A 115,343-nucleotide genomic window follows, 5' to 3' on the forward strand; every position below is an offset into this window, starting at 1 on the left:
CCGGTTATACATCCTTCATTCACTCCTGAAATCAGATTAGTGAGCACTTAGCTTGGCATTAGCATCATTATAAACAGCCAGTTTATTCACAATTTTCTGGCTTGAAGAATTCAATCCTTTAATTGTCACTCTGTTGTTGTTTTCACGGTATTTGATTACAACCTTATCCACCGCTCCAACGGCAGAATCATCCCAGATATGGGCGTTAGAGAAATCCACTATAATATCTGAATTCTCTACCGTGAAATCAAAGGCATCTACAAAGCCATCTACTGAAGCGAAAAACAATTGCCCTTCGATTTCAAAAATAGTTTTCGTTTTTTCTATACGTTTTCTAACTTGAATAGTGGATATTTTGGAAACAAAGAATACTGCACTCAAAATCACCCCAGCGATAACACCTTTGGACAAATCGTGAGTGGCCACAACAATAATAACCGTAACAAGCATAACGGCTGCATCCGTCTTAGGTGCTTTTAACAGGTAAGTAAACGAAGACCAGTCAAACGTTCCAATAGACACCATAATCATAATACCTACCAAAACCGGCATTGGAATCTGGACTACCCAGTCACCCAACACAAGAATCAGGAACATCAGGAACATACCCGCCACCAGCGTGGATAATCTTCCTCTTCCGCCTGACTTTACATTAATTACCGACTGTCCAATCATTGCACAGCCAGCCATACCGCCAAAAAAGCCGTTAATAATATTCGCGATCCCTTGTCCCCGGGCCTCCTGGTTCTTATTACTGTTGGTTCCTGTCATATCATCCACAATAGAGGAGGTTAACAGAGATTCCAGTAGACCGACGATAGCCAGTGCAATGGAGTAAGGAAAGATGATTGTTAAAGTCTCCAGACTGAACGGAACATCTGGAATAAAAAAGGACGGCAGTTCTTGCTTAATAATGCCTAGATCTCCCACTGTCCTCAAATCTGTCCCCGTAAGGATGGCTATTACAGTCAATACAAGAATCGCAATCAACGGCGCAGGTACCGCTTTGAAGAATAAGGGAACAACATATACAATAGCTAATGTTACCCCGACAAAGACATAGGTCATCCCATTAATTCCCCAGAAATGGGGCACCTGGGCCATGAAAATAAGGATAGCCAAGGCGTTGACAAAGCCGATCATGACGGGTCTCGGAATAAATTTCATCAGTTTGGCAATCTTTAAAACACCAAATACGAGCTGTATTACTCCTGTAAGTATCGTTGCTGCCAGCAGGTACTGAAGTCCATGCTCTTTGACAAGCGGAACCATAAGCAGTGCCATCGCTCCAGTCGCAGCTGATATCATTCCTGGCCGTCCGCCTACAAAAGCAATAATGACCGCAATACAAAAGGACGCATAAAGACCTACCATAGGATCAACACCCGCAATAATCGAAAATGCGATGGCTTCCGGAATCAACGCTAGTGCCACAACTATCCCTGCCAGAACATCTCCCTTCACATTAAAAAACCAGTTTTGTTTTAGTTTCTCAATCACTCTGTCTTCACCTCTAATTTGTCGGCACTCCAAGTCCATGATTGTCATGCCAATTTTCTACAAACAGTTTAACACTCATCTTCCCTAAATGGAACCTTTTAGGGACAAAAAATTATGGTATGATAACGGCAGTTTGATAAAGTAAGGAGAGTACACCATGCGTATTGGATATATGAGACCCTATCAGGACGATCTGAATATTGAAGCACAAACTGAAATGCTGAACGCTTTCCCATGCGATACTGTTATTGTTGAAGAACATGCTTCAGCAAAACGGCGGTCCCATCTCAAACATATGATGAATAATTTAAACCCCGGAGATACTATCGTTGTTGCTAAATTATTCGCCTTTGCAGACTCTACCCGGCATCTTGTGGAACTGCTTGAAATTTTGGAAAGTAAGCAGGCTTATATCTTTTCCATAACGGAAAATATCGACACCGGCAAATCCGAAGGATATTCATTTGGTGATATTGTAAAGCATCTGGTTGATTTTCAAAGCGATGTGATAAGCGAAAAAACCAAAAGAGGACTCTATGAGGCGAAGCAGAAGGGGAATGTTCCAGGGAGACCACGGAAAGCTGATGAAAATGTGGAAAAGGCGATCCTAATGTATCAGTCCAAAAACTATACGCTCGCTGAGATCAAAGAACAGACAGGAATCAGCAAATCCACCCTCTACCGGTATCTGGAGAACTAATTGTTGTGTACTGAAAAATTAAAACCTCCTGCCTGTTGGAACTCATATGGCAGGAGGTTTTGATTTTGAGTACCAATCTATATCAGATCAATCCGGTTTCCCGAAGCAGTAAAAGCTTTTCCTTTGGAATACTTCTTTCTAAATCGCCATTTTCAACATCAAGTGCTTCCCAATCTGAATATAAAACAAAATCAGGTGTGACGGGCAAAACCTCAGTCCAATCTAAGGAATTTAATTGTAATGCAACTTCAAAACGAACATCCTGACAAGCTTCCCAATATTGTTCCCACTCATTGTCTCCAATTAACTCTACAAATTTCTCCTGCTTCTCTTGAAAAGAGGGGATTACTTTTTCAAGCCCCACTTGATAGGCAGCCGGCATCTCACCGGAGTTCCACAGATACCAAAGCGCCTGAGGGTGCTCTTCTTGAATCATCTTATCTCGGTAGGATTTAATCCCTAATGTAATTAATCCAAGTACGGGTTCGTAATCGGTTCCAAGAAGAGATACATAACATACTTCATCAGATTCATCCAGTTGAATTTCCTTAACAGCAACCAGAATATCACGCAGCATATCTTGCTTCATCTCTTTAAGGAGTTGGTCTTTATCCATGATTTCCCCCAGTGTTTAATTTAATTACTCTAGTCAAAAAGCAGTACCTCGCAGATTTGTGCTGTATCTTAACGTAGCTTCATGTTGTATCAAGTAGATAAATCCCTTCGCAGCCACAAGGAGTTGCTCGCCAAGTTCAAGTGATGTTTTATAAGGAAAGATTCCTTCACGTATAGTCTTATTTGATTCAGGATCCTGCAGAGTAGCATCGATCATCTCGTTATACCTTTTCATATTTCATACCTGCTAAGGGTTATCGTATAACGGTAGGAATCTATCATTTTTATAAACATTGCTCCATTTTCACTATAACCGCCTTTAGCAGCCGGCAAAAGGGTATACCCGCACTTCTCTAAGGGTTCCCTTAATACATCCAAAATGACTTCGTTTACCCTCAACCTCGATTTATTACCATAGAGCGTAAGAATCCCCCTCTCCTCCAGCATGCTGTCATCCAACATATTGAGAAGATCAAAAGACAAAGAGGCTAAGTTCTCCAAAGCAAATGCCTGTGTAAAATAATCTACTCCTTTCGGGTTCAAAGGATCAGAATGAAGCAAAGAATTCAATAGATCTACGGATTTAGAGTCTGTAGCAAAAGGAATCCAGGCTTCCGTCTGAAATGGTTCAAGTTCCATTTTCTTTGGTTGTTGAAAAGGAATATCGATATGAATCTTAAGAACTCCGTCTTTCCAAAAGTCGGTCCTCCACCCCCACTCATCATAGTTCCCCCAAAAAAGGACAGTTGTTTTCAGCTCTGCTGATACCTTACCCGCCCATTTGTTAGCTGTTCGCAGATCATTCTCGATAAACAAAGCAATCCATTTCGGGTTCAATTGTGTCAGGTAGGCATCCTTTTTCTTTTTGCGAATCCATTGCTCGAGAACAGGCACTTCAAGATTATGTATTAAAATAGCGGTTGATAATTCACTCATGGAACACCTCTTGGCAAAAAATAATAGCAGAAGTCCCGGTTAAACTGGGCTTTATTAATATTAATATAATACAATACGCTAATTTACAGAAAATCTCATTTATAATTGTAATTTTAGCAAATTTATTTTTACACTTCGTTGTCTTAACCTCATCAAAGTGTAAAAGTTGTAATTTATAAAAAAACCAGTAATAGCAAGGCTTTCGCTACTACTGGCTTTAATATTAGTCTCAAACATATACCCTAAAAAGTCTCATTTATCGACCATTAAAGTAGTCTCAATTATAACCGTTACTCACAAAACCAGTAACCGCTACCCCTTAATCCCCCGCTGCCGCATTCCCTCAAACAGCAGAATCGTAGCTGCCATCGCCGCGTTCAGCGACTCGGCCCGGCCGGCCATCGGGATGATGATGCTCTTGTCGACAAGGGCGGCCGTTTCCGGCGAGATGCCCTTGCCTTCGCTGCCGATCAGCAGCCACTGGCTGCCGCGGAAATCATGCGTGTAGCAGGAATCTTCTCCGGTCAGTGAAGTACTGACCAGGAGTGCACCGCGCTCCCGCGCCTGCCACAGCACTTCGCCAAGATCTCCCTCCACCACCGGGAGATGGAACATCGAACCCATCGTGGAGCGGATGGTCTTCGGGTTATAGATATCGGCGCAGCCTTGACCGAGGATAACTCCGTCGGCACCGGCCGCATCCGCGCTGCGGATAATGGTTCCCACGTTGCCGGGGTCCTGGACGCCGTCCAGCACAACTACGAAGCTATCCGGCTTCGCCAGGATGACTTCTATCCCCTGCTGTTCCTTACGCACAACCGCAAAGACCGGCTGCGGCGTATTCGTGCTGCTGCATTTTGCGATTACCGCAGCGGATACGCCGATCACCTCCATGCCCTGCACGGCCTGCAGATGATCCCGCAGCTCGGAAGGCATGCCCTTGTCGAGGTCATAGGCCAGGATTTCTACATCCGCTTCAGCCAGCAGCGCCTCCTGAACAAGATGAATCCCTTCCACTATATATTTACCGGACTTGTCCCGGTGTTTTTTCTCCTGCAATCCGGCCCATTCTTTTACCCGCGTATTCTGCGGCGACAATATTTCCATGAGGTCCAACCTTTCCATTTACTTAGCATGTCCATCCGGCAGCTGCTTAATTGCATTTTCTGCAGCTAAAATCCCGTATTTCTTCCCTGTTGCCCGCTTAGTAGCAGTTTGTACACTTAAAATTTCCATTATGGTCAAATAAGCACAATTCTCTTCATTATAGCTGCACCAAATACATTTATTCCGCTAAACAAGCTCTTCCCACCAGATATAACTGCACAAAATACAATTAAGCAGCATCCAGCCTGCAATGTATGGCACTTTTAGCGTTCAGCATCCAGCCTATAATGTATGACACGTTTAGCGTTCAGCTACTGATAAGCCATCTCCAGCTTCGTCAGATTATCCTTATGCCCGACGATAACCAGCACATCGCCGTCAACCAGCCGGTCGTCTGCTCTTGGAGTGATATTCATTTCGTCCCCCCGGCGGATGGCCATAACGTTACAGCCATATTTGGCGCGGATGTCGAGCTCCTGCAGGTTTTTGCCCAGCATGGGTCTCGGCACCTTCATATCCAGAATGCTGTAGTCCGGTGACAGCTCAATATAATCAAGGATGTTCGGGGAAGCCAGATGATGCGCTACCCTCAGTCCCATATCCCGTTCAGGGTAAATCACTTTGTCGGCACCGATCTTGCTCAGAACCTTGCCGTGCAGCTCGCTTTTGGCCTTGACCAGAATCGCCGGCACGCCGAGGTCTTTCAGAATCAGTGTCGTCAGAATACTCGCCTGGATATCTTCGCCAATCGCCACAACTACGACATCAAAGTTGCGGATGCCGAGCGCGCGCAGCGCCTCCTCATCGGTGGAATCCGCGGATACGGCATGCGTGACAATACCCGAAATTTCCTGTGTGCGCTGCTCGTCCGCATCGATCGCCAGCACATCATACCCCATGCCGCTGAGCGCTCTGGCCACACTTGAGCCGAAGCGTCCCATTCCGATGATCGCGTACTGTTTTTTTGCCATGTCCGTGTACCTCCCAAAAGCAATGTGCATCTCACACAGTATAGCATAAGCACACATAAACTTGAATTTCCTGCGCACCTGCAGGGCACATTAAAAAAGGGCCTTTGAGTCTTATCCGGACCCGGTTCTTATCCAAAAGCCAGCCAAGTCCACCATCACATTCAGGAGGTTGATTATGCCAGTTACTATCGATTTGCGCCAAGCGGTAATTCGTAAAGTGCACGGCCAGTCTGAAGACGATTTGCGGGACATGATTGAAGGCTCCGTCGACGGCCCCGAAGCAGCCCTGCCCGGGCTCGGTGTCATGTTCGAGATGGTATGGAAAGACCTCGAATCTGCCAAGCAGGAACGTGTAATCAGCTTACTGCACAGACATCTGGAGGAAATAACTCCGGGTTCGGTTACGACCTAAACGCCCATGCAGGCAAAAACCTCCGCTAACCCGGGTGCCAGGCACCCTGTAAGCGGAGGTTTTCAATTCATTACAAACGTTCGGCTTAAGGCGCCGTCTCCAGGAACTTCGCTGTCGGATTCTTATCCATTGCTGTACGCATCGCATATTCGTTCTCGAACAGCACGACATAATTGCCTTTCTTATCCGTTACCAGCGTGGAGTTAATCCGGAACTTGGATGGATCCGGCTTGTTCTCATCGATAATCCAGCGTGCGAACTGATACGACATCCGCTGCAGCTGCACATCCACGCCATATTCGCCCTTCATGCGGTACTCGAACACTTCGAACTGCAGCTGGCCCACTACGCCGAGAATAATATCGTCAAAGTTGACCGTCCGGAACACCTGAATCATACCTTCTTCTGTCAGCTGGTCGATACCCTTCTGGAACTGCTTCGATTTGAGCGCGTTTTTGATGCTTACCTTGGAGAAAATCTCCGGCGAGAACGTCGGCAGCTCATCGAACTCCATCTCTCCCGCCTGGCTCAGGGTATCCCCAATCCGGAAAATCCCCGGATCGAACAAACCGATAATATCACCAGGATACGCCTCTTCGACAATATCACGGTCCTGCGCCAGGAATTGCTGCGGCTGGGACAGCTTGATATCCTTGCCTGCCCGGACATGCTTTACGCTCATGCCGCGCTGGAACTTGCCTGATACGATCCGCAGAAAGGCGATCCGGTCACGGTGGGCCGGGTTCATATTGGCCTGGATTTTGAATACATAACCGGTGAATTTCTCATTCGTCGGCTCTACAGGGCCGGCTGTACTGCGGCGCGGCTCCGGCTTCGGTGCAAGCTCCAGGAAGTTGTCGAGGAAAGTCTGCACACCGAAATTGTTGATCGCACTGCCGAAGAATACCGGAGTCAGCTCTCCGCGCAGCACTTTTTCATAATCAAAGGCATCGCCGGCCACGTCCAGCAGCTCCAGATCCTGGCACAGCTGGTCATGCAGAAATTCGCCGGCCATTTCGCGGATAATCGGGTCACGGTAGCTTTCCACCTTCTGCACCTTGATCACCGAGTGATCGTCGCCCTGGAACAGCTCCACCTGATTCTTCATCCGGTCGTATACCCCGCACAGCTCGCGTCCGCTTCCGATCGGCCAGTTCATCGGTACAGAGCGGATGCCGAGTACGTTCTCCAGCTCTTCCATCAGGTCGAACGGGCTTTGGCCTTCACGATCCAGCTTGTTGATAAAGGTGAAGATCGGAATGCCGCGTTTGGCGCAGACTTGGAACAGCTTGATCGTCTGTGCCTCCACACCTTTTGCAACGTCAATCAGCATGACCGCGCTGTCGGCTGCCGTCAAAGTACGGTACGTGTCTTCACTGAAATCCTGGTGACCAGGGGTATCGAGAATGTTCACCCGGTGGTCCAGATAATCAAACTGCATCACGGAGGAGGTAACCGAAATCCCCCGCTGCTTCTCAATTTCCATCCAGTCACTTGTTGCATGCTTGCTTGCTTTACGGGCCTTAACCGTACCCGCGAGCCGGATCGCGCCGCCGAACAGCAGCAGCTTCTCCGTTAATGTCGTTTTCCCCGCATCGGGGTGGGAAATGATCGCAAAGGTTCTGCGTTTGTCCACTTCCGCTTGCAGCTTCTGATCCGGTGCCATATGGTTTGCACTTATCCCTTCATATATAAATTCATGCTCTAGGCGGCAATTACAGAGAACTCATCAAATCGGTCTTCTGCTCATTCTGTACAAATCCCTTCATTGGTTGGATTCATCATTTATGGTATAACTTCATTGGTAAATCCGCTTCAATTAAAGCATCCTTTAAAGTATATCAAAATCCGGCAGACGTATCTATTATTTTCAACCTTTATGCGTAATTATATGCCTTATCCTGCATTGTGTCGCTGAATCATAGGTAAAAAGAAGAAGCCCCCTGCAAACATTGCAGGAGGCGCTTCTGTATGAACTGCTGTATCGTGACTTGAGGTATCAGCTGTTAACGCTCCATACCACATTATCTTCATCCTGGCCGTTAACGGGCCACCAGTGGAAGCCTTCCTGTGCCAGCAGCTGGTCTGCTTCAACAGGTCCCCAGGATCCCGCAGGATAGGATGCCAGATCACTGCTCTCTTCTTTCCACGCTTTGGCAATCCGGTCCACAAAGGACCAGGCCGAGGATACCTCATCCCAGCGGGTAAAGTAAGTGGAATCTCCGCGCGCCGCATCATGCAGCAGACGCTCGTAAGCTTCCGGTGAGTTGATGCCGACCATGCAGCTCTGGCAGAAGTCCATCGCCAATGGCTGAATTTCGGACTCAGAGCCCGGCTTTTTGGCATTAATCTTCACGTAGATGCCTTCCATCGGGTTCACGCGGATGACAAGCAGGTTCGGCTCAAGCTTATGCTTTTGTCCCAGATAGACATTAGTCGGCATCCCCTTGAATTCCACAACCACTTCCGTCGTCTTCACGGGAAGACGTTTGCCGGTACGGATGTAGAACGGAACGCCTGCCCAGCGGAAATTATCAACAAATACACGTGCCGCAAAATACGTCTCGGTATTCGATTCCGGATCTACTTTATCCTCCTGGCGGTAAGCCGGAAGGGTCTTGCCTTTATAAAGGCCTTGGGTATATTGACCGCGCACCACGTTCTCACGCACTTCCTCGGAGGAAGCATATGGACGAAGCGAACGGAGCACCTTTACCTTCTCATCACGGATATCTTCAGCCAGCAGACGGCTTGGCGGTTCCATGGCGATCATCGTCAGCAGCTGCAAAATATGGTTCTGGCCCATATCGCGCAGGGCTCCTGCATGATCGTAGTATCCGCCGCGCTCTTCCACGCCGACCGTTTCTCCGAGCGTAATCTGAATGTTGGCGATATGCTTGTTGTTCCACAGCGGCTCAAAGAATGCATTCGCAAAACGGATTACTTCAATGTTCTGCACCATTTCCTTGCCGAGGTAGTGGTCGATCCGGTAGATCTCCTCTTCCTTGAACACCTCGCGGATCTGCTCGTTCAGCTCTTCCGCCGACTCCAGGTTGTAGCCGAACGGCTTCTCGATCACGAGACGGTTCCAGCCTGCACTCTGGAGCATGCCGCCAGCCTTGAGGTTGTACGACACGCTGCCGAACAATTCAGGGGCCAGGGCAAGATAGAACAGACGGTTCCCGGGAATATTGAACTTCGCTTCAATCGCTTCGGTTTGCGCATTCAGCTCGCGGAAGCCGTCGATATTATTGATATCCAGGGACTTGTATTCAAAATGCTGTACGAATTCGTTCCATTCCCCTTCGTCCCCCGTCTGATAGCGGCAGAACTCCTGAATGGATACTTTCACATCTTCCCGGAACTCATCCTGGGTGCGGGGACGCCGAGCCACGCCAATAACCGCAAAATCATGGGTCAGCTTACCTTCACGGTACAAACTGTAAATTGCCGGGAACAGCTTACGCCGGGCCAGATCTCCGGTTGCTCCAAAGATAAAAAATACAGCGCCGGGTGTATGCAATGCATCAAGGTTTTGATTTTCAGCCATGGCTCCTCATCTCTCTGTATGTAATATTGTTGACATTCATTCTCAACGCCGATTGTAATATAAGATACGCTTTAAGGCGTTACGTCATTTTATCATATTCACAGGTAGGATGCTATCACATTCCTGACAGTTTTTCTCGGCTTTTCGCAATTTTCCATTACTCTTTTTTATCTGTTGCCATACTCCCGCTTATACACCAGCTGTGTACGGCTGTCCGTCTCAGCAGTACAGGCTTTATTATACCAAACGACATCAAAGGCCGCATACTGTCTATAGCCGCTCTATTTTATCCACAGAAGTAAAGTCCTTCTCTATTCCGGGTATGTTAATAAGGTGGCCTATGCCGGTCAAACAAATTAACGATACGGAGGAGACTCAGATGAGCCAGAAAGATGCAGTACAGGGAAAAACGATTGTCATTACAGGCGCATCCAGCGGTTTCGGAAAAGGCGTGGCGCGGAAGCTTGCCGCACAGGGAGCCAATGTCGTGCTGGCCGCCCGCCGGACGGAGCTCCTTCAAGAGCTTGTACGCGAATGCGGGGACAACGCGTTAGCTGTACCAACGGATGTCGGAAAACCGGAGGAAATGGAACGGCTGGCGGCTGAAGCCGTCGCACGGTTCGGGCAGATTGACGTCTGGATCAACAACGCGGGCGTAGGATTAATTGGCCCCTTTACTGAGCTTCCGGCAGAAGATTTGAACCGGGTAACGCAAACGAACCTGCTTGGGACAATGTACGGCAGCCAGATTGCGCTGCGCCATTTTAAACAGCGGAAAGCGGGAACGCTCATTAACCTCGGATCGATCGCCGGAAAAGTTGCCTTTCCGTACTACACGGCTTACAGTGCAACCAAATTTGCCGTAACCGGCCTGACCAAAGGGCTGCACCAGGAAATGGAGCTCGAAGGCCTGAGTGATATTCATGTCTGCCTCGTGCATCCTTGGGCCACCGATACCCCCTGGTTTGACCATACAGGCAACTATACCGGAAAGACCGCCCGGATGAAGCCGATGGAAGATCCCGGTCATGTGGTGGATGCCATCGTCGACCTGATCGCCAACCCGAAAGAAGAAGTCGAGGTAGGGGCTTACAGCAAAGGCACAACGTTGTCCAGCCATCTGTTCCCCGACATGACCGAGAACATCAACGCCAAGCTGGTTGCCAAAAATATCAGCGATGCACCGTCTACCCTTCTTACCTCAGGCAGTCTGCATGAGCCGATGCAGCACGGAACAGAAGTCTTGGGCGGCATTAAAGAACGGATTGAACGTGAAGATAAAATTTTGAACCAGCCGTAACGGAACAGAAGATACTTGATGAGTTTATTGCATTCCCCTATGATGCGGTTTTTAAGTCCGTTACGGCAACTGAGCAAGCACGCTGGCATTTCCCTTCATATATGGGCGCCAGCGTGCTTTTGTTACGGACGTTTTATTCATAAGCTGGTGCAAACGGTAAATCAGCCCGTCTGCCGGACGGCCCCTATATAAGTTGAGCCACGGAGTACGCTCTTATGCATGAAGGAAGGCAGCGCTCCCAGGTTCAGGCAGGCTCTGCCCCTACTCCACGAACTTCCAGATCTCGTTCAGCTCCTGCCGGGATTTCGGGCGGGGTTCATTGATCCGGTAACCAAACGCGGCCATCACCGATACGCCAAAATGCTCCCGGTCCAGCACACCGGCCTCAGCCAGCACGGTTTCCAGCTTCTCGCGGTCGAAGCCTTCGATCGGACAGGAGTCGATGCCGATCAGCGCCGCAGCGGTCATCATGTTGGCCAGCGCCAGGTACGTCTGTTTGCAGGCCCAGTCAAACATGGCCCGGTCGCTCTCCAGCAGGCGGAAATCCGATTCCTGAAACGCCTTGTAATTTCCGCTGAGCATCGAGCTGATCACCGTTTCCGGGATATGGTGAACCTCCCGCATCATATGAGATACATAATCGGCGTCATAATGAAGGTCGCGGACCGTCCGCGCCAGCACGACAACAAAATGGCTTGCCGTCATCGCCTGTCCCTGGGCGCCCCAGGAGACTTCCCGGATTTTTTCCCGGAGCCCGTGATTCTGGACAACAAGGAACCTCCACGGCTCCAGGCCAACCGAGCTGGGGGACAGCTGCGCAGCCTGCATGATCAGCTCAAAATCGGCAGCCGAAATTTTACGTGCGGAGTCAAATGTCTTGGTGGCATGCCGGAACCGGAAGGCGTCTATAATCTCCTGTTTTTTTCGTGAGTCAGCAGTTTCCATATTGGTATGAGCTCCCTTCTCCAAATCAGTAAATTCAGTAAAACCTTACCCGATTTATTCCTCCCCAAACTCCCGCTCCGCTATACGGTTAAGCGGGCAGGCTGTTCCCGGCTGCACAGCAGCAGGCACATCAGGCCTGCGCGGGTCCGATGGCCTGCAGACATCAAGAAGCAGCCTCCCCCTGACTTCACAGAGGGAGGCTGCCTTCAGTACAACGCCCGGCTTACAGACTGCCGAGGAGGTTATAGACCGCTTGCGCCGCCTGGGCTCGGTTCGTATTGGCTTTTGGGTCCAGCCGGCCGCCGCCCGTGCCCTGGATCAGCCCTGCCTTAAGCATGGCTTCCATGGCAGGCACAGCGTATCCGGACAGCTCGGATGCATCTTTGAAGTCCTGAACGTTAGTAGATACGCTGCCGCCGGAAGGCAGCTTCAGACCGAACAGGCCCGCCACTCGATACAGCATCACCATCATATCCTGACGGGTAATCCCGGCTTCCGGACGGAAACGGTTCTCGCCTTCGCCCTCTACCAGCCCCAGCCGTTTCGCCTCAGCCAGGTATGGCGTGTAATACTTGTTACCGGCATCCGCAAAGTTATCTGCCGCTTGCGCACCGGAAGGCTTAAGACCCAAAGCATTCATCGCCATGATCAGGAAGTCCGCCCGGCTGACGCCAGCCTGCGGGCGGAAGCTGCCGGCTCCCGCGCCTTGGACAATCCCGCGGGCTGACAGATAGTTAACCGCCCCATAATGCCAGTCGTTCATCTGTACATCCGCAAACGGCACCATTTGGTATGCCACGGCAAAAGTGCTGAAGTGGTTCGTGCGGAAAATCATCGAGCCGGTCTGCGCATCGTAACGACCGTTCGTTACGGTTTCAGCAGATCCATCCTCTCCAATCCACCAGATCACCAGATTATCCGTCTGTTCTCCGGCAACTGGAACGTAAGGCAGCGAGATTACAGCTTCAGTACTGCCGTTGTCCCACTTGACCGGAGTGCCTCCGATCCGCAGGGACAGATCGACAGCAGGTCTTTCGCCCACTCCTGCGCGGATGTTGGCGCCGAGGTCTTCCCGTGCGGACCTTCCGATCACAAGCTCCGCGTATTCGCCGGCATCCGGCACCTCAGCAAGCATATCGGAAGGGAGTGTTACAGTCGCCGCCGGAGAGATGAAGCGGTATCGGTCGCCGCCGCTGCTGCGCTTCAGGAAATCGGACGGCAGACGGAGCATAACGTCCCCGTTATGCTGCTTCCCTTGTGCGTCCAGCTCCAGGGTAACGGTGCGGACACCATCCACGGCCCGAGCCTGGGCCAGAGCTTCGTTCAGTGCGCCCGCTTCCGGTGAGGCAACCGCCTGGCCCGCTTCCATCCTGGTAGCGACCGTTACTGCACCCGCTGCCGGCGGTTGACCGGATGGCTGCGATCCCTGCGAACCGCCCGTAGTGCCGGATGGATTGCCGCCAGGACCGGGTACCGGATTGCTGCCGCTGCCACTGCCAGGGTTCGTACCCGGATTCCCGCCAGGGTTGCCCCCGCCGTTGCCAGGGCCCGTACCCGGGTTACCGCCAGGGTCACCGTCCCCATCACCAGGACCCGCGGCAGATCCGGTCGTGAAGCGATAGATCGGACTCAGACGCTCTGCACCGTACTCATCGGTAAGCTCCATGTACCAGTAGTAGGTATGGTTAGGCTGAAGATTTGTCCATAAGGACGAAGCTTCTGATCCTGAGGCAATATCCGCCTGCTCGCCGATCACGCGCTCCTTGTATACATTCAGCGCAAAATAATCAGTAGCGACCCGTTTCTTCGTATCACGGAAGGAAAACGGCTCGGTAAAGTCTTCAATCGCATCGTCAAAAAAGTTGTAATCGTCCAGATACGGCGAATACGTATCCACGTCAAGCGTTCCCGCCACCGGGTCGAAATTCAGCAGCCGCAGATAGCCGCTGCCTCCGCTTGGTCCGCCCTGATAGTCCGCCAGCATTTCGATCACCTGCCGTGAGGAACCGTCCGGGTTCTGCACTGTCTTCACCACGCGGTTGGCAGCATGGTAGTGGCCGCTCAGCACGAGCTGGACATTCGGATTCGGCGCGATGACCTGGTCAAACACGTTTTGCGCCATGTTGGACAACGTGCCGTTTGTCTCCAGGTAGGCGTGCATCCCGACGATCGCTACCCGGTCTGCATGCTTCTTCAGCACTTCATTGGCCCAGGCAATGGTCTCCGGTGTATCTTCCAGGCCAAACCCAATGTACAGGAAAATAAAATCATGCCCGCCGAACGAAAACAAATCATAATGGTTTCTGTTATTGTCCATTTGCCCGCCGTACCAAGGATTGTTTTCGTACCGGTCCGCGCCGACATAACGTCCGTAGTTTGTATAATCAACACCGTCGATAATCACGTCATGATTGCCCGCAAGCACGCCGTAAGGCACGCCGGCTTCGTCCAGCTTGTCCAGGTTCCGGTCGGCCACCTTCCACTGGGCTTCGTCATCCGCTTTGTTGACAATATCACCGGTATGGATAGCGTAGCTGAATGTTCCCTTACCGTACTGATCCACAATCCAGTCGCCCATCTTATCAAAAATCTCCGGATACGATTCGGCATAATACTGCGTATCGGTAAACCACAGAATCGTAAAAGGGTCGTTGACGCCCTTCACTTCGTCCTGCACCATCGCCTGAATCTTGCCATCCCGGACATACCGGGACGGTTCCACTTCCGCGGCAAGCTCGATGTCGCTTTCCTTCGCGTCTCCGGTCGCCGACTTCAGCGCCGTCCACTTGTCCGCTTCATGGTCCCAGGCATACAGCGTAACGATCCGGCCAGGCAGCGTACGGCCTTTCCAGTACAGCTCGGCAGTGTCTCCCGGCTGCAGTGCTTCGTCCAGCTCGATCTCAAACCGGTGGTACGGGAAGCCCGCGTCGGTGTCCGACACCAGATAGTCCCCGTCCGCCTTGGCAATTTGCGCCTGTTCTTCTGCAGACAGCCCCGTTTCACCCTCCGGCGTCAGCACAAGCGGCGGCTCACGGTCGGCCACGTTCCGGTAACCTTCGACGCCTTCACTGCGGGCAAAGTCGTATTTGCCCCCTTCAAGGAACCGGACATCCAGCCGGTCACCGCTCGGATCGGAGACATAGGCCCGCAGTACCGCATCGGTCGGCACGTTCTCTTCAAAATCCGCAGGCGATACTTCACCCGGCGCAAGCGGCTGTTCTTCGCCAATTACGAAAGTGCGTTCCGCCGAGGCTGTATTTCCCGCTCCGTCGTATACGGTTACCTGCAGGCGGTGTTCGCCCGGTACAAGGACGGTTGAGGAGGTCGCATACGGCAGCTCAACCGCTGCGCCATCCAGCACCGCTTCCACCTTCCGGATGCCTGTCAGGTTATCGGAAGCGGCCACATCCAGCGTAAAGGCTCCCTTCAGGGCTTGCCCTTCCTCTACCGGCCGGTTGCCGCCGGATACAATCGCTTCAATGACAGGATCGGTATTGTCGATCATGACGTCAAAAGCTTGAAGCTCATCCGTTCCAATTGTCATGGACAGCGGATAAACGCCGTCCTCCATACCTGCGGTATCCAGTTCCACATATCGGGCGGTATACTTTTCGTCCGGTACAGAGAAATGGAAATCGCTGATCATCGGCTTGTTCGGGTTGCTGCCGTAGTCGGCATCGCCCAATCCATAATAGGTATCCTCGCGGTAATCCACCGTAGTCTCACTCCGGTTGCCCAGGTAGCTGTGCACCTTGTCAGGTTTCACTACTGATCCGTCAGGCAGCACCAGATGCACATTCATCACTTCAAAATCATCATGATTATTGATCCCGAACACCTTGTCATGCTCGCTGACCTGGTAAGGCGCATTCTCGTTGCCGGTATGGACCGATACAACAGAGCCGGTTACGAACAGATCCGGGGTCATCGGAAAAATGGACCACGCGCCATCCGAGTATTTCGGTACGATCCGGGTAAAAAAGGAAGTCTGCCCCGCCGGATCAAGCATGCTTGCCGTAGCCTGGTAAATCTGATCCACGCCGCGCGTCTGCATGCCAAGCTGCACGGTACCCGGCAGCGCTTTGCGCGCCGGAAGCGGCTGTCCTTCCAGGAGGACCCCAATGGCATCCTGCGCACTGCCGCCGTAAGCGTAGAAGGCTGTCTTGTCTTTAAACATGCTGCCAGCTTCAATCGACAGACCCGGGTCCGGCAGCTCTGTTCCCGTTCCGGTTTCACCTACGGTGAGCAGTCCGCCCCGCGAGTTGTAAGGAACCCGGGTCCGGTTGCCGGCTGCATCGTCGGCTTCAACAATATAACGGTAAGCGCCCGTTTCAGAAAAAGCCATCGATCCGCCGTACACGTATTTACCATCTTCGTGCCCGGTCAATTCCAGGGATGCACTGCCGGTGTAGGCTGTCGACTCGTTTGTTGCCGGACCAAAAAATACCTCCGCTCTGCCCAGTGGCTCGCTGCTAATTACCTGCACAGTGTACGGCTCGTTTTTTCCCAGATTGTATTGTGTCTGCTCATGCTCAAGAACCGGCGCAGTCATATCTACGCCATCCACAGACGGAACCTGTCCCGGATCGATACTGCCCGGATTCGCGTACATCCGGTTATCCAGACGTTTCATCGTATGCCCGGTTTCCGGATAAGCATAGCGTACCACGGCGTTGCGCACGTCATTGACCAGCCTGTCGGGGCTGTCCGGCGTGCTCGGATCGTACCAGGCCTCTACCAGATAACGGTCCGGCTCATCCGGACTGGATAATGCAAACCCGCGCTGCAGCGAGTTCGGCAGATTGAAATCCGACGACTTCGAGTTATCGTAAAAAATCACATCGCTGTCATCGAGCGTGGAGTTAAAGTGCAAATTGAAGTCTGCCGTCGTCGTATATCCCTGTCCGTTGGCTACGGCTTCCTTGGCGAACCAGATCACTGCCGCGCTGTACGGTTCGATTGCCGTATGCTGCGGAATGGTCCACTGCTTCGGTGCCGTGGTTCCCGGATACAGATACCATAGGCGGTAATCCTTCAGATCCAGCGTCTTGTCCGAATTGTTGTAGACCTCTATATACTCATATTGGTTGCCGCTTCCCCAGCGGTAGTCGCCGGCCGGGTTCGGAAGAATCTCCGTAATCAGGATGCGCGGAACTTCTGTATTTACTGCGCCTGTCAGCGCAAGGGCATACTCCTCGGACCGAGCCGTTTCAATGCCGTCATAAGCTTCAAAATAATAATAAAGCTTGTCCCCCGACAGCTGGGCGGAAGGAACAACAGCTTCGTAGACATCTCCCTGCACAGACTGTGCCGGGACTTCGGTGAACGGGCTGTTGGCTGCCGTTTTGTGGAACAGCTTAACCTGCAGCGGGTCGCCGTCTCCATCATAGACATTTGCCGATACCGTAAGGTCCATCGAACGGTCGGCAGAAGCCGCTGGCTTATGTACGATGGACGGAGGCTGATTGGCGGTGGACACAAGCTGTCCGGGCTCGGTTATGCCTGCGGAAGGCAGTGCTTCCCGGGCGAAAGCAACCATGAACGATCCGCTGGAGGGAAGCTGGAGATGCAGGCTTTTACCGTCACCGACATCATCCGCTGTATAATACACCTCACTGAGAATCGCGGAGTTGTCATTTTTCCGGGTTACATATAAGCCGCGGTCCGTATTGTTAAGCCCGTCCTGGCCGCGCAGCTTAAATACCGGCACACTATCCGGTACGGAATGATAACGCCTAAAATCCACTTCGGTCAGATTCCGCGCGGCACCGGTAATGGAGGTGCTTGTCCGTTCCACCCACAGCACGGCCGGACTGTTCGCCGGGATGATTACATCGGCGGGGTTGCCGTAGACCGTATCCACAACGGATAAATCCTTCGTTCCGGCGTTGTAGTTGTACCTGATCTTGTACTCTTCATTAAAGGCTAGCTCCCGGTCCGAGGCATTATAAATCTCCACAAATTCAAACAGATCTGCTCCGCCGGCTCCCTCGATCTTGTGTTCATTGGACCGGTCGTCGGGATAAACCTCGGTGATGAACACTCCCGTACCGGTCGCCGCCGATGCCGTCCCCGCCATTGCTGGCTGGACAAACTGGGCGCATAACATGCTGCAGGACAAAAGAACGGCCAGCCACTGTTGCTTCTTCTTCATGTTTTCCTCCCTATGCCTCTTTTTTACTTTGAATAGCATATCGGCGGGAGGTAAGAGGGGTGTCAAAAAAAATCGATAAAAATGTAAATTTATGCATAAATTCATCAAACAATGCACAATCGCGTCGTTTTAGCTGGATGATAGACTGAGGAAGTGCAGGTAAGGCGGAGCTGTCTTACAATAGTTCAGTCTGTAGATTAGCACGCAAACGTTCTTCCTGCCGCAGATGATGGCGGTAATGCATTTCGACTAGGCGGTACCATTCAGCGGCATCCAGCTCTCCGAACCCGGGATGTACAATGACTCCGGAACTTTTCGTTTCCAGCAGCCTGCCGGCCATGTTTTTCATCTCACGGCTTACCCGGGACAGCCCTTCTGCCAGCTCCTCCTTGGACTCCGGCTGGGCCGGAGTGTATTGCGGCGAATCCGGTACGCGAATCCGGACCGGCGGAAATTCTCCCTGCGCAAACGCCGTTATTCCTGCTGGCGTTTTCCCAGCGGACGGTTCTCCGCTGCCTGAGCCCGTAAGACAGCCCTCCGCATTACGCAGATGCATATGCAGCGCTGACTGAATCAAATGCACATACATTTGGCCGAGTGACCATTCACCGTCCTCCCGCTGCTTCAGCTGTTCCGGCGTCAGAGAATTCAGCCCGCGGGCATAATGCGTACACAGCATCTTGAAGCTTTCTAAAGTTGACTTGATTACTTGTTCGTTTCCCATCTTAACTGTCACTCCCTGTTATATATGCAATCTCATGTTCCCTGTCTCCAATCATACAAAAACGCTGCTGACAGCGTTATGTCAGCAGCGTTCCAGTATCTTTTTCGCTTCCTGGCGGACCCTTTCCCGCAGGAATTCCGGCTCCAGTACCCGGGCTTCCGCCCCCCAGCCCAGCAGCCAGCGAAGAATTTCTTCTACCCGCCGTACGCGCAGCCGCAGTTCCAGTTCTTCCCCGGCGTCTTCGGCCGAGTCGATATAAAAATAACCTTCTTCCTGTACTTGCCGGGCCGCGGCGGGGCTGAGGCGGATCTTTACTACCAGTTCCCGGTCATCCGGGGGCGTATAGGCCGTATATGTAAAACCCGCAGGAACGGCAAATGTCTCCTCCAGCAGCTCCATCCCGTCCATTCGGGACAGGCGAAAATGCCTTACTGCCTCCCGCAATTCACAGTAAGCAATCAGTACCCAGGCGCCTTGAAGCAGCGCAAGTCCGTACGGATGTACGGTCCGGTCCGTCCGCACGTCTTCCTTACCGGCGGGATATCCGCCATACAGGAACCGCAGCTTGCGTTTATGCAGCACCGCGCGGCGTACGGCTTCCAGTCCAGCCTTCCCCCGTTCGTCTTCTCTGCCTCCCGGGACTAGCCGCATTGACGCGCGGATCCGGTCAGCATCGGCTCGGACCCGCTCAGGCAATACAGCCTCCAGCTTGGCACAGCCAGCCGCAGCACTGTCGCTGTAATAAGCGTCAAAATGACGCCTGATGAAATCAGCACCGGCCAGCAGGGCAACCGCCTCCTCGGCAGTGAAGCTGACCGGAGGCAAAAAATACCCGTCAGGCAGGGAATAGCCCTGGCCGGGAGCGCTGACAACCGGAACCCCGCCTTCGCTGAGTGCCTGGATGTCCCGGTAGATCGTACGGACGCTCGTCTCAAATTTCGTGGCCAGATCTCCGGCCCGAACCCTGCGGCTGCGCTGAAGCTCCAGCATAATCGCGAGCATACGGTCCGTTTTATTCATGACTGCCTCGTCTGCCCAGCCCTTCTCTTCCGCACTGTCCGTCTGGCTTAAATGTTACCTGCATCATCTTTTCTGCATCCTTCCGTTTCCTTACTTTCACGCCTCTATTATATGGGACATAACCTAAAGCGCCAATCTCAATATTCTATTGTAATCAGCGGGAGCCCGATAGTCACCCGGTTGCTGTTGTCGTTGCCATTCTTATGAACAGCAGTCTGCAGGCCAACTAAGTGATCCCCGCTGTTCACGAACCGTTTCAGACCCGGAACTTCATAGGAGCGGCTGACAGTCGCCACATCCTCATAATCTTCCACAGCTTGTATTCCGCTCAATTTCGCCGCAATTGCTCCTTCAACTGCCGCAAGCGCCTCGGATGGTGATCCCTGCACGGATGCGGTACCCTGCAGCGATACATTCCACTCCGGGGTAATTCCGGCTTCGGACATCCGTATCCCGGCTTCTTCCGCCACGGTTTGAAATCCCTCTGCTTTCAGCAAATCCCGTGTTTCTGCAGTTACAATAACATAGCTGCTGCCTGGGTCCAGCTCACTCCAGAACATGGACAGCTTGCTGTAATCACCTTGGGAAGCGGCCGCTCTATATGTGATATGCCCGTCCTCTTCACTGGCTTCCACCTTCCCGAGACCGAGCTGATCTGCCAGCATACCGGCATTCTCTGCAGAATCGCCACTGCCGCCGCTGTACTGCCCCTGCCATTTCAGCACAACACGAAGCGAGGAACCTGTAGCTGTCACTTCTTGTCCAGCTGAGGACAACAGCGCCAGCGAATCCGGCAGGCCGGCAAGGACTGAAGATGCGGGTACGTCTGCTGACAGCCGTTCAGCCCCGCTGCGGAACCCGGCCAGCAAAAGCACTGCTGCACCAAGACTAAGCATCAGCAGCGTCAGTTTCCCTTTTTCTAATCCCCATCCCCGGCTCTCCAGCTTCATCCCGCATCTTCCTCTCATGTAATCTAGCAATCTACTAGACAGGATAACCAGGATCAAGGGAGGATATACTTACAGGGCTATGCCCTTATAAGAAACCTCATACCGGATTCCCATAAATTCCTCCATACTGGGACCAGAGGAGGCGTACTGATGACAAAAAAAGCCCTGAAAATCTTTACCGATGCCCTGGAAGAGCAGAAGCATTGGCTGAATGCGATGGCTTCGGAGGGCTGGAGGCTTGTTCAGGTCAACCAGTGCATTTACATGTTTGAAGCCTGCAGGCCCGGTCAGTTTTTGTATAAAATCGAGTTCGCAGCCGGTCAGTCGAAACAGCAGCTGGAGGAATTCAAAGATCAGCTTGACAGGTTCCAGATTAAATATTTTACACAAGGTCTGGAAATCGGAAAAATATCATTAGGCAGCAAAAGATGGCGTCCCAGGCCCTCAGAGCTGCTGATTATGGAGAAGCGGAACGACGGAAGTCCGTTTCCCGACAGCACTACCCGCGGTGAAGAGCTCCAATATTACTCCAAAATGCGCAGCACCTTCAGCGTCGCCGCTGTCCTGCTTGCATTAGCTTTTTTTCTCGGCAGCCCGTCAACCCTTTCTATGATTACCGATATATTCGAACAGGGGATAGTAGACTGGCGGATTTTTTATAAGATAACGCTTCTGGTTCTGCTCATGCCGGTTTGCCTGATGATCGTTAAATACACGGGGAAGATGCGGAAACACAGGCAGCCTGTAATTCGCTGAATTGGCCTTTCCTCTAATAAAAGAAGACCGGGACGCCTGTCCCGGTCTTCTGCGCTCGCGTATTCTTTTGCCTGAACGGTCAGCTGCTCCGGGCAGCTCTCAAGCCTCAGTTACTCCGCCAGCCCGTTCTTGTATGCGTAAATAGCCGCCTGGGTACGGTCCTCGACCCCCAGCTTGGCGAGAATGTTCGTGACATGGAATTTCACGGTTTTGATTCCGATGATCAGCTGATCGGCAATATCCTGATTGGATTTGCCCTGGGCCAGGAGCTTCAGCACTTCCATTTCGCGCTCGGTCAGCTCTTTGTATGCAGGGGATTCCCCTTTGGCGTTGTTGCGGAACCGGTTCATCATTTTGGACGCTACCTGGGATTCCAGTACCGACTGGCCTCTGGCCGCCGCACGGATTGCGTCTGCGACTTCACTGGCCCGTGAGGTTTTGAGCAGATAGCTGAACGCTCCGGCTTCAATCACCGGATACATTTTCTCGTCATCCAGATAGCTTGTCAGTACAATCACCTTGCAGTCCGGGTACAGCTTGAGCAGCTGCTTCGTAGTTTCAATGCCGTCCATGCCCTCCATGACAAGATCCATCAGTACAACATCCGGATTATATTCCTGGGCCAGGCGTATGCCTTCTTCTCCGCTCCCTGCTTCGCCGACAACTTCAATGCCGTCCTCTGTTCCCAGCACTGCGGCAAGTCCGATCCGGACCATTTCATGATCGTCCACCAGCAGCACTTTAATCGCGATCGCTTCCTCCATCTCCATGGTTACCCTTGCCTCCTGTTTCATTTACTAGCGGTACAGTAATTTCAATGCGCATCCCTTTACCCGGCGCAGTAATAAATTGAATCGAGCCTCCCGTTTCGGAGATCCGCTCCTGCATGTTGGAGAGACCGTAGGAGGTCTGCTTGCTCTCATCCATCTCAAACCCGACTCCGTCATCACGCAGCGTCAGCCTGACGGTATCTCCCCGGCGGTGCAGCCGGATTTCCATCTTCTCCGCCTTGGCGTGGCGCAGGGTATTGGAAATGGCCTCCTGCACAATCCGGAACAAATGGTTCTCGATTCCCTTCAGCAGCTTTACATCCGGGTCCATCTCGAACACAATTTCCAGCGGAACCTTGATCTCAAGCTCTTTAATCAGCTCACGCAGCCCCTGCTCCAGTCCCTTGCCTTCCAGATACACCGGCCTCAGGTGAAGCAGCAGCGCCCGCATCTCCGACTGGGCTACGGCGGCCATCTCCTCAATCAGCGCAATCTGCCGCTGCGCCTTGTCAAAATCCTTTTCCAGCGTCCGGCCTACAGCCGTTGCCGTCATCGAAATCGCAAAAAGCTGCTGCGAGACGGCATCATGCAGCTCGCGTGCCAGCCGCTGGCGCTCCTCCATGATCGCGGAGACCCGCGCCTGTTCGGCCAGCTTGGCGTTGTTGGTGGACAGCCGCTGCAGCGTGTTCACCTGGTTCTCCCATTTGCCGCTGATCCGGCCCAGCTGCTCGCCGAGCCTGCCCAGCTCGTCACCGCCAAGCTCCGGCATGGCTGGTGTAAGATTACCTTTTTCCCAGGCTACGAGTGTGCCCCGGACCCGCTCCAGCTTGCGCTTGATGCGGAAGCTCTGATAGAAGCCGAAGCCGAGTCCGAAGGCCAGAGGAAGCAAAATTAATGAAGCTACAGTCCTGATTCCCATCTGCCAGTCCTCAAACGGCTGCAGATATCCATATGTATACAGAATGTACAAGATAACCAGCAGCATGACAAAGGAGAATGCAGCCCCCTCACCCATGCTGCGCGTTACCATATTACTGCTCTTTTTACCCACGGTCAGGTGCACTCCCTTCTCTATGTTCTGCGGCTTGGCCCTTAAGGGATCCGCACATCCAGGTCACCCATCAGATAAGAAATGTGCAGTTTTACTTTATTCTCGCAGCTGTCATAGTTGGCCGACTTCCAGTTGAGCCGGTTCAGCATCCCCGTATCCCGGTGGCTGCCGAATTCAATCGAGCCGAACAGCACAAAGGCTTCAATCTCCACACCATAGTCCTCAGACAGATGAATATCCATATCGCCGAATATCCCCTGGAACAGCATGATTGTCTCGAGGTCCTCCGCCATTGCCAGCGAAAGATCAATATCCGCCTCGCCCAGCACATGCCATGCACTCAGACTGCGCATCACCCATGGTGAGAGATCCCAGTCATAACGGGAGGAAAAGCTTTGCTTCTGCATGAACCCGCCGCGCTGCTGCATTCGCTTGGATTTAACATAGAACATCCCCAGTGAGACCAGGCAAATGCCAAGCACCAGCAGCATATGGTCCAGCAGCAGCAGCACCGCACCGATCCCCAGCAGCGTATAGCCCTGCTTCACCTTGCCTGACGTTGTCCGGTAGATCCCGAGCAGCAGGAACAGAAGCGCGATAATGGAGAAAAAGCCGATCCATCTACCAAAAATCATCATGCAGCCCACACCGATAAGTCCGATGGCAATCAAACGGTTTCGTTTATCCATTATGCACACCTCCTAAAAGTTTTGCGGAGCAAAACTGTCTTCGTAAGCATTAGCTTTAAGTTTTGCGGAGCAAAACTAGCTTCGTAAGCATTAACTTTAAGTTTTGCGGAGCAAAACTGTCTTCTTAAAATAAGTGGGAAGTTCTCCACTTCATAATCCCGTTCCGGCCTTGAAGCCTATGCGGCAGTATGAAATGGACAATTTCCAACGAAACAGGATTAGCGGCTTTGCAGCCGCTGGTTTCAAGGTCCTGTTACGGGCGTCAGCCCAGGCAGCGTATCCCGCTACAAAAGCCATACCGGTATGGAGAACCCATACCGTATGGCTTTTACCTAATTCAGCATATCATAATTGGCTGTTCTTTAGGAACAGGCTTAATTTTCTTTTTTGTCCAGTGAAGGAGATGCAGACGTTGGGTTCAGCTTGTTCTTGAGTGCAGCAAGCTGTTCTTCAATCTTCAGCTCTTTCTCGGCATCTACAGGCTTGCTGTATGCAGCCGAAGGGCTGTAAGGGGCGCGGAGAACATCTGCTTCCGCTTCAAGCTGCATGATCTTTTCTTCCATACGGTGGAAGCCAAGCGATGCGCTGCCGCTTTCGATTGAATGTACGCTGCTGATTTGCGACATTTGCTTCTTGGCTTTCGCCATTTGCGCACGGGACACAAGCTCATTACGCTTGTTGCGCAGCTTGTAGAACTCATCCTTCATATCATGCAGTTGCTGTACCAATTCTTTGGCCTGCACTTCTGCTTGAGCATGAAGATCGCTGTATTCGGCTTGCTTCTGGTCGAAATAGATTTTTTCTTCCAGCAGCTTGCGGGTAACTTCCTCCTGGCCGTTCTTCAGTGCCAGCTCAGCCTGGGATGCACGCTGTCCGGACATCTTGGCTGCTTCTTCAACACGCTGCTTCATCCGGCGCTCATTAGCCATTTGCTTCGCAACCGTAACCTCAGCCTCGTGAATTTCTGCCTCCATATCGCGCAGATACTGGTTCAGCATTACAATAGGGTCCTCTACCTTATCCAGCAAGTCGTTGACCGACGCCTTTGTCATATCCTTAATCCGTTTAAATACTCCCATGTTTTACACTTCTCCCTTCTCGTATTTAGCAAGTTTTTGTTTGAGCTCTTCCACTTCTTTTTGCAGTGCCTTTTTCTCAATATCCTTCATCATGGCATCCAGATTGGAATCCGGACCCGCATACGTGTTGGCTTTGTCATAACCGGCATTGAAACCCGGGCCGGATTGTCCGTAAGGACCGTACCCGCCCTGTCCGTGAGGTCCATGGGGACCCTGCGGTCCTTGCCCATATCCGGGGCCGCCGGCATAAGGGCCGCCATATGGGCCACCAGGTGCTCCGGGTCCTGGACCGAACGGATTATACTGGGTTGGCTCTTTCGGAATGAACAGAGCCGCAATGAAATATACAAAGATTGTTGTGCCCCCGGTAAAGGGAATGCTGATCACCAGCAGAATCCGGAACAGTGTGGAGTCAATGCCCAGCGTCTCGGACAATCCCCCTGCCAGCCCTGTCATTACCCTGTCACGGGTTGAACGATACAATCGGGTCATAGTACTACTCCTTTCCGCCATTGTTCAATTTCTCCTTCAAACGGGCCATTTCTCTTTCCAGTACGGAGGCTACAGTCTCTCCGGCCTGTACCGCGTACTCCTGACCCATCCGGCGCAGATCGCGCAGGCTTTTGGCTTCCAGCTCCCAGTCGCTCATCCGGTCTTCCAGCCGGTCGAACATCTTGGGAACGTCACCGCCGTTGCCGTAAGCACTTGCCCGCTGGTTCATACGCTGCTGAAGTCTTAGAGACTCCATCCGTGCAGCGTAATACTGGCGCTTGCTGTATACCGTCTGATACTCAAGCTTCAGTTCATTCAGCTGGCTTTCCAGCTCGAACAGTGATGACTTGCTCTGTTCCAGGAGGCCGCTGTACTGTTCCAGCTTTTCCTCGTGGATGATCTTTTCCTGCAAGGCCAGCTTGGCAAGATGATCCTCACCTGCTTTTAGTGCCAGCAGAGCCTGCTCTTCACGTTTGTTTCTCATAGCCGTTGCCTGATTTACCTGCTGCTGCAGCTGCTTCGTATGGGATGCGTACTGCTGGTACAGCTTCTCAGCCTCGGCAATTTCCTCCCGGGTTGAATGTAGAAACTGGTCAATCAGCTTCACCGGATCCTGGCTTTGTTCCAGACGTTCATTCAGATTTGCTACTGTGATATCTCTCATGCGGCGAAAAACACTCATGATTTCCTGCTCCCTCCCTGCTTCTTAATTAAGTAATCTCCGAAAATTAATATGTTCTGTTGCGTCTGCCTTTGAGTACTGAAATCCCCCACACCACCAAAGCGATTCCAAGCAGCGGCCCGATGATCCAGGACAGCTTGGCAAGCAGCCACATAATACCGATGAACATTGCGATCCAACCGATAGTTTTGCGTCCGTTCTTAATTCCGTAGTATCCGAGAGCAACCAGCAATACCGGGAACAGGATCCTGAAAATTCCGTGAATCAGGGGAAGCGCAATACCAAGCAGCATAATCGCTCCAATCACAATCAGCACAACCGCGAATCCGTTACCTCTTCTGTTTTGCATTTTCTCACCGCCTTTCGTTGACCTCAACCTTATAACCTTATTCTAGGGTAAATCGCATTCTTTCAAAACAGACCGTGGACGGTTTGTTGAACTGGACCTTAGTCGGGGAAGGTCCAGGCCTGGAGACTGCCGGAGCATGATTTCTTTTACTGCCAAAGCTCTAAAAGTTGCTGTTTTACTGTTGCGTTATCAATTTCTTTTGGAAAAGTGTCACTTGATGCAGCATTATGCCTCTATTTGTCGAGAATTTGTTGAGAGCACCCTGTTATAGTATGACTAAAGTCATTTCAAATAAGATCGGAGAACTTAAATGCAGACTTCTATCATTGTTCTGGCCCAGCATCTGCCGCTGCTCAAATCATGTCTTGCCAGTATTGAACTATTCACTAAGTCTCCCTATGAGCTGATTGTGATTAACGACGGGGGAAATAAAGAGATCAGCGAATACCTGACCCTCTCTAAGCGGGCCCGCTCCTTCGCAACCAATGAATTGATAGGTGTTGCCACCGGCTATAACATCGGCGCTTCCATGGCGGAAGGAGAATACCTGGTTTTCATGCGCGATCATATGATTGTCTCCGAGAACTGGCTGTCCAGCCTTCTTGGCTGTGCCCGCAGGCATCCGCAGTCTGCAATGATCGGTCCGGTCAGCAATGATGTAAGCGGATCGCAGAAGCTGCCGGTCATATGCACCGAAATGGATCAGCTGGACCATATCGCCAAATCCTTCGCCCTGTCCAAAGCCGGACAAGCCAAAACCACTACACGGCTGCTCAGCCACTTGCTCCTTGTACGCAGCAGCGTGTTCGAAGCTCTCGGCGGATTTGATGAACAGTTCGGGCTGGAATGCTATGAGGATGATGATCTTTGCTACCGGGCTATTCAGGCGGGATACAGCCTGCACATCGCCCTGGATTGTTTTGTCCGCTATATCCAGCCTCCGTCCCTGTTCCCGGATAACCCCGGCTGGTACAGCGGGCAGCTGAACCTCAACAGAGAGAAAGCACGCAAAAAATGGGGATTTGATATTACAAATGCCCTGTTTGAAATGAAACGCAGTGTTACCGTGAGTTTATGCATGATTGTCAGGAATGAAGAAGCTACGCTGGAACGCTGCCTCGAGAGTGTTAAAGATCTGACGGACGAAATCATTATTGTAGATACCGGCTCCACAGACCGGACAAAGGAAATAGCCCGCCGCTACACGGATAAACTCACTGATTTTGCCTGGGTGGATGATTTCTCCAAAGCCCGGAACTTTGCCTTCAGCCTGGCAACACAGGAATATGTGCTGTGGCTCGACGCCGACGATGTCCTCCTTCCCGCTGACAGAGAGAAGTTCAAAGCTTTGAAAGGCGCACTTGACTGGGACACAGATGCCGTATCCATGAACTACAATCTCGCTTTTGACGAGCACGGCAACGTAACCTCCAGCCTGACACGCAACCGGCTGGTTAAGCGGGAGAACGGCTTCCGCTGGATTGGTATCGTCCATGAATACTTGGAAGTGAGCGGAAAGGTGCACCGCTCCGATGTTTCTGTTACACACGGAAGAGTGCACGGGAACTCCGACCGCAACCTGAACATTTACGAAAACCGTTATGCAGAGGGGGAGATTTTCTCTACCCGTGATCTTTACTATTTCGCTAACGAGCTCAGGGAACACAAGCAGTGGGGCAAAGCAGTTTCCTTCTATGAAATGTTCCTGCAGCAGGCGGACAGCTGGGTAGAAGACAAAATCAACGCCTGCGGCAGCCTCTCCGATTGTTTCCGGGAGCTTGGCAATGTACAGCAGGCGAAGGCCAAAGCACTGCATTCCTTCACCTTTGATCTGCCGCGTGCGGAGAACTGCTGCAGAATCGGAAGTCTGTACATGCTGGAGAATGATTACAGCAAGGCGGTTTTCTGGTACAAAATGGCGACCGAATTATCCAAACCGCTGGACAGCTATGCAATACTCCAGCATGCCTGCTGGACGTGGCTGCCTCACCTGCAGCTTGCTGTCTGTTATGACCGTCTCGGTCAATATGAACGGGCCAGCGCCCATAACGAAGCAGCTGCAGAATATATTCCAAATGACAGCAAAGTGCTGGCGAACAGAGCTTATTTTAACGGCCTGGGCGTTGCAAGTAAGACATATACTTTAGGGGGAAGCAACAGATGAACCAAAAGCAAACAAAAGCTAAATTAACAGAAATCAGCCTGGATCAGCAAAACACCAAAAAAGATATTAAACCAGTCCTGATGAAGACATCCATGGCTGTAATGGTGCTCAGCCAGACTGCCGGACTGCTGCCAAACCTGGGGCTTGGGGGAACAGGTACAGCTTCAGCCGCAGAAAGAAAAGGATTCAACGATGTAAGCAGCAGTTCATGGATGTACAAATATGTAATGAAGATTGCCGCTCTCGGCTTTGCTGAAGGCGATACTGCCGGAAATTTCAATCCGAAAGCTCCGCTTACTCACCAGGAGGCAGCAATTATGGCTCTGCGCTTCCTCGGCATTGATGCCCCTGCCTCCCCGGCCGGTTCATCCCCATTAGAAGTAAGTGAATGGGCGAATGCCTGGGTACAGACCGCCATCAGTGAAGGACTTATTAAACCGGAAGAAGAACTGGCCGCGGGCTGGGGAACCGAAAATGCCAGCCGGGAATGGCTGACCCGGCTCGTGATCCGGCTGATCGACAAAGAAAATGAAGCGCTCGCGCTTACAAGTGAGCCTCTTCCTTTTAATGATGAGAATCAAATCTCGGCCTGGTCCGCCGGCTATATCAACGCCGCTTCCCAGCTGAAAGTCGTGCAGGGCTTTGAAGACAAGACGTTCAGACCGGACGCCGATGTAACAAGAGCACAGGCTGCGGCAATCTTCAGCTTGGCGGAACGTTATGCGCCAACGGATTCGGGTACTGTGGCCCGCGGTAAAATCATCAGTGTATCCGCAGACAAGATTGACGTTCTGACAGAAAACGACCAGACGGTCAGCCTTTCCCTAAACGGTACTACGCTTATTTTTGGAACAAACGGCGAAACAGCTTCCGCACTGGTAGTCGGCCAGCCGATTACAGCAATCTACAGCGGTGGTATCGCTTCTTACGTGGAAATTGCCGACATTACCAAGGCGGAAATCACTCTGCCTAAAGGCGCAACAGGTGCTACGGGTGCAGTCGGCACGACCGGAGCGACGGGGGCGACCGGTGCAACAGGTGCTACCGGAGCTACCGGGGCTACGGGTAGTGCGGGATCCCCTGGCGGCCAGGGCGCAGTAGGTGTGACAGGGGCAACGGGTACCGCTGGGCCTGCTGGACCGATTGGCGCGACCGGACCTGCCGGCGCGACGGGACCTGCTGGTGAAGTCGGCGCGACCGGGGCTACCGGAGCTACGGGGCCTGCCGGTGAAGTTGGCGCGACCGGGGCTACCGGAGCTACGGGACCTGCCGGTGAAGTTGGCGCAACAGGGCCTACTGGCGCGACGGGACCTGCTGGTGAAGTCGGCGCGACCGGGGCTACCGGAGCTACGGGACCTGCCGGTGAAGTTGGCGTGACTGGGCCTACTGGCGCGACGGGCCCTGCCGGTGAAGTTGGCGTGACCGGGGCTACCGGAGCTACGGGACCTGCCGGTGAAGTTGGCGTGACCGGGGCTACCGGAGCTACGGGACCTGCCGGTGAAGTTGGCGCAACGGGGCCTACTGGCGCGACTGGACCTGCTGGTGAGGTTGGCGTGACAGGTGCCACTGGGGCTACCGGGGCCGATGGCGCGACTGGCGCTGACGGCGCAACGGGGGCTACCGGAGCTACTGGCGCTGATGGCGCGACGGGCGCTGACGGCGCGACGGGTGCTACCGGAGCTACTGGCGCTGACGGCGCGACTGGGGCGACCGGAGCTACTGGCGCTGACGGCGCAACGGGTGCCGACGGCGCGACGGGTGCTACCGGAGCCGACGGGGCTACGGGTGTTACTGGCGCTGACGGCGCTACAGGTGCGACCGGCGCTACTGGCGCTACTGGAGCGACAGGTGCTACTGGGGCTACTGGAGCGACGGGTGTTACAGGGGCTGACGGAGGAGTATCAACCACCTTTATCCCGTTCTCCTCAGGCACGGCAGTATCCTTAAACACCGTTGCAGGAGGTCTCTCCGGAAATGTCGGCCTTATCGGTTTCGGAAGCTCAACGACAACTACCTTCTCCGGAGGAAATACTATAGACCTTACAGGGTCAGGTGACCCTGCATTAAATATCAACTATGCCTTCTCTGTGCCAAGCAGCGGTACAATCACATCCATCAGCGGATACTTCTCCACAACCGCGGCGATGTCGTTGGTAGGCTCTACTGTTATGATTACAGGACAGCTCTACGCCAGTTCCGGTCCTAGCAATATTTTCAGCCCGGTTCCGGATGCTATTGTATTTATAAATCCGTCGCTGACAGGGGTTATACCGATGGGCACTACCTCGAGCGGTACTACCACTGGTTTATCTATTCCAGTTACTGCCAACACCCGCTATCTGATGGTGTATACGGCTACTGCTAGTGGAATTTCACTTGTAAACAACCCTAGAGGATTCATTAGCGGAGGTCTCGGTATTAGCAGCAGCAGTACACCGTTTATTCCTTAAGAATCTTTGATACTTTAATCCTATGATTCATCCCCATGCCTAGCTTTATTCACATTGAGGCTGTCATTCCGCAGGATTCCCTGCAGGCGTGACAGCCTTTTTTCCGCATCTAACAGAGAAAATATAACTGATTTCCTTGCGGGACCCCACCCCCATGTACATAATAATGGAATACAAACTTAGCTTTAAAGGAGTAATCGCCTTGAAAACCCTATTAATCGTAGAAGATGACCGGAGCCTCAATAAAGGCATAGCCCTCTCCCTGGCCCAGAATGGCCTGAACATCGAACAAGCCTATACACTGGCCATGGCTGAGCAGATCCTGAATTCAACCCGGGTGGATCTCATTCTGCTGGATATCAATCTTCCCGACGGAAGCGGGCTGGATTACTGCGAGAAGCTCCGGAGAACGTCGCAGGTGCCGGTCATCTTTTTGACTGCGAATGACATGGAGCCCGATATCGTTACCGGTTTTGCCCTTGGAGCAGACGATTACATTACGAAGCCGTTCAGCCTGATGATTCTGCGGGCCAGGGTAATGGCCGTGCTCAAAAGGTCAGCTGCGCAGCCCGAAGACAAAGTCACGGTTGGATCTCTAACGCTTGACTTCGGAAAGCTGGAATTTTATAAGCATAATGAACAGCTTCATCTAAGCAAAACAGAGCTTAAGCTGCTGCATATTCTGGTCTCAAACCCTGGCATGATTCTGGACAGGGAACAATTAATCCATAAAATCTGGTCACAGGAGGCGGAATTCGTGGATGAGAATGCACTGACAGTGGCCGTCAAACGGCTGCGGTCCAAAATTGAAGATGAACCCTCCTCCCCAAAATACATTAAAACAGTCTACGGTCTCGGCTACATGTGGGCGGAAAGGCCAAATGTATGATTAGCAGCAGACAGAGTTACGGCTCCAAACGGATAAGCTTTATTTTTGGGTCCTTTTTCTTGCTTGTGGTGCTGGGCTATGCAGGTACTGTTATTTTTCGGCTCGGGGCTGATCCGTTTTTTCTGAATTTCACTTTCCTTTTCACGCTGCTGCTGTGCTTCATGGGGGCTGGCTGGATGTGGGCATTACGGCGGCAGGCTGCCGCTTATATGAATACCCTGGATGAAATGGTGGACCGGGCAGTACACGGACGGGAGACCATGACCCATTTTGACGAAACCAGCCTCTCCTCCCTGGAGCACAAGCTGCTGCGCTACATTGAAATCTCCAAAGCCAGTGAACACAACCTGGAAACGGAAAAGAACAGAATCAAAGAGCTGATCTCCGATATCTCCCATCAGACCAAGACCCCTCTCGCCAATATCATGCTGTACAGCCAGCTGCTGGCCGAAGCGCCGGAGCTTGAGGATCATACCAGACTTCTTGTCGGTCATGTCCAGTCCCAATCGGAAAAGCTGCAGTGGCTGATTGCTTCACTTGTCAAAATGTCCCGGCTGGAGACCGGCATGATTACGCTGCAAAGTACCGTTCACCCTGTCATAGAGACGCTTACCCGTGCGGTATCCCATGTTTACACTAACGCAGAGAGTAAGCAAATCAGCATCCATATAGAATGCAGCCCCCTGATCACAGCCCATCACGACCTGCAATGGACCAGTGAGGCACTGTTTAATCTTTTGGAAAATTCGGTGAAATACACAGACGCAGGCGGACAAATCAACATTAGCGCCGAGAGCAACGAAATGTTCACGAAGATCGAAATTTCCGATACCGGTATGGGTATTCCCCCGGAGGAGCTGGAGCATATTTTCAAGCGTTTCTATAGAGGACACGGCGCCAGGGAGTATGACGGGCTCGGGATCGGGCTGTTTTTGGCTCAGAAAATCATCAGCATGCAGGGCGGTTACATTACGGCGGCTTCTGCAAATGGTAAAGGGACAACGGTTTCCATCTTCCTCCCTCAGCTCTAAATGTGTCAATACCGTCAGATTTCAGACACGGCCACGTTAGAATTGTCTGCTACCCTTGAAGAAGATTACAGGATTACGGAGGGGATGGCCTATGCCTATTTTAAAAATGGAGCACCTCAAGAAATATTACGGAAAAGACCCGCAGACCAGGGTAAAAGCACTGGATGATGTATCGCTGTCAGTAGAAAAAGGAGAGTTTGTGGCCATAGTCGGCACCAGCGGCAGCGGAAAAAGCACTCTCTTGCATATGCTCGGAGGGCTCGACAGGCCTACGGAGGGCCAGGTTTGGGTGGACGGGAACGATATTTTTGCCATGAGTGACGAGAAGCTGACGATCTTCAGGCGCCGGTCGGTCGGTTTTATTTTTCAGAGCTATAATCTGGTGCCGATTCTGAATGTGCTGGACAATATTCTGCTTCCGGTTGAGCTGGACGGCGGCAAGATTGATCAGGAATATCTTAATGAAGTCATCCGCGCGCTTGGACTGCAGGAGAAAATCCATAATCTTCCCTCCAACCTATCCGGCGGACAGCAGCAGCGTGTAGCCATCGCCAGGGCGCTTGCCACCAAACCGTCCATTATTCTGGCAGACGAGCCCACCGGAAATCTGGACAGCAAAACCAGCCAGGAGGTTCTGATTCTGCTGAAGCAGCTGAGCGGGAAGTTCAATCAGACGATTGTGATGATTACCCATAATGAATCTATCGCTCAGACGGCTGACCGGATTATCAGAATTGAAGACGGACGCATCGTATCCGGAAACGCCGTATCCGCCGGTGCTGATCTATGATGCCGACCAATAACCGCAGGATCATAACCCGCCTGTCCATGAAAAGCCTCAGAGCCAGCCCGATGCGCAGTCTCGCCGTGGTCTGTGCAGTCATGCTGACGACAATGCTGATCACCTCGATTTTTACGATGGCCTTAAGCATCAACAAATCGATGGAGCTGGCCCAGATGAAAACCGTAGGTACCGATTTTCACGGAGGCTTCAAATATCTGACGCTGTCACAGGCAGACACCCTGAAGGAACATCCCTCCATCCGGGAATACGGAGTTTCACTTAGTGCCGGGAACCTGCGGAATAGGGTGTTCCGGGACAGTCCGGTTGAGGTAAAACGGATTGACGAGGCTTATGCCAGGCACGGCTTTATTACTTTTATAGAAGGCGGGCTGCCAGCCGCAGAGAATGAGGTTGTATTAAGCACCTGGGCACTGGACAAGCTCGGTATCCCGCATGCGCCCGGACAGCAGGTGCAGCTAGACGTTGATACCGGGGAGCATGTCCTCCGGCAGGAGTTCAAGGTCTCAGGCTATTATGAGGCGGACAAAAATTTGTCGATAGCCGGACTGGCTTTTGTGTCAGAGGCTTGGGTGCAGAAGAACCTGTCCGGGATTGATCCGCTAAAATCCAAGGACAGCGGCTCCTATGTGAACACCTCTGAGCTCAGTGTGATGTTCAGCAATGCTATTGATATCGAACAGAAGCTGAATAAGGTGCTCGCTGACACGGGCCTTGATGTACCCACCGGTGTCAATTGGGCATACACGGCTTCTTCCCTTTCGGACAATCTCATTAATCTTGTACCTTATGCTGCAGTGGTTCTCATCATCATGTTCAGCGGCTATTTGCTGATTTATAATATTTTCTACATATCCGTTGTACGGGATGTGAAGCTGTATGGAATGCTGAAGGCAGTGGGGACTACTCCACGGCAGCTCAAAAGACTCATTCTTACCCAGGCCCAGCTGCTCTATATAATCGGGCTGCCGTTCGGCCTGGCTTCCGGGTATGGAATCGGCGTGCTGCTGACACCGCTGCTGAATACTTTTTCCAGCGAACCCTTGGAGGCCACTTTTTCTGCCAGTCCGTGGATTTTTGCCGGGGCTGCTGTGTTCTCCTACCTGACGGTATGGATTGCCGCAAGCAAGCCGGGCCGGATGGCCGCGCGGATTGCTCCGGTGGAAGCGGCCCGGTTCGCAGGTGTAAGTGCAGGCCGGAGGAAAAACAAGCGTTCCAGACGCGGGGGAAAGCCCGCTAACATGGCCTTCGCCAATCTTTTCCGCAACAAAACAAAGCTCAGCCTTATGCTGGCCTCGCTTTCTCTAAGCATGATCCTGTTCAGTATTATCTTTACCGTCATCCACTCTCTGGATGTGAATAAATACCTTAACAGCTTTATATCCGGGGATGTGGTCATCCGCAATAGAGCAGTTGTGCAGGCCGCAGGCGAGCAGCCTGGTGACCCCTACAAACTGTCGGAGGCGTTCACAAGCAGCTTGGGCCGGATAGATGGAGTAAACAGTGTGGACAATGTCTATTTTAAAATTGAAAATTACACGATGGATGAAAGAATACACGCTACGCTGGACCCCCTAGCTGAAACTGCGCAGCCTGAATCGGCTTTGACTTACTATCTGGAAAAGGATTATGTTCAGCTTAATTTATACGGTATAGACGCCGGCTGGTATGATCTGGTGCAGAAGGATATCATAGAAGGCAGCTTCGACAAACAGAAGTTTGCTTCGGGAAACTATGTGCTTATTACAGAGTCCATTATTACGGCAGATGAATATACCTCCCACTATCATCCCGGTGACATGATCGAATACAAAGGTCTCGGTAAAAGCTATGAGGTTATGGCCGTTCTGAACTATGACGCACTTTATGCCGCTACTACTCAGATGTACACCCTCTACGGATATAATGCCTTCCTGCCATCCGCTGAATTGACCGGAACGCTGCCGGATGGGAGTACTCCGCCTATGGGGCTGTCATCAACGCTGCATATTGATCCTGCCAAGCTGGACAGTGTTCAGCAGATCGCCAAATCCCTTGCCGCATCCACAGATGAGCTGGTCTACAAATCCAGGGAGGATTACAGGCAGGAGCTTGGCAGCTTTATCCGCATTTTTCAGACCGTGGGCTACGGCCTCAGCTTCGTTATTGCCCTCATCGGCATTCTGAACTATATCAATACTGTAATTACCGGGGTCATTACCCGCAGAAATGAATTTGCCTTGCTGGAGAGCATCGGGATGACCCGGCGCCAGCTCAAAAAGATGCTGGTTTGTGAAGGACTGTACAATGTCCTGCTGGTGACAGCAATTACTTCAACTATAGGCGTATTTCTGACCTACAGCATCTCCAAAACGATTACGGGCAACATGGCCTTTACTGTATTCCGGATGAGCTGGCTGCCCTTTATTCTGGTCGTTCCGGTTCTGGCTGTCATGGCGTACACGGTAACCTTAAGCTCGTACCGGATGCTGCGTAAAGACACGCTGATTGAACGGCTGCGGCAGACGGAATAGCTAAGGTTATCCGTGGGTTAAGACTGGCCCATCCATACTAAATAGAGCAGCGGCCCCTCTCTTAAACGGAGGAACCGCTGCTCTTATTGTTATCCTTTATAGTAGCTTCACTTATTATTCAAAAGCAGGCAGTGCGATCTCCGCGTAGTTGTCCTCCAGGAACTTTTTCACTTCCGGGCCGCTGATGCGTGCAGCCAGCTTCTGGATCGCATCGGAACCCTGATTGTCCTCACGGGCAACCAGCGTGATGGAGAACTCGGAATCCTCGCGTTCTGTAATCAGCGCATCCTTCTTCGGTGTCAGTCCGAGCGGGCTGGCATATGCCGGTGTCATGGCTACCAGATCGCCGTCATCCAGCATCCGGGCCAGCATCAGCAGATCAACTTCCTCGAACTTGAAGTTTTTAGGATTTTCAGTGATATCGCCTTGTGTGCCTGTGATGCCTACGCCTTCTTTGAGCTTAATCAGTCCGGCATCCGCGAACATTTGCAGGGAACGTCCGATGTTCGAAGGATCGTTGGCCATAACCAGCGTTGCGCCTTCCGGCAGCTCTTCAACCGATTTGTATTTCTTGGAGTAACCGCCGTAAATGGCATCGTAGACCGGTTGAACAGCTACCAGATTGGAGCCTTTGCTCTCATTGAACTGCTGCATGTAAGGCACGTGCTGGAAAAAGTTCGCGTCAACTTCTTTGTTCGCCAGCGCTTCGTTCGGCTGCACGTTGTCAGACAGTACAACAATCTCCATATCGACTCCGTCCTCAAGCAGCAGCGGCTTCACAATATCAAGGATGTCTGTCATCGGCGGAATCAGGGTGGCCACTTTGATTTTTACAGGCTCGGCGCTTTCCGTAGCTGCCGGAGCTTCGGCATTTTGATTACTGGTATTGTTGCTAGTGTTACTGTTTCCACAACCGGCGACAATCAGTACGAGCAGCGTTAATACAGCTATCAAAGATTTTTTCATAGTTCCATGTAACCCCCAGTGTTTGTGTGTATTATCAGTAAATTGCGGTCCTGTACAGCCTGGTGTAACCTAGCGTTTATCCAGCAGTCTTGCCGCCGTGCTTCCGACAAATTGAATGATCTGCACCAGCACAATCATTACGACAATGGCATAGACCATCACTTCCGTCTCATAACGCTGGTAGCCGTAACGGATGGCAAAATCACCTACGCCGCCCCCGCCGACGACTCCCATGACTGTCGAGAAGGAAATGAAGCTGACTGTGGAAGTCGTGAGTCCAAGCACCAGCCCCGACCGGGCCTCCACATACAGAAATTTGAAGATAAGGGCCGCCTTCGAAGCCCCCATGGACCGTGCAGCTTCAATGGTGCCTTTGGGAACCTCCAGCAAAGCCTGCTCCACAAGCCGCGAGTAATAGGCTATAGCGACTACGGACAGCGGAACGGTAGCCGCCATCGTCCCGATTGCTGTTCCCACGACCATGCGGGTAAACGGAATCAGTGCCACCACCAGCAGCAGGAACGGAAAGGAACGGACCACATTGACGATACTGTTCAGCGTGAGCGACAAGCCCCTGTTCTCATAAAGCTGCCCTTTACGGAAAAAATACAGCAGCGTTCCCAGCGGCAGACCCAGCAGCACCGCTGCTCCCACGGAAAAGCCCACCATTACAAAGGTCTCTCCGATCGACTGCCACATTTCCTCATGATATTTCAGCATGCTCTCAAACATCGGCTTTCCCCGCTTTGCCGGTAATCTGCTCCCGGTAGGAGCCGGAATGGCCTGCAGGGAGAGTGAACCCGCCATCCGCACGGGCAAAGGAATCGGCAATCCGCCCGTTCTCCATTACGGATACATGGCTGCAAATGCTGCGGACCACATCCAGCTCATGGGTAACAACAACAATGGTCACACCAAGGGCTGTGTTGATATGCTTCAACACGCCGAGAATTTCTGCCGTAGTCACCGGGTCCAGCGCCGAAGTCGGTTCATCGCACAGCAGAAGGCTCGGGCTGTTCGCCAGCGCCCGGGCAATGGCTACCCGCTGCCGCTGTCCTCCGCTTAATCTGGCGGGATACTGCTCCGCCTTGTCAGCCAGACCGACAAAATGCAGCACCTCATCCACCCGCTTCTGCCGTTCCCCGCGCGGCACACCGGCCAGCTCCAGCGGGATAGCGACATTCTTGCTGACGGTTGCATTGCTGACCAGATTAAAATGCTGAAAAATCATGCCTATCTTTTGCCGCTCTTCCCTTAGCAGCTTCTCCGGCATTTCAGTCAGCACTTTTCCGCCTACTGTAACCTTGCCCTCATCAGGCCGTTCCAGCAGATTAATCAGCCGCAGCAGCGTCGATTTTCCTGCCCCGCTGGCCCCGATAATTCCGTGAACAGATCCTGCCTCTACCTCAAGTGAAACCTGCTGAACGGCATGAAACAAGCCTTCCTTCAGCGTGAAACTCTTGCTTACCGCACTCAAAGACAGAATGTGAAGCCCCCCTCTCCAGACCACTTCTACTGATGCTTTTTGTCCCCCGTACCTTGTACTATAAATATTTAAAAACTGTTTCACTAAAAATCTCTTTAAATAATAAGGTATTTCACAGTCTGTGTCATCATTTTTATGAAAATGATATATCAGCATGGAGTAGAAGACCATACGATCAGGTTCCGCAATAGTGTTAGAATGTTCCAGCAGCTGCCCAATTATACTTACTATACCAATCCGGACGCGCAGAAAGGCCCCGGCAGCTTCTGGAAAACTGCCGGGGCCTCACATTCGGTTATATTATGTGTATCTAATATCAGCTCTGCTCTGTTCTCTTCAGCCGTTCCGTCCTGCCAGCCTTGCGAACGCCGGTTTCGGAGCGTGCTGCTCATCGAACAGGAACGGCCAGTTTTTGCGTCCGCGGACAGGAAAATCATCCAGCCACGTATAATCATCCGCTGCTCCCCAGAAGGTGACGGATGAAATCACCTCACGGTATTCTTTTAGCAGGCGGAACAGCACTTCATACCGCTCTGCCTGCAGCTCCAGCAGGTCCGCCGGAGGACTCTTCAGATCTGTCCGCCTGTCGTCAAAGCGGAACAGCGACATATCCAGCTCTGTAAGCTGCAGCTGCAGTCCCAGGGAGGCGTATTTCTCAATCGCCGCACGGACATCATCCAGCGCCGGGTCGTATAAATTCCAGTGCGCCTGCAGCCCGACACCATGGACCGGTACGCCCTGATCGAGCAGCGATTTCAGCAGGGTATAGATTTTGTCCCGTTTATGCGGATTAGATTCATTATAGTCATTATAGAATAACAGTGCGTTGGGATCGGCTTCATGGGCGAATTCAAAGGCTTTGGCAATGAAATCCGGACCGGCGGTTTCCAGCCATTTGGACGGGCGCAGCAGTTCGCTGCCTTCATCGGCAATGGCTTCATTCACTACATCCCAGGCATAAATGTCCTCTTTGTAGCGGCCTACAACCGTATCAATATGAGATTTCAGCCTGGCAAGCAATAGCTCCTTGCCGGCAGGACGGCCTGACTTCTCCTCAAACAGCCAGCTGCCCGTCTGGTTATGCCACACCAGAGTATGCCCGCGCATGGCCAGACTGTGCTTCCGGGCAAAGGCGGCCAGCTCATCGGCCTGCCCAAACCTGTACACATCCTCTTCCGGATGCAGGCTTTCAAATTTCATCTCATTCTCGGCGGTAATGCTGTTGAAATGGTAGGCAAGCAGAGACTCCTGCGTAATAATGGTCCGCGGGTTAACCGCAGCTCCGATTTTAAAATCCTCAGCAAATACCGCCTTCAGTGCAGGCTCCGTAAAGCTGTTCATGCCCCTCATGGCTTACCTCCAGGTATCATTCGAGTTAAATTTTGTTGTGCTTGCACAGCCTGTTGATTAGCCGTGTTATGGAAAATGGTCCTAGGGAGTCTGTAAAGGACCAGCTAAGTGGAATTCCTCCATTTAATCCTCCGAAAAACACCGGTTTTACAATGCTTGTTGGAAAAACTCCACTTAAATGTACTGAACGAGTCTATAAAGGCCTTTATCCGCCCGAATAGCTGGACAATTTCCAACTAAAGTCTTATAGATGGTAAAAAGGACAGCATTAGGTGGAGAAAATCCAACTAAGGTCTGGGGCATTCTTACAAGAGAAGCTGACACCGGGTGATTTTGACTTTTGCAGGAGCTTAATTCAGTCTACAACGTCTTATACTCCAGCCAGTCAAAATACGCCACCGCCTGCGAAGCCGCGCCTTGGCCTGCGGCATACATGCCGGTAACCACTCCGGTAAAGCCGTTGCCTTCCACTGCCTGGGGAGACAAGGCATACGCCGGTCCTGCAGCCAACAGAATCCACTCCACTCCGTCCAGGGAATAGAGCAGGGAATATTTATCGGGGTCTGTCTTAATTTTCAGATATACTTTATTCACATTCACCGGTACTTCTGCGACGGGCTGGGTTTCACCCTTTACCGTCAAATACGCTGCTACAACGTTATGCCCGTCCCGCACAGCGAGGCAAATCTCATAATGCGCCCGCTCATTCATTCGCGCACAGAGTCCGGCCTGTTCGCTTTCGCTCCCCGGTACGAACTCCAGCAGTGTGCTCCACTGCGCACATACATGCTGCTGCCTCCTGCCGATAAAGGCGGTCTGGCCGATGCCGTTTATACCGCAGGGCTGCCCCCGGAGCGCCAGCCAGCCCGGACGTTCATCCAGCGACCAGCTGCCCTCCGCCGGATTGCGCAGAAAGGTCAATTCGAACGGAAGCTCCCCCGTATCGAATTCCAATCTGCTCCCGCCCTCCTTCACCGGCATAGGCCACCAGTCCGAACCCTCGGGAACCTCCATCTGCAGCGCCACAACACCTTCATTATTGTCAATTACCGGCCAGCCGTCTTCTGTCCAATTGACCGGGGCCAGAAAGGTTTCTCTTCCCAGCACACTGTACCCTTGGTCCGTTAGCCGTACGCCCAGAAAGACAGCCCACCAGTTCCCGCCGGGACCCTCTATGAGGTCGGCATGGCCCAGATACTGGATCGGATGCTCAATTCCCCTGTGTGTCAGAATCGGCTCAGGCAGCTGCTCAAACGGCCCGTACGGCGAAGTACTGCGTCCGATAATTTCACGGTGCTCCTTCGCGGTGCCGCCTGAAGCCGCCATAATATAATAGAGTCCGTTAATTTTGTATAAATGCGGTCCTTCCAGCCAAGGTCCGCCGTCGCCGGTCCAGATGACTACAGGTTCGCTCAGCGCCGTTCCGGTAGCGGCATCAATCTCATACTGGATGATATGGGAATCATAACCCGCTCCCTGCTGTGCGGTCACATATACCCTGCCGTCATCATCGAACATAAGGGAAGGATCAATGCCGCCATAAGGAACGGCGACCGGGTCTGACCAGGGGCCGGCCGGATCGGCAGCGGTAACATAGAAGTTGCCCCTGCCGCGTACATCCGTTGTAATCATATAAAAGATTCCCGCATGATACCGGATTGCCGGAGCATAAATCCCGTCGGAGCTGCCGCAGCTGCGGATATCCAGCTGGCTGATCCGGTCCAGCACATGGCCGATCTGCTTCCAGTGGATCAGATCCCGGCTGTGAAAGACCGGCACCCCCGGGAAGTATTCAAAGGAGCTGCAGACCAGATAATAATCATCTCCTGCCCGGGTAATGCTGGGATCGGGATAGAAGCCGGGAAGAACCGGGTTAGTATATTGAAGCGGTACCTTGTTCACCATTCTGCAGCCAACCTTCCTGAATCTGTAACCGCCGCAGCGGCCTTATTCTTTAACACTGCCGACATTCAAGCCTACGACAAAGTACTTTTGCATGAACGGATATACCAGCAGGATCGGCACAGATGCCACGACTGTAATTGCTGCCCGGATTGACAGCGGTGTTACCATCGCCTTGGCCGATTCCTGGTTCATCCCTACGCCGGCTGCGACGTTAGGATTGCTGTTGGAGTTCATCGTCGAGGACAGCAGCTTCATCAGCTCATACTGGAGTGTGCTCAGATGCTGTCTGGAAGAGGTATAGATAAAAGCATCAAACCAGGAGTTCCACGCCCCTACGGCAACGAACAGCGCAATGGTGGCCAGTACCGGCTTGCATAACGGAAAAACCACCCTCATAAAGATTTTGAAATCTCCGGCACCGTCGATCTTGGCCGACTCCATCAGGCTTTCCGGAATGGTGCCGATGTACGTACGGATAACGATCATATTAAAGGCGCTGATCATGGACGGAAAAATATACACCCAGAAGCTGTTCAGCAGGTTCAGATCTTTAATCAGGAAATACTGGGGGATCAGACCGGCGCTGAAGTACATCGTCAGCACAAAGATGACTGTAATCGGCTTGCGGAATACATATTCCCTGCGGCTCAAGGTATAAGCCAGCATCGTTGTCAGGAATATGTTAAGAATTGTAGAAATGACTGTCCGTGCAACTGAAACCAAAAAAGCATCATAGATGGTTCCCGAGGCAAAAATCGCCTTGTAATTCTGCAGTGTCCAGTCTCTGGGCCACAGGTAAATTCCGCCGCGGATGGTATCATTCCCTGCATTGAATGAAACGGCAATCGTGTTCAAAAACGGATATAAGGTCACAAGCACCAGGCAGATCATAAATACCGTATTGAAGGTTGTGAACAGAACCGGTTCAATCCGGCCGGTGCCTAAGTTTTTTTTCGTAGTGAATCCTGCACTTTTGTGAGGGCTTATCTGCCGGTTATCCATCATTATAACAGCCTCTCTTCCCCGAGCTTCTTCGCAGTCCAGTTAGCCATCAGCAGCAAAGTTACACTGACTACTGTTTTGAAGATACCGCCCGCTGTTGCCAGTGAATAGTTGCCTTGGGCAAGCCCGTATTTCAGTACAAAGATATCTATCGTCTCCGACCAGTCCACGACCAGCCCGTTGCCGAGCAGATACTGTACTTCAAAGCCTGCTTCCAGCACATGCCCTATAGACATGATAAGCAGAATAACAATCGTTGCTTTAATACCCGGCAACGTTACATACCACATTTTTTTGTAGCGGTTTGCACCGTCAATTTCAGCAGCTTCATAGAGCGCCGGATCAATGGAAGCAATGGCTGCCAGATAAATAATTGTATTCCAGCCGACTTCCTTCCACACATGTGAAGCGCCGACTATGCCCCAGAAATACTTGCCTTCACTAAGCCAAAGTATAGGTTCGTCAATAATATGCAGCTTCATTAATACGATGTTGACAATACCGTCATTGATGGACAGCGAGGTCGCTACAATACCGGTTACGATAATCCAGGACAGAAAGTGGGGCAGATAAGAAATGGTCTGCACCGTTCTTTTCCAGAATACCTTCTTGATTTCGTTAAGCAGCAGTGCCAGTACAATCGCGGTTACAAAGCCGAGAATCAGGTTGATGATCCCCATCGCCAGCGTATTGCGCAGCACCCGGAGGAAGTTGTCATCGGTAAACAAAAACCTGAACTGTTTAAGGCCCACCCATTCCTGTTCGCTGAAGGACTTGCCCGGACGGTAATTCTGGAACGCCATGGTCCAGCCCCACACCGGTACATAAGCAAAGAGAATAATATAGAGCATTAGAGGCACAGACATCCAAATAAGCTGATTCTGGCTTTTAATCAAAGACCAGGTAATCGGCTGTTTTTTCTTCCTTTTGTTCTTCTTCGGATGCCGGACGACGTTTTCTATTTCTAGGGTCTCAGCCATATTCGTTGTCTCCCCACTCGATCAATTTAATTTAGGAAGTGGAAGGCCTGCCGGCCCCCCACTCTCTAATCCGGAAGCTGAAACTCCCGTTATTTGCTCCAGTTATCAATTCTCCATTTGATCTGCTCATTGATCTTGTCTTCATAAGCCTTCACATTGGCTTTGCCGATCTGTCCGACATATTCATTCCATACAGCATCGAATTCGGCCGGTTCGGCAAGGATCGCTTTCGGCAGGAACTTCGTCTGCAGCTCATTCAGCTTGGTACTGGCTATTTTGGCATCCGAGCCTTCAACAAGGTCAATGGACCATGCAGGGTAGTAGACCGGGTTGGCAGGCGGTTCGCTGAAGAAATCCACGTAAGAGTCAAAACCGTAAGCATCAAGCACTTCCTTGTCAAAAGGCTTCAGACCCGCTTTGTATTCTTCAGGCTGTGCAGCGGCATCTGTGGAGTTGCCGTCGCTGAAGCTTCCTTCTGTTTTAGGGAGGAAGTCAAACATCGCTTTGGCCTTGTTGGCCAGCTGCCAGGTGGCATCCGCTGCATTGTCGCGCTGTTCCTGGGTTCTCATGAATCTGCCGTTCTCAACGATGTAATCTTCGCCTTCAATCCCCCAGGAGAACGTCTTCTGCCAGTCTTCCTGAATCAGGGTGTCAAGCAGCTTGATAATTCTGACCGGATCTTTGGCATTCACACTGATACCGAAGCCATTGTTAAGGTTCAGAACTGCAAGATCGCGGTAGTAGTCTTTGGTCGACTCGTCATATACCAGCGGAAGACCTACATAGGTACGTTCAATCTTGCCCTGGGTAGTCAGCGAGTCTTCAGCAGCATTGAAGTTCCAGTGCTGGTCGAACATTCCGAGAACCGTGCCGCTGGAGAGCTTTGCCATATACTGGTCGTAGTTCTGTACAAAGGTTTCTTTATCGATCAGACCTTTAGCATTCATTTCGCTCAGCTTTTTGTAGTACTGCTTGGCGTAGTCTTTATCTGCAAATATTTCAGCAACGCCGTCCTTTACAACTACACCGCCATCGTTTGGATGACCGATCAGATGCTGCGGCGCATTGAACAGACCCCAGTTTTTCCAGTCATAATTCAGAATTTCGAACCCGATCGTCGGGCTTCCGTCGATTTCCGGATACTTCGCTTTATATTTCTCGATCAGATCAAAGTATTGATCCAGTGTCTTGACCTGCGGGTAGTTGAACTCTTTGAGGACTGCCTTTTGAATCCAGAAGGCTGGCCCTGAATACCAGGAGCTGTTGACTTTACCGTTGTATACACCGTAGTTCGGCAAAATATAGATATGGCCGTCATTCGGGTCCTTCATCATGTTCCAGTAATCTTCATAATGGGCTTTCAGATTCGGAGCATGCTCTTCAATCAGGTCCTCAAGCGGGATATAAGCCCCTGCTGCGGTAAGCTTTGTATTCCCGGTCATCAAATCCGGATAATCCTGCCCGGCAATCATAACCCCGAGCTTCTGGTTAATGTCTCCGGCCAGAAACTCCATATCAAAGCTGGCGCCTGTTTCTTCCTTTATTTTTTTGTAAATCTTATTGTCCGGCGTTGGCTGCTGCCCCGCCTGGCCGATGAAGACGCTTACGTTAAACGGTTCAATTTTGCCGTCAGTGTTTGCCGCAGCAGTTGCGGCCGCTCCCTGGCTCTCCTCATCGTTTGCTGCAGTATTGTTATTGTTGTTACCGCCGCATCCAGCCAGTGCAAAGCTAAGGGATAACAATAAAATCATGGAACTCTTAACCGCTGTTTTCGACTTGCCCCCCATTGAAGCACCTCCATGTTTTTTTGAAAGCTCAATTTGTAAGCACTTACATAACTAAATTATAGAGGTGATTTTTAACAGAAAATAGAACTGAACTAAAGGTGTATCCCCAAAAAGTTTAGAACTTTGCGTTCCGGTATTCATTCGGTCCCATTTGCATTTTCTTCTCAAAATGTTTCAGAAACAGGCTGTAACTGGAATATCCCACCCGTTCTGCAATATCCGACAGCTTGAGCTGGCTCTCACGGAGCAGCAGTGCCGCCTCCCTGATCCGCAGGTTATGAAGCTGTTCATTGAAGGTCATTCCGTTCTTCTTGATAAGCAGCTGGCCCAGATAGACGGGATGCAGATAAAAAACTTCCGCCAGCTTCTGAATACTCAAGCTTTCCCGGTAGTGCTCCCCGATATAGCGGTTGATCTCGCGTACAATACCGTGCGAGCGCTCATCCTGCTCCTCCCGGAGCAGGGTAATCACGCTCTCGCCGCAGGCTGACAGCTGCCCCATTAGTGCCGGCAGTGTTATCATGGGCTGCTGAATCTCGGGAATTTTGAACTGCTCCTGCAGCGCGGTACGCTGCCCTCCTCCATTCTCAGGCACCAGCTCCATCATTTTGTACATGATATGTATTACGAATTTCTTCACCGCCTCAGGTTCCACAAGTTCCTCCCGGAATGAGTCGGCCGTGTTACGGACCGCCTGAATAAACCCGGACAGATCGAGGGTGTTAATAGCGCCCATAATGCCGTCCATCATCCGGAGATGATCATAATCACGGCTGAAAGGGGTGGCCTTCACCTCCTGATAAGCCAGCACTCCGGAGTGCTGCGGTCTGTAGAAATAATGCCGCAGGGCTTCCTTCGCCGCATGGTAACTGTCAGCCAGCCTGATAAGCTCTTCAGTCCAGAACCCTGTGGCCGTATGCAATTGGCTGCTGGAGTATTCCTGATGCAAAGTGATGAGCAGCTCAGGCATTACGTCACAGCCGGCGGATAATTGCCCAGCCCCGTATACGATGCCATATTTTGCGCCCTCAAGATCAATGAAGTATGCTCCCGCTGTTCCGTCCAGCAGGGATAGCGTCCTTGCCCTGATCTCTGTGGCAAGCTCAGGTGCACACTGGATTAAAGCAATATTCCAGGCGCTTATCCCTTCCGACAGCCTGTCCAGCAGCGCAGTCTCCGCCATGTGCTGCCCCCGTTCAAGCAGCAGCCCTTTGATACAGGCAGCGGCTTCTTCCGAGAAGGCGATCTTGTTAACGAGTTCCCTGCGTTTTTCCTGCTCCAGTTCGCGGATCAGTTCGCGCAGCTCCTCCGCCGCCTCTTCCGGGAACACCGGTTTCAGCAGATAATGGCTGATCCCGTAACGGATCGCGGTCTGGGCATACTCAAACTCGCTGTACCCGCTTAATATTGCAAATTTGATTCCTGTTCCGCCCTCCTGCTGCCAGGCCGAGATCATCTCCAGCCCGTTCATCAGCGGCATGTTCACATCTGTAATGACGAGATCGGGCCTCAGCGCCTGCATCTGCCGCAGGCCCTCCTGCCCGTTGCCGCAGGTTCCGCATACCTCAAGCCCGAGCTCCTCCCACGGAATCCACATCAGCATCCCCTCCAGGGCACTGGGCTCATCATCGATCAAAAGTACAGTGTAGGTCATCGCTTACCCTCGCCTTCCAGCGGATTTATCTTTTCAAGCAGCCTGAGGGGAATGCCAAAGGTGACCACCGTTCCCTCATCCGGGGTACTGTTAATCTCAAAGCGGACCTGATCCGCATAATTCAGCTCCAGTCTGCGGTACACATTGCGCAGCCCGATATTTGTTCCCGGGGAATCCTCATCAGCGATAGCCGCCAGCAGCTCTTTCAGTCGCTCTGCTTCGATGCCTTTCCCGTTATCCGAGACGGTAATCTGCAGCCGGTTATCCTCCACGGCGGTCTTCACCTTGATAATGCCTACCCCGCCGATCTTCTGCAGCCCATGCTTGCAGGAGTTCTCGACCAGCGGCTGCATGCTCAGCTTCGGGATTTTGTACTGCAGAGACTGCTCATCAATCTCGAACTCATATTCAAATTTGTCCCTGAACCGGAATTTTTCAATTTTGAGATACATCTCGATAAACGTCATTTCCTCCTGCAGCGACACCAGATCCTCTTTCCAGCTGAGCAGCCGGCGCAGCAGCTTGGACAAGCTTTTGATAATATCGGTAACATCGGAGTAGTTGTTTTTGGTACAGACGACCAGGATGGCATTCAGGGTGTTGAACAGAAAATGCGGGTTCATCTGGCTCTGCAGAAAATTAAGCTCTGCCCTGACCCGCTCCATCTCCAGGTTTTTACTCTGGATTTCCAGCTTGTACACATCGTTAATCAGCGAGTTGATTCTTGTGGTCATCATGTTGAAATTACGGATCAGTCCGCCAATTTCATCCCGGCCCTCGTCGATGCCGATCAGCTCAAATTTCTCATTGGATACCTTCTGCATATGTCTCGACAGCCGTTTGACCCGGTAGTTATAAGATCTTAGCATGATGTAAATAAAACCGCTGGTGAGCAGCGTAATGGTAGTGGCCATAAATGCCGCGTACAACCGGATATCCAGGATGGCCTGTGTAATCCGCTCCCCCTGGGTAATGCCGATAATCCGCCATCCTTTAAGGTAATTGGCTGTTCCTACCGCCTTGATATGTACATCCGGCCCGCGGTCATTGATATGCTCGAACAGGGGATAAGGCTCTTCTGTAACCCGCTGATAGCCGCTGTCCGCGGACATGACAATCTGGCTTTGTTCATTGACCAGATACAGACGCAGATAATCCTTTTCCCTGACAATCACGTCATAAATCTTGCTGAGATCCAGATCAATCCGCAGCAGCTTCTCGTAGTTATTCTCTGTGCTGTAGTTATCCATCTGCTCAATAATGCTCATGGTGGGGGTCGTGGAGACCGCATTGTTATTTTCACTCATCCGGTAAGCGCTAACAACAATCTGGTTTTTGGAAGCTCTCATCTGCTTATACCATTCGCTGGCCCGGACCTTCTGATTGATCACCTGATAGTTGCCTCCGGAAACGACAGTCTGATTGTCTGTAAAGACACTGATCCGTTCAATCTGGTTGTTCACCGGGATATAGCTGTTCATCCGGTCACGCAGCTGCTCATCAAAGGTATTGTAAAATTCAATGGAATCCTTGTAAGGCCGGTCCAGCATTTCATACAGATTTTTGTCTGCGGACAGCGTGTAGCTGACGGCAACGCCACCTTCGATATAATCATGAATGTCCTTCCTTGCCCGTTCCAGGGAAATCTCCAGGTTCTGCTGTTCTCTGGATTTGATCAGGTCGGTAATCCGGCCCAGAAAGACAAGATTGATAACCATGATGGGAAGCAGCACACCTACGATGTAAATGAGGAAAAACTTATAGTTCAGGGGAATGTCATTTACGATATTTCCGAAGCGGAATTTTCTTTTGTCCATTTCGTGCCCACCTGGCTTTCTCCATGCTACTTGCAGTTATGCGAATTCTTATACGCGGAAGGAACGACCCCCACCACAGCCTTAAACTTGTCGATAAAATAATCCGTATTCGAAAATCCGACCTGCAGTGCGATATCCGATATTTTCAGCTGGGTCCGCTTCAGGAGCCCCTTGGCCTCTTCAATCCGTTTCTCATTCACATATTCGCTGAAGCTGCGGCCGGTCTCTTTGCGGAACAGCTGGCCCAGATAGGCGGAGTTCATATGAAATTTCCGGGCCAGCTCCTGAAGCTGCAGCTTACTGCGGAATTCAAGATCCACGTACTGGATGACATTAAAAATGGTATTTCCCTCGTTATGCCTGCGGAGCTCCGCCAGATAGGCTGCCGACTGCGTGCACAGCGTAAGCATATAATGGCTGAGACCGGAATAATTGGAAAGCTCGCCGAGACTTCCGCAGGCAGCCTGCAGCCTGTTCATGACAACGGCGGGGTCCCCGTTTGCCTCCGTAATCAGCCTGCAGAGGGTCATTTCCAGATGTGCTGCTTGTGCCTGTACAGCCTCTACCGGCATCAGCTGCCCGGCAAAACGTGCAAAGAGCTCCTCAACACTAAAGCGGATTTGCTCCAGGTCTCCCGCTTTAACCGTTTCCAGCAGATTGGTGCCCCTGCCATCCGGCCGTTTCTGCCCGGACCCGGTGCGCTTAAGGTCACAGTAATAAAAAACGCCGCCCTTCTCCTTATGGCATTTCAGCTTCCAGGCTTCCAGGGTTTGGTTGTACAGCTCGCGTATGGACTGGCCGCCGTGCATCCGGTCACTGACCAGGGCAATCACCGGCACCTGCAGCCGTTCGGACTGCTCCCGGGCCAGCTGGGTCACCGCCGCAGCCAGATTCTCCTGAGTGATGGGCCCAGACTGTACAATAATCCCCGCCCTTCCGGCTCCGTCCTGAAAGGAGCAGGCGGCTTCTGCAGGAAAATACCGGTTCAGCTCGCCATCCAGATTGATTGCGGAAGAAGCGGCGAGCATAATACAGACCAGCTCCGCATCCGGCTGCAGCCGCAGCAGGCTGGAAGCCATAAGCTGCAGCTGCTCATCCGCCTCGCCCTGGATCAGGCGGTTAATCAGGTGATTGGTGATAAATGTCTGCTTTTTCCCGCGCTCATTATTGGAAGCGATTTCATTTTGGATGATTACTGACAGCCTTCCGAGAAGCTCTTCCATCTCTTCATCGTCAACGGGCTTCAGCAAATATTGCTCCACCCTCTGGCGGAGTGCAACCCTGGCATATTGGAAGTCGTCATAACCGCTTAAGATCACAAACCGCGGCGGCCTGTCCATGCTTTCATTCAGTTTGGCGATCAGTTCCAGGCCGGTCATTTCCGGTATATTAATATCTGTTAAGACCAGATCCGGCTTCAGTTCCTGGATCAGCTTGAGGGCATCCGGACCGTTAAGGGCTTCTCCGCAGATTTCAAAGTGAAATCTGCTCCAATCAACCATTGTCCTGAGCCCCTCCAGCACCCATGGCTCATCATCGACAATCACGACTTTCAACATGGACCTGCTCCTTTCGTTCCCTGTTATAAGCTGCTGATAAGAAAGTCAAAATGACTTATTAGAATGCTATCACATCCCGGGCTAAATGGGAATCATTTCCTTGGCGCTAATCTCCGGCTGCAGTCCCGTTTGTAAGCAGCTGAAATTGCGTCGTCTTCCTCATTATAAAACGCCAAAAAGGATGTTCACAGCTATTAATCAGCTGCAAACATCCCGCTATGGCTTATTTATTCTGTTCTTCAAGCTCCGCGCTGATTTTCAGGAACACCTGGTAGCTCCGTTCTGCACATTCGGAAATCGCTATCGGATGGAAGCCGGGGAGATCCGCGTACAGCGTATCATTCAGCGGAGCGGTCCAGCTGGCCGGCAGCGCGGCAGCCCCGAGTCTGGCTCCCATAATGGAGCCGACAGTAGCGCCGTTGCAGTCCGTATCCATTCCGCAGGCGACAGAGGTTACTACCGCCTTCTCAAAGTCATCCCCGCCATAAATGAGCGAAGCGGCAACAAGCGCGGCGTTATTATTCGTATGCACAGGATCATAATGGCTGAACCTGTCCCACAGCGTGCTGACCAGCTCGCGCTCGCTTTCAGCCTGCCGGGCGATTTCTATCCCCTGCTTGACATCAGCTGCAAGGCGGCTGGTCGCTGGAATTTCACTGAGGCCGATCTCCAGAATGCGCTCATTGCTCAGGCCGGCAAAAGCGGCGGAAATCATCGCAGCGTTGAACATTTCACCGTAAATCCCGTTCTTCACATGGGAGAAGGAGGCATCCCGCCAGCCCAGCTCCGCCGCAAGCTCCGGATGCCCTGCAGCCCCGTAGGCCAGACCGTCGGCCCGGATTGCAGCGCCGATCCACTCGCGGTACGGATTGAGGTGCATCCGCACCCGCTCCTGCCGCTGCAGCCAGTCAGCCGGCTTGCCGCCATTCAGATGTGAGGTCTCTTGGGCAAAATTCATGTAGGACTGCGTCTCGGCTGTGCAGACCTGGGCATAGGTCAGGTGTTTATGCCACAGCTTGCCGATATCCCACGAATCCCAGTTCAGCCCTTTCTGCTCCAGCAGCATCAGGCCGAGGACCGTGTAGCGGATATCGTCGTCGCTCTCCATGTAATGGATCGTTTCACGCGTACTTGTGAAGGACCAGTCGCTTAAGCCGAGGCCGTATTCCGCCTCTGCCCGCGAATTGCCCGGGGTGTAACCTTTAATCGGCCAGGCATCCGCACCGCGGAACCACAGCTCGATATTCTCCCAGCCCGGACGGCCGTCCTTGCCGTAGAGATAATCCCAGTATTCCAGCGGTTTGCCCAGCGCACAGCCGACGCTTCTGCCCAGCCAGGCGCCGTAGAACTTGTCTCTCCACACTTCAGGAGTGAAGTTGACCGCAAGCCTGCGCGGACCTTCCGGCCGCAGGTCACGGATCTCCCGGAGCCCGGATGGCTCTTTGTATGGGAAATCCTCAGCCACCTCAAGCGCCATCAGCTCCCGGTAGACCTCCATCAGCTTCCCTTCATCAGTTCCTGCGGCGGCAAGCTTCTCCTGCATCCCGCCTGTCCGGCAGCCTTCCTCGCCACGCTGGAGCAGCTCCAGCCTTACCGTCTCCTGCAGCGTCTCCCAGCCTGCCATCGTCAGTTCCCCCCGGCCGCAAGCAGCAGCTTACGGTCCAGAACAGCGAGGGAATCAAAGAGCAGCTTCATAAATGCTTCCCTGTCCACACCCACCAGCACTTCTGTATTTGCCGCCTGATCCGGCTTCTTTCTCCGGTCGGCAACCGTCATCCCCCGGGTGAGCTTCCCTTCCGTCTCCACCGTAACATGCAGATGCTCCGACCGGAACAGCTCCGGCTTCAGCAGCCAGGCAACAGCGCAGGGATCATGCAGCGCGTTGCCGACATAGCCCATCTTTTTGCCGTATATTGAATAAAAGTCCAGCAGTTCCCCGACCATAACCGATACCGGGCCGCGCTGCTTCAGTTCAAGGATCTCTTCTTCAAAAATCGCCGCCTGATCCGTCACATCCAGTCCGCTCATGACAATCGGAATGCCGGATTCATAGACAATGCGGGCCGCTTCCGGATCCACATAAATATTAAATTCTGCAGTGCGGGTCACATTTCCGTATGCCAGCCCGCCGCCCATCAGGGAAATCTTCTCGATTCTGTCCTTGACCTCCGGGTAAGCGGTAATCAGCAGGGCAATATTCGTCAGCGGCGCCAGCGGCACCAGTGTAATCTTCTCCTCAGAAGCCCGGATAATGTCCAGCATGAACTCCACAGCACCCTGCTCTACCGGCTTGAATTTGCTTGCCGGCAGAGACGGGCCGTCCATTCCGGACTCCCCGTGCGCTTCTTCGCCGGTGACCAGCTTGCCGAGCAGCGGCCCTACCGCACCTTTGGCTACAGGAATATCAGCATCGACAAAGCTCAGCACCTTCAAGGCATTATCGGTAATCTTGTCCAGGATCTGGTTGCCTCCTACCGTAGTGATCCCCCGGATGTCCAGCTGCTCCGGATGCGCCAGTGCAAGCAGAATGGCAATCGCGTCATCATGACCCGGATCGCAGTCAATTATAATTGGTTTTGGCATAATAATCCCCTCCGTTACTTCTCACCTGTTGTTAGCTGTTACTTCACCCCAGAGTGGACTCAGTCATATTTCGTATTATTTGGCAGCCGGGCTTTTCAGCTTCCGGTTCTTCTTCCGTGTCTCAGAGATCGCGTAAATCAGCAGGCCGATGACAGTTGCGACATAAGGCAGCGTTGCAATCAGCTCGGCAGGAATCTTCAGCACCTGCAGCGCATTGGAGAGCGCATCAGCGGCACCGAACAGGAGCGAAGTAAGCGCCGTTCCGACTGTTGTACTCCGTCCCATCGATTCAGCGGCAATGGCAATCCAGCCCCGGCCGGCCACCATATCGCGCGTAAAGAGCGAGAGGTAACCCATCGACATGTATGCACCGCCCAGGCTGGCAAAAAATCCGCTCAGCAGCAGCGCGGTATATTGAATTTTGACCACACTGACACCGACCGACTGCGCAGCATGCGGGTTCTCGCCGACAGAGCGGATACGCAGACCCAGCGGCGTGCGGTTCAGCAGATAGTAGACCACGATGACCGCCAGTATGGAGAAATAAGTCAGGATATGATGTCCCGAGAAAATCGGCCCGAGCACCGGAATATCCTTCAGCAGCGGAATCTGCACATTCGGCAGCACCTTGCTGGCCAGGGAGGTCGAAGAACCTTTATCCCCGCTGAGCAGGTACAGAATAAATACCGTTCCTCCCGAGGCGAACATGTTGATTGCTACCCCGCCGAGTATAATATGGGTCTTGAACTTCAAGGTAAAGAAGGCCAATATCCCGGCAATGAGCGTACCTGACAGTACGGCGCCCAGCAGTCCGACCCAGGCACTTTGGGTATAGGCACTCACAATGACACCGGCCAGGGCCGATACGAGCATAATGCCTTCCATCCCGATGTTGATGATGCCGGCACGGTTCGAGATCAGCGCCCCAAGCGCTGCGAACAGAATAGGTGTCGTAACCCGCAGCACCGAAAAGGCGAAGTCGGTCGTAAAAATAACATTCAGCAGACTGTTCATGCGCTTGCCTTCGCCTCCTTCAACAGCATCCGGTTCTTCCAGAACTTCAGGAACTGTTCAGCTGAAATCAGCAGAATGATGACAGCCTGAATGATCGAGATCATCTCGGAAGGCACGTCCGACAAGCGGGCCATCATATCGGCACCGATGCGGATATAGGCCAGGAACAAGGCGGAACCGATGACAGACAGCGGGTTATTCTTGGCCAGCATGGCCACCAACGCGCCATCCAGGCCGTAGCCCGGCAGCGAGCTCCACTGGAACCGGTTATACATGCCCAGCACTTCCACCGATCCGCCCATTCCGGCAATAAACCCTGCGATCAGGTGGACAAGAATAATGACCTTGGCTGTCTTCATCCCCGAATAGCGGGCGAATTCGCGGTTGACCCCGGTCATCCGGATTTCATACCCCCACTTGGTGTGGTAGAGAAACAGGTGGGCCAGCACAATCAGCGCAAGCACGATAATAAGGCCGGTATGGATACGTGTGCCGGTAAAAATTTTACTCAGCTGCGCCGTCTCCTGGAATTTAAAAGAGACGTTCGCGAACGCTTTGGCATCACGCAGATGATAATTAAGCAGATAGAGTCCGATTCCGAACAGGATGTTGTTGAACATCAGTGACGTTACCAGCTCGTTGGCATTCCATTTGGCCTTGAGAATCCCGGGGATGGCCGACAGCAGGGCGCCCACAAGGGAACCTGCGGCAATCGCCACCACCGGATGCAGCCATCCGTTCAGTGTCGTCAGGTGGATCGCCAGGACGGAAGTCACCACGCCCGAGAAATAGAAGATCCCTTCTGCTCCCAGGTTGAACATGTTGGCCCGGAACAGCAGGGAGACCGCCAGCCCCGTGAACATGAGCGGAATGGCCATCTCAATGACATTCCCGATATGCCCTTTAGTGGAGATCGGCTCCCACAGGAAAATACCGATGGTCTTCAACGGCTGGTCGCTGACCAGCGAGATGATGATAAAGGCGATGACCAGCGCAATCAGAATTACCGCGGTTGTCCGGATCGCCTCAAAATATTTGACTTTAAACATGAGTTATGGCCCTCCCGGTCTGTTCCTTGTCCTGCCGGTTAATCCCCAGCATATATAACCCCAGCTCTTCTTCACTCACGGCAGACGGCTCCTCGAAATAGGCCACGATCTGGCCCTCATACATGACGATCAGACTGTCGCTCAGCTCCATAATTTCATTCAGATCGGCCGAGAGCAGCAGTGTCGCACAGTTCGCTGAACGCAACTCCAGCAGCTTCTGGTGAATGAACTGGGCTGCTCCGATATCTACACCGCGCGTCGGCTGCTCGGCAATGAGCAGCTGCGGTCCGGTGGAGCATTCACGGGCAACGACAACCTTCTGCATGTTCCCTCCGGACAGCATCCCGATCTGCTGCTTCGGCCCTGAACAGCGGACCTTGAATTCCTCCACCAGCGAGGCCGCAAGGGCCGCGATTTTGGAGCCGTTCAGGAGCGGCCCTTTATTCATCTCTTTGGTCCGGTAACGGGTAGAGATCAGGTTGTCGGCAATGCTGGCCTCACCGGCAGCCCCCTGGCGCATCCGGTCCTCAGGGATATAGGATACTCCCAGGTTGCGGATGCCGAGAATATCCATTTCACGGATATCGGTCCCTTGTACACTTACAGCTCCGCTGGCGGTTACACCGTGAAGCCCGCCCGTAAGCGCCTCGATCAGCTGGCTCTGGCCGTTGCCCTCGACGCCGGCAATCCCGACAATCTGGCCTTCCCGCACGGAAAAGCTGATATCAGACAGCAAAGCTTTTCCCTGGCTGTCCTGCACATTAAGCTTGTTGACCGACAGTACCGGTTTCCCGCCGGATACCTTAGCCTTGTCATATTTCAGAACGACATCCCGTCCTACCATCAGCCGTGAAATCTCCTGCTCGCTCACGTCGCGCGTCTGGAACACCCCTTCGCTCCGTCCGGCCCGCATAATGGTAATCCGGTCACAGATCGCCTTCACTTCCTTCAGCTTGTGGGAGATGAACACAATGGTGTGCCCCTGTCCTTTCAGCTCCTGCAGCTCATGGAATAGCTCCTCTGTCTCCTGAGGCGTCAGCACCGCTGTCGGCTCATCAAGGATCAGAATTTTGGCCCCCCGTACCAGCGCCTTCAGAATTTCTACCTTCTGCTTCATACCGACAGTCAGGTCCTCTACCTTTGCCCTGGCATTCACAGCGAGATTGTATTTGCGCGCGGTCTCTTCTGTCAGACGCACCGCTTCCGCATAGTTGAAGCTGGTGCCTTTACGCGGCTCCATGCCCAGCACCATATTCTCGGCTACGGTGAAGGAAGGCACCAGCATGAAATGCTGATGCACCATGCCAATCCCCCGGTCAATTGCATCCTGCGGGTTCTGCAGCCGCACTTTTTCACCTTTGATCAGGATCTCTCCGTCACTGGGCTCTTCCATCCCGAATATGATCTTCATCAGGGTCGATTTGCCGGCCCCGTTCTCTCCCGCAATCGCATGAATTTCTCCTTCGCGCAGGGAAAAATGAACGTCTTTATTCGCAACGACGCCATTTGGATATACCTTGGTGATTCCCCGCATTTCCAGCAGAGCGTTTTGCATGGTTCATCAACGCCTTTCAACTTGGTGGTCTGCAAAAAATAGGCAGCTGGAATACTTCCGGAGAAGATCTTCCAACTGCGTGAGATTTATATAAGCTGAACTATTTTACTCCAGGCTTATATCGCTGCTCCGGTAAATGTTTGGACTTCCGGAGAAAAAGGCGATCGCTTCGCTCCTACAGTTCCAAAATTCCCCTCCGCTGCTCTAAGCTTTGGCTAAAAAATTCAACTTATATAATTTTTATTTTTAATAACATTAAGGTTTAACTGCGTTACGGATCGCTTCCACTTCCGAAGTTTCCATACCCATTGCGTTGTCTACAGTAATCTCTTTGCTGATCAGCTTCTGCTTCACTTCTTCCACCTTAGCCTGCAGATCTGCCGGGAATACTTCTTTGTAGATTCCGTTCTCCGCAATGCCTACGCCGTCTTCCACAAAGCCGAGCACATCGCGTTTGCCCATCTCAAGCGTTCCGTCCTGCAGCTTAGTCACTGCACCGAGGATCGCACTGTCAATCTTCTTAATCGCAGAAGTAACGATAAGGTTTGCTTTTTCACTGTCTGTATCTTTCAGCAGCATGCCCTGGTCAGAATCGACGCCGATGGCATATTGTGTTTTTTCTTTTGCGGCATCAAAGATACCAAGACCCGTTCCGCCCGCTACGTTGAAAATAACATCCACACCCGAGTTGTACTGGATCAGCGACAATTCTTTACCTTTGGCAGGGTTCACGAAATCGCCGGCATAAGATACAGCAACTTTTACATCAGGATCCACGTACTGCGCACCTTGAATGTAGCCTACGAGGAACGCATTGATTCCCGGAATATCCATCCCGCCGACAAACCCGATCACATTCTCCGGATTGGCATTCGGCATATCAGACTGTGTAGCCAGTGCCGCTACAGCACCTGCCAGGAAGGAAACTTCATTGGTTGAATAAGACATGTTGTACATGTTCGCCGGAGCGTCTTCGATATCTGTGTCGTAGTTGATGAATTTTTTGTCCGGATTTGCTTCAGCTGTCATATTGAACATTTCTGTGATTTCCGATCCGCCCGAGATGACTACATCCCAGTCTTCAGCGGCAATATCGTTAAAGGTAGGCTCCCATTTCGTTTTGTCTGTACCCATTTCCACTACCTTGGTCTCTGCGCCAAGCTCATCTTTTACTCTTTGCAGACCGTTGTTGGCCGCATCAAAAAATGATTTATCTCCAAGCGTCCCCGGAATCAGCAGTACAACCTTCAGCTTGTCCCCCGAGGCTTCCCCGCCAGCTGCATTACTTCCCGTGTTTGCCGTGTTTGCTGTGTTTCCATTACTTGCTGTGTTATTTCCGCATGCAGTGACAATGACCATTACCGTGAGCAACAATAAAGCTAGAATGTTCTTTTTCATTTGTTCCTGTTACACCCCTGTTGTTTGTAGTTGGTATACCGCCGAGATATGTCATAAAAGACCAATTGCACGATTTGTGTTACAGCTGCGGATACATCATTTTGCTGAAATTTCATAAAATTACTGAATATAAGCAAATTACTTTCAAAAGCAAACGTTACATTGGTTTGAAACCCTTTAAACGGGGTAATTTCCGAACGAGATGGCCAGTCAGGTTGCGAATCTTCCGTTTAATTGATACGATCATAACAAATACAGCAGCAAATATTTATATACTTTCGGTCATCTTTTTGTATGATTTGGCTAAAAGATAAAAAATACGGAGGATCATCATGGATCGTGTCCTATATATTGTCAATGCGGAGCATGAAGCGAATACCCACATCCCGCCGCACCAGCATGAATGCTTCGAACTGGTCTACTACATTCACGGGCTCGGCACCTGCAGTATCGGCCAGCGCAGCTATCATTTCCGGCCCCATTCCTTTGCGCTGATTCCGCCCAATTTCAAGCATGACGAGAACCATCAGCCCCGCTCCGAGGTGCTGTTCATCGGCTTTCACTGCGGGAATCCCAATATCGGTACATTGTCCGGCGTTTTTGAGGATGACAAGGAACAGACGGTGCTGCAGACGCTGCGGCGGATGAATGAAGAGTTCAAACGCAAGCGTGACGGCTTCGCGGAACTGCTGAACCTGCAGCTGAGCGAGATTACCGTGTATCTGCAGCGGCTGATGGGAGGCTCGGGCTTTCAATCCCCTGCACAGGATCAGATGCAGTATGTGCTGAACTATATGGATGAGCATTACCGTCATAAACTGTCGGTCTCCTCGCTCTCCGAGATGTCAGGTTACAGCTACGACCGGTTCCGGCATTTATTCAAAGAGCGGTTCGGTCATTCACCTCACAGGTATCTTTTGCTGAAGCGCCTAAATTATGCCAAGTCCCTGCTTCTGCATACCCAAATGCCTATTTCTGAAGTATCCGCCACCGCCGGGTTCGTGAATGACGCCCAGTTCTGCAATATGTTCAAAAGAGAGATCGGCCTCTCACCGCGTACCTTCCGGATCAGCAACAAAGTAAATTAAGACGACGTAATGGAGGGTTTTCAATATGACACCAAAGCTGATTTTAATAGAGGGACTGCCAGGATCGGGTAAATCAACAACAGCCAGGCTTGTTCATGACATTTTAACGGATATGAAGCTTAATTCCCGGCTGTATGTAGAAGGAGATTTGGATCATCCTGCCGATTATGATGGTGTTGCCTGGTTCACGCCCCATTCATTCGGAAATTTATTGAGCAGCCATGAGCAGTATAGAGATTTCTTGCTGGCCCATACCTTGAGACAGGGTGAGCATTACTTTCTCGAATACCGCAAAATCAAAAATGAATACGGGGCAGATTTTCCGGATGAACTGATGGAGGCTATTTTCAAAAATGATATATATGAACTGCCGCTGGAGCAGAACCGCAAGCTGATCGCTGAGCGGTGGAAGAAGTTCACAGAAAGTGCTGCAGCCGGCCGGGACACCTTTATCTTTGATTGCTGCTTTATCCAAAACCCGGTAACCGTTGGGATGATTAAATACGATGCCGGGAAAGAAGATGTTGTAAGTTATGTTGAAGAATTGGCGGCGGTTGTCCGGCAGCTGAATCCGTTGTTAATTTACGTGGAGCAGAACGATCTGGATTATTCCTTCCGGAAGGCAGTTAAGGAAAGGCCCGCAGCCTGGTCGGAGGGATTTATAGAATATTATACTAGTCAGGGATATGGAAAAATCCGGGGCTGTAAGGGGTTAGAAGGCACCCTGCAGGTTCTGGAGGCCAGAAGCCGGTTGGAGGAAGAGATATATAACGGTCTTGAAGTGGCCAAGGTTAAGGTAAATAACTCTTCATATGACTTGAGCAGTTACAAGCAAGTGTTGGCGGGAATTGTATCAGCGTATTTCACTTCAGCACCATGACTTCAATTAATGTGTCAGCAAAAAAAGAGGCCATCTCCAAATGCAAAAGGAGACTGCCTCTTTTTTACTTTTCCCCGTCATAAGCTGTTCATCTGAGCTCTTACACCTTCAGCTGGAGTAGACTTCTGCAGCTGTGTTACTGGCAGCCTTTGCCTCTGCTGCATACAGTACCTTCCGCCCGCGCCAGCGAAGCAGAACGAGCACGCCTCTTAACGCCTCATCCGCAATCATGCTGCAGTAAATACCGGTCAGCCCCCATCCCGCTTCAATCCCCAGCAGATAAGAGCCGCCTACGCCTACCAGCGACATGGAGAGGATGGAGATGGTCATCGTAAAGCGGGTATCGCCTATGGCATTGAGGGAGTTGCCCATGGCCATGTTGAGCATTTTACAGGGTTGCAGAAGCAGATTTAGTGCAAGCAGTGATATGCCTATCGACAGAATCTCCTGATCTGTGGTTAAGAATCCAAGCAGGATTCTGCCAAACAGGAACAGGATCAGCACATTGACACCGACAATCGCCAGCCCGATATAAAGAGTGCGGTAGGCGCCCCGGTACACATTACCCAGCTGCCGGGCACCGAAGAGATGGGCAATCTGAATCTGCCCTGCCATGGCAAGGGCAAAACCCAGAGCGAAACAGAATGATTCCAGCGTATTTAAATACGTCCTTGCTGCGAGCTCCTTGGCTCCCAGCATAGCCATGAACGAATACATCGCCAGCTGTGACAGCACCCAAGCCGAGGAGTTCAAACCCAGCGGCCAGCTGATCCGCAGAATTTCACCAAACAGCTTTTGGTTAAAGGCTTTAAAGTCAGGCAGTCTGATTTTACGCTCAAACGCTCCGCAGAACATATACAACAATACTATTACACCAAGCAGTCTGCTGATTACAGTAGATAGAGCAATACCGCCGAGTCCCATTTCCGGGAGTCCGAACATGCCGAAGATCAGAATATAATTCAGCAGGATATGAATTACATTCACAGCTACACCTGTGTACATAGGCCCCCGGGTATTACCGGTATTTCGGATCGCTGAGCTGAGCGAAGAAGACATGCCTACCAGAAACAGCCCGCCCCCGACATAGGTCAAGTAAATATGCGAAAGAGGAAGCAGATCTCCGGATACATTCAGCGCGAGTGCGATCGGATCAGAATAGAAAAACATCATAATGCTGACAGCAATACCGAGTAAGGTGCTAACTGAAACCCCCATGATTGCTATTGTGCGGGCATCTTCATGGCGTCCGGATCCAAGACGCTGCGCAATCAAAATACCGGCTCCGCCCGCAAAGGTAGTAAACAGTGTGATGAGCGCGTTGAACAGCTGGTTGGAGATCCCTACAACTGCAACAGCATCATCCGAAATCCGGCTGACCATGATGGTATCCACCGTACCAAGCAGCGTCTGCAGAAAAATCTCGATAAAAATCGGCCAGGCCAGCATCCATAAACCGAATTTACCTTTTCCAGGTTTCACTAAATGAACTTCTCCTCTCAGATGACTAGGTTTGCAGGATGGTTGAAAAGGCTATATACCTTCCCTTGCTAGAAGTAAATTATAGGTGATATACTCGGGGAAATGTAGCAATATCGAAACCTAAACTTTCATTAATCAAACCATAGTTCAGGAGGATGCTCCGCATGCATCTGCTTAATTTCTCCATGCCGCCTGTGCCTCATTACACTATCAGCGGAATCAATTACTGCGGCCCGGGCTACCGGCATTTGAACCGCCAGCATTTTAAATGGTTTGATCTGCTGGTTGTCCGTGAAGGCTGCCTGTACATCAATGAAGAAGACCGCAGCTTTGAGGTCAGGGCAGGCGAAGCACTAATTCTGCGTCCGGACTGTCATCATTATGGCACAGAGGACTGCCGGGAAGACACCTCCTACTACTGGCTTCATTTCCAGACTGTTGGGGGCTGGCACGAATCCTCCGCTCCAGCAGCCGCATCTGAAGACATCACTCCTGACGAAGATGAGACCGCCGAGACGTCTTCACCGATATGCTCGCATCAGGGAACATTCATTCAGTCCATTCCCCAGTACACCACGCTGCTGCAGCCGGCACGTATGGAAGAGCTGCTGGCACAGCTGGAACAGTTAAAAGCTACTGCTCATCTGAACAGTGTCCGCTTTAAGCAGCAGATGCTGTTCCAGGAAATTCTCCAGCAGCTGTCTGCCTCGATGAACCCGGAACGATCTGCTTCCCAATCCAAGGCATGTGCCGGACAGGCCGCTTCCTTCCTGCGGTCCCATTACCGTGAGGAGATTACTACTGCCATGCTGGGGGACAGCCTCAACTTTCATCCGGTCTACATTGCCCGCTGTATGAACAGGGAGTACGGCTGCTCGCCTATGGAGTATCTGCTGCGCTACCGCATAGAGCAGAGCAAGCTGCTGCTGATGCAGACCAGCTTCCCGATCTCGCGGATTGCTGAGGAGGTTGGCTTCAATCAGGCTCCTTATTTCAGCTCCAGCTTCATGAAGCTGGAGGGCATATCCCCGCGGCAGTACCGGCAGCGTTTTTCGTAAAGTCGCCAGCACTCTATACGCTAACAGCCCCTGCATTACCGGAGGATATTCCGGTCGTACAGAGGCTGTTTTAATCTATTCGCCATAAAGGCTAATTCTTCCGCTGCAGCTGCAGCGGTTCCGCCGCGTGTCCTGCGGTATTCACCCTATTTTAGGTAGCTTTTGTGTCCGCTTCTCTCTCCAGCGAAGCAAAATAAGCAATCTTATGCTCCACCTTCTCCGCAAAGCTCTGGAAGAACTTGATTTTTTCATCAATCTGAACCTTATGCTCCTGGAGCAGCTTCCGCTGCTCGGGCAGTGTGTCCAGACCTTCCTTGGACAGCGCAACGAACTGCTTGATCTCGGCAATCGGCATTCCCGTATCCTTCAGGCAGCGGATCAGCGAGAGCAGCTCCAGATCCTCGTCATGAAAGCAGCGGTTGCCGTGTGCATCTCTCGATACTACCGGAAGTACACCCTCCCGTTCGTAGTAACGCAGCGTATATTGGCTTAGCCCGGTTTTTTGTGATATGGTTTTTATGCTGTATCCCACAATAAAAGCTCCCTTCTCCTGTGTGGCTGCGGTTCCTTCTCTAAGGTAACACCATTTCCGCTCTATTAAAAGCGCTTTAAAAATCTGTTGACTTACACCTAACTCTAAGGGCTACACTTTAGACTATACTTACATCTGAGGAGTGAATTTCGAATGGTTAAAAGAATTAATGTCGCCAACGGCGCACTTGAGGTTGCTGAAATATCGCTGGGATGTATGCGGATTGCCGATTTGTCCTCCAAAGAGGCCGATGTGCACATCCATAGTGCAGTAGAGGCGGGAATAGATTTTTTCGATCATGCTGATATCTATGCTGCAGGCAAAGCTGAGGAAGTGTTCGGCGATGTTCTGGCTGCTAGTCCCGGGCTCCGTGACCAAGTGATGATCCAGACCAAATGCGGCATCCGCAACGGCTTTTTCGACTTCTCCAAGGAGCATATTGTACAGTCTGTAGAGAACAGCCTGAAGCGTCTGAAGACAGATTATGTAGATGTGCTGCTGCTGCACCGTCCCGATACTCTGATGGAGCCTGAGGAAGTTGCTGAAGCCTTTGAATATCTGGAGCAAAAAGGGATGGTCAAGCACTTCGGTGTCAGCAACCTGAATCCCCTGCAAATCGAACTGCTGAAGAAAAATGTAAAACAGCCCCTTCTTTTCAACCAGCTGCAGCTCAGCATTATGGTTACCGGCATGATTGATGCGGGCTTCAATGTGAATATGACGAACTCTGCTTCAGTTGTCCATGATGGAGGTATCCTGGAATACAGCCGTCTGCATGATATGACGATTCAGCCTTGGTCTCCATTCCAATACGGCTTTTTTGAAGGGGTCTTCCTGGGCAACGATAAATTTCCTGAATTGAACCAAGTAATCAACCGTATGGCTGAGGAAAAAAGTGTCGCTGATACCGCGATTGCCATCGCTTGGCTGCTCAGACATCCTGCACATATGCAGCCTATTGTGGGAACCACCAACACTCAGCGCCTGCTCGACATTGCCAAAGCTTCTGACATTACATTGACCCGTCAGGAATGGTATGAAATTTACCGTGCAGCGGGCAATAAGCTTCCTTAATCATTCTGGTTATATAAACAAGGGTACTCCTGAGGCGTTGATGGCTCATGGAGTACCCTTTTTTTCCACACCTGTAAGTCCTTCAATTTTTTGTCCTCTACCGCCGCTTATTAGAAACTTCATTGACATTTTTCATTCACTTCATTAGTTTATAGCTATCTGAAAATAGATGGGGGTTTGTATATGGGTCTACACCTCAAGGGGTTTATCTTGCCCCTGTTGGTTCTGCTGCCTAATCTTTTTTTATTATTTTTCCCCCCACATAACATTCCGGACAATCAGTCTCCTCCCCCCATAATCTTTACTATATTGGAGCGAACAGGCCAAGTTACCTGCTTTACACTGCCTATCCTTTTCGGTCAAAAGATTTCGCAGCAGCCTGTTAACATTTTAATAGGGTTAATGTTCATCTGTTTAATGATTTATTATCTGTGCTGGATTCGTTTTTTCTGGAGAGGTAGAGAATATGCGATATTGTTTCAACCGTTAGGCTTTATTCCGGTTCCAATGGCGTTATTTCCGGTCTTTTACTTTATGCTCCTGGCCGTATGGCTGAACGCTTTGCTTTTTGCTGTCCCCGCAGCCCTATTCGCAATCGGGCATTTTGCGGTAAGCTGGTACACTTATAGTAGTGTCAGGTAATTTCATTAGGAATAGCAAAGCAGGGTTACCATCCTATTAAGGAAGATAACCCTGCTTCAGTTATACCGGCGAGAGGACTCGAACCTCCACGGTTTCCCACTCGATTTTGAGTCGAGCGCGTCTGCCATTCCGCCACGCCGGCGTATTATATGGATGATACAAAAATCAATGGAGGCGCCACCCAGACTCGAACTGGGGATAAAGCTTTTGCAGAGCTTTGCCTTACCACTTGGCTATGGCGCCATAAATGGAGCGGACGACGGGAATCGAACCCGCGACCCTCGCCTTGGCAAGGCGATGCTCTACCGCTGAGCCACGTCCGCATAAAAAAATGGCTGGGGATATAGGATTTGAACCTATGCATGACGGAGTCAAAGTCCGTTGCCTTACCGCTTGGCTAATCCCCAATATTCTTTTTTTTGATAATAAAGGGGCGGCTGATGGGTCTCGAACCCACGAATGCCGGAACCACAATCCGGTGCGTTAACCCCTTCGCCACAGCCGCCATATTAACTTGTACTGCAATATTCCGAAACCACTTTTAAAGTAATGGGGCGGCCGATGGGTCTCGAACCCACGAATGCCGGAACCACAATCCGGTGCGTTAACCCCTTCGCCACGGCCGCCATATTAAGCTTTAAAATGTTTCATTGGCAGGGGCAGCAGGAATTGAACCCACACCAACGGTTTTGGAGACCGTTGTTCTACCTTTAAACTATGCCCCTAAAGATGGTGGAGGCTGATGGATTCGAACCACCGAACACGTACGTGAGCAGATTTACAGTCTGATGCGTTTGGCCACTTCGCTAAGCCTCCACAGATGGTGCCGGCGAGAGGACTTGAACCCCCAACCTACTGATTACAAGTCAGTTGCTCTACCAATTGAGCTACACCGGCATATTCTTTTGTAAATTACATGGTGGCGCGGGAGGGAATCGAACCCCCGACACAAGGATTTTCAGTCCTTTGCTCTACCGACTGAGCTACCGAGCCATATACATAATGTTAAGCCACTAAATGGCGGAACCGACGGGATTCGAACCCGCGATCTCCTGCGTGACAGGCAGGCATGTTAGGCCAACTACACCACGGTTCCAAGAAGAAAAGATATAAAGTAGTTCAATTGCGGGGGCAGGATTTGAACCTGCGGCCTTCGGGTTATGAGCCCGACGAGCTACCGGGCTGCTCCACCCCGCGTCAGTAAAAAATTTATTCATTTAAGAATTCATGGTGGAGGCTGAGGGGATCGAACCCCCGACCCTCTGCTTGTAAGGCAGATGCTCTCCCAGCTGAGCTAAGCCTCCATATAAAAGCAGCAACTCAATTATCTTACCATATCTCCGTTACAAAAGCAAGTCTTTTTTTAGAAGGAAAATAGTGACCCGTAGGGGATACTCTTCGCTGCGCTACGAGATTGCGATGTAATGCTCACGAAGCTTATGCTCCAACGAACCCTTTGGGATTCTCATCCCTAATTCAAAGAAGAAATGGTGACCCGTAGGGGATTCGAACCCCTGTTACCTCCGTGAAAGGGAGGTGTCTTAACCCCTTGACCAACGGGCCATGCTTGTGTACTTCATAAAGGTATTGCTACGGAGAGAGAGGGATTCGAACCCTCGAGACGCTTGTGGCGCCTACACGATTTCCAATCGTGCTCCTTCGGCCAAACTCGGACACCTCTCCAAATGGCTCCCCGAACAGGACTCGAACCTGTGACAACTCGATTAACAGTCGAGTGCTCTACCAACTGAGCTATCAGGGAAAATTACTACCAGGCTTGATCGCCTGAAAACTGAATCCGAAACGAATTTGTGTGTTAGTTTTTGGATAAGCCCTCGACCGATTAGTATTGGTCAGCTCCATGCATTGCTGCACTTCCACCTCCAACCTATCTACCTCGTCGTCTTCAAGGGGTCTTACTAGTTGGGAAATCTCATCTTGAGGGGGGCTTCACGCTTAGATGCTTTCAGCGCTTATCCCGTCCGTACGTAGCTACCCAGCCATGCTCCTGGCGGAACAACTGGTGCACCAGCGGTACGTCCATCCCGGTCCTCTCGTACTAAGGACAGCTCCTCTCAAATTTCCTGCGCCCACGACAGATAGGGACCGAACTGTCTCACGACGTTCTGAACCCAGCTCGCGTACCGCTTTAATGGGCGAACAGCCCAACCCTTGGGACCTACTTCAGCCCCAGGATGCGATGAGCCGACATCGAGGTGCCAAACCTCCCCGTCGATGTGGACTCTTGGGGGAGATAAGCCTGTTATCCCCAGGGTAGCTTTTATCCGTTGAGCGATGGCCCTTCCATGCGGTACCACCGGATCACTAAGTCCGACTTTCGTCCCTGCTCGACTTGTAGGTCTCGCAGTCAAGCTCCCTTATGCCTTTGCACTCTTCGAATGATTTCCAACCATTCTGAGGGAACCTTTGAACGCCTCCGTTACTCTTTAGGAGGCGACCGCCCCAGTCAAACTGCCCGCCTGACACGGTCCCTGTACCCGCTTAGGGTACCAGGTTAGAACCTAGATACGATCAGGGTGGTATCCCAACGGCGCCTCCACAGAAGCTTGCGCTCCTGCTTCTACGGCTCCCACCTATCCTGTACAGATCGTACCCAAATTCAATATCAAGCTGCAGTAAAGCTCCATGGGGTCTTTCCGTCTTGTCGCGGGTAACCTGCATCTTCACAGGTATTAAAATTTCACCGGATCTCTCGTTGAGACAGCGCCCAAGTCGTTACGCCATTCGTGCGGGTCAGAATTTACCTGACAAGGAATTTCGCTACCTTAGGACCGTTATAGTTACGGCCGCCGTTTACTGGGGCTTCGGTTCATAGCTTCGGGTTACCCCTAACCACTCCCCTTAACCTTCCAGCACCGGGCAGGCGTCAGCCCGTATACTTCGCCTTGCGGCTTCGCACAGACCTGTGTTTTTGCTAAACAGTCGCTTGGGCCTTTTCACTGCGGCCCCCTCGGGCTATTCACCCTACCGAGGCACCCCTTCTCCCGAAGTTACGGGGTCATTTTGCCGAGTTCCTTAACGAGAGTTCTTCCGCGCGCCTTAGAATTCTCTTCTCGCCTACCTGTGTCGGTTTGCGGTACGGGCACCTTCTCCTGGCTAGAGGCTTTTCTTGGCAGTGTGAGATCATGACCTTCGCTACTGTAATTTTCGCTCCCCATCACAGCCCAGCCTTACGGTGTGCGGATTTGCCTGCACACCAGCCTCACTGCTTAGACGGACATCCATCAGTCCGCGTCACTACCCTCCTGCGTCACCCCATCGCTCATAGCGGATTACGGTGGTACAGTAATTTCAAACTGTTGTCCTTCGACTACGCCTGTCGGCCTCGCCTTAGGTCCCGACTTACCCTGAGCGGACGAGCCTTCCTCAGGAAACCTTGGGCTTTCGGCGGATCAGATTCTCACTGATCTTTTCGTTACTCATACCGGCATTCTCACTTGTATGCTGTCCAGCGCTCCTTACGGTACACCTTCAACCCACATACAACGCTCCCCTACCCCTGATGCATACGCATCAAGCCATAGCTTCGGTGGTGTGTTTAGCCCCGTTACATTTTCGGCGCAGAGTCACTCGACCAGTGAGCTATTACGCACTCTTTCAATGGTGGCTGCTTCTAAGCCAACATCCTGGTTGTCTGTGCAACTCCACATCCTTTCCCACTTAACACACACTTGGGGACCTTAGCTGATGGTCTGGGCTGTTTCCCTTTTGACAATGGATCTTAGCACTCACTGTCTGACTCCCGGCAAGAAGTAAATGGCATTCGGAGTTTGACTGAGCTTGGTAACCCTTGCGGGCCCCGCACCCAATCAGTGCTCTACCTCCACCACTCCATTCACCGAGGCTAGCCCTAAAGCTATTTCGGGGAGAACCAGCTATCTCCGAGTTCGATTGGAATTTCTCCGCTACCCCCACCTCATCCCCGCACTTTTCAACGTACGTGGGTTCGGGCCTCCAGTGCGTGTTACCGCACCTTCACCCTGGACAGGGGTAGATCACACGGTTTCGGGTCTACGTCCACATACTTAATCGCCCTATTCAGACTCGCTTTCGCTGCGGCTCCGGCTTCTCACCTTAACCTTGCATGTTAAACGTAACTCGCCGGTTCATTCTACAAAAGGCACGCCATCATCCATATAGAGGACTCTGACTTCTTGTAAGCACACGGTTTCAGGTTCTATTTCACTCCCCTTCCGGGGTGCTTTTCACCTTTCCCTCACGGTACTGATTCACTATCGGTCGCCAGGTAGTATTTAGCCTTAGCAGATGGTCCTGCTGGATTCATACGGGGTTTCACGTGCCCCGCACTACTCGGGATCCGTCTCGGAGGGGTTAAACTTTTGGCTACAGGGCTTTTACCTCTATCGCGGGCCTTTCCAGACCTCTTCGCCTAACCTAACCTTTTGTAACTCCATGTGAGACGTCCCACAACCCCAGGAGGCAAGCCCCCTGGTTTAGGCTGTTCCGCGTTCGCTCGCCGCTACTGACGGAATCACTATTGTTTTCTCTTCCTCAGGGTACTTAGATGTTTCAGTTCCCCTGGTCTGCCTCTGCACACCCTATGTATTCAGATGTGAGTGACTGCGAATTACCACAGCCGGGTTTCCCCATTCGGACACCCCCGGATCAAAGCTTGCTTACAGCTCCCCGAGGCAGTTTCGTTGTTCGCCACGTCCTTCGTCGGCTCCTGGCGCCTAGGCATCCTCCGTGTGCTCTTATTAGCTTAACCAACGCTACGGTGTTTCGCTTGTTCGCTCATCTTGTTTTGAATAGCGCGTCCGGATCACTCCGTACGCTAGAATATTCAAAGCCAAAAGTCGCTTCACAATCGAAAACCTTCGCTTTCAGCATCGCTATTAAATCTTCACTTGTTTACACAAGTTCAGCTTAAAGGAATGTTCTAAAACGCAAATTCGTTTCGGTATCCAGTTTTCAAGGATCAAGTTTCTGTAAGTTCTGGTCGATCACAGCTGTGTCGATAGAAGTTACAGAATTTTGAGAGCTTAAACTCTCAAAACTGAGCAACGAGTGAGTAACTAACCGACCGGTTAGATTTAAGATTTGAATGTCTTCATTGCAGAAGACGATTCTCCATAGAAAGGAGGTGATCCAGCCGCACCTTCCGATACGGCTACCTTGTTACGACTTCACCCCAATCATCTACCCCACCTTCGGCGGCTGGCTCCCTTGCGGGTTACCCCACCGACTTCGGGTGTTGTAAACTCTCGTGGTGTGACGGGCGGTGTGTACAAGACCCGGGAACGTATTCACCGCGGCATGCTGATCCGCGATTACTAGCAATTCCGACTTCATGCAGGCGAGTTGCAGCCTGCAATCCGAACTGAGACCGGCTTTGCTGGGATTGGCTCCACCTCGCGGCTTCGCTTCCCGTTGTACCGGCCATTGTAGTACGTGTGTAGCCCAGGTCATAAGGGGCATGATGATTTGACGTCATCCCCACCTTCCTCCGGTTTGTCACCGGCAGTCACTCTAGAGTGCCCAGCTCGACCTGCTGGCAACTAAAGTCAAGGGTTGCGCTCGTTGCGGGACTTAACCCAACATCTCACGACACGAGCTGACGACAACCATGCACCACCTGTCTCCTCTGTCCCGAAGGCCGCCTCTATCTCTAGAGGATTCAGAGGGATGTCAAGACCTGGTAAGGTTCTTCGCGTTGCTTCGAATTAAACCACATACTCCACTGCTTGTGCGGGTCCCCGTCAATTCCTTTGAGTTTCAGTCTTGCGACCGTACTCCCCAGGCGGAGTGCTTACTGTGTTAACTTCGGCACCAAGGGTATCGAAACCCCTAACACCTAGCACTCATCGTTTACGGCGTGGACTACCAGGGTATCTAATCCTGTTTGCTCCCCACGCTTTCGCGCCTCAGCGTCAGTTACAGCCCAGAAAGTCGCCTTCGCCACTGGTGTTCCTCCACATCTCTACGCATTTCACCGCTACACGTGGAATTCCACTTTCCTCTTCTGTACTCAAGCGATCCAGTTTCCAGTGCGACCCCAGGTTGAGCCCAAGGTTTAAACACCAGACTTAAATCGCCGCCTGCGCGCGCTTTACGCCCAATAATTCCGGACAACGCTTGCCCCCTACGTATTACCGCGGCTGCTGGCACGTAGTTAGCCGGGGCTTTCTTCTCAGGTACCGTCACTCCGGCAGCAGTTACTCTACCGGACGTTCTTCCCTGGCAACAGAGCTTTACGATCCGAAAACCTTCATCACTCACGCGGCGTTGCTCCGTCAGGCTTTCGCCCATTGCGGAAGATTCCCTACTGCTGCCTCCCGTAGGAGTCTGGGCCGTGTCTCAGTCCCAGTGTGGCCGTTCACCCTCTCAGGTCGGCTACGCATCGTCGCCTTGGTGAGCCGTTACCTCACCAACTAGCTAATGCGCCGCAGGCCCATCCCGTAGTGACAGATTGCTCCGTCTTTCATTCTTCCTTCAGGAGAAAAAAGAAATTATCCGGTATTAGCTACCGTTTCCGGTAGTTATCCCAGGCTATGGGGCAGGTTGCCTACGTGTTACTCACCCGTCCGCCGCTAAATTAATTTGAAAGCAAGCTTTCAAATTAACTCCGCTCGACTTGCATGTATTAGGCACGCCGCCAGCGTTCGTCCTGAGCCAGGATCAAACTCTCCAATTAGTATTGAAAAGAGCGATAGCTCATTTTGAAACATCTGACGAGAATTTGCATTCTCATTTTGGATCTCACCGAAGTGATTTCCGATACTCACTCGTTGTTCAGTTTTCAAAGATCAAGTTCTCTTTTTCAGCACCGCCGCTTGTCAGCAGCGACCTTTATAATATATCATGCAGCCCTCTTTTTTGTCAACATCTTTTTTTGATTTCTTTTTTCCGTTGATCACTGTCCGCTTCTCAGCTCTGCAGTGTGTCGGAGGGACGAGTTATAATTTATCACAACATTAACGCCTGAGTCAACCATAAATATTCTTTTCATTGTTCCCCATCCTGTCTCTGCACAAACAAAAAAAGAGACCACCCAGCCTCTCCTTATCCAAAACGATAATTATATTGTCAGACCGGGCCTAAATGGCGGCTTCTAACCGCATCCATTCTATAATGTGTAACGGACAGTACGCCCCTCTCCCGGATCTCCGGCCCATACTGTTATTTCTCTTATTAAGGTACGGGATACCAGCTTACGCAGCACGAGCGGCAATTCTGCTCCAAGCGGACTCAGCCCTGAATGCTGCAGCAGTTCCTGTATACTCCATGATTCTTTGCGGCTGCCCAGGATGTTCAGCAGTATTACGCAGCAATCAGCCATTTTGGACATAATCGCAAACTCGCAGGCAAGCATAATAAGCTCGACTCTCTGGTCAAGTGTTTCGGTACTGACAGTAAGCTCCTCATACAGCTTGTGGACAGAGGAATTCATTCTCTTTACTTGTTCCCATACTGCAGGATCAGGAAATTTCCCAGCTTCGCTGACCTCAATTCTTGCCCAATGATACAAAGCCATCAGCACACAGTTGTATGCATCCATGGTACAGCCTGCATCCAGATAACGTTTGGACTTCACATACATATGCAAAAAACGGGCAAATTCCATGAACAACACCCGTTCCTTAAGGGCACCCTGGAATTGTATAATCTCCCGGCGCATTTCTCCCAGCACTCCTTGCGGGTCCCAAATCACATCGCCTGCCATCAAGGTGGTAATGAGCTCATTATTATCCCCTGCCATCAGAGCCCTCTCAAGCGCAGCCAAACCTACATGCACAGCCTGGGTCCGTCTCTCACCGGCAATGGTATGGGTAATCGTACGCTCTTTGTCCTCCTCCTCATGCAGCATCAAGACGACCATGTCAAAATCATGAAGAAGCGCACTCTGGAACGGAGCCTCCCCCTGCCCGCGCAGCGCAACAGCTCCCAAAACATTATCATCGAAGGTTTCTCCACTAATCAGGGTTAAATTGGATAGTTCCATACTTCCCTCCATCAAATATGGCGATTTTGCGTCAAGTCAGTTATAATTCTCTTAAATATAATTATTCTACATATTTATGTCAGTTCCTTCTGGACAGCCGAACTATATTTTAGTTAGGAGTAAATACTCATGAAGCTTAAATCAGCCAAAATCAATGCTTTTCGCACATGGGGACTTCTGCTTACAATGCTCGGAATGGGTCTGATGATCCTGGGAACGGCGGGAATCGTATTCTGGGGCTCAGCCGGAAAAGTATTTGCTGCAATCGGTCTGGTTATCGGTTTAATCTCAATGATGGCCAGCCTCGCTATCTATTTCTGGGCAGGCATGCTCTCAACAAGCGCGGTACAGCTGGAATGCCCGGAATGCCGCAAGCTCACCAAGATGCTGGGAAAAACTGACCGGTGCATGTTTTGCCACACCCTGCTCACCCGGGATCCGCTGCTTGCAACCATCACTGCAGAACAGCTGGAAAGCCGGCAATTACATCCTTAAAGACAACAAATTATTCTGTTCAAATAAAACAAGGGGCTCCGATATCGGAGCCCCTTGTTTTTGCAAATGAATGCTGTATAAGGTTATTGATGAATCTTCTCCAGCGCCTCCCAGGCTTCCGGAATGGCAAAGCTGCGGTTCCACGAGGCTAATCCCCCAAGCCCGAATGACTCCGCCAGCTCTACTCTGGATGAAAGAGACAGCTTGTCTTCAATCCATATTTTGCGCAAAGCTCCGTCTTCCGTATACTCCACGTAATTCTGTCCTGCTTCTTCATCCAAGACAGGCGTCAGCTTCTTCTCAGCAATAATTTTCTGAACGGCGTTCATGCTAACCGCTTTGGAACTTACCTTGCTTTCGCCATTCTCTGTAGTTTCCGTCCAAATACGGGTATACAGAGGCACACCCAGAATGAGCTTCTCAGCAGGGACGTCATCCTCCTCAAGGATACGGGAGACCGAACGCTCCACCCACGGCAGCGAAGCTACAGAGCCGGCTGTAGGGCTGGACGCCCAATGCTCGTCATAGGCCATAACCATCATAAAATCAACGAGCGGCCCCAGTGCACGGCGGTCAAGGAACAAGGACCACATTTCACTGTTGGACTTCGGGGTTACATCGATGGAAACAATCAGATTTTTGGCCTGGGCCATCGGCTTCAGCTCGCGCATAAACTGGGTAACATTCTCTCCGTCTTTGGTGTACACATTCTCGAAATCAATATTAATGCCATCCAGCTTGTATAAATCGGCGTATTCCAGCATTTGTACGATCGTATTCATCCTTCTCTCATAGGTGGATAATGCTTCAGTTGTGAGGTCAGCATCAAAGCTGTTGCTGAGGAGCCCCCAAACCTCCATTTCCCTACTATGAGCCCACTGCACATAAGCGCTGTCCGCCTGGCTCCGAACATTGCCATTCACATCTATAATACTGAACCAGGTTGGGCTAACTACATTAACGCCGGGCAGCTCGCCGAACTCAGCCGGATTAGGCTTACGCTCATACACAGCCTCCCAGTACATGTTAACGGCCTTGCCCTTCCAGTTCCGCTCCGCCCGGGTAGGGGCGGCCGGCTGCTGTTCAACTGTCTTTTGTCCGTCCTGAGTGATGTCGCCGGCTTTGACATAACCGGTATAACCGCTGCTCATCTGCACGTACAGCCAGTCCTCATTGTCGGCATTCCAGATTCTCACCTCGGCTCCAGGGGACATATCCTCAATAATGGGTGCATGAACGGAAGGCTCACTGCGCAGTGCTTTGGTCCGGTCCCCGCTCTCGCCTTTTACCGTTCCAAGCGGCACAGTCTCTCCGGCAGTCATTAGAAGAACAGCCCCGGTAGCGATATCTTCCTCAACCTCGAACCCGTACAAATCCTCAAGTGTATCCGCAGGCAGGTAGGTTACTCCGTCCGTCACCTCAGGAGCGAGCCTCAGCTGGAGCGGCTGGTTGTTCAGACTGGCTGAAGTGGAGTTTTCCTGCATATATAAAAGCTCGCTGTCTGTCGACAGAATGACTGATTTACTCTCATCCTCGTAACGGATGGAAGAATCCACGTATTCCTGCAGCAGCGGAAGCGGCAGCAGCAGCCCCTCCCCTGTACCGGCTGCCGAATAGCCCGTGAGCTCTCCTTTGACAAAAACAGGCTTCTCAAGCCCTTTCCAGTCGGGATCAATATGTGCACGGTTCGGCAGTACATAATAAACTACCCAAAGTGCGGCTGCCGCTATAACGACAAGGCCTAACAGACGGCGGTAAAGACTTCCTCGCTTTTTGGTGCGGTTGTGTCTCTGTCTTCTGCTCAAAATATATCCTCCAAACGAATAAATAAAGTTTGTAAAAGCTGACAATGGCCAATCTTATTTTATACGCTATAGTAGTGCCTTTGGTTGCGTAAATCTACTGGAATGTTATTCATAGATTAAAAACCTCGACGTCCGCAAAAAAATAAAAACGTGAGGCTTCCGGTTCACGGATACCACACGTTATTAATTCTTTTGACATCTCTTAGTGACCTGAAGCGGCTGTTCCTTATGACCTCAGTGCGGCTTCTCGCTGCAGCTTTGGCACACACCATACAGCTCCATGCGTAATCCGTGAATCTTAAAGCCCGTCGCCTGCTCAGCACGCTCTTCCACCTCATGAAGCGAAGGATAGCTGAAATCTTCAATCTTACCGCACTCCTGGCAGATGACATGATAATGATCGGACACATTGGCATCAAAACGGCTTGAATTATCACCATAAGTCAGCTCGCGGACCATGCCGGCTTCCATGAACATTTTGAGATTATTGTATACAGTTGCCACACTCATGCTTGGAAACTGCGGCTCCAGCGCACGGTAAATATCGTCTGCCGTAGGATGATTCAACGCTTCCATCAGATACGTAAGAATCGCATGACGCTGAGGCGTAATACGGACACCGGTAGTCTTCAGTTGTTCCAATGCATGCTGTACGCCACTACCCATCAATTCCACCGCCTTTTAATTAAAAAACATAATAGTTGAACACTACTGCAATTGTAAGACCCGGCTTTCAATGTTGTCAACGAAGTAAGTATATTATATTCATTATTATATAATAAAAATTACTTTTTTCAATATTCCCTCACATTTAGGTTACTGTTTCCTTCTACACGCAGCTTGAACTCGCCTGTTCCGATCTCACCGGAGATGGTTTTTTTGTCAATGGTAAGCCCGGGCAGGTCGGTAGTAATGTTGCCATAGCCGCTCGATCCCTCAACGGTAAAGCTCCCCGCCGAAGGCACATACAGATTGATATCGCCTACCGCGCTATACACATCCCAGTCCCCGCCAAAAAACTCCGAGCGGATGTCAATTTTGCCGTTCAGGGATTCTGCATGCAGCTTCGCTCGGGCACCGTCAATTTCCAGATTTCCGTTCTTGCTGGCCAGATCGAGCTCGTCACTGCTGCCCACTGCCGATATGTTCCCTACCGTTGTCGACAGCTTCACGGCCCCTGTCACATCCCAGGCATTCATATCACCGCCGCCCGTAGACAGCTCAATATTCCCCTGCACCGTCCGGGCCCTGACAGCACCGTTAAGCGTCTTTCCTTTTACATCTCCCAGCACCCTGTGCAAAATCAGCTCACCATTACCGGTCTCCAGGGAAATATCCGCGATAGCTTCCACATTCTGCAGCGTAATGCCGCCGTTCATCGTGCGTACTTCAAAATTAAAGCGGCGGTCTTCCGGAAGCGAAATATCAAGATCCATCCGCGGCTGCCTTTTGCCGGAGTCTCCGTAAGCCTTGGTCTGGGGAGTGATTTTGATGGTAGTGCCTTCAGTAACTTCCACAAAAGACTGTTCCGATATAGCCTCCGCTACCGGTCCTTCGAGCTGATCCACCCAAACGGTAGCTGTAATCACCACATCTTCCACAGGTGCACGATGAAGCAGGATATCGCCGTTGATGCCGTCGACGGTTATTTTGGCGGTGCTGAGCTCTACTGGAACGACCAGCGGCGCTTTTTGAAACCTGCTTCCTTCAGCTTCACCGTAATCGACAGCAGCAGCCGTCAAATTCAGGCTGACGCGATTCCATAAATGCAGGTAATGCTCCTGTTCGGCTACGATAAATACACTGGCAGCCAGTACAAGCGAAGTTACGATCCCCCGCAAATCCATCCGGGCTCTGTAACCGCGCGCAGGAGAAGACATACGGCGTGAGAACAGGTAAATCAGCAGATATTCCAGCCCCCATAATACCGGAACGATTGGCCACCAATCCAATAGCAGGAACATGCGGTCTGTCCCGTATAAGGAATCCAGCAGTAACAGAATCCCCACGCCAGTCAGCAGTACCGCTGCCGTATATCTGCCGACACGGCGCAGGGGGCGTTCATTTCTCCGGTAAGTGAGCCATCCTTTCAGGACTTCGCGGACACCCAGCCACAGGCCTCCGAAGATGAGAACGGCTGCCATCACCAGACCTGCATAATTTTCAATAAACTGCTGCAGCCAAGGCGGCTTCTGACGGAAAAGAAACATCAGCACTCCGCCGATGAGCAGCAGAAGCCCAAAGGAGATTCCAGGCTCGCTGATCAAAGAACGGCGCTTGGAGGGTGCAGGCTGCGGATTCAGCGGAGTATCAGACTCCTGCCCGGCAGAAGCAGCAAGTATCCGGTCAGCAGACTGCAGCACATCAAACACATTGTAAAAATAGAGTACCGGAATCAGCAGAGCCAGCAGGACAAGCAACGGCACATTAATCTGCATTCCGATCGATGAGAAATACAGCATGGCCGCAATATCCAGCAAAATCACAAAAATAAAGGAAATCCCTTTGCGGAGAAGCCCGAAATAAAGATGCCCTGTCCCTGGAATCAAAGCTGCAAGCAGCCCGGCAATAAACTTGCGTTTGCGGGGACGGCGTTTCGGACGCGGGGGAATCAAGCGGGGCTTTTGCTCTCCGGCATCCTGCGATCCTTCCGCAGCAGAATTACTCCGCTCTTCCTCCAGAGGGGACATCGGGGAACCGGGCCGTTGATCAGGACTCATTTCAGGATGCCTCCTTCCATAAGATTTACGTTTGTTATGCATCAAAGCCTGCCGTTCCGGTGAAATTCAATCAGCTCAACACCAGGAGCCACTTCCTCCACACCGGCAGGCAGAAATCCGTGTTTGGTGTACAGTGTAACAGCAGGGACATTAAGCTTGCCGGTTGATACAATAAACTGCTTCATACCGCTAAAATGTTCAAATACAAATTCCAGCAGGCTGCCGGCCACTCCTTCACGGAAATGGTCCGGATTCACCATCATCCGGGTAACGGTCAGCCGGCCCGGCGACTCTTCCAGTACTGCCGCCGCCCCCATCAATTCCTCATCACTGTCAAAACAGCCGAAGAATTCCTCCTTGGAGGCCCCCAGCATGTCTCTCGTCTCCATCAGCGGGGGGATTTCATTAAACCCTATCATTTCCGCTTCCAGTCTGTAGGCCTTATGCTGCAGGCTCCATAGCTCACCTAAAGTATAATCATCCTGCAGATTAAGCCTGGTTATTGTTCGCATCCGCTCATTCCCCTTATATGCCGCTCAGGGCCTGCCGTTGCCGACAAGCCCTGAGCTAAAATCCTATAATATATTACCCTAAAACGGATTCTAGCTGTTCAGCACTTGCGCCAGCAGCGTATTAACCAATCCAGGATTAGCTTTTCCTTTGCTCTCTTTCATAACCTGTCCTACCAGGAAGCCGATAGCCTTCTGTTTGCCTGCCTTGTAATCCTCCACTGATTGCGGATTGGCAGCCACAACGTCTTCGACAATTTTCTTGATAGCTCCTTCGTCACTGATCTGCACCAGACCTTTTTCTTCAACAATTACCGCAGGCAGCTTTCCGCTCTCCAGCATCTCTTTGAAGACCGTTTTGGCAATCTTGCTGCTGATCGTTCCTCCGGAAATCAGGCCGATCATTTCGCCGAGTCCCTGCGGAGTGATCTTCACCTGGGACAACTCCAGATTACTGCTGTTCAGATAGCCGAGCAGATCCCCCATCATCCAGTTGGCGACAGCCTTGGCATCCTTCGTATAGGCAAGGCTGCCTTCAAAGAAATCAGCCAACGGCTTGGAGGAGGTCAGCACACCTGCATCATAGGCAGTGAGACCGTATTCTTCGCTGTAGCGGGCCTGACGCGCATCCGGAAGCTCGGGAATTGTCTCGCGGATCGCTTCCTTCCAGGCATCGTCAATATGCAGCACGATAAGATCCGGATCAGGGAAATAACGGTAATCATGAGCCTCTTCTTTGCCGCGCATGGACAGGGTCTTGCCCTGTGCTTCATCCCAGCGGCGGGTTTCCTGCACGACTACACCGCCATCGTCGAGAATCTCGCCTTGACGGAACTGTTCATACTCCAGTCCGCGCAGAACACCCCGGAAGGAGTTCATATTCTTCAGCTCCGCGCGGATTCCGAACTCCTCCTGGCCTGCCGGCCGCAGGCTGATGTTCGCATCACAGCGCATGGAGCCTTCTTCCATCTTCACATCAGAAACATCACAGTACTGCATAATGGCCCTGATCTTCTCCAGATAAGCGCGTGCCTCTTCAGGCGAACGCAGATCGGGTTCTGAAACGATTTCTATCAGCGGGGTTCCGACACGGTTAAAGTCAACAAGCGAAGCAAAGCCGCCGTCTACGTGAGTCAGCTTGCCGGCATCCTCTTCCAGATGAAGCCGGGTGATCCCGATCCGCTTGCTTTCGCCGTTCACTTCAATATCAATCCATCCGTTCAGGCCGATCGGCTGATCATACTGCGAGATCTGGTAAGCCTTCGGTGAATCCGGATAGAAGTAGTTTTTGCGGTCGAATTTGCTGACATCACCGATGGTGCAGTTCAGCGCCATTGCCGCTTTCATTGCATATTCCACCGCCTGGCGGTTCAGCACCGGCAGCACGCCGGGATGGCCGAGGCAGACAGGACAAGTATGTGTATTGGGCGGTGCACCGAACTCCGTGGAGCAGCCGCAGAAAATTTTGGACTTCGTGTGAAGCTCTACATGGACTTCCAGACCAATGACCGTTTCGTATTTAGACATAAATAATCCTTTTCCCTCCTTCGGAGAACGCAGATTACAGCTGCGGCCGCTCTTTGTGGTGATCTGTATTTTGTTCAAAGGCATGCGCTACGCGCAGCACTGTACTCTCATCAAATTCTTTGCCGATAATCTGCAGACCGACAGGAAGTCCCCCGGCAAATCCGCACGGAACACTGACTGCCGGGATTCCGGCAAGGCTGACCGGAATGGTCAGAATATCATTCAGATACATCGTAAGCGGATCTTCTGTCTGCGAACCCAGCTTGAACGCAGGAGTTGGGGCAGTCGGTCCGATTACTACATCATACTTCTGGAATACTTCATCAAAATCCTGCTTAATCAAAGTGCGCACCTTCTGCGCCTTCAAATAGTAAGCATCGTAATAACCAGAGCTGAGCGCATAGGTACCGAGCATAATCCGGCGTTTGACCTCCGGGCCAAATCCGCGGCTGCGGGAATTATGGTACAGATCAAGCAGGCCGCCGCCCTCATCCACACGCACGCCATAACGGACTCCGTCAAAACGCGCCAGATTCGAAGATGCCTCCGACGAGGAGAGCAGGTAATAAGCCGCAACAGCATATTCGGTATGCGGCAGGGAAACCTCTTCCCAGACTGCACCAAGACCTTCGAGTACTTTAAGCGCAGCAAGCACGCTCTCACGCACGGCCGGTTCTACACCTTCGCCGATATATTCCTTCGGTACGGCGATACGCAGACCCGAAATATCACCGGTGAGCGCACTCAAGTAGTCCGGAATCTCTACTTTTGCAGAGGTGGAATCCTGTGCGTCATAGCCGGCAATAGCCTGCAGCACATATGCGGAATCCTCAACAGTCCGGGTAACCGGACCGATCTGATCCAGCGAGGAAGCGAAAGCGACCAGACCGTAACGGGATACAAGACCGTATGTCGGCTTGAAGCCGACTACGCCGCAATAGGAGGCTGGCTGGCGGATGGAACCGCCGGTATCAGAACCCAGGGCGAAGAATACTTCACCGGCCGCCACGGCTGCTGCCGACCCGCCGCTGGAGCCGCCGGGAACATGCTCCAGGTTCCATGGATTGCGCACAGCTCCGTAAGAGGAATTCTCGTTGGAGCCGCCCATGGCGAACTCGTCCATGTTCAGCTTGCCGATCGTTACGGCATCCGCCTGACGCAGCTTCGACACTACTGTAGCATCATAAATCGGCTGGAAGTTATCCAGGAACTGGCTGGCACAGGTCGTGCGCAGCCCCTTGGTCACAATATTATCCTTGATCCCGGCAGGAAGACCAAACAGCAGGCCGCGCGCTGCTCCGGAAGCCAGCTTATCATCCAGGGCCCGTGCCGTCTGACGGGCGCCCTCTTCATTTAGACTCAAAAATGCATGCACCTTGGCATCATGCTTGGCAATGGCAGCAAGCGACACTTCCGTCAGTTCGCTGACAGAGATCTCCTTGCTGTGCAGCATGTTATGTACTTCAGGCAAACGGTATTGAAACAGGCTCAACATACTTCCTCCTCTCGGTATAATTACTCCAGTACAGCGGGAACTTTGAAATGGCCGTCTTCGTCCTCCGGTGCGTTCAGCAGCGCTTCCTCCTGGGAAAGGCTGTCCTTCACCACATCATCACGCATGACATTGCTGACCTGCAGCACATGTGTCGTGGGCTTTACATTGTCCGTATCCAGCTCATTTAATTTCTCAGCATATCGTAAAATAGCATTCATTTGCTCAGTAAAGGTAGCCTCTTCCTCCGGGCTTAACTGCAGGCGGGCCAGCCTGGCCACATGCTGCACATCTTTGACAGTGATGCTCATAAGAAATATCCCTCCTGTTTAAAGGGCTAAAGCGCCCGGATAACGTTTTTAATTATATTGTAGAAGCCGGGACAATTCAATGAGCTTGTCTCTGGACAAAGTGGAGCGTTGCTTCGATACGTATTCAGGTACTTTGCGGGGGCCCCAATGGTATACTTTCTAAATATACAAAAAAGCCGGCTTTCGCCGGCCTAGCTTAATGTATCTGAAAGTATATAAATTCGGGGATATCTTAAATCCATGCGCGAAGGTTCACCTGCTTGATGAATTCCGCTTGGGACATACTTTCTTTGATTGTTGTGTCTGTCTCTTCCGCTTCCGCGTCTTCACCGTTCATCAGATGATGGAACAGCTTCTCGTTATGTGTTGACAAAGCATAATCGATCAACGCTTCATGCGTCGCTCTCTCTGCTTCAGCTACCAGCAATTGTTCTTCCGCTTCGATATCCTCTGCCGTAACATAAAAATTTCTGTTCGCTTGAGGCACACGAATGACATAATCAAACGCATTGTCAGGATTGCGGTCATAAGCAATCAGGTAGCCGTAGTCTCCGATAGGAAGACTTTGCTCAAAAGCATCCGCGACAATGACAATTTTCTCTCCTAAACGCAGCATCGTCCTACCTCCTGACCTAAAATCTATCATGGTCCTGCTTGTTTCAACAGTCTACTAAAAAAAGATAGAGCTGTCCAGCAGTTGGAGGGCTGTTCAATGGAATTCTTCAGAAATTTTCAGAAAATTCGTATAAATGAAACAAATTTCTCCTATTATTGCTTTCTTCTGCGTGCTTCCGGCCAAACCACAAACAGAAGATAACAGACCGCCGGGCTGGGAAACCCCGTCAGCCCCCAGATCCCCCAGAACCAGGCTCTCCTCCCTTTGCCCCGTTGCTGCTCCGTCCGGAACAGCCAAATTCCCTGCACCAGCAGTACTGCAGCAATGCATAACCACAACCAAACCGGCACTTCACGCAGTTCATTCACTTGTCAGCATCCTCCCGCCGCAGCCTGATTCTGTTAGCTATGAAGCCGCTGAGTGCTGCAAGCGGAAATGCGGCCTGAAAAATCCAGTAAATAACCGGTGCAGACCCCAGTGCAGTCAAAGCAGCGCCCAGCAGGAATAGAGCTACCAGCAGAAACAGCTTCAGTTCCATGCGGCTCTGGCGGCGTCTGCGGACAGCCTCGGCAGCCATAAAATGCTCCATCTCCGGCAGAGAGGGCGGGGAAATATTATCTATCTGCGCATCCAGTCGTGCCAGGTCTGAATTCAATCTGCGCAGCAGTTCTTCTTCATTGTCAGGCTTCATCTTCATTGAGCTCCTTTCGCAGTTGGGTTAGACCGGCAGAGACGCGTGACTTGACCGTGCCGGAAGGAACCTGCAGAATATCGCCAATCTCATCATAGCTGTAACCATAGTAGTGCTTGAGCAGGACCGCTACCCGCTGCGGAGAGGACAGGCGTGACAGCGCCTCAAGCACATCGCTCCACTCCATATTGCGGCTCTCGAACCTCCAGCGTACAGAGTGTACATTCTGCTCCTGCAGCCATTTCGCCTCAAGCCTCCAGCGCCTCTTCCTGTCGATATACAAGCGGGTTGCGATTGTAATCAGCCATGAAGAGAAGGAGGAAGAGCCGTTGTAGGTGCTAATCTTCTCCATGCACCGCACCATCGTATCCTGGACAAGCTCCTCGGCCAGCGAAGGGTTCATAGTGGCCTTGATTAAATATTTATACAAAAAGGTATAATGCTCATGCAGCAGCAAGGACAGCGCCGAAGGATCGCCCTGCTGTGCGAGTCTGATTCTCGTAAGCGTGCTGTCGCCCATCTGCTCCCCCATTCCCTTCATTTACACCTGTAATACGAACCAGTTCAGGGAATCGTTCATTCCGTGTCCTGATTATTTTGCAGCTGCCATAATTTGCGCCGCCATGGCTGGACTTGTCCCTTGCCATACGGGAAACTCCAAAACACTACCTGTGCCGGACTGCTCTCAATACATTCATCAGGCGCACTCCCGGCTTCATAAGTACCATCTATATATCCGTATTTCCCTAACCGGGCATAGTCCATACCGTTATATCTATGTCTATCATCCTTCAATCTTCTTCCTCCCATGCAGTTCAGCCTGTATAAACACAAAAAAAGAACGCAAACCGGGATTATTCCACAGTCTGCGTGCTTCGCGAGGTAAATGTTACATTTAATTAACGTTATTGTAGCAACTTTGTATTCCCTTGTCCATCTCTAATTTCCCGGATTATGCCGAAAGATGCAAAATAACCTTCATCCCGTGGCTGAAATTCCAGGAATAGGCCTTCCTATGGGCAGATAAAAGCTACTGCATGGGAACGTAGGGATTGCGCTGCTTTTCATAGCCGATCGTTGTACGGGGTCCGTGACCGGGATACACCTTGACTTCATCATCCAGCCGGTACAGCTTGCCGCGGATGGAGTCAATCAAATCCCTCTCTCTGCCTCCGGGAAGATCCGTACGGCCAACGCCCTGCCGGAACAGCACATCCCCGGCAAACAGGTCATTGCCGCACAGAAAGCTGACACTCCCCGGTGAATGGCCTGGCGTATGCATGACTTTAAAGGTCAATCCCAGCAGCTTCAGTACCTGTCCTTCTGCCAGATCATATTCCGCAGGCTCTGTACTGATCGGCGGAGAAGCCTCCGGCCACATCAGCGAACCGTTCAGCTTGGGGCTGCCCAGCCATTCGCTCTCCAGTGCATGCAGATATACGGGACAATTTTTGGCTTTGCGGATTTCATCCACACCGCCGATATGGTCGAAATGGGCATGCGTGAGGAGAATCGCTTCAATCTCCATGCCTTCTATCGCACGCAGAAGAGCTCCGGGATTCATTCCGGGGTCAATGATGACACCGCGGCCAGGATCAGCACCTGTCAGCAAATAGGCGTTGGTCTGCAGCGGTCCAAGGTTGTAAGAACGGATATTCAGCATAGCAATCAGAAGCCGGAGATCAGGCTGCGCAGCTCCTTGGCAATAACTGCGTGCGATTCCGTCCCTTCCCCGTAGGCCTGTCCCATTGCCTTACGTACTTCAGCAATCTTGCTGTCGTAATCCGCCGCTTCACGGTCAGGATTATTCTGTTTGAATTCTCTCATCAAGGACTGTACATGTTCAGGGCGCGGGCCCCACTGTCCAAGCACATAACCGCCGGTATCTGCAAAAATAACGACCGGGACCGATCTTCCGCCCATCGTCAGAAAATCATCCATAATGTCCAGATTCTCTTCCAGAATCAGCACTTCCGTCTTCATACCTGCCGTTTCCAGAATACGGAACACAACCGGAATATTGCGCACTACGTCGCCGCACCAGTCAGCTGCCAGGATCAGCACACGCAGATCATCGCGGTGGTTCAGGCTTTCGAAATATGCGCGGTCCTCTTCATCAGACCAGCTAAACTTCTCGTACCAGGATTCAAATGCCTGCTGGTTTTTGGTCATCCCTTCGACGAACTGGCGGGGAGTCAGGCCTTGGCCGAATTTATAAGCTACATTCTGTTTCATACTGCACTACCTTTCTTCTTGGATTTGTACCACTTGAACAGAAAATAGACGATAATGATAGCAAGAGCGCCGAGAATCAGCTCGCGTGTATATTGTGCGGCTACTTCATCAATGGTTTCCCACCGGGAACCCAGATTCATGCCCAGATATACAAACAGTGCACTCCAAGGAATAACTGCAAGAGTAGTTAAAAAGGTAAACTTACCGAGCGGCATACGGGAAATCCCGGCCGGAACCGATATCGCATGGCGCACAACGGGAATAAAGCGTGCGGTGAAAATAACGCCTGTACCATACTTTTCGAACCATTGCTCCGAATGGTCGATATGCTTTTTCTTGATAAAAATATACTTGCCGTATTTCTCAAGCACAGGTCTTCCGCCGTACCGGCCGATCCAGTATACGAAAATTTGCGCAATGACCCCGCCGACTGTGCCAAAGAGAACTGCCCCGAAATAGTTAATCTGTTCTTGTGAAACCAGAAAACCGCCGTATGCAAGCACGATTTCACTTGGAATCACTTCAATCATCAGCCCGATCATGATTCCGATGTATCCAAGGCTTTGAATCCATTCAAACAACTGCGAAATCACTTCAGATACAAAATGCAAATGCAGCTCCTCCTTCCCTGTAATTTGCGGACCTGGCATAGCGTCCAGGAGACTGAAGCTTACACCTCTGCCGCTCTATGTATCCAGCTTCTTCTAGCCTATTCTAGCACAGCAGACTTATTACATCTACTGAACGGCAAACTCATTACCTCACTGTATGGTTCCGGAGGCCCTGCTCTATTTTGCGTTGACAGAATAAAAAAACAATGCGATTATACATTTAGATAATTATTTAAATATTGAAAGGCTGGGTGGACTATGAATGAATCCTTCAAAGCGCTCGCTGATCCTACCCGGAGGCAAATAATAAAGCTGCTGCGGGAAAAGGACCGGACCGCCGGAGAGATCGCCGAATATTTTCAAATGTCAAAGCCCAGCATCTCCCATCATCTCAGCGCACTGAAGCACGCCGGACTCGTACAGGATGAACGCAAGGGCCAATTTATCCTGTATTCACTGGATACAACGGTGCTCGAAGAGGTGCTTGGCTGGTTTTTGGAATTAACCGGGACGGGAAAGGGAAAACACCCGGAGATTAGTTCTGCAGACCGCAGCAAGGAACAGGAACAGCAATCTGACAAGGAGGCTGAGCAGGATGAATGATTTCAGATGGAAGTGGCAGGACACGCTTATAGTTATTCTTGGGGTACTCTCGGTGGGATACGCATTGCTTCATTACGGACAGCTGCCGGAGCAGCTCCCTGCACAATTCAGTATTACCGGTGAAGTCAACACTTACTGGAGCAAGGGTTCGGTTATCGCATTAACGGGGTTTTTGGGCCTTGTATTTCCTATTGGTATGCAGTTCATACGACGGATCGATCCCAAGAAAGACAATTATAGAAAATTTGAAAACGCCTATAAAATGATCCGGCTGGCTATGGCCGTCCTGTTCGATACCATGCTGGTGCTGATTGTAGCCCAAGGGCTGGGGCATGAATTCCATGCAGGTAAAGCAGCCATGGCTGCTGTTGGTTTGCTGTTTGTGGTGATCGGCAATTTCATGCCGCAGATCAGGGATAACTACCTGACGGGAATCCGCACACCGTGGACGCTCGCAAATCCGGAGGTATGGCGGAAGACACACCGTTTCTCAGGCTTTATGTGGATGCTGGGCGGCCTGCTCATCATCCTGGGGGCCTTCATGCCGCAGGCACTGTCAATCAGTCTCATCGTTGCTGCACTGCTGATTGCCGTCGTTATCCCTTATGTATATTCCTGGTTTATTTCGAGGGGAATAAATGCCTGAAACGCGGATTACAGCACCAGATCGATTTTTTTGATAGCCACGCCAAATACTCATGGATACAGAATATAGCTGCAGTTACCCATTGAGCAGACAGCCTCTGCATCCACTCTTCTGCAATGCCGCGATAGAGCGGCATGAATGACGGATGGGAATTTCTCCACTTCATTCTCCTGTAATCACCAGATTTACGATGCCAGTGGGAAAAACTCCATTTAATTTCATAGAAATCGCCACCATATGGTTGTGTGGTCCGAAATAGATGGAGTATTTCTAACTAATTGTCGTAAATCAGGAAATTGGACGTAATTAAATGGCGAAATTCCAATTAAGCTTTTGAGCATGAATTCCCGACTTATTTATACGCGATCAGCAGCCTGCAGCCCTTCCATTTGGATCTGCCGGCCTTACATAACGTAAGCTGACCGCATCTCCTGCCGGAGCCGGAGCTCCAGTTCTCCGGCTTCTTCGGTAATTCTGAACAGGCGGTCGTTATGCTGCGCCCCTTTGTGCTCTTCCTGCACTGCCAGCAGGCGGTAACCGCGCAGCAGCTCAAGCCCTGCTGCTGCGCTGGCTAACGCTTCTTTCCGCTTTCCTTCCAGCAGTTTCTGCCTGCTCATGGCCAGCATGCCGCGGGCCGCCTCTATCCTCTTCCCGGCATTAAAGACATCCAGCTGCAGGCTTTTGCGTATCCATTGCAGCGCCTCTCCCGGATTATCACTCTTCATAGCCCGCTCGGCGAGTTCCCAGTGCAGGGCCGCATTCCCCGGGGAATGCAGCAGGCTGCCAAGCAGCACAGCTTCTGCTTCAGCGGCCGGAAGCAGGCGGGACAAACTTAAGGCCGCTGCCGGTTGGCGCCGGTTCCATTCCAGCGACTGCCGGAGCAACTGAAGCCGCATAGCCGGCTCTTGAACCGTTCCCGCCTGATCATATAAGCTCTCCCCCATTAGCATGCGGACGGAGAGCAGTAGCGGCAGGATTGAAAGGCAGCAGAGACCCAGACGGGCCGTGAGGATAAGCCGCTTCTGATGTAACGGATAGAGGAATGCAGGGCATCTGCTGAAAAGACTGCGGGCAGAACCTGAATTCCTCCTGTAAACAGGTCCGTTCTCATAAGAAGTCCCGGCCTCTGCCCTCCGGGCCCCGGCAAGCGCCAGCGCCGGCAGCAGGAACAGCAGCAGCCAGACCAGGCTGTAGCTCCAGTCAAAATCGACCGCCCCGTGCAGGACGATTACCAGAACCGGCGGGAGCAGCCTTGGGGCGTACCTCCCCGCCAGCCAGCCTGCCGACAGCAGCAGCAGCAGGCAGCAGGCAAGACCGGCTATCCCTGTGTTCAGCAGGATGTCGAGATAACCGCTGTGCACCTGGCTGCCCACATAGGGGCGGGACTGGGCGGCGAGATACGCGCTCCGCCACGTCCCGCCCCCCTGGCCCAGCCAGGGTGCCTCACCCGCGAGCTTCCAGGCATCGCGGTAGAACAGCCCGCGGGCGGAGACCGTCGGAGACGGTCCGGTGATACGCCCGCGTATCTGTTCCTGGACGGCGGTGCCCGCCGCCGTCCAGCTTGCCGCCGCCAGCACAAGCGCGGCGGCGCGGACCCGGCCCGCCGCGCAGCAGCTGCGGCGGCACAGCCACAGGCCGGCGGACAGCGCGCCGGCCCAGAGCCCGGCCAGCAGCAGCAGGCCGGGTACAGGCTCTACCGCCAGCGCGGCAGGAGCCAGCTGGCGGTAGAGCAGCGCCGCGGCGGCCACGGGCGCGGCGCCTGCGGCAAGAAGCGGCGCGGTGAGCTGCCGCTTCCAGAGCAGGACGGCGGCGCTGGCGCAGGCCGCCGTCAGCATCGCGCCGCGCGACTCGCTGAGCAGCAGCGCGGCGGCGTACGGGAACAGCGGCAGCATGCGCAGCAGCTGCCGTATTGCCCCGGCCTGCTGGCCCCCGGTTCCACCAATACCTTTCTTCCCCTCCGCAACTACACTAGCACCCGCCAGACTGTCTCCTGCTACACCCGCCTGACTGTCTCCTGCTACACCCGTCTGGACGTGTTCTCCGCCCGCTATGTCACTCCCCGCATGTCCGCCCCTTACTCCGCCTGCAACTGCCAGCTCACCCGCGGTCCCCTCTGCAATCCCCTGCCCGCCTGCATTTCCCTCCGCCCCGCTGTTCAGTTTTGTGTGTCCGGCAGCAGCAAACAGCCGTTCCAGCAAAAACACAGCCATCACCGCACCAAAGGCATTGGGATACTCCAGCAGTCCGCCAAGTCTTGCGCCTGTGGCACTGACCTCCGGCGATTGGCTGTGAGCTATTGCATAAGGCAGCTCCAGCACGCCGCAGACCGCCAGCAGAGCGCTCAGGCTGACAGCCATTCCGAGCAGGTGCCAGACTGCTGCCAGCAAGCGGCCGCCCCGAATACTCCGGGCACAAACATATACAGCAGCAGCATAGCCGGTATACAGCCCCCAACGCAGCATTTCATCTGCCGTTCCTTGAGCGGACAACGGAGTCCGCAGCCCGTGGACAGCATACAAAGTGAACATAACAGCCGGACAGACCAGCATCAGTAACGCCGCCCAGTCATGCCTTCTTCCTATTCCGTTTGCGCGGGACACTCCGACCGTTGGTTTTTCCAGGGCTGCTGCCAGCAGCCAGAGTCCTGCCCAGAAGGCGCACAGCACAAACCAGACTGTCAGAAAGAGATACATCTCCCCGGCAAAAAACATACCGCGCAGCAGACAACCGCCTGCCCCTGCAGCAATGATGAGACCTGCACTGACAGACAGCCTTGCCGTCTCCACTTTTTTCCGAAACCCGATACTCCTGTGCATAGGTACCCCTTACATTTCTGACTTTCATACTGCTAATTCTCCGCTGCGCTTTCTGCAAAAAATTTCCGCGAAAGTGCGGCATGATTGTCTATTGCATTTTTTGCAGCAGATGTTCTTCCTAATCGGCCAAAAAACAGCATCTGCTGCAGTTAGTGCATTTGAATTTTGCCATTTGTCTGTTTTTGGTCCATAATCCCGAAATCTGCTGCACGAAATACAATAGAACGAATTTTGTCACCTTATATGAGCGTTCTATTGCACAAAGTGAATTCATACTACAAAATACATTTTTCCGTCCGGAAATTTTGCGCGTTTCATCCACAGTGTTTCCATATTTGCCCTGAAGTAATAGACCTTATACACAAAAAAAAGGCCTGCGCTCCATCAGGAGGCAGACCGTTTACACTATATTTGTACTGAAACTCCGCTAAGTGGAGCAGAAGCCGTCGGCGGACTATCATCACAGGTGCCTCAACCCTGCACCGGCCCTTCAGCCGGAAGCAGGTCTGCGCAGACGCGCTCAAGATAAGGCTTTGCCCCCAGAAAATCGCGGAATGCGCTGTATTCACGCCATTTGGCGGCATTATCACCGCTGGCGCTTTTGACCGCACGGATCAGAATGTTCTTCGGCGTGTGCTCCATATCGATGAACTCCAGCAGTTGGGTGCGGTACCCCATGAGGTCGAGCAGCTTGGCCCGGATCGCATCCGTTGCCAGTGCAGAGAACCGTTCCTTGAGGATCCCGTGCGAGAGCAGCGGACTCAGCACATCATTCTCGATCTGTCCAAACAGCTCATGCTGGCAGCAGGGTACGGAGAGGATAACCGAAGCGCCCCAGCGTACTGCCTTTTCCAGTGCGGCATCCGTTGCTGTATCGCAGGCATGCAGAGTTACAACCATATCCACCTGATCCAGCTCGTTGTAGTCGGCAATATCACCGACCAGGAAGGACAGCTTGTCATAACCAAGTTTGCCTGCAAGTGCACTGCAATGCGCAATGACATCAGCTTTGAGGTCAAGGCCGACCACATTCAGCTCCCTGCGTTCACGGATGGCCAGATAGTGATAAAGCGCAAAGGTCAGATAGGATTTGCCGCAGCCGAAATCCACGATTGTCAGCGGCCGTCCTGCCGGCAGGTCGCCGAGCACATCCTCCACCATCTCCAGGAAACGGTTGATCTGGCGGAACTTGTCGTACTTTTTGGCCAGCACCTTTCCTTCGCTGTTCATGATCCCCAGCTCGACCAGGAACGGGACAGGCTCTCCTTCATCCAGGATATACTGCTTCCGGCGGTTATGGGCCAAATCCGGCGCTTCCTGCTTGCTGGGCGATTTGGTCAGGATGGATACCTTGTACTTCTTGCTGATCAGCACCTGATAATCAGCTTCTATTGTACAGAGCAATGCCTGGCGGAATGTCTCCCGGAGCAGGGTGAACATTTCCTCCGCAGCTTCTTCCGCCGGGATATTCCGGTGCTCCACCTTAGGTCCGACAGTATAAGCAAATTGATAATGCAGCTTGCCCTTAAGTTCAACCGGTTTGATCTGAACCTTGGTGAAGGAGGCTTCACCTTTGCTGCGCAGCTGGCTCAGGGTAGCGGTAATCAGGGTGCGGCCATTTATGACTTGTTCAACCAATTCTTTTAAAGATTCCACAGAGTACATCTCACTTTCGCAATTCAAAAATGGAGAGCTTGCCTCTCCTGAATGTCACTACATTATAGCATGAAACCATCCGCTGACCACCGTTACGGCCTGCCCGGACAAAGTTATACAATCCCCGCTGACTTCCAGCCGCAGAAAGCCCCCGCGTCTGGACGCCTGAAAAGCCGTCATTTGTGTCTTATTCAGCCTGGCCGACCAGTAGGGTGCGAGAGCCGTATGCATCGATCCGGTAACCGGATCTTCATTTACGCCGACCCCCGGAGCAAAGAAACGGGATACAAAATCCGCTCCTTCTTCTGCTGCTTCTGCAGTAACTGCCACAGCCCTTGGCGGAAGCTTGGCCAGCTGCTGAAAATCCGGGTTCAACCCCTTAAGGACAGCTTCATCCTCCAGAAGTACCAGAACATTGTCCGCATAGAGGACGGTTTCCAGCACCTGTTCCTCCCGGATTCCCAGCGCTGCTGCCAGTCCCGTTACCGGAGCAGAGGCAGTAAGCCCGTACGGGGGAAAATAAAGCGAAATCAATCCCTCAGATTTCCCTGCCCGGAGCAATCCGCTGCGGGTGTAAAATTTCGCTTCGGCAGCAGGCTCCAGGCGGCCTGTCTCCCACAGCACATGTGCACTGGCCAAGGTCGCATGCCCGCACAGATTCACTTCGACTGCAGGCGTGAACCAGCGGAGACGGTACCCGTCCGCTTCAGGCCAAAGAAAGGCCGTCTCCGACAGATTCATTTCCGCAGCCGTCCGGGCCATAAATTCCTCGTCCGCAGGGCCGTTCAGCAGGCATACAGCCGCAGGATTCCCTGAAAAGGCCCGGTCTGTAAAAGCATCAACAATAAAGATAGGCGAATTCAACGCGTCCCCGACTCCTCTTTTACTTCTGCTGTAAGCCTGCTCCATTCAATCTGGCCCTGCACCACTTCCTCCAGCGGGAGACCTCCGCGTTCCAGTTCCTCCGGCGTTTTGAGCAGCAGCCGCTCGTACAGCCCTTTTCCCTCATACACCACCTGCTCGCCCTGCTCCCAGAGCCTGTACAAGCTGTCTTCCGCTTTATCATAACGGCCTTCTTCTTCCAAATAGGACAGCAGCAGCCGCTCTGTTTTGACCGGCAGACGATAGCCTTCCACATCTTCCAGAAGCTCGCCGATTTCCTTTGTCATGTGCAGCAGCTCACGGTCAGCACCATGCTGATTGGCGTATAAAAACAAATGCAGCGAGCGCATAGCACGGAACAGCGCGGCTTCCTGATCTCCGGCTGCAGCATAGATGCTGCCTTCTTCCTTCAGCATCCGGGCTACCCCCTGAAGCTTATCCGATTCAATGACACCGCCCAGCCGGAACATCTCAATAATATCCTCTACCGACAAGGAGTTCAGCAGACGGGAGTTCAGACGGAAATGCCGGCCCAGCAGCTCATCCACTTCCCACAAAGCTTCTGTTGTTTTTTTCTCCTGCTTCAGGGTAAGCACTTTGGCAACCATAGCCGTCATATCCTCAATCATCCGGACAATATAATCTCTTCGGAACATCCTCTACACTCCTCACGAAAAGCTGTTTTATTGATTCTTATTCCTGTGTCCTCCATCTTAAACCATTCCACAGCTCTGCGCTACTGACGCCCTGGTTCCCCTTAATTTACTGTGTACTGTTAGTAATCATTGACAAAAAAAGAAAGGGTGAAATATACTGTTACTACCTACCGATCTGGATTACAGATCGAACTGAATCCCAGAACATTATCCATCTTAAACTTACAGAAAAGGAGTAATCAGCAATGTCAGATGTACAGAATGAACAGCCGTTTCAAATATCCCCCGAGCAGAGCAAGCTGCTGGAAAGTGCGCTGCGGATCAAGATTATGCATACACTCGCTGAAGAACCGCTGACCTCAAAACAGGTGGCTGAGAAGCTGGGCAAGACGCCGGGCAATATCCACTACCATATCGTGAAGCTGTATGAGGGCGGGCTGCTGGACCTGGTCCGTACAGAAGCGTCAGGCGGCATTATCCAGAAATTCTACCGTTCCAAGGCCACCTGGTTCCGTTCCGAGAATTTCAGCGGTTACCAGTTCCGGCCGGAAGACAAGGTTGAGCATTTTGTAACCCGGCTGACACTGTCTTCCGCAGAGCTGAAGGCGTTCCAGCAGGAAATGATGAAGTTCATCTCTTCCTGGGAATCCAGAGTTACAGAGGGCGATGAATATGGTATCGACGTTGTAATCGGCCGCCTGCAATCTAATGAAAACTGCATTGAACCGGAGGTAATCCCTTAGATGATCCCTTCAAGTACTGCTGAAAAGTCGAAAAGCCATCCGCTGAGCCGGTTTGCCGCTCCTTTTGCGAAGTCACGCGCATTCCCCTTCTTATGGCTGGGTAATCTGGTATCTTTCCTCGGAAGCTCAGTCACCATGGTTATCCTTCCCGTTCTGGTCTACTCGCTGACCGGTTCAACGACCACCATGGGTTTCGTAATGGCTGTCTACATGCTGCCCAATGTCATTATGCTGCCGGTTTCCGGACACATTGTTGACCGTTATGACAGGGTTAAAATCATGATGGCAGCGGACATCGCCCGCTTTGCTATAATGATCGTAATCTGCCTACTGTCCCTATCAGATATGCTGAGCATTCCGCTGCTCTATATTTTCATGGCCTTCTACGGTATGTTCGACGGATTATTCCGGCCGGCATATGCTGCCACCCAGGCCACGGTATTTACACCCGAAATCCGGATTACCGCCAATTCACTGACACAGATGAGTCTGCAGACGATAAGGCTGATCGGACCTACGCTCGGCGGGCTGCTTATTACCCATATGTCGGCAGGTGTCGGCTTCGGGCTGGCGGCTTTTACTTATCTGTTCTCCCTGGTCTGCCTGTTCTATCTGCGCAAAGTTCTCATATCCGGAAGAAAAGATACAGCTTCTGATGCTCCCACCGGGCTGCCGGAATCCCCTGGAGCCGCCGCTCCCGCTTCTGCAGACTGGAAAGAGGATTTTAAAGAAGGCATCGCCGTGCTGCGCAGCCATCCGTGGCTCTGGATCACTATTCTGACCTTCTCGTTCTTCAATATTTGTTATGCCGGAGTTACCAGTATTCTTGTCCCATGGCTCTTCAAGGTTCATCATGGCTGGGCTCCTTACATCTATGGATTAGCTGTTACATTCTCCGGTGCCGGTGCCATCCTCGCAGGCCTGCTGTACGGCATGAGGCACAAATGGGCCAACCGCGGCATAATGGCTTACGGCGGCATATTGATCAGCTGCCTGTCCCTGTTCCTGCTGCCGTTCGCTTCAAATCCGGGGGCAGCCATTGCCCTGTTTGCCATCGAGGGCTTCGGTCTGATGATTTTTGGCCTGATCTGGGAGATCAGCCTGCAGGAGCTTGTTCCCCCGGAAGCCTTCGGGCGTGTGGCCAGTCTTGATCTGCTGGGTTCCTTCGCCCTGCTGCCGGTCGGCTACATTCTGGTGGGCTGGCTGGCAGATCTCATCGGCGGCACAGCAACCATTTTTATCTTCACCGGGCTTGGCATTGCCTGCGCCGCATCTGTACTCTGCATTCCTGCTATCCGCAAATTTCAATAGAAAACAGCACAAAGAAGCAGCACCGCAAATTGGCGCGGGCTGCTTCTTTGTGCTGTATAGGTTCTGTCTTATACATTCGCCGACAGAATAAAATCCTTGATAATCTCCGACAGCCGCTGCGGAGCTTCATACATGCTCATATGTCCTGCTCCGGAAATTACGGCCTTGGTAACATTGGCACTTTCGGAAGTAAAGGTCCGTTCTGCAGGAACGATGCCGTCTTCTGCTCCGGCTACGAGCAGAACCGGCAAGCCGACAGCCGGGATAATCTCCCTCCGGTCAGGACGTTCCCTCATGGCAAGCGCTGCACCTGCCGCCCCACGGGGCGGTGTACTATACCCGATCTCCCTGGCCCTCTCCAGCAGCTGCTGCTCTGCACCCGGCGCGAACAGCCCCGGCACCAGCCCGTCAACAAAATCCGTAATCCCGTCATTCTGGATCGTACTGACACTTTTAAGCCGTTTCTCCCTGGCCTCCTCACTGTCAGGGTATCCTGTAGAGTGGATCAGTCCAAAGCCCTGCAGCCTGGAGGAATAACGCTCTGCTAAGGATAAGGCGATATATCCGCCCATAGAATGGCCGAACAGATAACATTTCTTAACTTCCAGGGCATCCAGCAGGAAAATCACGTCGTCAGCCATCTGGTCAATGCTGTATGGTCCTGCCGGAGCATCCGACGCCCCGTGACCGCGCAAATCCGGAGCAATGACGCGGTAGCCTGCGCCAAGATAAGGAATCACCTTTTCCCAATACGCCGAGCTTCCGCAGAAACCGTGCAGCAGGAGAATGACCTCGCCTTCACCCTGATCGCTATAGCAAATGCTGTTTCCTTCACATGTAACCTTTTCCATGAACGCACCCTTCTTTCCTTGTATGTTATTGAAGACCAAAACCTTGGGCGGCAGCGAAAGCTATCTGTTCAGCCATCCCCATAACTCTGTAGAGCGGTGTAGTCTGAATTGTGCGGTAAGGCCTTGGACCGTTCACATCCACAATTGCCGCCACACTGTAATTTCCCACTGCCGGTAATGACAGGCCCACAGACTGCGCCGGACGCAGCGGTTCCCCGGATACAAAATAGCTGCCTAATGCTGCCGGCGGTCCCAGGCACGCGTCAATGGCTACGACAATCTGTTCCGGAGCAATCCCCGCAGCCAGAGCTTCCAGATTATTGGCATCGCAGGGCGAAGGCAGCGTGCCTATTACATTCGGAAATCCCAGCTCCTGCAGCCTGCTGCCTGTCAGGGGTCCGAGCGCATCGCCTGTAGAACGGTCTGTACCAATGCACAAAAAGGTGACTTGTCCGGCTTTATGCCGGGCCGCAATGGATTGAAAGAAGAGCATCAATCCGGCAGCGTCTTTTTTTAACCTTTTCCTGCTCTCCTGCTCTCTGATTGCCAACTTCTTTCCCCTTCCTGCCAGTGATCCTGTGCGTTCTTTTTTTCTAATGTAACATGATTTCAGCAGTGCAGACAAAAAATTGGAGTTTACTTCCCGAAACATGATAAAATAGCTGAATTAATACACAGAGAGGACTGTTAACCCCCATGGATTTATCGCAACCCAGCCAGGAAAATGTGGAGTACATGATTGAGGGCATCAAGAGCAAGCTGAAGATGGCCAGTGCGGCAGCCATGCAGGCATCCGCTTTCTCAGTGGACAATTACGAGGACATTCTCGACATTTATGAAGTAGCCATGGGCAGTGACCGGCTCAGTATTTCGCAGGTAGAGGCGCTCGTCTCTGAGCTTGGACGGCTGCGGAACAAGTAATCAGACCATGAATAAGGAGCTCAGCTCTTACACATCCGCAAAGGGATAATGTAAGAGGGGAGCTCCTTTTGTTATTCAGGCACTATGGCAAATCTATGAGTACAATCTCCGCCTGCCCTTCGCTGCTGGTACCCTTGATCGTCAGATCACAGCTCTTGCGGACACGCGCGGCATCTCCGGACTGCAGTTGAAAGTTCCCTTCTGAACAGGAAATCTCCACATTCCCGGAAACGAGAAAGATATGCGTACGCCTGTCTTCACGCTGCGGGTAGTGCAGCTCCCTGTCCGTATCCAGCAAGGAAAGATAAATATTGGCGTTCTCATTGACTTTAAGAGCACCGTCTTCACCCGTTCCCGATACGACCGGCAGCAGCGTATTGGTTCTGAATTCGGCCGGGAAATGCTTGGCATCCCATTTAGGTTCAAGTCCCGGAGCACTTGGAAGCAGCCAGATTTGCAGAAACCGTACATTGCCGCTATCCGCCGGATTGGTCTCCGAATGCGTAATACCGGTACCCGCACTTATTACCTGTACTGTCCCCTCTTGAAGATCCGCCTGGTTGCCCAGATCATCGTGATGCCTTAATATCCCTGATACTACATATGTTATGATCTCCAGATCATGATGCGGATGCTCAGGCATACCCTGCTGAGGCTTCAGCTCATTGTCGTTATGAGCAAGCAGCGCTCCGAAATGCGCGTTGCTTGGATCGTCATAATCAGCAAAGGAAAAGCTGAACTCGCTGTGAATCCATTCTTTATTCGAAGTATGGCGTTCTGCTGCTGTTACTACTTTTATCATAGACCTTGCACCTCCATAGATGTTGGAACCTTCTCCTATATTAGGGGTATAGCTGCTCCTCGATTTAGATTGTGACAGGCGCTTTAATTATGTATTTCTTACCCGGTTCTTTTTGCAATCAATCATTGTTTCCTACTATATTATTCCAGTTGTTTTCTGCAGTTCTGTCTACAAACAGCTTTACAATGTTTGAAACAGATTATTTGTAAAGTCGCAAATATCTTTAATTTCATAAAATAAATTCATCATTATTCTATTATTCTCTATAATACTCCGGGAATCTTTGCCATTCTTTTCTGCTGTTTCAGGCTATACTGCAAAGTTTATATACGAAGTAAGAACATTCAGGCTACCCTGAACATCCAAATGACGGCAGCCGCGCAGAACTTTTGTAATAGACTGCTATGAGGCTGTCCATGATTTTGGAATACAATATTCTGATGAGGAGTGATTGGTGATGAATAAGGCAGAAACGGAACATCCGGTAGAAAGCGGCAGCACCTTCTTTAAAGGGATCTTTATTGGAGGACTGCTCGGAGCGGCTGCTGCCCTGTTGTTCGCACCTAAGCCAGGGCGTGAAATGCGCAGTGATCTGTCAGATAAGCTGTCGGTTGCAACTGACAAAACCAAAGAGGTTGCGGGTGTTGTCACTGACAAGACCAAAACGCTTGCCAGCACTGTCGGTGAAAAGGCAACGGACCTGGCCAGCACTGTATCGGCTAAAGCTTCGGATCTTTTCACTACAGTCACCGACAGCAAGCAGCAGATCGCTGCCACCCTGCAGGAGACCGGCAAAAAGGTCGGTGAAACGGTCAGCGAAGCTTCCAGCGATATTGCTTCCGACGTCAAGGATGCGTCCAAGGACGTTTCTGATGAAGCTAAATCCGCAACTAAAGATGTGTCCGATGAGACTAAATCTGCTTCCAAAGATGTAACGGATGAAGCTAAATCCACTTCTAAAGAAGTAGCGGATAAAGCCAAGGATGCTAAAAACGAAGTTGCCTCTACTTACAAAAGCTCCTACTAAAACACGGTGACTAACGGGTTGATTTAAAGTTGGACAACAGCCAGCTCACCGCAGCTGGCTGTTGTTATGAAAAATGCAGCTTCTTCTGATTCCGGAAGAAGCTGCATTTTATCACAGCCCTTGTGCGGGCTAGAGAAAGCAGGGACGCCTTATGGCAGAAACGGGCAGCAAAACCAAGACCTATGAAGTCGACGAGCATCCCTTCGAGCTGCGTCATGAGGTCAAGCGCTTAAATGCCAGACTCGATAAAATAGCCGATTCCTTAGAGAAGTCTGAATTTAAGGATATTCTGGAGAATTACACGAATCCCAAGAAACGGATTGTTACCAATCTTATGGCCGGCATATCACGGGGACTCGGACTTTCACTGGGGACCTTCGTCATTCTCGGTCTACTCGGTTATATCCTCAGTCTCTTCCTTGATGTACCGGTTATCGGCGAGTATCTTGGAGAAATCAAATCATACATTGATGCGAACAGCTAACAGCAGCTGTTCATTCTCTCTCCATAGCAGCTGTTTCATTCACCCCGCCTGCAGCCTAATGATCCGATTAGACTGCAGGCGGGGTGAATTGTTATGGCCTGTAACTATCCATGCTTATCCAACTAAAAAGGACATACCATAACCCGCGGGGGTAACAGCATGTCCTTTTTTGAGTCGGAAGACAATAAATTATCAATAGGAAGAGTTCGCCATGATCTGTTTCAGCTTCTCGGTAGCCCGTTTTTGAATCCGCGATACGCTCATCTGCGATACGCCCAGCTTTTGGGCAATGGCACGCTGTGACTGGCCGTCCTGGAATGCCAGGAGAAGCACCTGCTGCTCCTGTTCCTTAAGCTGGCCAAGTGCCTGCTGCAGGTCCATACGTTTCTCCACGGTTTCATAATCGTTGGCTTCAGAGCTGATAAGCTCACCGAGTGTAGCACCTGTCTCCTCCTGAGAGAGGGGTGAATCCAGCGAGACATAGTGATAACATTCCCTGCCGGCCAGCACTTCTACAGTTTCTTCGACGGTCAGATCCAGATACCCGGCAATTTCCTCTACAGCCGGAGAACGTTCCAATCTAATGGTCAGTTCATCGATAGCCTGCTGCACAAGGGCACCCTTTTCCTTAATCCGTCTTGGAACCTGTATGTACCAGGATTTATCCCGCAGAAAATTTTTCATATGTCCAATCATGCTCTTCATTGCATAAGGCTCAAACGGAATACCCAACGTGATATCGTACTGCTGGAGCAGCCGGATCAGCGCCATCTGCCCAACCTGATAGAGGTCTTCGTACAGATCCGGACGGTTCCGGGCGATCTTGCCGGCAGCCATCTTCACCATTGGTTCGTATTTACGGATTAGCACTGTAGCAATTTCATTATCTTTTGTCTGCTGGTATTCCCAGATCAGGCCTACCGCTTCACTCATGGACTCTGGGGGAGTCACGTTGTCATTCATACTTTCTCCTCGCTGAAATTAAGCCGTTTGGTCAGGGTAACGACTGTCCCTTTTCCTGCTTCACTTACAACGCTGACGTCGTCCATAAGCGCCTGCATTAAGTAAAAGCCCAGTCCTCCTACCTGAACGTCATTCAGCTCTTTGTCATGAAGCGTCATGCGGTCATCAGCCGCATCCAAGCCATCAAAGCTCTCCCCTTCGTCTTTGACGGTAATGGACAAGGCACTTGTTCCAACTTCAAAGATTACATCCACGAGTCCGTCTTCCTGGCCGTAGGCATACAGCACGGAGTTGTTACAGGCTTCCGAAACGGCTACCTTCATATCTTCAATATCTTCATACGTAAAACCCATTTTTGAAGCTATTCCATATAAATTCAATCTGACGATATCGACATATTCTGCGCTGGCGGGTAACTGAAGAATTACTTTTTGCACGTCATCATTCATCCTTTGTTCGATCCTTTCCTAGTGGGAATTCTCTTGGGGGGCAAAAAATTTGGAAATACCGGTCATATCAAAAAGTTTCTGTATTTGTGGCGGAACTTCAGCAACTGTGAATTTAACATCCATTCCGTGTCTTGCTTTCAGGATCGATAGCAGAATTCCGATACCGGTGCTGTCGATATATTTCAGATCCTTCAGATTAATAACAAGGTCAAGCCCCGTATCACCCACAAGCGGCTCCATTACCAGACGAAAATCGGGAGCTACCGACAAATCGAGCTCTCCAATCAGATAAACCGTACAAACATTGCCTTCAGTTTCGGTTTTTGCATGGAACTTTTCGCTTTTATGTGTATTCATAGACAATCTCTCCTGATTAAATGTTTTCTTTACCAATAACCCTAAAGGCATACTGTTGAAACAAAATATTGAGAAGTTGACGATGGTAATTAATGGCTCATGCCTTTTAAAGGGACGTTTTCTGTTCAAGCAACATAGTGTCTGCGCGTGAATAGCGGGCAATAACCTGTTTTACACTGCTCAGTTTCAATGGCTTGCTGATGTAACCGTCCATGCCTGCAGCCATGCAGCGGTTCTGGACACCCTCCATAACATTTGCAGTCATTGCAATGATTACAGCCTTCTCAGCAGACTGCCCGCCGGAAGTCCGGATCCTGGTAGTCGCAGCAAGCCCGTCCATTACCGGCATCTGCAAATCCATAAATATAAAGTCATAGGCAGACCGCTCTGCCATGTCTACAGCCTGTCCCCCGTCTTCGGCAACCTCTGCCTCAAAGCCCAGCTTGTCCAGCATACTGAGCATAAGCCGCTGATTAATCGGATGATCATCCACAACAAGCACCTTCCTGGGACCCTTTTTGGCTGCTGCGATCAGGCCATCCGCTTCATAGGTCTCAAAGCTTCCGTTCACCTCTTCATCCGGCAGGGAGGCCAGAATGGTAAATACAAAGGTCGCCCCCTTCTCCTCCATCGCTTCCACGCGGATTTCCCCACCCATCATCCCCACCAGTGATTTGCAGATCGCGAGCCCCAGGCCCGTTCCGCCGTATTTCCGGTTCATGGAGGAGTCGAGCTGGGAAAACGGCTGAAACAGCCGGTCGCATTTCTCCGGTGAAATCCCGATGCCTGTATCCTTGACCGTAAATTCCACCATCAGTTTACCATCCGCTGCAGGAACACTGGAGGCAACCAGATAGACACCGCCCTGATTCGTAAACTTCACCGCATTGGCCACAAGATTAATCAGCACCTGGCGCAGGCGCGCCATGTCCCCATAAATCAGCTTGGGCAGCTTTTGATCGATAAAATAAGCAAGCTCCAGGTTCTTCTTGCCTGCTTCCGCAGAGAACAGGCTGAACACTTCCTGAATGGTAGTCTGCAGCTCGAACAGCTGCTCTTCCATCACCATTTTGCCCGATTCCATCTTTGTGAAATCAAGAATGTCGTTAATCACGGTAATCAGCGTATCGGCGCTTTTACGGATAATCTCCGTATACTCTTTTTGTTCAGGTGCCAGCTCCGTCTCCATCAGCAGGTCAATCATGCCCACCACACCATTCATCGGCGTACGGATCTCATGGCTCATCATGGCCAGAAACTCGGTTTTGGCATTAGCGGCAATTTCCGCCTCTTCCTTTGCCCTGACCAGTTCACTGTTAATCTTCTCCAGTTCCTGCGTCTTTTGCTGCAGAAGCATGGACTGCATCTGATGCTGCTTGTTGGTCAGATACATGTTAACGAAGCCTTCGATTTTGGACTTCAGAATTTGCGGGATGAACGGTTTGACCATGTAATCAATCGCCCCGGCAGAGTAACCCGCGAACAAATGCTCAGCCTCTTTGCTGTTGGCAGAGATAAAAATAATCGGAATGTCCTTGGTTTTCTCCCTGGCCTTGATCAGCTTGGCAGTTTCAATTCCGTCCATACCCGGCATCTGAACGTCCAGCACAATGACTGCAAATTCGTATTTCAGTACGCACCGCAGTGCTTCTTCACCGGAATTGGCTTTGACAAGTTTATAGTGCTGACTCTCAAGCACAGCTTCCAGCGCCAGCAGATTTTCAGGACGGTCGTCAACAAGCAGTATATGAATCGGTTCTTGAACCCCCATAGGCCCCTCCTTACCCGCTATTTGTTCTTACGGTAAATTTTTTCTACTCTGTCCAGGGGCTCATAGCTGTCGCTGTACCTGGTGAAATGTATAGATTCTTTAGAACCGAGAACCAGCACGCCAAACCTGCTCAGACTTTCATGGAACAGGCCGTGTACATGGTCGCGAAGCTCGTCATTGAAATAGATCATTACATTGCGGCAAAATATAACATTAAATTCATTGAAGGAAGTGTCTGTGGCCAGATTATGCTCGGCAAAAATAATATTTTTACGCAAGTAGGGCTGCAGAATCACTGAGTTGTATTTGGCGGTATAGTATTCGGAGAATGCGCGGGTTCCCCCTGCTTCCAGGTAATTTTTGGTGTACTGTTTCATCTTGCTGATCTCATATACACCTTCTTTGGCCTGCTGCAGGGAGCGCTCATTCATATCTGTGGCGTAAATGCGCGCTTTGTCGTAAAGGCCTTCCTCATGGAGCAGTATAGCCATTGAGTAGACCTCTTCGCCAGTAGAGCATCCGGCATGCCAGATTCTGATGTACGGATAGGTCCGGAGAAGCGGAATTACTTTCTGCCGGAAGGTCAGGAACAGACCCGGGTCACGGAACATTTCTGTTACAGGAATTGACAGCGTGTAGACAAACCGCTCGAAGCAGTCACGGTCATGCAGCACCTTTTCCTGCAGCGCAGAGATGCTCGGAACATTCTCGGCATGAACATGATGCCATATCCGCCGTTTCAAAGAAGGCAGGGCATAATTCCGGAAATCATAACCGTACAGCCGGTGCACTCCTTCAAGAAGCAGTTCGATTTCGATCTGCTCCAGTTCCTTTTTGGTTCCGGCCAATTCCGCCGGCCCTTCTTGATCCCGTTCCATTGCTGTCATATATCGGACTCCCCTAATCCCTACCGTATTCCGGACTGGTTGTTGTTGATACTGTAAACCTATTACCCAAATTTCACGCTTACGAATACAGCCAGACACGCATTAATGAAAGAAGCTGATCCGTACTGATCGGTTTCTTCATATAATCGGAGGCTCCGGCCTCAATACACTTGACTCTGTCTTCCTTCATCGCTTTGGCGGTGAGCGCAATAATCGGCAGTTTCTGGAACTGCGGCATTTGTCTGATCAGACGCATCGCCTCATATCCATCCATCTCCGGCATCATCATATCCATGAGCACCAGGTCAAAGTCTTCCTTCTCTGACAATATATCCAGTGCCTCACGGCCGTTCTCCGCAAAGGTTACTTCCATATGGTATCCCTCCAGCACACTGGAGAGGGCAAAAACATTACGGATATCATCGTCGACAAGCAGTATTTTTTTGCCGTCGAACAGTTCTTCCTTATTGTGCAGCTTTTGCAGGATTTTACGCTTATCCTCCGGAAGGTTTGCCTCCACCCGGTGCAGGAACAGCGTTGTCTCATCCAACAGCCTTTCCGGTGACCGTACGTCTTTGATGATAATCGATTCTGCATATTTACGCAGTCTTGTCTCTTCTTTACTGTCCAGATCCTTGCCGGTATAAATAATAATCGGAAGATCATTCAGCGCTGCATCATCACGGATCTGGTCAAGCAGCTCAAAGCCGTCCATATCGTCCAGCATCAGGTCCAGAACCATGCAGTCATATTTCTGCTTGTGCAGCTCTTCAAGTGCATCGAGGCCGCCGGAAACCGCCGTAATGGCCACATCATCATGTCCGATAAGCTCCATAATGGACCGGCGCTGGATATCATCATCCTCAACAATGAGCAGACGCTTCAGCGTGCTGGCTGTATAGTTCTCAATCTGCGAAAAGGCCCGCTCAAGCGCTTCTTTGGAAGACGGCTTTCTTAAGTATGCCATAGCTCCCATCATCAGGCCCTGCTTTACTTCATCATTCACAGAAATGACATGTACCGGAATATGGCGTGTCTGCGAGGAGCCCTTGAGCTCCCGGAGGATGGACCAGCCGTCTGTAACCGGCAGCTGGATATCAAGTATAATGGCATCCGGCAGATAGGACTTGGCCATGGCGAGTCCGATATCCCCCTGCAGGGCTACCAGCCCCTTGAACCCGCGGGTGCGGGCCATATCGAGCAGGATCTTGGCAAAGCTCTCATCATCCTCGACAATAAGCAGAACCTTGTCGTTCGGAACCAGCCCTTCACGGTCATCCTCAATCACTACAGGTGAGAGTGCCAAAGATGCATTTCTGCCGGCTTGCACAGGCTGCAACTGCACACCATACTCTGCCAGTGACATCTCCTTTGCGGCTGCAGCCTCCACAGCGCCCGGCAGCAGGCTGTAATAGCCTTCGACCGGCAGATAGAGCGTAAACGTGCTGCCTTCTCCCTCACGGGTCTCCAGGCCTATACCGCCGCCCATGAGCCGGGCCAGCTCGCGGCTGATCGATAAGCCGAGACCTGTACCGCCGTATTTCCGGCTGGTTGTTCCATCCACCTGCTGGAAGGCTTCGAAAATAATGTCCATCTTGTCTGACGGAATGCCGATGCCGCTGTCTTTCACGGCCATGGCAATATAGTCATAATCCTTAGGCAGGTAAGACGGCAGCTGTTCCGGATCCGCATGGCTTACCGAGAACTCGATAAAGCCCTGGCTCGTGAATTTGAAGGCATTGGAGAGCAGATTACGGAGAATCTGCTTCAGCCTGTGGCTGTCGGCATAAATATTGTCAGGCAGCGGCTCATCAAAGGAAAGGCGTAAAGACAAGCCCTTCTTGACAGCCTGCGGAGCAAAATTCTGCTTCACGAAGGTCTTGAGATCCGTCATCGGGATTTCTTCATAGTTCAGCTCCATTTTACCGGCGTCAACCTTGGAGAGATCCAGAATTTCGTCTATCATCTTCAGCAGATCGGCACCGGACATATAGATGGTATGCGCGAATTCCACCTGCTTCTCATTCAGGTTGCCTTCTTTATTCTCAGTGAGCAGCTGGGAAAGAATCAGCAGGCTGTTAAGCGGAGTCCGCAGCTCATGGGACATATTGGCAAGAAATTCCGATTTATACTTGCCGGTAATGGCCAGCTGCTGAGCCTGCTTCTCCAGCTGGTTGCGGGCATGCTCGATCTCATCTTTCCTCTCCTCGACTTCCTGCACCTGCTCCTCAAGGGCCCGGGTCTTGGCTTCAAGCTCAATATTGTAATGCTCCAGTTCGCCCTGCTGGCGCTGCAGCTGTTCTTCCGAACGCTTAAGCGCATTGGTCTGTTCTTCCAGGTTCTCATTGGAACGGCGGAGCTCCTCCTGCTGTGTCTGCAGCTCTTCCGATTGGCACTGCAGCTCTTCAGTCATCGCCTGGGATTCGCGCAGCAGCTCTTCTACAACCAGTCTGCGGCTGATATTATTCAGAATAACCCCCAGATTATTGACCAGCTGGTGCAGAAGTTCACTCTGGAGCGTCGAAAACGGTGTAAACGAAGCGAATTCAACAACACCGAGAAGCTCGTCCTCAAATAGTACAGGATAAATTGTGATGTTGCCGGGATGGGAATTCCCAAGTCCGGAGGATACGGAAATGTAATCCGCCGGAGCTTCAGTGAGCTTAATCGGCTTTTTGTCGAGTGCACTTTGTCCAACCAGCCCTTGTCCGATTTCGAAGCTTTCTTTTGGAGAAGCCCCTTCTTCACCGGCATAAAAGGCAGTGCTGACAAGCAGATCAGGATTGTTGCGGTCCTGAAGATAAATCGCTCCGTACTGGCCGCCCAGCACAGGCGTAAACTCACTGATAAAGGTCTGTGACACCTGTTCCAGTGAATTCACACCCCGCAGCAGCTCAGTAACCCGGGCAATATTGGCATTGAGCCAGGCCTGGTCACTTTGCGCCTGCGAATAAGCCTTTTCCAATTCCTGCTTCTGTTCAATATCCTCGGCCATCTCCTGGAATACACGGGCAACATCACCAATTTCATCCTTGGATCTGACTTTAATCCGCCGGATGGCCTTCATCTTGCCGTTGCCAAAGCTTGTAATCATCATGGATACAACATTCAGGCCGCGTGTAATACTAGGAATCACCCACAAAATGACGCCAAGTCCAAGGAGCAGTCCCAGCACCATAATCATCATCACCATCTGGATAGAACGCTCAGAGGCCACCTGGGCCTCGTTGGTCAGTTCTGACATCTGGTAGGCATTGTAATCAGACAGGCTGTTCAGGCTGTTCAGCACTTCGTTCTGAATGTCCTGTCCTTCGGCGTTGCGGTACGTGTTGGCATTCTGAAAATAACCGGCTTCGAGCATATTAAGCGCCTTGTTCTGGTAATTCAGATAGGAATCATAGGCTGTCACTATCCGGTCCAGCATCTGCATCTCTTCCACCGTGGTCATCGAGTCTCTTATTGTCTGGAGATAATTATCCGCTTTGCCGGTTTTTATTAAAATTTCATCCTTTTGCGAGTCAATGGTCAGCGTATCTGCATTAAGCATCGCGGTAGTCAATATGCGGGCCATATCGTTAACTTCCCCCCGGAGTCCCGAAGAGGCGCGGCCCTTGTCATATCTTGCCTGAAAGCTGTCAAGCTGATGGTTCATATAATTAAGCCGGTCATACCCTATCGTGGTAAGAACCACCATAATGGCCAGCATGGCTCCAAAGCCGATCAGCAGCTTCGCCTTTATTTTCATTTCCTATTCCTGTCCTTTCTTCAGCGAAATCCACACCAGACACTTGTCGTCATCGCGCTCCTGTTCAGGTTCATCAATGAAGAAAGCCTCCCGCATAGGTGCTTCATCCCATCCATGCCCCCCGTTCAGATTCCGGACCATGAACTTCAGCTGTTCCTCCTGGTCTCCTTCAGCCATTTCCAGCAGGCCGTCGGTGTACAGCACAAGATGTCCGTCTTCCTCATAGCTCAAGGTCTGCGGCTGAATATCGATCCGGTCAAAGAGGCCTACAGGATGACAATTGCTCTCCAACAGCACCGGTGTCTTGGCATTCCCTTCAAAGAACAATCCTGGCGGATGACCTGCATTCACATAATCAATCCGTTTCAAGCGGGTATCAATAACCATATAAATGGCTGTAAAATAGTACTGGACCAGCTGCTTCTCAATATAGAGCTGGTTGAAACGCCTGTTCAGCTCCTGGATTACCTTCTCAGGCTCGACATAGGTCGTTACGGTATCCTTCAGTACGGAGGCCAGGAACATGCAAAAAAGCGACGAGGAAATGCCATGGCCCATCATATCGAGCAAAATCACAGCATATCTTCCATCGCCCAGCGGGTACCAGGCATATAAATCACCGGCCAGCTCAAAGGATGGCTGGTATATCGCGTTAACTTCAAACCGCTCATCTGTAATAGGCAGGCTTAGTACGGCGCTTTGCACAAGCGCAGCGAGCTTCAGCTCATCCTGTATCCGCTGGTCCCGCTCTTTGTGCCAGTCCTTTTCGCGTTTGAGCCTCAGCGCCAGCCGGATACGGGCCATAAGCTCAACCTTGTTAATCGGCTTTGTTACATAATCCACTGCCCCTGCATCCAAAGCTTCGGCCAGTTTTTTGGAGTCGCCGACAGCCGTAACCATAATGATGGGAATATCCTTCAAATGCTCATACTCCTGAACGACACGGCAGGCTTCAATTCCATCCATTTCAGGCATCATCATATCGAGCAGAATCAGGTCTATATCTGACTGCTGCTTGCCGCCCTCTCCATCTGCGGAGCCGATCCCCAGCAGCTTCAGCATTTCTTTGGCGGAAGATGCGGTAATAAAATTCCGGTAATTTTCTTTTTTGAGGATCTCACGGATGATGATTACATTGGTTGGATTGTCGTCTACAATTAATATTCTCAAGCTTTCTTCACCTCGCACGATTAGTAGTATTAGAGCCTTCAAATCCCGCAAGTCCATAGTTCTATCATACGATATTTATCCGCTCTATTTCCAACTCTCTATAAATTGGCAGATCTGCCTGTAAATACACCGACCTTCAACAAAGTAACCTCCAGCTCCACTAACAGCAGTGGGACTGGAGGTTACGCTATTGGCTATAGCTTCATGAAGCGTCACTGAAAGTGCTACTCGGATTTTCTTTTGGCGATTACGAGAACCTTGCCCTTATCGAGCTCTTTCTCATAAAATCTGGCTTCTGCTTCACTAAAGCCCAAAGATGTAATTTTGAATCTTAGTGCATCTCCGCGTGAACGGAACAGATTGGCGATTGCCCCAAACAGGCCTTCTTCACTAAGACCTACCTCATTGGTGTCAGCTGCATCAATAATGCGGCCTTCACGGTCCTGATCATGACTGATGACATACAGGTCATCTTTAACATAGCCGCTGTCACGTAGCGAATTCACTTCTTCGATCGCCTGAACACCGTTCTCCAGCAGCTTGGCATACGCCATAGTACCGATTGAATCCATGAAATCACACTCCTTAATATGAGGTAGAGGAATATACCAAAAAAAGATACTGTATGCTCATTACCCGCTTTTACTGCGGGTGAAACACTCAAGAAGAATTTCCGTCAAATAAATCAATGCCTGCCCATTCTCCTGTGCCGGCATTACGGTAAATTTTCAAGGCATCGCTTCCTCTTAAGTAAACATCGCCGTCTTCGGCAACAAAATCCGGGGAGCCTAGCAGCTCGCGTATCTTATCCTGCGCAGGGTCAATCTCCCTGCCGTTCAGCTGCAGCCCGAATTGCCCGGCCTGTTCTGGCGTTACATGAACGTACAGGACGGCCCCGCTGCAAATGCCTGCTGACATATCAGCGTATACATATTCAAGGCACTCCTGCCAGGGATCGGAAGCAACTGATAGCGGCTCGCCTTTCACCCTGACCAGCTCTTCCTCCGGCATGTAGAGGGAAACTCCTGCCAGGGATTCAAAGCTTTCTATGTAGGGGCTGGACCCCAGGCTGTGTTCGAACGCGAGCACAACCTGGGGCTGCACCGTGAAGAGAGCGGCAGGAACAGACTCATTCTGCGGGGACGGAGAAAAGTATGGGGAAAGCAGACTAAGCAAGAGAACAAAAATATTCATGTGTACCATCCCGCCTTTCTTGATGTGCATCCGCTAAGAAGTGAAAGCCCTGCCGTTCTTATAATTTTCTCTAATGATTAACGGCGGAATTTCTGCCAGATTGAGGCTGCAGCATCTACGCCTTTCAGCGCCAATGCTATTTTTCCCGCACCTTTGTTTGCATATGCTGCATCATAGGATTTGACTGTACGCTCTTCAGCAGGTGTCAGCTGGGCATTGTCGATGGACACCGCTTTAGCCTTATCCTTCAGTTCGCGCGATTTGCGGTATTTCTCAATCACGGTTACCGATGCCTGTTTGACCGTCAGTGTCAGTTCGTTCATCACATCACCAAGGTTCTTGACAGAATCTACAATCGGATCAATCTTCTGAATCTTGTTCTGAACATCTGCGGTAATGTCATTGGCATGTCTGACGGTGGTTTTGACTTCATAAGTAAGCTCATCAACCGTCTTTTGGACTTCCTGCAGAGTCTGGCTGACCTTGTCGAGGGATTCCTTCGCTGAGTTCAAGGTTTTAATTAAAAAGAAGACAAGTACGGCGAATGCAACGGCAGCTAGTGCTACACTAAGTTCAATGATCATCATAAAAACCCCTTCCACATCATAAATTGTCGGCTTGCTCTGCCTTAATACTGCATAGTTACCCTTACGCCAATAGGCCGAAACAACAGGTCAAGCGCCTTAAAGACCCGCTTCTCCCCAATTGTTTCAAAGGAAGTCGTACCGTTTAAACATTGACTACACCACCATACAGAAAGGATGACATCCCATGCTGAAATGGTCAGTAATTCTGCTGTTAGTTGCACTGATTGCTGGTGTATTCGGCTTCTTTAATATTCTTGTAGGCGCAGCCGTTACTGTTGCCAAAGTATTGTTCTTCCTTTTCCTGGCCTTGTTTGTCATTTCACTCTTCACCGGACGCAGGGGAAGATCCATGTAGCGTATCTGGAACCCTGTCTCCGATTTATATCTTTGTGCGAAGCTTCGCCGGTCTGCAGATTTGCTGCGGATACAGGTAAGTTTGGTCCGGACTCTCCCTTGGGGGAGTTCCGGGCTTTTTTATGTAATCGGGCTCCGTCATCCTGTTCCTCCCCTTCTTATTCATATATCTTATTCATCATCCTGAGACTATATTATACAACTGGGAGAAGGATAGGTTCTTGGCGGCGGAATGAAAAGATATAATAAAAAATAAAGTGGATGGTTCACTCCCGCCACTTTTTGTTTACATGCTTATTAGCACAGTGAAACATGGAAAAATACCACTAAATCAAACCACACTAGGAGGAATCATTTATGAAAAAATTAGCCAGTCTAACAGTAGCATTAGGTCTTATGGCCTCCATCGCCGCAACTGCTTCTGCAGCAGAAGTGACAGGTACAACTACCGATGCCGCAACAACAACCCCAGCAACAGTAACCGGCAGTGCTTATGGAGACCAATTTGAAACAGTAATCACACCAGCGGATATCAAACCTGCGACTCCTCAAATTATCCTGACCAAAGCAACTCCATTCCACTTTTCCATGGACAGCCTGACTCCGGCTGGCTGGCTGAGTGCGCAAACCATTGATACAACAGGAAATGTTATGACTGATACTTGGGGTAATGAGTGGAGAGAAATCTATACATGGCTGGGTAAAGCATGGATCAAGGTTCCTGCATCCGCTTATGTAATCACTCCATAAGAATCGATACAAGAACCTCTGAATGCTATGAATCACGCCCTTTGAGGGCGTACATACACGCGGCCGGCGGACGATTTGTCCGCCGGTTTTTTTGGACACAGGAAAAGCTATCCCCTCAAGTAGAAAGTTCTACTGAAAGAATAGCCCCGTACAACATCCGGCCTATCACCCGTCACAAACCTGTGCTGTTGCTGCTTCCTGTTCTATTATTTATTTTAGCGGATGACCGATCCCCCGTAAAGGAAACGATTCATCCAGGAAGCGCTTAATTTATCTACTCTTACTCCGCCAGATGAAACAGAATAAGTCTGCAGAATCTGTCCGTCTCCCAAATACATGGCTACATGCGTAATTCTTGCCGTAGACTTGTTGACTCCTGCATACGCTGAGGCCGAGCTGCCTCTATACTCCATAAAGAACATCAGATCTCCGCGTTTCAGCTTGGATATATCCGTAACCGCATTACTGTTCTCCTTCACCCAGGTTCCCTGCTGCCGGGAATCGGCCGGGAGCTTCAAGTCCGCTCCATCCAGAAAAATTTGCCGGATGAAGTCGGAACAATCAAAGGTGCGGGTATTGCTTCTGCTGGACCCGTATTCATACGGGGTTCCCAGATAGCCCATGCCTGCGGCAATTACTTTCTCAATGACAGCCGGCGACTGCGCCGGAGGTGTTGGTACCGGCGCTCCCGCCGGTGCTGATGACGACGTTCCGCCGCCTGTTGATATATACTGGCTGGCTGTACTTGTATAGCCGACATCACCGTCAGCTGTTCTAACCTTGTACCAATAGCTGTTGGTTTTCTCCAGGATTGTAACCCGGTCGCCTTGTTTCAAGTATTTAAGCACTTTGCCGCTTGTAGAAGGGCTGGTGCGCAGACGTACTGAAGATTGAATGGTGCCTGTAAGTGCTGCTGAAGCCGTCACTGCAGAACCTTTAGAAGCAGAAGCCGCGAATGACTGCTGCGGGCTAACCACTCCCCATGATACCGCAAGCGATGCCGCGACCAAAATTGATGCTGCAAGTTTCCTGTGTGATATGATCATAGCGTTCCCCCGCTTAGCTTAATGAGAAATTCAACAACGGCGCGCGCTACGTTTGTTGCTTTCTGCCCTCATTATAGGCTGAGCCGGGAACTCAAACATGCTCCGAATTTCATAAAAAGCCTTGCCACTTTATGGTAAGCAGCAGGTCTATAGTCTTGAATTCTCCTTGGATTTGGTGGAAATTACAGTGAATTAGAAAAAAATCAGGTGGCAGATTCTTTGGGCTCCACATGTACCTGTACGCTCATAATGTTATGAAGCTTGCTCATCTGCTCTTCAATCGTATCGCTGATTTCATGCCCCGCCATTACTGTAATCTGCGCATCCACTTCCACAACCACATCCACCAGTACATGATTTCCATGGACACGGGCTTTGAGATCCTTGATGCCTTCCACTCCGGGAATCCGGGCAATGGAACTGCGCAGATCGAGCAGTCTGTCCTCATCGAAGCCGTCCGTCAGGCGGTAAGTCGAATCCCGGAAAATATCCCAAGCCGTCTTGGAAATCAGCAGTCCGACCACAACCGCAGCTGCCGAGTCGATCCAGGGCAAGCCGAACTGCGCCCCGATAATCCCGACTGCAGCACCTATACTGACCATCGCATCCGAGAAATTATCCTTGGCCGCAGCCATTAAAGCACCGCTGTTAATCCTTTTGGCAAGCCGCCTGTTATATATATATACCCCCATCATGGCGATTGCACACACAATGGCCACCCCGGCAGACCAGATCTGCGGAATAGCCTTGGCCCCTTCAAACAAGGAGCGGACAGCTTCCACAATAACCTGGATTCCAACCACCGCCATAATAAAAGAAGCCAGCAGCGCCGCTACCGTCTCGGCCCGGAAATGGCCGTATGGATGATCCGAGTCCGGCGGCTTACGCGAAATGCGCAGGCCGATCAGCACAGCCACCGAAGCGACAATGTCTGTCAGGTTATTGAAGCCGTCTGCGAGCAGCGCACTGGAATGAAACAGGTATCCGCTGACCAGCTTGAAAGCCGACAGCACAAGATAAGCGGCAATACTGACCATGGCCCCCCGTTCACCTTTTCGTATATCCCCGTAAATATCGGCCATTTGCGGTATCCCTCCCTATAGCTCATTATACTTTTTCCCCATTCCGGGAAATCATTCTTTGAATTATTCTTGCCCTTGTAGGAGCTTTTAAAAACAATTAGAATAAAGTGTAAGGACTTGCTTCATAAGGGGGTAACAATATGAGCGAAAACAACGAAAAAGGTAAAGTCAATCTGGCGGATGCGATCCGTAAAAAGCTGGAGCAGAAGAAGCAGCAGGCCAATAACAAACCCGGTTCAACGTTCCAGGCCGGCTCGGCCAAACCGCTGAAGAGCCAGAACAACAAAAAGCCGAATAACCAGCGCCGCCGGACCGGTGGCTCATAGTCTTTGGACTGCCTGCATGTAATATCATCCTATATTTGAACATAAACGGCTGCGTAATCCTTTGCGGGATCACGCAGCCGTTTTTATTATGAACGGATAAGGTTCATTGGTTCATTTAAGATTAAGCTTCAACAGGATACATGCGCTGGCGCATTTCCTTGATTTCCGGATTCTCCAGATATTCATCATAGCTCATGGTACGGTCGATAACACCTGCCGGTGTAATTTCAACGATACGGTTGGCGATCGTCTGAATGAACTGATGGTCATGGGAGGTAAACAGGATCGTTCCGTCAAAATCAATCAGGCCGTTATTCAGCGCCGTGATGGATTCCAGATCCAAGTGGTTGGTAGGCTCATCAAACACGAGCACATTCGCACCGTTCAGCATCATTTTGGCCAGCATACAGCGGACCTTTTCTCCCCCGGACAGCACGCTTGCTTTCTTCAGCGCTTCTTCTCCGGAGAACAGCATCCGGCCCAGGAATCCGCGCAGGAAGGTCTCATCCTGATCCTTGGAGTACTGGCGCAGCCATTCCACCAGGTTCAGATTCACGCCGTCGAAATAGCTGGAGTTGTCTTTCGGGAAATAAGCCTGAGTGGTCGTTACGCCCCAGGAATATTCACCGGCATCCGCTTCCTTCTCGCCCATGAGGATATCAAACAGCAGGGATTTCGGCTGGGAATACGGACCTACAAAAGCAATCTTGTCACCCTTGTTCACCACAATGCTGAATTCATCCAGCAGCTTCTCGCCTTCCACCGATTTGCTGAGGCCGCTGACGGTAAGCAGCTGCTTGCCGGCT

At 51.5% G+C, this 115,343-nt stretch carries 100 protein-coding genes, 16 tRNA genes and 2 rRNA genes (2 of these 118 only partly in view); 25 read left to right on the forward strand and 93 right to left on the reverse strand.

The features are described 5' to 3' along the window. Together C2I18_RS07775 and C2I18_RS07780 are read right to left on the reverse strand one after the other, a co-directional pair. Positions 1 to 12: the 5' end (the start) of a universal stress protein gene (locus tag C2I18_RS07775; RefSeq protein WP_249900684.1), read on the reverse strand. 408 nt of this gene lie to the left of the window's left edge; only the first 12 of its 420 coding nucleotides appear in the window; the start codon lies at positions 10 to 12; its stop codon lies beyond the left edge, outside the window. A 24-nt stretch (positions 13 to 36) separates the two neighbouring features. Further along, entirely contained in the window at positions 37 to 1,539 is a 1,503-nt protein-coding gene (locus C2I18_RS07780; RefSeq protein ID WP_481857925.1) for a SulP family inorganic anion transporter, read from the reverse strand. Positions 1,540 to 1,657: 118 nt separating this feature from the next. Here C2I18_RS07780 and C2I18_RS07785 point away from each other — a divergent pair, with 118 nt between their 5' ends. Continuing rightward, positions 1,658 to 2,200 (forward strand): recombinase family protein, encoded by a 543-nt coding sequence (locus tag C2I18_RS07785; RefSeq protein ID WP_249900685.1) that lies wholly within the window; start codon positions 1,658 to 1,660, stop codon positions 2,198 to 2,200. A gap of 82 nt (positions 2,201 to 2,282) precedes the next feature. Here the strand turns inward: C2I18_RS07785 and C2I18_RS07790 are convergent, their stop codons facing one another. From C2I18_RS07790 to C2I18_RS07805, 4 genes are all read right to left on the reverse strand, one after another. Then, positions 2,283 to 2,816 carry a hypothetical protein gene (locus tag C2I18_RS07790; RefSeq protein ID WP_249900686.1) on the reverse strand — a complete coding sequence of 178 codons (534 nt, stop codon included), beginning with the start codon at positions 2,814 to 2,816 and terminating at the stop codon, positions 2,283 to 2,285. A gap of 230 nt (positions 2,817 to 3,046) precedes the next feature. Further along, positions 3,047 to 3,751 carry a hypothetical protein gene (locus tag C2I18_RS07795; protein ID WP_249900687.1) on the reverse strand — a complete coding sequence of 235 codons (705 nt, stop codon included), beginning with the start codon at positions 3,749 to 3,751 and terminating at the stop codon, positions 3,047 to 3,049. A 312-nt stretch (positions 3,752 to 4,063) separates the two neighbouring features. Continuing rightward, entirely contained in the window at positions 4,064 to 4,858 is a 795-nt protein-coding gene (locus C2I18_RS07800; protein WP_249900688.1) for a TrmH family RNA methyltransferase, read from the reverse strand. A 311-nt stretch (positions 4,859 to 5,169) separates the two neighbouring features. Beyond that, positions 5,170 to 5,829, reverse strand: a complete 660-nt coding sequence (locus C2I18_RS07805) for a potassium channel family protein (RefSeq protein ID WP_249900689.1) — start codon at positions 5,827 to 5,829, stop codon at positions 5,170 to 5,172. 175 nt (positions 5,830 to 6,004) lie between these two features. On the opposite strand from C2I18_RS07805, the gene C2I18_RS07810 reads away from it, so the two are divergent. Continuing rightward, entirely contained in the window at positions 6,005 to 6,241 is a 237-nt protein-coding gene (locus C2I18_RS07810; RefSeq protein WP_249900690.1) for a small acid-soluble spore protein SspI, read from the forward strand. 85 nt (positions 6,242 to 6,326) lie between these two features. Here the strand turns inward: C2I18_RS07810 and C2I18_RS07815 are convergent, their stop codons facing one another. Next, a complete protein-coding gene (locus tag C2I18_RS07815) occupies positions 6,327 to 7,907 on the reverse strand; it encodes a peptide chain release factor 3 (protein ID WP_249900691.1) in 1,581 nt (526 codons plus the stop codon). Positions 7,908 to 8,240: 333 nt separating this feature from the next. Then, positions 8,241 to 9,791 carry a glucose-6-phosphate dehydrogenase gene (gene zwf, locus C2I18_RS07820; RefSeq protein ID WP_249900692.1) on the reverse strand — a complete coding sequence of 517 codons (1,551 nt, stop codon included), beginning with the start codon at positions 9,789 to 9,791 and terminating at the stop codon, positions 8,241 to 8,243. 379 nt (positions 9,792 to 10,170) lie between these two features. Here zwf and C2I18_RS07825 point away from each other — a divergent pair, with 379 nt between their 5' ends. Further along, the gene (locus C2I18_RS07825) at positions 10,171 to 11,091 is read left to right on the forward strand and encodes an SDR family NAD(P)-dependent oxidoreductase (protein ID WP_249900693.1); all 921 of its coding nucleotides are present in this window, start codon (positions 10,171 to 10,173) and stop codon (positions 11,089 to 11,091) included. Between the two features lie 261 nt (positions 11,092 to 11,352). On the opposite strand, the gene C2I18_RS07830 is transcribed toward C2I18_RS07825, so the two are convergent. From C2I18_RS07830 to C2I18_RS07850, 5 genes are all read right to left on the reverse strand, one after another. Next, on the reverse strand, positions 11,353 to 12,036 hold the full coding sequence (locus C2I18_RS07830) for an NAD(P)H-dependent oxidoreductase (protein WP_249900694.1): 684 nt from the start codon (positions 12,034 to 12,036) through the stop codon (positions 11,353 to 11,355). A 223-nt stretch (positions 12,037 to 12,259) separates the two neighbouring features. Further along, on the reverse strand, positions 12,260 to 18,190 hold the full coding sequence (locus C2I18_RS07835; RefSeq protein WP_249900695.1) for an S-layer homology domain-containing protein: 5,931 nt from the start codon (positions 18,188 to 18,190) through the stop codon (positions 12,260 to 12,262). A gap of 175 nt (positions 18,191 to 18,365) precedes the next feature. Further along, positions 18,366 to 18,914 carry a DinB family protein gene (locus C2I18_RS07840; protein WP_249900696.1) on the reverse strand — a complete coding sequence of 183 codons (549 nt, stop codon included), beginning with the start codon at positions 18,912 to 18,914 and terminating at the stop codon, positions 18,366 to 18,368. A gap of 81 nt (positions 18,915 to 18,995) precedes the next feature. Further along, on the reverse strand, positions 18,996 to 19,934 hold the full coding sequence (locus C2I18_RS07845; RefSeq protein ID WP_249900697.1) for a helix-turn-helix transcriptional regulator: 939 nt from the start codon (positions 19,932 to 19,934) through the stop codon (positions 18,996 to 18,998). A 137-nt stretch (positions 19,935 to 20,071) separates the two neighbouring features. Then, positions 20,072 to 20,884 (reverse strand): YwmB family TATA-box binding protein, encoded by an 813-nt coding sequence (locus tag C2I18_RS07850; RefSeq protein WP_249900698.1) that lies wholly within the window; start codon positions 20,882 to 20,884, stop codon positions 20,072 to 20,074. 150 nt (positions 20,885 to 21,034) lie between these two features. Here C2I18_RS07850 and C2I18_RS07855 point away from each other — a divergent pair, with 150 nt between their 5' ends. Then, on the forward strand, positions 21,035 to 21,640 hold the full coding sequence (locus tag C2I18_RS07855; protein WP_249900699.1) for a DUF2812 domain-containing protein: 606 nt from the start codon (positions 21,035 to 21,037) through the stop codon (positions 21,638 to 21,640). A 110-nt stretch (positions 21,641 to 21,750) separates the two neighbouring features. On the opposite strand, the gene C2I18_RS07860 is transcribed toward C2I18_RS07855, so the two are convergent. The 7 genes from C2I18_RS07860 to C2I18_RS07890 form a co-directional block, all read right to left on the reverse strand. Next, on the reverse strand, positions 21,751 to 22,410 hold the full coding sequence (locus C2I18_RS07860) for a response regulator (protein ID WP_481857896.1): 660 nt from the start codon (positions 22,408 to 22,410) through the stop codon (positions 21,751 to 21,753). Next, positions 22,382 to 23,440: a sensor histidine kinase gene (locus C2I18_RS07865; protein ID WP_249902041.1), complete on the reverse strand. Its 1,059-nt coding sequence runs from the start codon at positions 23,438 to 23,440 to the stop codon at positions 22,382 to 22,384. Before C2I18_RS07865 ends, C2I18_RS07860 begins: the two co-directional genes overlap by 29 nt. 62 nt (positions 23,441 to 23,502) lie before the next feature. Then, a complete protein-coding gene (gene liaF, locus C2I18_RS07870; RefSeq protein ID WP_249900700.1) occupies positions 23,503 to 24,150 on the reverse strand; it encodes a cell wall-active antibiotics response protein LiaF in 648 nt (215 codons plus the stop codon). A 374-nt stretch (positions 24,151 to 24,524) separates the two neighbouring features. Further along, the gene (locus C2I18_RS07875) at positions 24,525 to 25,229 is read right to left on the reverse strand and encodes a PspA/IM30 family protein (protein WP_249900701.1); all 705 of its coding nucleotides are present in this window, start codon (positions 25,227 to 25,229) and stop codon (positions 24,525 to 24,527) included. A 3-nt stretch (positions 25,230 to 25,232) separates the two neighbouring features. After that, complete coding sequence (locus tag C2I18_RS07880) at positions 25,233 to 25,721, reverse strand: PspC domain-containing protein (protein ID WP_249900702.1); 489 nt, start codon at positions 25,719 to 25,721, stop codon at positions 25,233 to 25,235. 4 nt (positions 25,722 to 25,725) lie between these two features. Then, positions 25,726 to 26,403, reverse strand: a complete 678-nt coding sequence (locus tag C2I18_RS07885; protein WP_249900703.1) for a PspA/IM30 family protein — start codon at positions 26,401 to 26,403, stop codon at positions 25,726 to 25,728. Between the two features lie 46 nt (positions 26,404 to 26,449). Beyond that, positions 26,450 to 26,752, reverse strand: a complete 303-nt coding sequence (locus C2I18_RS07890; RefSeq protein WP_249900704.1) for a LiaF transmembrane domain-containing protein — start codon at positions 26,750 to 26,752, stop codon at positions 26,450 to 26,452. Between the two features lie 310 nt (positions 26,753 to 27,062). Between C2I18_RS07890 and C2I18_RS07895 the strand changes: the two genes are divergently transcribed. The 6 genes from C2I18_RS07895 (at position 27,063) to C2I18_RS07925 (ending at position 36,601) form a co-directional block, all read left to right on the forward strand. Beyond that, on the forward strand, positions 27,063 to 28,916 hold the full coding sequence (locus C2I18_RS07895; RefSeq protein WP_249900705.1) for a glycosyltransferase: 1,854 nt from the start codon (positions 27,063 to 27,065) through the stop codon (positions 28,914 to 28,916). Further along, a complete protein-coding gene (locus tag C2I18_RS29615) occupies positions 28,913 to 31,366 on the forward strand; it encodes an exosporium glycoprotein BclB-related protein (protein ID WP_275100969.1) in 2,454 nt (817 codons plus the stop codon). The genes C2I18_RS07895 and C2I18_RS29615 overlap by 4 nt, the downstream gene beginning before the upstream one ends. A gap of 202 nt (positions 31,367 to 31,568) precedes the next feature. Then, positions 31,569 to 32,255: a response regulator transcription factor gene (locus C2I18_RS07910; RefSeq protein ID WP_249900706.1), complete on the forward strand. Its 687-nt coding sequence runs from the start codon at positions 31,569 to 31,571 to the stop codon at positions 32,253 to 32,255. Further along, entirely contained in the window at positions 32,252 to 33,286 is a 1,035-nt protein-coding gene (locus C2I18_RS07915) for a sensor histidine kinase (RefSeq protein ID WP_249900707.1), read from the forward strand. Before C2I18_RS07910 ends, C2I18_RS07915 begins: the two co-directional genes overlap by 4 nt. A 91-nt stretch (positions 33,287 to 33,377) precedes the next feature. Continuing rightward, complete coding sequence (locus C2I18_RS07920; protein WP_249900708.1) at positions 33,378 to 34,076, forward strand: ABC transporter ATP-binding protein; 699 nt, start codon at positions 33,378 to 33,380, stop codon at positions 34,074 to 34,076. A gap of 38 nt (positions 34,077 to 34,114) precedes the next feature. Next, positions 34,115 to 36,601: an ABC transporter permease gene (locus C2I18_RS07925; RefSeq protein ID WP_249900709.1), complete on the forward strand. Its 2,487-nt coding sequence runs from the start codon at positions 34,115 to 34,117 to the stop codon at positions 36,599 to 36,601. Between the two features lie 114 nt (positions 36,602 to 36,715). Here the strand turns inward: C2I18_RS07925 and C2I18_RS07930 are convergent, their stop codons facing one another. The 17 genes from C2I18_RS07930 to C2I18_RS08010 form a co-directional block, all read right to left on the reverse strand. Continuing rightward, on the reverse strand, positions 36,716 to 37,567 hold the full coding sequence (locus C2I18_RS07930) for a MetQ/NlpA family ABC transporter substrate-binding protein (protein WP_249900710.1): 852 nt from the start codon (positions 37,565 to 37,567) through the stop codon (positions 36,716 to 36,718). 69 nt (positions 37,568 to 37,636) lie between these two features. Continuing rightward, positions 37,637 to 38,299, reverse strand: coding sequence for a methionine ABC transporter permease (locus C2I18_RS07935; RefSeq protein WP_249900711.1), 663 nt, complete (start codon positions 38,297 to 38,299; stop codon positions 37,637 to 37,639). Further along, the gene (locus tag C2I18_RS07940; RefSeq protein WP_249902042.1) at positions 38,292 to 39,053 is read right to left on the reverse strand and encodes a methionine ABC transporter ATP-binding protein; all 762 of its coding nucleotides are present in this window, start codon (positions 39,051 to 39,053) and stop codon (positions 38,292 to 38,294) included. The genes C2I18_RS07935 and C2I18_RS07940 overlap by 8 nt, the downstream gene beginning before the upstream one ends. Before the next feature lie 336 nt (positions 39,054 to 39,389). Further along, entirely contained in the window at positions 39,390 to 40,403 is a 1,014-nt protein-coding gene (locus C2I18_RS07945) for an endo-1,4-beta-xylanase (RefSeq protein WP_481857897.1), read from the reverse strand. Between the two features lie 360 nt (positions 40,404 to 40,763). Further along, positions 40,764 to 42,308 carry a glycoside hydrolase family 43 protein gene (locus tag C2I18_RS07950; RefSeq protein WP_249900712.1) on the reverse strand — a complete coding sequence of 515 codons (1,545 nt, stop codon included), beginning with the start codon at positions 42,306 to 42,308 and terminating at the stop codon, positions 40,764 to 40,766. A 42-nt stretch (positions 42,309 to 42,350) separates the two neighbouring features. Next, positions 42,351 to 43,310 carry a carbohydrate ABC transporter permease gene (locus tag C2I18_RS07955; protein ID WP_249902044.1) on the reverse strand — a complete coding sequence of 320 codons (960 nt, stop codon included), beginning with the start codon at positions 43,308 to 43,310 and terminating at the stop codon, positions 42,351 to 42,353. Between the two features lie 2 nt (positions 43,311 to 43,312). Continuing rightward, on the reverse strand, positions 43,313 to 44,290 hold the full coding sequence (locus C2I18_RS07960) for an ABC transporter permease (RefSeq protein ID WP_249900713.1): 978 nt from the start codon (positions 44,288 to 44,290) through the stop codon (positions 43,313 to 43,315). Positions 44,291 to 44,379: 89 nt separating this feature from the next. Beyond that, positions 44,380 to 46,077, reverse strand: coding sequence for a type 2 periplasmic-binding domain-containing protein (locus C2I18_RS07965; RefSeq protein ID WP_249900714.1), 1,698 nt, complete (start codon positions 46,075 to 46,077; stop codon positions 44,380 to 44,382). Between the two features lie 115 nt (positions 46,078 to 46,192). Further along, entirely contained in the window at positions 46,193 to 47,731 is a 1,539-nt protein-coding gene (locus tag C2I18_RS07970) for a response regulator transcription factor (RefSeq protein WP_249900715.1), read from the reverse strand. Then, complete coding sequence (locus C2I18_RS07975) at positions 47,728 to 49,548, reverse strand: sensor histidine kinase (protein WP_249900716.1); 1,821 nt, start codon at positions 49,546 to 49,548, stop codon at positions 47,728 to 47,730. The genes C2I18_RS07970 and C2I18_RS07975 overlap by 4 nt, the downstream gene beginning before the upstream one ends. 26 nt (positions 49,549 to 49,574) lie before the next feature. Beyond that, the gene (locus tag C2I18_RS07980) at positions 49,575 to 51,107 is read right to left on the reverse strand and encodes a response regulator transcription factor (protein ID WP_249900717.1); all 1,533 of its coding nucleotides are present in this window, start codon (positions 51,105 to 51,107) and stop codon (positions 49,575 to 49,577) included. A 223-nt stretch (positions 51,108 to 51,330) separates the two neighbouring features. Further along, positions 51,331 to 52,731: an ADP-ribosylglycohydrolase family protein gene (locus C2I18_RS07985; RefSeq protein ID WP_249900718.1), complete on the reverse strand. Its 1,401-nt coding sequence runs from the start codon at positions 52,729 to 52,731 to the stop codon at positions 51,331 to 51,333. Positions 52,732 to 52,733: 2 nt separating this feature from the next. Then, the gene (locus C2I18_RS07990; protein WP_249900719.1) at positions 52,734 to 53,690 is read right to left on the reverse strand and encodes a nucleoside hydrolase; all 957 of its coding nucleotides are present in this window, start codon (positions 53,688 to 53,690) and stop codon (positions 52,734 to 52,736) included. Positions 53,691 to 53,765: 75 nt separating this feature from the next. After that, positions 53,766 to 54,704, reverse strand: coding sequence for an ABC transporter permease (locus C2I18_RS07995; RefSeq protein ID WP_249900720.1), 939 nt, complete (start codon positions 54,702 to 54,704; stop codon positions 53,766 to 53,768). Further along, on the reverse strand, positions 54,701 to 55,753 hold the full coding sequence (locus tag C2I18_RS08000; RefSeq protein ID WP_249900721.1) for an ABC transporter permease: 1,053 nt from the start codon (positions 55,751 to 55,753) through the stop codon (positions 54,701 to 54,703). The genes C2I18_RS07995 and C2I18_RS08000 overlap by 4 nt, the downstream gene beginning before the upstream one ends. After that, positions 55,746 to 57,308 carry an ABC transporter ATP-binding protein gene (locus C2I18_RS08005; protein WP_249900722.1) on the reverse strand — a complete coding sequence of 521 codons (1,563 nt, stop codon included), beginning with the start codon at positions 57,306 to 57,308 and terminating at the stop codon, positions 55,746 to 55,748. Before C2I18_RS08005 ends, C2I18_RS08000 begins: the two co-directional genes overlap by 8 nt. Positions 57,309 to 57,563: 255 nt before the next feature. Next, a complete protein-coding gene (locus C2I18_RS08010) occupies positions 57,564 to 58,682 on the reverse strand; it encodes a BMP family ABC transporter substrate-binding protein (RefSeq protein WP_249900723.1) in 1,119 nt (372 codons plus the stop codon). 356 nt (positions 58,683 to 59,038) lie between these two features. Here C2I18_RS08010 and C2I18_RS08015 point away from each other — a divergent pair, with 356 nt between their 5' ends. Next, positions 59,039 to 59,794: an AraC family transcriptional regulator gene (locus C2I18_RS08015; protein WP_249900724.1), complete on the forward strand. Its 756-nt coding sequence runs from the start codon at positions 59,039 to 59,041 to the stop codon at positions 59,792 to 59,794. 25 nt (positions 59,795 to 59,819) lie between these two features. Beyond that, complete coding sequence (locus C2I18_RS08020; RefSeq protein ID WP_249900725.1) at positions 59,820 to 60,674, forward strand: P-loop NTPase family protein; 855 nt, start codon at positions 59,820 to 59,822, stop codon at positions 60,672 to 60,674. 108 nt (positions 60,675 to 60,782) lie between these two features. Here C2I18_RS08020 and C2I18_RS08025 read toward each other — a convergent pair whose 3' ends face one another. Beyond that, on the reverse strand, positions 60,783 to 62,156 hold the full coding sequence (locus C2I18_RS08025) for an MATE family efflux transporter (protein ID WP_249900726.1): 1,374 nt from the start codon (positions 62,154 to 62,156) through the stop codon (positions 60,783 to 60,785). Positions 62,157 to 62,320: 164 nt separating this feature from the next. Between C2I18_RS08025 and C2I18_RS08030 the strand changes: the two genes are divergently transcribed. Further along, complete coding sequence (locus C2I18_RS08030) at positions 62,321 to 63,214, forward strand: helix-turn-helix transcriptional regulator (RefSeq protein WP_249900727.1); 894 nt, start codon at positions 62,321 to 62,323, stop codon at positions 63,212 to 63,214. Positions 63,215 to 63,365: 151 nt separating this feature from the next. On the opposite strand, the gene C2I18_RS08035 is transcribed toward C2I18_RS08030, so the two are convergent. Then, the gene (locus C2I18_RS08035) at positions 63,366 to 63,746 is read right to left on the reverse strand and encodes a MerR family transcriptional regulator (protein ID WP_249900728.1); all 381 of its coding nucleotides are present in this window, start codon (positions 63,744 to 63,746) and stop codon (positions 63,366 to 63,368) included. Between the two features lie 153 nt (positions 63,747 to 63,899). Here C2I18_RS08035 and C2I18_RS08040 point away from each other — a divergent pair, with 153 nt between their 5' ends. Further along, positions 63,900 to 64,820, forward strand: a complete 921-nt coding sequence (locus C2I18_RS08040; protein WP_249900729.1) for an aldo/keto reductase — start codon at positions 63,900 to 63,902, stop codon at positions 64,818 to 64,820. A gap of 705 nt (positions 64,821 to 65,525) precedes the next feature. On the opposite strand, the gene C2I18_RS08045 is transcribed toward C2I18_RS08040, so the two are convergent. From C2I18_RS08045 to C2I18_RS08135, 19 genes are all read right to left on the reverse strand, one after another. Continuing rightward, positions 65,526 to 65,604: transfer RNA gene (locus tag C2I18_RS08045), tRNA-Leu, on the reverse strand. A gap of 27 nt (positions 65,605 to 65,631) precedes the next feature. Then, positions 65,632 to 65,705: transfer RNA gene (locus C2I18_RS08050), tRNA-Cys, on the reverse strand. A gap of 5 nt (positions 65,706 to 65,710) precedes the next feature. Then, a tRNA-Gly gene (locus C2I18_RS08055) sits at positions 65,711 to 65,785 on the reverse strand. A 9-nt stretch (positions 65,786 to 65,794) separates the two neighbouring features. Then, positions 65,795 to 65,869 (reverse strand) — tRNA-Gln (locus C2I18_RS08060). A 25-nt stretch (positions 65,870 to 65,894) separates the two neighbouring features. Then, a tRNA-His gene (locus tag C2I18_RS08065) sits at positions 65,895 to 65,967 on the reverse strand. A 45-nt stretch (positions 65,968 to 66,012) separates the two neighbouring features. Next, positions 66,013 to 66,088: transfer RNA gene (locus C2I18_RS08070), tRNA-His, on the reverse strand. Between the two features lie 25 nt (positions 66,089 to 66,113). After that, positions 66,114 to 66,187, reverse strand: a tRNA-Trp gene (locus C2I18_RS08075). Positions 66,188 to 66,192: 5 nt separating this feature from the next. Further along, positions 66,193 to 66,278: transfer RNA gene (locus C2I18_RS08080), tRNA-Tyr, on the reverse strand. 5 nt (positions 66,279 to 66,283) lie between these two features. Further along, a tRNA-Thr gene (locus C2I18_RS08085) sits at positions 66,284 to 66,359 on the reverse strand. A 20-nt stretch (positions 66,360 to 66,379) separates the two neighbouring features. Next, positions 66,380 to 66,455, reverse strand: a tRNA-Phe gene (locus C2I18_RS08090). Positions 66,456 to 66,480: 25 nt separating this feature from the next. Then, positions 66,481 to 66,558 (reverse strand) — tRNA-Asp (locus tag C2I18_RS08095). Positions 66,559 to 66,585: 27 nt separating this feature from the next. Beyond that, positions 66,586 to 66,659, reverse strand: a tRNA-Met gene (locus tag C2I18_RS08100). Between the two features lie 31 nt (positions 66,660 to 66,690). Beyond that, a tRNA-Val gene (locus tag C2I18_RS08105) sits at positions 66,691 to 66,766 on the reverse strand. A gap of 184 nt (positions 66,767 to 66,950) precedes the next feature. Continuing rightward, positions 66,951 to 67,025 (reverse strand) — tRNA-Glu (locus C2I18_RS08110). A 30-nt stretch (positions 67,026 to 67,055) separates the two neighbouring features. Further along, positions 67,056 to 67,145 (reverse strand) — tRNA-Ser (locus C2I18_RS08115). Between the two features lie 3 nt (positions 67,146 to 67,148). Further along, positions 67,149 to 67,224: transfer RNA gene (locus C2I18_RS08120), tRNA-Asn, on the reverse strand. Between the two features lie 61 nt (positions 67,225 to 67,285). Next, positions 67,286 to 70,212: ribosomal RNA gene (locus C2I18_RS08125) — 23S ribosomal RNA — on the reverse strand. 368 nt (positions 70,213 to 70,580) lie between these two features. Continuing rightward, positions 70,581 to 72,138, reverse strand: a 16S ribosomal RNA gene (locus tag C2I18_RS08130). The 16S and 23S rRNA genes sit together here with 16 tRNA genes alongside, the layout of an rRNA operon. A gap of 432 nt (positions 72,139 to 72,570) precedes the next feature. Then, entirely contained in the window at positions 72,571 to 73,446 is an 876-nt protein-coding gene (locus C2I18_RS08135; protein ID WP_249900730.1) for a nucleotidyltransferase-like protein, read from the reverse strand. Positions 73,447 to 73,575: 129 nt separating this feature from the next. Between C2I18_RS08135 and C2I18_RS08140 the strand changes: the two genes are divergently transcribed. Next, on the forward strand, positions 73,576 to 73,941 hold the full coding sequence (locus C2I18_RS08140; RefSeq protein WP_249900731.1) for a DUF2614 family zinc ribbon-containing protein: 366 nt from the start codon (positions 73,576 to 73,578) through the stop codon (positions 73,939 to 73,941). Between the two features lie 83 nt (positions 73,942 to 74,024). Here the strand turns inward: C2I18_RS08140 and C2I18_RS08145 are convergent, their stop codons facing one another. The 15 genes from C2I18_RS08145 to uptA all read right to left on the reverse strand — a co-directional run bounded on the left by C2I18_RS08145 (position 74,025) and on the right by uptA (position 86,458). Next, positions 74,025 to 75,746 carry a glycosyl hydrolase family 18 protein gene (locus tag C2I18_RS08145; protein WP_249900732.1) on the reverse strand — a complete coding sequence of 574 codons (1,722 nt, stop codon included), beginning with the start codon at positions 75,744 to 75,746 and terminating at the stop codon, positions 74,025 to 74,027. A 234-nt stretch (positions 75,747 to 75,980) separates the two neighbouring features. Beyond that, positions 75,981 to 76,412 (reverse strand): peroxide-responsive transcriptional repressor PerR, encoded by a 432-nt coding sequence (gene perR / locus C2I18_RS08150; protein ID WP_249900733.1) that lies wholly within the window; start codon positions 76,410 to 76,412, stop codon positions 75,981 to 75,983. A 128-nt stretch (positions 76,413 to 76,540) separates the two neighbouring features. Beyond that, a complete protein-coding gene (locus C2I18_RS08155) occupies positions 76,541 to 78,466 on the reverse strand; it encodes a DUF4097 family beta strand repeat-containing protein (RefSeq protein ID WP_249900734.1) in 1,926 nt (641 codons plus the stop codon). A 41-nt stretch (positions 78,467 to 78,507) separates the two neighbouring features. Beyond that, complete coding sequence (locus tag C2I18_RS08160) at positions 78,508 to 78,978, reverse strand: GNAT family N-acetyltransferase (RefSeq protein ID WP_249900735.1); 471 nt, start codon at positions 78,976 to 78,978, stop codon at positions 78,508 to 78,510. 90 nt (positions 78,979 to 79,068) lie between these two features. Further along, positions 79,069 to 80,502, reverse strand: coding sequence for an Asp-tRNA(Asn)/Glu-tRNA(Gln) amidotransferase subunit GatB (gene gatB, locus C2I18_RS08165; RefSeq protein WP_249900736.1), 1,434 nt, complete (start codon positions 80,500 to 80,502; stop codon positions 79,069 to 79,071). 34 nt (positions 80,503 to 80,536) lie between these two features. Then, positions 80,537 to 81,994 (reverse strand): Asp-tRNA(Asn)/Glu-tRNA(Gln) amidotransferase subunit GatA, encoded by a 1,458-nt coding sequence (gene gatA / locus C2I18_RS08170; RefSeq protein ID WP_249902045.1) that lies wholly within the window; start codon positions 81,992 to 81,994, stop codon positions 80,537 to 80,539. 23 nt (positions 81,995 to 82,017) lie between these two features. Next, a complete protein-coding gene (gene gatC / locus C2I18_RS08175; protein WP_249900737.1) occupies positions 82,018 to 82,305 on the reverse strand; it encodes an Asp-tRNA(Asn)/Glu-tRNA(Gln) amidotransferase subunit GatC in 288 nt (95 codons plus the stop codon). A 232-nt stretch (positions 82,306 to 82,537) separates the two neighbouring features. Then, complete coding sequence (locus tag C2I18_RS08180; RefSeq protein WP_249900738.1) at positions 82,538 to 82,921, reverse strand: ATPase; 384 nt, start codon at positions 82,919 to 82,921, stop codon at positions 82,538 to 82,540. 152 nt (positions 82,922 to 83,073) lie between these two features. Next, a complete protein-coding gene (locus tag C2I18_RS08185) occupies positions 83,074 to 83,289 on the reverse strand; it encodes a hypothetical protein (protein WP_249900739.1) in 216 nt (71 codons plus the stop codon). Continuing rightward, the gene (locus C2I18_RS08190; protein ID WP_249900740.1) at positions 83,286 to 83,612 is read right to left on the reverse strand and encodes a DUF5345 family protein; all 327 of its coding nucleotides are present in this window, start codon (positions 83,610 to 83,612) and stop codon (positions 83,286 to 83,288) included. The genes C2I18_RS08185 and C2I18_RS08190 overlap by 4 nt, the downstream gene beginning before the upstream one ends. Beyond that, positions 83,602 to 84,132 (reverse strand): RNA polymerase sigma factor SigY, encoded by a 531-nt coding sequence (gene sigY / locus C2I18_RS08195; RefSeq protein WP_249900741.1) that lies wholly within the window; start codon positions 84,130 to 84,132, stop codon positions 83,602 to 83,604. Before sigY ends, C2I18_RS08190 begins: the two co-directional genes overlap by 11 nt. Before the next feature lie 56 nt (positions 84,133 to 84,188). Next, positions 84,189 to 84,407, reverse strand: coding sequence for a hypothetical protein (locus tag C2I18_RS08200; RefSeq protein WP_249900742.1), 219 nt, complete (start codon positions 84,405 to 84,407; stop codon positions 84,189 to 84,191). 235 nt (positions 84,408 to 84,642) lie between these two features. Then, positions 84,643 to 85,275, reverse strand: a complete 633-nt coding sequence (locus C2I18_RS08205; protein ID WP_249900743.1) for an MBL fold metallo-hydrolase — start codon at positions 85,273 to 85,275, stop codon at positions 84,643 to 84,645. A 5-nt stretch (positions 85,276 to 85,280) separates the two neighbouring features. After that, a complete protein-coding gene (locus C2I18_RS08210; RefSeq protein ID WP_249900744.1) occupies positions 85,281 to 85,847 on the reverse strand; it encodes a thioredoxin family protein in 567 nt (188 codons plus the stop codon). Continuing rightward, the gene (gene uptA / locus C2I18_RS08215) at positions 85,844 to 86,458 is read right to left on the reverse strand and encodes an undecaprenyl phosphate transporter UptA (RefSeq protein ID WP_249900745.1); all 615 of its coding nucleotides are present in this window, start codon (positions 86,456 to 86,458) and stop codon (positions 85,844 to 85,846) included. The genes C2I18_RS08210 and uptA overlap by 4 nt, the downstream gene beginning before the upstream one ends. Before the next feature lie 258 nt (positions 86,459 to 86,716). Here uptA and C2I18_RS08220 point away from each other — a divergent pair, with 258 nt between their 5' ends. Next, on the forward strand, positions 86,717 to 87,061 hold the full coding sequence (locus tag C2I18_RS08220) for an autorepressor SdpR family transcription factor (protein ID WP_249900746.1): 345 nt from the start codon (positions 86,717 to 86,719) through the stop codon (positions 87,059 to 87,061). Next, positions 87,054 to 87,707, forward strand: a complete 654-nt coding sequence (locus tag C2I18_RS08225; RefSeq protein ID WP_249900747.1) for an SdpI family protein — start codon at positions 87,054 to 87,056, stop codon at positions 87,705 to 87,707. The genes C2I18_RS08220 and C2I18_RS08225 overlap by 8 nt, the downstream gene beginning before the upstream one ends. A 404-nt stretch (positions 87,708 to 88,111) precedes the next feature. Here C2I18_RS08225 and C2I18_RS08230 read toward each other — a convergent pair whose 3' ends face one another. From C2I18_RS08230 to C2I18_RS08245, 4 genes are all read right to left on the reverse strand, one after another. Then, positions 88,112 to 90,493: an O-antigen ligase family protein gene (locus C2I18_RS08230; RefSeq protein ID WP_249900748.1), complete on the reverse strand. Its 2,382-nt coding sequence runs from the start codon at positions 90,491 to 90,493 to the stop codon at positions 88,112 to 88,114. A 501-nt stretch (positions 90,494 to 90,994) separates the two neighbouring features. Continuing rightward, complete coding sequence (locus C2I18_RS08235) at positions 90,995 to 92,188, reverse strand: class I SAM-dependent methyltransferase (protein ID WP_249900749.1); 1,194 nt, start codon at positions 92,186 to 92,188, stop codon at positions 90,995 to 90,997. Between the two features lie 48 nt (positions 92,189 to 92,236). Further along, complete coding sequence (locus tag C2I18_RS08240) at positions 92,237 to 93,043, reverse strand: PhzF family phenazine biosynthesis protein (protein ID WP_249900750.1); 807 nt, start codon at positions 93,041 to 93,043, stop codon at positions 92,237 to 92,239. Continuing rightward, positions 93,040 to 93,717, reverse strand: a complete 678-nt coding sequence (locus C2I18_RS08245; RefSeq protein WP_249900751.1) for a DUF6483 family protein — start codon at positions 93,715 to 93,717, stop codon at positions 93,040 to 93,042. The genes C2I18_RS08240 and C2I18_RS08245 overlap by 4 nt, the downstream gene beginning before the upstream one ends. Positions 93,718 to 93,962: 245 nt before the next feature. Between C2I18_RS08245 and C2I18_RS08250 the strand changes: the two genes are divergently transcribed. Then, positions 93,963 to 94,460, forward strand: coding sequence for an ArsR/SmtB family transcription factor (locus C2I18_RS08250; protein WP_249900752.1), 498 nt, complete (start codon positions 93,963 to 93,965; stop codon positions 94,458 to 94,460). Then, entirely contained in the window at positions 94,461 to 95,771 is a 1,311-nt protein-coding gene (locus C2I18_RS08255) for an MFS transporter (RefSeq protein WP_249900753.1), read from the forward strand. Between the two features lie 68 nt (positions 95,772 to 95,839). Here C2I18_RS08255 and C2I18_RS08260 read toward each other — a convergent pair whose 3' ends face one another. Then, on the reverse strand, positions 95,840 to 96,622 hold the full coding sequence (locus C2I18_RS08260; protein WP_249900754.1) for an alpha/beta fold hydrolase: 783 nt from the start codon (positions 96,620 to 96,622) through the stop codon (positions 95,840 to 95,842). Between the two features lie 25 nt (positions 96,623 to 96,647). Beyond that, a complete protein-coding gene (gene yyaC, locus C2I18_RS08265; protein ID WP_481857899.1) occupies positions 96,648 to 97,172 on the reverse strand; it encodes a spore protease YyaC in 525 nt (174 codons plus the stop codon). Positions 97,173 to 97,318: 146 nt separating this feature from the next. On the opposite strand from yyaC, the gene C2I18_RS08270 reads away from it, so the two are divergent. Next, on the forward strand, positions 97,319 to 97,543 hold the full coding sequence (locus C2I18_RS08270) for a DUF1128 domain-containing protein (RefSeq protein ID WP_249900755.1): 225 nt from the start codon (positions 97,319 to 97,321) through the stop codon (positions 97,541 to 97,543). An 82-nt stretch (positions 97,544 to 97,625) separates the two neighbouring features. On the opposite strand, the gene C2I18_RS08275 is transcribed toward C2I18_RS08270, so the two are convergent. Continuing rightward, a complete protein-coding gene (locus C2I18_RS08275) occupies positions 97,626 to 98,345 on the reverse strand; it encodes a pirin family protein (protein ID WP_249900756.1) in 720 nt (239 codons plus the stop codon). 457 nt (positions 98,346 to 98,802) lie between these two features. On the opposite strand from C2I18_RS08275, the gene C2I18_RS08280 reads away from it, so the two are divergent. Together C2I18_RS08280 and C2I18_RS08285 are read left to right on the forward strand one after the other, a co-directional pair. Continuing rightward, positions 98,803 to 99,372 (forward strand): YtxH domain-containing protein, encoded by a 570-nt coding sequence (locus C2I18_RS08280; protein ID WP_481857900.1) that lies wholly within the window; start codon positions 98,803 to 98,805, stop codon positions 99,370 to 99,372. Positions 99,373 to 99,523: 151 nt separating this feature from the next. Next, positions 99,524 to 99,856 carry a DUF5665 domain-containing protein gene (locus C2I18_RS08285; RefSeq protein ID WP_249900757.1) on the forward strand — a complete coding sequence of 111 codons (333 nt, stop codon included), beginning with the start codon at positions 99,524 to 99,526 and terminating at the stop codon, positions 99,854 to 99,856. Between the two features lie 192 nt (positions 99,857 to 100,048). On the opposite strand, the gene C2I18_RS08290 is transcribed toward C2I18_RS08285, so the two are convergent. The 10 genes from C2I18_RS08290 to C2I18_RS08335 form a co-directional block, all read right to left on the reverse strand. Next, positions 100,049 to 100,819, reverse strand: a complete 771-nt coding sequence (locus tag C2I18_RS08290; RefSeq protein WP_249900758.1) for a sigma-70 family RNA polymerase sigma factor — start codon at positions 100,817 to 100,819, stop codon at positions 100,049 to 100,051. Further along, complete coding sequence (rsbW, locus tag C2I18_RS08295; protein ID WP_249900759.1) at positions 100,816 to 101,268, reverse strand: anti-sigma B factor RsbW; 453 nt, start codon at positions 101,266 to 101,268, stop codon at positions 100,816 to 100,818. Before rsbW ends, C2I18_RS08290 begins: the two co-directional genes overlap by 4 nt. A gap of 18 nt (positions 101,269 to 101,286) precedes the next feature. Next, positions 101,287 to 101,625 carry an STAS domain-containing protein gene (locus C2I18_RS08300; protein WP_249900760.1) on the reverse strand — a complete coding sequence of 113 codons (339 nt, stop codon included), beginning with the start codon at positions 101,623 to 101,625 and terminating at the stop codon, positions 101,287 to 101,289. Between the two features lie 106 nt (positions 101,626 to 101,731). Next, positions 101,732 to 103,396 carry a response regulator gene (locus C2I18_RS08305; protein ID WP_249900761.1) on the reverse strand — a complete coding sequence of 555 codons (1,665 nt, stop codon included), beginning with the start codon at positions 103,394 to 103,396 and terminating at the stop codon, positions 101,732 to 101,734. Positions 103,397 to 103,413: 17 nt separating this feature from the next. Beyond that, a complete protein-coding gene (locus C2I18_RS08310) occupies positions 103,414 to 104,283 on the reverse strand; it encodes a CheR family methyltransferase (RefSeq protein WP_481857901.1) in 870 nt (289 codons plus the stop codon). Positions 104,284 to 104,362: 79 nt separating this feature from the next. After that, positions 104,363 to 108,028 carry a response regulator gene (locus tag C2I18_RS08315; protein WP_249900762.1) on the reverse strand — a complete coding sequence of 1,222 codons (3,666 nt, stop codon included), beginning with the start codon at positions 108,026 to 108,028 and terminating at the stop codon, positions 104,363 to 104,365. Positions 108,029 to 108,031: 3 nt separating this feature from the next. Next, positions 108,032 to 109,198: a SpoIIE family protein phosphatase gene (locus C2I18_RS08320; RefSeq protein ID WP_249900763.1), complete on the reverse strand. Its 1,167-nt coding sequence runs from the start codon at positions 109,196 to 109,198 to the stop codon at positions 108,032 to 108,034. 224 nt (positions 109,199 to 109,422) lie between these two features. Continuing rightward, positions 109,423 to 109,770: a YflT domain-containing protein gene (locus C2I18_RS08325; protein ID WP_249900764.1), complete on the reverse strand. Its 348-nt coding sequence runs from the start codon at positions 109,768 to 109,770 to the stop codon at positions 109,423 to 109,425. An 88-nt stretch (positions 109,771 to 109,858) separates the two neighbouring features. Beyond that, positions 109,859 to 110,392 carry a hypothetical protein gene (locus C2I18_RS08330; RefSeq protein ID WP_249900765.1) on the reverse strand — a complete coding sequence of 178 codons (534 nt, stop codon included), beginning with the start codon at positions 110,390 to 110,392 and terminating at the stop codon, positions 109,859 to 109,861. Between the two features lie 77 nt (positions 110,393 to 110,469). Beyond that, entirely contained in the window at positions 110,470 to 110,976 is a 507-nt protein-coding gene (locus tag C2I18_RS08335; RefSeq protein ID WP_481857926.1) for a DUF948 domain-containing protein, read from the reverse strand. 187 nt (positions 110,977 to 111,163) lie between these two features. On the opposite strand from C2I18_RS08335, the gene C2I18_RS08340 reads away from it, so the two are divergent. Then, positions 111,164 to 111,334 carry a DUF1328 domain-containing protein gene (locus tag C2I18_RS08340; protein WP_249900767.1) on the forward strand — a complete coding sequence of 57 codons (171 nt, stop codon included), beginning with the start codon at positions 111,164 to 111,166 and terminating at the stop codon, positions 111,332 to 111,334. A gap of 356 nt (positions 111,335 to 111,690) precedes the next feature. Further along, positions 111,691 to 112,083 carry a hypothetical protein gene (locus tag C2I18_RS08345; protein ID WP_249900768.1) on the forward strand — a complete coding sequence of 131 codons (393 nt, stop codon included), beginning with the start codon at positions 111,691 to 111,693 and terminating at the stop codon, positions 112,081 to 112,083. Positions 112,084 to 112,298: 215 nt separating this feature from the next. Here C2I18_RS08345 and C2I18_RS08350 read toward each other — a convergent pair whose 3' ends face one another. After that, positions 112,299 to 113,129: a C40 family peptidase gene (locus C2I18_RS08350; RefSeq protein WP_249900769.1), complete on the reverse strand. Its 831-nt coding sequence runs from the start codon at positions 113,127 to 113,129 to the stop codon at positions 112,299 to 112,301. Between the two features lie 203 nt (positions 113,130 to 113,332). Further along, a complete protein-coding gene (locus tag C2I18_RS08355) occupies positions 113,333 to 114,211 on the reverse strand; it encodes a cation diffusion facilitator family transporter (RefSeq protein ID WP_249900770.1) in 879 nt (292 codons plus the stop codon). Positions 114,212 to 114,351: 140 nt separating this feature from the next. On the opposite strand from C2I18_RS08355, the gene C2I18_RS08360 reads away from it, so the two are divergent. Continuing rightward, positions 114,352 to 114,537: a hypothetical protein gene (locus C2I18_RS08360; RefSeq protein WP_249900771.1), complete on the forward strand. Its 186-nt coding sequence runs from the start codon at positions 114,352 to 114,354 to the stop codon at positions 114,535 to 114,537. A 121-nt stretch (positions 114,538 to 114,658) separates the two neighbouring features. Here C2I18_RS08360 and C2I18_RS08365 read toward each other — a convergent pair whose 3' ends face one another. After that, on the reverse strand, positions 114,659 to 115,343 hold the end of the coding sequence (locus C2I18_RS08365; RefSeq protein WP_249900772.1) for an ABC-F family ATP-binding cassette domain-containing protein. Its footprint extends 941 nt past the window's final position; only the last 685 of its 1,626 coding nucleotides appear in the window; its start codon lies off the right edge, out of view; it ends in the stop codon at positions 114,659 to 114,661.

It is taken from the genome of Paenibacillus sp. PK3_47, assembly GCF_023520895.1.
Lineage (GTDB): Bacteria > Bacillota > Bacilli > Paenibacillales > Paenibacillaceae > Paenibacillus_AQ.

What these genes read in the sequence shown, in the direction of transcription:
- C2I18_RS07785 (WP_249900685.1), top strand. Translation starts at nt 1,658, where the DNA reads ATGCGTATTGGATATATGAGACCCTATCAGGACGATCTGAATATTGAA.
- C2I18_RS08020 (WP_249900725.1), top strand. Translation starts at nt 59,820, where the DNA reads ATGACACCAAAGCTGATTTTAATAGAGGGACTGCCAGGATCGGGTAAA.
- C2I18_RS08210 (WP_249900744.1), bottom strand. Translation starts at nt 85,847, where the DNA reads ATGAAACAGAATGTAGCTTATAAATTCGGCCAAGGCCTGACTCCCCGC.
- C2I18_RS07830 (WP_249900694.1), bottom strand. Translation starts at nt 12,036, where the DNA reads ATGGAAACTGCTGACTCACGAAAAAAACAGGAGATTATAGACGCCTTC.
- C2I18_RS08350 (WP_249900769.1), bottom strand. Translation starts at nt 113,129, where the DNA reads ATGATCATATCACACAGGAAACTTGCAGCATCAATTTTGGTCGCGGCA.
- C2I18_RS07865 (WP_249902041.1), bottom strand. Translation starts at nt 23,440, where the DNA reads ATGGTAACGCGCAGCATGGGTGAGGGGGCTGCATTCTCCTTTGTCATG.
- C2I18_RS07880 (WP_249900702.1), bottom strand. Translation starts at nt 25,721, where the DNA reads ATGACCCGATTGTATCGTTCAACCCGTGACAGGGTAATGACAGGGCTG.
- C2I18_RS08235 (WP_249900749.1), bottom strand. Translation starts at nt 92,188, where the DNA reads ATGTACTCTGTGGAATCTTTAAAAGAATTGGTTGAACAAGTCATAAAT.
- C2I18_RS07990 (WP_249900719.1), bottom strand. Translation starts at nt 53,690, where the DNA reads ATGCCAAAACCAATTATAATTGACTGCGATCCGGGTCATGATGACGCG.
- C2I18_RS07995 (WP_249900720.1), bottom strand. Translation starts at nt 54,704, where the DNA reads ATGAACAGTCTGCTGAATGTTATTTTTACGACCGACTTCGCCTTTTCG.
- C2I18_RS07965 (WP_249900714.1), bottom strand. Translation starts at nt 46,077, where the DNA reads ATGGGGGGCAAGTCGAAAACAGCGGTTAAGAGTTCCATGATTTTATTG.
- C2I18_RS08355 (WP_249900770.1), bottom strand. Translation starts at nt 114,211, where the DNA reads ATGGCCGATATTTACGGGGATATACGAAAAGGTGAACGGGGGGCCATG.
- C2I18_RS07845 (WP_249900697.1), bottom strand. Translation starts at nt 19,934, where the DNA reads ATGAATAAAACGGACCGTATGCTCGCGATTATGCTGGAGCTTCAGCGC.
- C2I18_RS07850 (WP_249900698.1), bottom strand. Translation starts at nt 20,884, where the DNA reads ATGAAGCTGGAGAGCCGGGGATGGGGATTAGAAAAAGGGAAACTGACG.
- zwf (WP_249900692.1), bottom strand. Translation starts at nt 9,791, where the DNA reads ATGGCTGAAAATCAAAACCTTGATGCATTGCATACACCCGGCGCTGTA.
- C2I18_RS07930 (WP_249900710.1), bottom strand. Translation starts at nt 37,567, where the DNA reads ATGAAAAAATCTTTGATAGCTGTATTAACGCTGCTCGTACTGATTGTC.
- C2I18_RS07790 (WP_249900686.1), bottom strand. Translation starts at nt 2,816, where the DNA reads ATGGATAAAGACCAACTCCTTAAAGAGATGAAGCAAGATATGCTGCGT.
- C2I18_RS07860 (WP_481857896.1), bottom strand. Translation starts at nt 22,410, where the DNA reads ATGGAGATGGAGGAAGCGATCGCGATTAAAGTGCTGCTGGTGGACGAT.
- C2I18_RS08290 (WP_249900758.1), bottom strand. Translation starts at nt 100,819, where the DNA reads ATGAATGACAACGTGACTCCCCCAGAGTCCATGAGTGAAGCGGTAGGC.
- C2I18_RS07890 (WP_249900704.1), bottom strand. Translation starts at nt 26,752, where the DNA reads ATGCAAAACAGAAGAGGTAACGGATTCGCGGTTGTGCTGATTGTGATT.
- C2I18_RS07800 (WP_249900688.1), bottom strand. Translation starts at nt 4,858, where the DNA reads ATGGAAATATTGTCGCCGCAGAATACGCGGGTAAAAGAATGGGCCGGA.
- C2I18_RS07920 (WP_249900708.1), top strand. Translation starts at nt 33,378, where the DNA reads ATGCCTATTTTAAAAATGGAGCACCTCAAGAAATATTACGGAAAAGAC.
- C2I18_RS07875 (WP_249900701.1), bottom strand. Translation starts at nt 25,229, where the DNA reads ATGGGAGTATTTAAACGGATTAAGGATATGACAAAGGCGTCGGTCAAC.
- sigY (WP_249900741.1), bottom strand. Translation starts at nt 84,132, where the DNA reads ATGGGCGACAGCACGCTTACGAGAATCAGACTCGCACAGCAGGGCGAT.
- C2I18_RS07795 (WP_249900687.1), bottom strand. Translation starts at nt 3,751, where the DNA reads ATGAGTGAATTATCAACCGCTATTTTAATACATAATCTTGAAGTGCCT.
- C2I18_RS08000 (WP_249900721.1), bottom strand. Translation starts at nt 55,753, where the DNA reads ATGTTTAAAGTCAAATATTTTGAGGCGATCCGGACAACCGCGGTAATT.
- C2I18_RS08245 (WP_249900751.1), bottom strand. Translation starts at nt 93,717, where the DNA reads ATGTTCCGAAGAGATTATATTGTCCGGATGATTGAGGATATGACGGCT.
- C2I18_RS08330 (WP_249900765.1), bottom strand. Translation starts at nt 110,392, where the DNA reads ATGAATATTTTTGTTCTCTTGCTTAGTCTGCTTTCCCCATACTTTTCT.
- C2I18_RS07955 (WP_249902044.1), bottom strand. Translation starts at nt 43,310, where the DNA reads ATGGATAACCGGCAGATAAGCCCTCACAAAAGTGCAGGATTCACTACG.
- C2I18_RS08180 (WP_249900738.1), bottom strand. Translation starts at nt 82,921, where the DNA reads ATGCTGCGTTTAGGAGAGAAAATTGTCATTGTCGCGGATGCTTTTGAG.
- C2I18_RS08285 (WP_249900757.1), top strand. Translation starts at nt 99,524, where the DNA reads ATGGCAGAAACGGGCAGCAAAACCAAGACCTATGAAGTCGACGAGCAT.
- C2I18_RS08345 (WP_249900768.1), top strand. Translation starts at nt 111,691, where the DNA reads ATGAAAAAATTAGCCAGTCTAACAGTAGCATTAGGTCTTATGGCCTCC.
- C2I18_RS07810 (WP_249900690.1), top strand. Translation starts at nt 6,005, where the DNA reads ATGCCAGTTACTATCGATTTGCGCCAAGCGGTAATTCGTAAAGTGCAC.
- C2I18_RS08205 (WP_249900743.1), bottom strand. Translation starts at nt 85,275, where the DNA reads ATGCTGAATATCCGTTCTTACAACCTTGGACCGCTGCAGACCAACGCC.
- gatC (WP_249900737.1), bottom strand. Translation starts at nt 82,305, where the DNA reads ATGAGCATCACTGTCAAAGATGTGCAGCATGTGGCCAGGCTGGCCCGC.
- C2I18_RS08315 (WP_249900762.1), bottom strand. Translation starts at nt 108,028, where the DNA reads ATGAAAATAAAGGCGAAGCTGCTGATCGGCTTTGGAGCCATGCTGGCC.
- C2I18_RS08275 (WP_249900756.1), bottom strand. Translation starts at nt 98,345, where the DNA reads ATGATAAAAGTAGTAACAGCAGCAGAACGCCATACTTCGAATAAAGAA.
- perR (WP_249900733.1), bottom strand. Translation starts at nt 76,412, where the DNA reads ATGGGTAGTGGCGTACAGCATGCATTGGAACAACTGAAGACTACCGGT.
- C2I18_RS08040 (WP_249900729.1), top strand. Translation starts at nt 63,900, where the DNA reads ATGGTTAAAAGAATTAATGTCGCCAACGGCGCACTTGAGGTTGCTGAA.
- liaF (WP_249900700.1), bottom strand. Translation starts at nt 24,150, where the DNA reads ATGGATAAACGAAACCGTTTGATTGCCATCGGACTTATCGGTGTGGGC.
- C2I18_RS08325 (WP_249900764.1), bottom strand. Translation starts at nt 109,770, where the DNA reads ATGGATTCAATCGGTACTATGGCGTATGCCAAGCTGCTGGAGAACGGT.
- C2I18_RS07960 (WP_249900713.1), bottom strand. Translation starts at nt 44,290, where the DNA reads ATGGCTGAGACCCTAGAAATAGAAAACGTCGTCCGGCATCCGAAGAAG.
- C2I18_RS08360 (WP_249900771.1), top strand. Translation starts at nt 114,352, where the DNA reads ATGAGCGAAAACAACGAAAAAGGTAAAGTCAATCTGGCGGATGCGATC.
- C2I18_RS07840 (WP_249900696.1), bottom strand. Translation starts at nt 18,914, where the DNA reads ATGGGAAACGAACAAGTAATCAAGTCAACTTTAGAAAGCTTCAAGATG.
- C2I18_RS07805 (WP_249900689.1), bottom strand. Translation starts at nt 5,829, where the DNA reads ATGGCAAAAAAACAGTACGCGATCATCGGAATGGGACGCTTCGGCTCA.
- C2I18_RS07970 (WP_249900715.1), bottom strand. Translation starts at nt 47,731, where the DNA reads ATGACCTACACTGTACTTTTGATCGATGATGAGCCCAGTGCCCTGGAG.
- C2I18_RS08340 (WP_249900767.1), top strand. Translation starts at nt 111,164, where the DNA reads ATGCTGAAATGGTCAGTAATTCTGCTGTTAGTTGCACTGATTGCTGGT.
- C2I18_RS08225 (WP_249900747.1), top strand. Translation starts at nt 87,054, where the DNA reads ATGAATGATTTCAGATGGAAGTGGCAGGACACGCTTATAGTTATTCTT.
- C2I18_RS07885 (WP_249900703.1), bottom strand. Translation starts at nt 26,403, where the DNA reads ATGAGTGTTTTTCGCCGCATGAGAGATATCACAGTAGCAAATCTGAAT.
- C2I18_RS29615 (WP_275100969.1), top strand. Translation starts at nt 28,913, where the DNA reads ATGAACCAAAAGCAAACAAAAGCTAAATTAACAGAAATCAGCCTGGAT.
- C2I18_RS08300 (WP_249900760.1), bottom strand. Translation starts at nt 101,625, where the DNA reads ATGAATACACATAAAAGCGAAAAGTTCCATGCAAAAACCGAAACTGAA.
- C2I18_RS08255 (WP_249900753.1), top strand. Translation starts at nt 94,461, where the DNA reads ATGATCCCTTCAAGTACTGCTGAAAAGTCGAAAAGCCATCCGCTGAGC.
- C2I18_RS07975 (WP_249900716.1), bottom strand. Translation starts at nt 49,548, where the DNA reads ATGGACAAAAGAAAATTCCGCTTCGGAAATATCGTAAATGACATTCCC.
- C2I18_RS07825 (WP_249900693.1), top strand. Translation starts at nt 10,171, where the DNA reads ATGAGCCAGAAAGATGCAGTACAGGGAAAAACGATTGTCATTACAGGC.
- C2I18_RS07980 (WP_249900717.1), bottom strand. Translation starts at nt 51,107, where the DNA reads ATGTTGAAAGTCGTGATTGTCGATGATGAGCCATGGGTGCTGGAGGGG.
- C2I18_RS08335 (WP_481857926.1), bottom strand. Translation starts at nt 110,976, where the DNA reads ATGATCATTGAACTTAGTGTAGCACTAGCTGCCGTTGCATTCGCCGTA.
- C2I18_RS08140 (WP_249900731.1), top strand. Translation starts at nt 73,576, where the DNA reads ATGAAGCTTAAATCAGCCAAAATCAATGCTTTTCGCACATGGGGACTT.
- C2I18_RS08310 (WP_481857901.1), bottom strand. Translation starts at nt 104,283, where the DNA reads ATGACAGCAATGGAACGGGATCAAGAAGGGCCGGCGGAATTGGCCGGA.
- C2I18_RS08030 (WP_249900727.1), top strand. Translation starts at nt 62,321, where the DNA reads ATGCATCTGCTTAATTTCTCCATGCCGCCTGTGCCTCATTACACTATC.
- C2I18_RS08250 (WP_249900752.1), top strand. Translation starts at nt 93,963, where the DNA reads ATGTCAGATGTACAGAATGAACAGCCGTTTCAAATATCCCCCGAGCAG.
- C2I18_RS07950 (WP_249900712.1), bottom strand. Translation starts at nt 42,308, where the DNA reads ATGGTGAACAAGGTACCGCTTCAATATACTAACCCGGTTCTTCCCGGC.
- gatB (WP_249900736.1), bottom strand. Translation starts at nt 80,502, where the DNA reads ATGTCTAAATACGAAACGGTCATTGGTCTGGAAGTCCATGTAGAGCTT.
- C2I18_RS08270 (WP_249900755.1), top strand. Translation starts at nt 97,319, where the DNA reads ATGGATTTATCGCAACCCAGCCAGGAAAATGTGGAGTACATGATTGAG.
- C2I18_RS08005 (WP_249900722.1), bottom strand. Translation starts at nt 57,308, where the DNA reads ATGCAAAACGCTCTGCTGGAAATGCGGGGAATCACCAAGGTATATCCA.
- C2I18_RS08015 (WP_249900724.1), top strand. Translation starts at nt 59,039, where the DNA reads ATGGATCGTGTCCTATATATTGTCAATGCGGAGCATGAAGCGAATACC.
- C2I18_RS07925 (WP_249900709.1), top strand. Translation starts at nt 34,115, where the DNA reads ATGAAAAGCCTCAGAGCCAGCCCGATGCGCAGTCTCGCCGTGGTCTGT.
- C2I18_RS08135 (WP_249900730.1), bottom strand. Translation starts at nt 73,446, where the DNA reads ATGGAACTATCCAATTTAACCCTGATTAGTGGAGAAACCTTCGATGAT.
- C2I18_RS07985 (WP_249900718.1), bottom strand. Translation starts at nt 52,731, where the DNA reads ATGGCAGGCTGGGAGACGCTGCAGGAGACGGTAAGGCTGGAGCTGCTC.
- C2I18_RS08190 (WP_249900740.1), bottom strand. Translation starts at nt 83,612, where the DNA reads ATGAAGCCTGACAATGAAGAAGAACTGCTGCGCAGATTGAATTCAGAC.
- C2I18_RS07835 (WP_249900695.1), bottom strand. Translation starts at nt 18,190, where the DNA reads ATGAAGAAGAAGCAACAGTGGCTGGCCGTTCTTTTGTCCTGCAGCATG.
- rsbW (WP_249900759.1), bottom strand. Translation starts at nt 101,268, where the DNA reads ATGAATGATGACGTGCAAAAAGTAATTCTTCAGTTACCCGCCAGCGCA.
- C2I18_RS07815 (WP_249900691.1), bottom strand. Translation starts at nt 7,907, where the DNA reads ATGGCACCGGATCAGAAGCTGCAAGCGGAAGTGGACAAACGCAGAACC.
- C2I18_RS08305 (WP_249900761.1), bottom strand. Translation starts at nt 103,396, where the DNA reads ATGGGGGTTCAAGAACCGATTCATATACTGCTTGTTGACGACCGTCCT.
- C2I18_RS07780 (WP_481857925.1), bottom strand. Translation starts at nt 1,539, where the DNA reads ATGGACTTGGAGTGCCGACAAATTAGAGGTGAAGACAGAGTGATTGAG.
- C2I18_RS08260 (WP_249900754.1), bottom strand. Translation starts at nt 96,622, where the DNA reads ATGGAAAAGGTTACATGTGAAGGAAACAGCATTTGCTATAGCGATCAG.
- C2I18_RS08280 (WP_481857900.1), top strand. Translation starts at nt 98,803, where the DNA reads ATGAATAAGGCAGAAACGGAACATCCGGTAGAAAGCGGCAGCACCTTC.
- C2I18_RS07895 (WP_249900705.1), top strand. Translation starts at nt 27,063, where the DNA reads ATGCAGACTTCTATCATTGTTCTGGCCCAGCATCTGCCGCTGCTCAAA.
- C2I18_RS08220 (WP_249900746.1), top strand. Translation starts at nt 86,717, where the DNA reads ATGAATGAATCCTTCAAAGCGCTCGCTGATCCTACCCGGAGGCAAATA.
- C2I18_RS07855 (WP_249900699.1), top strand. Translation starts at nt 21,035, where the DNA reads ATGACAAAAAAAGCCCTGAAAATCTTTACCGATGCCCTGGAAGAGCAG.
- C2I18_RS07935 (WP_249900711.1), bottom strand. Translation starts at nt 38,299, where the DNA reads ATGTTTGAGAGCATGCTGAAATATCATGAGGAAATGTGGCAGTCGATC.
- C2I18_RS07915 (WP_249900707.1), top strand. Translation starts at nt 32,252, where the DNA reads ATGATTAGCAGCAGACAGAGTTACGGCTCCAAACGGATAAGCTTTATT.
- C2I18_RS07945 (WP_481857897.1), bottom strand. Translation starts at nt 40,403, where the DNA reads ATGAGGGGCATGAACAGCTTTACGGAGCCTGCACTGAAGGCGGTATTT.
- C2I18_RS08160 (WP_249900735.1), bottom strand. Translation starts at nt 78,978, where the DNA reads ATGCGAACAATAACCAGGCTTAATCTGCAGGATGATTATACTTTAGGT.
- C2I18_RS08155 (WP_249900734.1), bottom strand. Translation starts at nt 78,466, where the DNA reads ATGAGTCCTGATCAACGGCCCGGTTCCCCGATGTCCCCTCTGGAGGAA.